Here is a 90,205-nt window from a genome sequence, read left to right on the forward strand (position 1 = left end):
TGGGCGGCCGCGGAAATATTGTTCGGAATGTTCGCATCCAGAACCTCGTATTTACGCTGCAGAATCTGGCTGAATTCCTGTTCCACGGCCCGGGTGAAGACAGGCACCTGGTTCTGCAGAAAATCGCCCGTAAACGGCTGGATAACTTCCTGCGCGCCTTTCTGGTACAGGGACGAAGCCTGGATGTACCCTGTCGGCTTCGCCTGCGGGAACAGCGTCACAAAAACAAACAGGACGGCTACGACGAGCAAGGCCCTCCAAACGCCCGTTACGGACCCGATCAGAGCGCCTGTCGCCGCACTGATGACGGAAGGGCTGTCCTCCCGGTCCCAGCGGCTTTGCGCCCATCTGAGCAGGACGGGATCGACGAACCAGTACAGAGCCTGACGGATGATCAGATAAGCCAGCAGGAACAGCACGCCGAAGCGGAACAGCTCGAAATCGCGGATAGCCGTAACGGCCGTGTAATACGTCTGCTTCCAGACCGGCATTTCCTGGGCCGGTATTTGAATGGCCAGGCTGCTCAGCCAATTGCGGACGGGGTCCGAAATCAGGGTCGCCGTCTGCCAGGCCAGATAGATGGTCACTATCGTGATCAGCACTTCGCAGACCATCCGCAGCAGATGCTTGGCAGAACCGGAGGCTCCGCGTATGATGCCTTGAATGGCTGAAACGATCACGATGAGGATAAGTACAACCGAGATGAAATTGATCGTCGTGTCCCCGGAAAACAACGAGGTAAACATAGGCATGCGGGCCTCCTTTTGCACAGATAACTTCGTTTTGTATTATTGGCCGGCGTTCTTCTTCGCCTGCTCGACGAATGCGCGGACCGCTTCTTCTGCTTTAACCTTAAAAGTCTGGTTCATAAACGTGACGGACACCTCGGACGAACCGGGTGTTCCTACAATTTTAACATTTTTGGTCGCCGCTGTATAAGTACCGTCCGGGTTGGCGGTGTAGGTGGCATCCTTGGCTTCGTTCTGCACGGCTTTGACCGCTTGGCTGCTGAGCTCGGTTAATGCGGCGTTACCGATACTTTGCAGCGTTTCCTTATAGTTGGCTCCGTAAACCACCAGCGCCCCCACAATGGCGATAACCAGCAGCCACTTGACCACCGTTTTGACGAGACTGACGACGACGAGCAGAACGATGACAGCCACGAGAATCAGCAGCCAGCGCTCCTGAAAAAACGCTATCCAGGCATCCATTTCCTTGTATATCCCCCTTTGTAAAATAAAATACCGGCTCCGACCGCGGAAAGTCTTTATTCCTCTTCCCGTTTTCTGCGAAGCTCCTTCAATTCCTGCCGAATCTGTTCTTCGCGGTCGGTTTCCTGCCGTACGCTCCGCCTCGTTCCCAGAAACCGGATAACGGCTAAAGCGCCGAGCGCAGCCAGTAAAGCAACGATGAACCGGTCCATACGGCCACCTTCTTCCTTTCCTATTACGTGCCTAAACGCTAACGGTAGCATAAGTACGGGACAAGGGGCGTACATCTAGAGAAGACGAACGGAACCGAGAAGTTGTTTCGCCAGCAAAAAATATCGAGGCGGTGTGCTACCTATGAAAACGGCAATATGGCTCTATTTCTTCATGTTTGTCGCATTCTTCGACTTACATGCCCAATACCCCATCCTGACACCCTTCGCCCTGTCCCTGGGCGCGGCGCCTTCTTTTATCGGTCTGATTATGGGCATGTATTCCCTCACCCATCTCCCCGGCAATCTTCTTGCCGGCTACGGGGTTGATAAATACGGAAGCAAGCTCTTCATCGTGTTCAGCCTGATTGTAGCAGGTATCGTGCTTATCTTTCAATCGCAGGTTAAGGACCCCTGGCAGCTTCTGATGATCCGTTCCATCAGCGGCTTCGTTCTCGCCTTTCTGTCTCCCGCCTGCTTGTCGATGCTCGCCAAAATCGCCAAAGACAGCGTGCACCAGAGCAAGCTTATGGCCGGAAACGGACTGATCCATACGCTCGCTTCCGTCGTCTCTCCCGCCGCCGGGGCCTATCTTGTCGCCCAGTTCGGCTTCACGGCCTCCTTCACGCTGCTCGGCTGGCTGCTTATCGTGACGGGACTGCTGTCCATTCCGTGGCTGAAAGAAACGCGCCCGGAAGCCGCGTTTCCCCCGCTAAACACGAGTTCCGGTCACACGGGGAAAAGCGTATCCGCCGCCCTGTCCCGCAAGCCGGGAAGCGGCGGCGATATACCCGGCACGCAGGAAGCCGGTTCGCAGGGTACAGGCTTGAAGCCCGGACAGGTTCATGCGGCGGACAACTCCGGAGGTCTCGGCGGAGACGCGAACAAAATCCCGTGGATGTTCTATTTCGTTCCGCTGGCGATTTCCTGTTCGCAGGGAATTTTGTTCTTCGAGCTTCCCCTGATGAAAACAGCGCAGTCTTCGCTGCTTACTTCCGGGCTATTCTTCTCTCTGATCAGTCTCGGCGCTCTCGTTACACTCAGTATGCTGTTCCTGAACCGGATACCGCCCGCCCACCGGACCGTTTCCGGAGCTCTTGCCCTGGCGGTGCTTTTCTTCGGTCTCGCGGTGGACTGGCCGCTTCCTTTAACCGTCACCCTGTTTATGATCGGGATGGCCAAAGGCCTTATTTTCCCGTCGCTCGCGACCCTGCTCGCCGGAATTACAAGCAGCAACCGTTACGGGAGAGTGTTCTCACTTCTCTCCATCGCGTACTCCATCGGCGCTTTTATCGGTCCGATGGTGGCGGGCAAGCTCCGCGACTCCATCTCGCCCTACTTCATTGCCTTCGTCATCCTCATGGCCGCTCTGACTCTCCTTCCGTTCCGGGTTCTGAAGCACAAGCCCGCGGCTGTCTGATTCCGTCCGTTTCGTTTCCCGCCATTATTGGGCGAAGCACAGGAATTCCTTTTCGCTAGGCATACATACGTTACTGGGTAAGGGGATCATCGAACAAAGGAGTGAACACGAATGGGAGCAACCGGCGGATACGGCGTTTGGACTTCGACGGGAACGATTCTCGTTCTGTTCATTTTGCTGGTTATCATTTCGCGCACCTTCATCTAGCCATATAGCATAGCGCCTGCAAAAGGACGCGAAAGACGGCTTGAGCGTTCAAGCCGTCTTTTTGCCGTTTCGACATTTCCCAGGAAATGCCCTTCATTCTTTGCCGATCGGACTATTTGTGAGCCGGAATTTTGTCCATTATAATAAATATCGACACTTATCTGCACCTTGAACAGACAAACGGAAATGAGCTTGAACGGAGGAACCGGGAATATGTCTATCGCTATTATCGTAGAGGGAAAAAACGACCGCAGCAGGCTCCGGCGTCTGCTCTGCAGTGAAGTCGATATTTACTGTACATACGGAACTCCCGGCACCGAAGCTCTGGAACAGCTGAAGAAAAAAGTCGGGACGAGTGAAGTGTATGTGTTTACCGACAACGATTCTTCCGGCAAAAAAATTCGCGGTCGCCTCCGGGATCTCTTCCCGGACGGCGAGCAAATTTACACGAGACGCGGATACGCGGGCGTGGAAGGCACACCGGAGGAATACTTGATTCAGCAATTGGAAAAGGCAGGGCTCGAGGAATACATTCTGTATCCCCCGGCTCCTGCCTTATAGGTCCGCCTATTCCTTGCTCAACGTCTTGATGTCTTTGACGATGGTTTTGTAATCGAGATCGGGTCTGCCCGGATTGTAATACGTACGAATCTGGCCTTTTTTGTCCACCAGCAGGATGACATTGGAATGCGTGAAATTCCCCGTGTTGTCCTTTGTGACTCCGATGGAGTACTTCTTGGCCAGCTGTGCCATTGCCTGTTCGTCCGTGCCGGTCAGAAATTTCCATCCCGTGAAATCGGCGCGGTTGCGGGTCGCATACTCCTTGAGGGCCGCAGGCGTGTCTCTGGCCGGATCGAATGAGATCGATACAATGTCGGCTTTGTCCGCAAATACTTTCTGAACTTTCATCTCATCCTGGACTTTGGATAAAAAATTGGTCGTTATCGGACATACGTCCGGACAGCTTGCGAAAAAGAAATACACCAGTTTAACCTTGTTGTCGAAATCGGAAGAAGAAACTTTCTTGCCCTCCGTATCCGTCAGTTCAAACGGCGCCGCGGTGCCTACCGGCTTATCCTTCAAATATGCACTGGCTTGCTCCTGACCGTATAATTTGTAGGCAAACGACGCGATGATCGCAAGCAGAACGACGGTAATACCTACCTTAAACCAGTTTTTCGCCCAAAATCCACCCGCCATAAATACAATTCTCCCCTCTAAATAAACATCCCATGTCGCCATGGGATGTCTTGTTCATCTGGATTCAAGTTTGGGTAATCTATCTTATAAGTTCATAATGGTCGAATCGACCACCATGATCAAGAACAGAAGCGTCAGGTAATTCACGGAATAAATGAACATGCCTTTGGCCCATTTGTCGTCATCCTTCGCCTTAAATCCTTTGTAGCACATAAAGGCCCAGATCAGACCCATAATCGTCGCCGCGAAGAAATACAGCGGTCCAACGTGAGCGTCTCCGCTGTAGAAGAAGAGAAGCTGGGAAACCGGCACAAGCAGGACGATGTAACGCATCATGCTGACTTTAGTGATGTAGTTGCCTTTCACGACAGGCAGCAGCGGATATCCGGCTGCACGGTATTCTTCCTTCCTGCGGATTCCAAGCGCCCAGAAGTGCGGCGGCTGCCACAGGAACATAATGAGGAACAGGATCAGCGCGGTCATATCGAGCTTGCCCGATACGGCGCAGTAACCGATCACCGGCGGAACCGCTCCGGAGAAGCTTCCCGCGAACGTGCTCCATACGGAAGTACGTTTGAAAATAGCCGTGTAAACCCACACATACAGGAAAAGACCGGTTAAACCGAGAAGAGAACTTAACGGGTTCACGGCGACAAACAACAGGGCGATACCTGCGATGCCGAGAATAATCCCGTAGCCGAGCACCACGGACGGCTTGATTTTGCCGCTTACGGTAGCCCGCTTCTTCGTCCGTTCCATTTTGGCGTCCATGTCGCGGTCCAGGTAATTGTTAAGCACCGTTCCCGAAGCCATGACAAGCGCCGTGCCGAGCAGAGTGTACATCATCAGGAAAAACCAGTCTATCGTAAAGTTTCCCGCCGATGCGATCCAGAATCCGCCGAAAGCGGTAATCAGATTAGAAAATATAATCCCCGGCTTGGTTAGGGCGAAATAATCTTTCCAGGTAGCCGGCTCCGAAGGAACATCAGCCTGCGCCGCCGATCCGACTTCCGCTTGATGATCCGCGTGAAGCACCGTATCGGGAGCAGCCTTGTATCCTAATTGTTTATCCAAGGATCTCAACCTCCATAGAAATTCATCAAAAACGAGTCATCTGTCTTTCGTACCCACTCATCATATCAAGCAGGGCAACGTTTGACAATGTAATGGCATGAGTTGTCATCATATTGTCGAATTCGGACAGACTGACCCGCCGCGTTCCCGACGAATTCTTTCCTAGACGACACAAAACGGATTTAGTATAGTTAAATTAATCGTTTTAGGAAAATTAAAGAAAGCAGTTAGAAAAGATTTAGGTTCCTAAACATTTTCCTAACAATTTTCATCAACCTCATGCAAGGAGGGTCCCCCTTAATGTCGAGCATTCTGATCATTGAGGACGATAACAGCATTGGGGATATGATGTCGATTTACCTGGTGGAAGACGGGTATACGGTAAAACGCGCTTCGGACGGTCAATCGGGGCTCCGGCTATTCAAGGAATTCGAACCGGATCTGATCGTACTCGATATCATGCTCCCCGATTCCGACGGGATGAAGCTGTGCGCCGATATCCGCAGTCTATCTTCCTTGCCTATCCTCATGGTTTCTGCGAAGAATGATGTGTCCGACCGCGTGAAAGCCCTGCTGATCGGCGCCGACGATTATTTATGCAAACCTTTCAGCATGCGGGAGCTTTCCGCCAGAATTCAGGCTCTTCTCAGACGGTCTCAAATCGTACAGGCCAAATCCGCTCCGGCGGCACGGGAAGCTCCGCCATCCATCCATGTGGATACCGACAAGCGCTGTTTATACGTCAACCATGCGCCTGTGGAAACAACTTTCTCCGAGTTTGAACTTATTAAACTGCTCTGGCTCCACGAGGGGAAAGTGTTCAGCCGCGAAGAGCTGCTTAACCGGATCAGGGGCATCGATTCGTTCGTAACGGAACGGGCCATTGATGTACATATCGCGAATTTGCGCAAGAAGATCGAAGTCGATCCCAAAGATCCCAAATACATCAAAACCGTGTGGGGAGTCGGATACAAATTCGTTCTCGCCGCGGAGTAGCCCTAATGAATAACCTTGAATACGGCTTTGTGCCGGCTCAAGGTTATTTTTGTGTCACGAGACAAGCGCCTAGACCATATGCTAAGTAAGGATAAACGCCCATCCGGCAAAAGCCGGCGCAGAAGCGAACCTAATGGGCATTACAAGGAGGGTGTACTCCCATGACGATCAGTTCAAACCCAGGCAGCAAATCGAACGGTACGGCAACTCCCGGTTATACGACTTATCCGTCTTATCCCGGCTCCTCGCAGGGTGGCTATCCGTCTTACCCCGGGTCCCAGTTCCCCGGAACCCAATTTCCCGGTTCACAATTCCCGGGCTATCCATCTTATCCGGGTCAATTTCCTCCTCCGGGAGCGGGATCGGGCGGCACCGGCGTCCCGGGCGGAGGCCAAACGAGCCAGCTCCCCCTGGAAGAATCGTTCATCGAGAACATTCTGCGGCTCAATCTGGGCAAAGTCGGCACCTTCTACATGACGTACGAGAACAACAAGGAATGGAACGCGAAAATTTTCCGCGGCGTTATCGAAGCGGCGGGGCGAGATCACATCATTATTAGCGATCCCAAAACGGGCATGCGCTTTCTGCTGCTGATGGTGAACCTGGATTACGCGACGTTCGACGAGCCGCTTAACTATTTCAACACGCCGATTCAGCCCCGGTAACGGACACAGGACGAAGCCCCGGCAGACAGCCGGGGCTTTCCTTTTGCCCGGCAGCTTTATTTTGATTGATTAAGCCATAAGCCCTTTCAGGTTCTAACCGGTCATTAACGGTTAATGAAAAGTAGTTGGAGCACCTTTCTATTCATCCGGACCTATAGACCGGAAATGCCAGATGTGCAGCTTTTCCCGGCCGCCTTTGATCCACGGGTGCATACGCTCCCATACTGGATCTCCGCTCCCGAGACGGACTTCCCGCATGCGCGTATATTCGTCAGGGGAAACGGGAGTCCATATCTCGACGAACAAGTTGGGCTGGTCAGTTCCTTCCAATAAGGAGAGTTGTCCGTTCTCCCGGAGCCTCTCCCGCATAAAGGACAGATAAGCTTCGCGCGCTTCCGGCAGGATGGCGTATTCAACAAAAACTTTACTCATTTTTTCCCCTCCGCTTGATTTAAATTCACACTGAACATGGTAAACTATAATATACCGTCAAAGACAATTCCAGCTTAGGAGGAGAGCCAGTGGATACGGGAACCCATTTAGTCATCGGCTTCGGCCTCGCCGGCTTATCCATGGTGGATCCGGTCGTAGCCTCCAACCCTTCGGTCATGACCGCTGTTTTCATCGGGACCGTATTGGGCTCGCAGGCTCCGGATTTCGATACCCTGCTCAGGTTCAAAAACAATGCCGTCTATATCCGCAATCACCGCGGGATTTCGCATTCCCTGCCGTTCGTCGCGCTTTGGACCCTGCTTATCACAGGGATTCTCGCCCTTATTTTCCGGGGTGTGCCCGTCCTGCATTTGGGGATGTGGGTATTGATCGCCGTGGCGTTTCATGTCTTTACCGATTTGTTCAACACGTACGGAACGCAGGCCTTCCGGCCTTTCAACCAGAAATGGATATCGTGGAACATTATCCACATTTTCGATCCGTTCATTTTTACCGCTCACCTTGTCGCGATATTTCTGTGGGCCGTTCACGCCGCGGAACCCACATTGATTTTCCCGGTGCTGTACGGGCTGATCGCTCTTTATTACGTATGGCGGACTCTCGCCCACTATCTCGTGGAAAAGAAGCTGCCGGTCCAGGATCCCACGCACAAAACCGGGGATAAATATATGGCCATTCCCACCTATAGTTTAACTGCGTGGAATGTGGTCAAGCAGGGCGAAGACGGCCTGTACACGCTGGGGGACCTGCGGAAAGGGAACCTCCGGTGGATCGATCAGGTCAAATGCGATATCCATCCGGCGGCGGAAGCATCCAAAAGCCACAAGGACATCCAGGCTTTCCTTTATTTCTCGGGCCATGCGTGCGCGCAGGTGATTGAAAAGCCCTGGGGATATGAAGTAAGATGGAGCGATGTAAGGTACCGGCACCGCAAGCAGTATCCGTTCGTTGCCGTGCTGCTCATGGATCATAGCTACAAGCCGCTCGATTCCTATATCGGCTGGCTTAGCGACGACCGTCTTCAGAAGCGGCTCCGTGTGGACAGCTATTAGAGTGGGATAGAGCACAACTTATGGACAACGGTTAATCCGCGCCAATGACGGCGCGGTTTTGCCGTGTCTGCAGCCGGGGGATTACAAAGCAAAGCCCGAGGGACAAGTCCCTCGGGCTCATATGAAGACTGCGTGTTACAGTTTCCGCAAATTAGCGGCTTTGACCTGCCAGCTGCTGCTCGGCGATTTGCACTAGACGACGAGTGATGTGTCCACCGATCGCGCCAGTGTCACGAGTAGCCATGTAACCGTAGTAACCATCTTGAGGAATTTGAATGCCGAGTTCTTGAGCTACTTCGTATTTCAATTGTTCCAAAGCTTGGTTAGCTTGAGGTACTACCAGTACGTTGCTGCTGCGAGATTGTCCAGTTCCCATTGGGATCAGACTCCTTTCGGTCAGTTAAGATTCTTGATGTATTTGCAAGCTTGCAAAGATAGTATGTGACGGTTGAAAAATTCTATACGCATCTCAAACAAAAAAAACTTTGAAAGCAGGGGATTTTCAATGAGTCGCGGACTCGCACTACTTTTTGCCGTTATCGGCACTCTACTTCTGGCAGGCATCAGCTTCGCCATCGCCCTGAGGGAGCCGTTGCTGGTCGTGCTGTTCATCGTCTTGTCCATCGGTTTTATGGGATTCGGTTTCGCTACAAAAGCAAAAATGCGCCGCAAGCGGGAAGCCTCGGGAAAACAATAACCCGAAGCGCCGCTGCGGCGCTTTTTTTATGCGTGCTTGTTCTTGGATCGTGGACCGGATGCTTTACAGAAGAACAAAGCCCATCCGTTCTTTAACCTGCTTAATCGTTTCTCCCGCCTGCTCCGACGCTTCGTCAGCACCCTTGCGGAGCACATCGTAAAGCTCCCCGGATTCGCGGATTTCGCGGTAACGGTTCTGGATCGGCTCCAGCGCCCCGACGACGACCTCGGCGAGATCCTTTTTGAAGGCGCCGTAGCCTTGGCCTTCATACCTCGCTTCTACCTCGGCTACCGTCATATCGGCACATTGGGAATAAATGCCCATGAGGTTGCTGACTTCCGGCTTGTTCTTAGGATCGAACTTCACTTCGCGGCCCGAGTCCGTCACGGCGCGGCTTAACTTTTTGCGGATCACGGAAGGCTCATCCAGCATGGCGATGAAGCTGCCGGGGTTCGGATTGCTCTTGCTCATTTTTTTGGAGGCGTCGTCCAGCGACATGATGCGCGCGCCCACTTCCGGAATATACGGCTCCGGAATCGTGAACGTATCCCCGTAGCGGTGGTTAAATCGGGCCGCAAGGTCGCGCGTAAGCTCCAGATGCTGTTTCTGATCCTCGCCTACCGGAACGAGGCCGGCGTTGTACAACAGGATGTCAGCCGCCATCAACGAAGGGTAGGTGAAGAGACCGGCACCGACAGATTCCTTACCGGCCGACTTGTCTTTGAACTGGGTCATCCGTTCCAGCTCGCCGATGTAAGTCAGCGTAGTCAGGAGCCATCCCAGCTCGGCATGCTCCTTGACCGAGGACTGCAGGAACACGCTGGCTTTGGACGGGTCGATTCCGCAGGCCAGATATAGCGCCGCTACCGATTCCGTCTGTTCTTTCAATGCAGCCGGGTCCTGAGGAACCGTGATGGCATGAAGATCCACGATCATGAAATAGCATTGATGCTCGTTCTGGAGTTTAACAAAGTTGCGAAGGGCCCCGATATAGTTGCCGAGTGTTAATTGACCGCTTGGCTGAATGCCCGAGAGTACGCGTTTCATGACAAAACCTCCTGTTTGAATCTGAATTGGATTGGAAAATAAACGCAAAAAAGGCCTCTCGTCGAAGGGACGAGAGACCGCGGTGCCACCCTTATTCGTTTGCCTGCTGCAGGCCGGACTCGAAATCCACGCACCGCAAAAAGAACAAACCTTCGTCTCCGATAACGGGGAGAAAAGCCGTTTCCGTATACTGGGAAAGGTCCATGCGGCTTAAATAAGCTGCTGGTTCCAAGGACATCGTCGTTAGTCCGCTTTCCGTTCCACTTTAAGCTCGGGGATCCATTCGGCCTGCATGTTCCGCCGGTTCACACCACCCACCGGCTCTCTGTACGGAACGAATACCGCTTACTTGTTCCCGTCTTCGCGTTGATTGCATTGATTTTTATTTTATTATACCCCGTTTGCTCTTAAAGTCAACGCGGGGGAACCTACAGCCAGGTCGTTTTCTCTTCATACGGGGTTCTTGCCGTAGGTTTCGCGGGTTCTGCCGGATAGCCGATAAAAAGAGTTCCGACGACCTTCCGGTTCTCCGGTGAACCGATAAATTCGTGCATACGGCCGTCATGGACCAGCCCCACTCCGCGGGTCCGCCAAACAAGGCCCAGACCCAATTCTTCGGCCGTGAGCCACATGCCGTAAATCGCGCAGGCGGCCGCATATTCGTTGTCGCGGCTGGAAGGTTCGTCGCCGGGTATGACGTCGGACGTCACCACGATGACGAGCGGAACGCCCTTGACGGCCTTCATCGTCTCTTCCACCAGATGCGGCTTGGTCGGAAATCTTTCCGTCAAAAAAGCTTCGGCAGCACCCTCGTAGCGCGCTTTGGCTTCTCCTTGGATGACATAGAAATGCCACGGCTCCCTGAGCCTGTCATTGGGGGCGCTGACGGCTGCTTTCAAAAGTGTCCGGATAGCTTCTTCCTCAACGGGCTGTCCGGTATACCCGCGCACGGCCCGCCTTCTGTTCAGCAGGTCCAGAATGGATGCTGCGGCTGTAGTCATGTATGGTGCACCTCCAAAAAAGTTATGAGTTTCTCATTGCTCTGGAACGTTATTAATTCCTTCCTTTGGATCATTCCGGATTCTTTCACCTGCAAACGTCTCATTTTGAACAAGGCACGAGGATTATCCGGAATATCGGTTAGGCCCGTTAATCAAGGCTGTCCCGCATGTTGCGGAAAAGAAGGCACTTCTCTATCCATCTGCGCGGCATGTCCGGATTGGAAGCGAAATGAAGATGGGTATACCCCGATACGAGGCTGCCGCTAAGCGCCCCCTCTTCCTTCGATCCGCGCATTCCTTTCGTTTTATAAGCGGGCGGGAGCGTCGTGGACGCCGCGGGCTCGAATACGGAATAATGGAATTCGTGCCCTCTCGCCGTATCGTCCGGACCGAGCAGGAAATTCCCTTCGGTCCCCGTCGCTTCCCTGTAGCCGAGTGCCGCAAGCTTGGTCTGCATGGTCACGGTGCCCGGAACGAGACCGAGCATCGGATACTGCCTGCCGGTAGTATCCACGATCGCGTCCGTCAGGAACATATACCCGCCGCACTCTGCCAAGGTCGGCAGCCCCGCCCCGATGCCCTCGGCAATGGAATGCTTCATCTCCTGAAGCCCCGCCAAGCGCTCCGCAAATTCCTCCGGGAATCCTCCTCCAAGGTAAAGACCGTCAACCCCATCGGGCAGCTCCTCACCGGCAAGCGGGGAAAAATAAACGAGCTCCGCCCCGTAAGCTTGAAGCAGCTCCAGATTCTCCGGGTAGTAGAAATGGAAAGCCGCGTCCTTGGCGACGGCGATACGTACCCGTGGTTCCGGCGGCCTGGCCCCCTCGGGAGCCGCATCCGCGTTTCCACGTCCCAGCGGGCTTCCTGACGCCTTCGCTGCCGCGCCGCCTCCATCCGCCTCCCGGGGCCGGAAAATCCGGGCAGCCGCCTCCAGCGGCTCCGTATCGGCAGCCTGCAGCAGCCGCTCCAAATCGGTGTGGGCGGAAATGCGTTCCGCCAGCTGCGAGAAGAAAGGCGACAGCTCGCCCCGGCCGATGGACGGGACCAGCCCCAGATGACGCTCCGGCATCGCCAGACTCTCGTCCCGCAGCATATAGCCGATTACCGGAACCCCGCACTCCTGCTCGATAGCGTCCCGTACGATCCGGTAATGCCCCTCGCTGCCGACCAGATTGGCGAAAACCCCGGCGATCCTGACGCGCGGGTCCAGAAGCTGGAACCCTTTCACGATCGCGGCCGCGCTGCGCGCCATGCTTTTGCAGTTCACGACCAGAATGACCGGGCAATGAAGCAGCAGGCTGATTTCGGCCGAGCTGCCTTCGTTCGTTTTCGGGTTTTTGCCGTCATAAAAACCCATTACGCCTTCGATGACGGCGATGTCGGCGTCCCGGGAGGCCCGGCAGTAGATCTCGCGTACGGTGTCCGCCGGAAGCATCCAGCTGTCCAGATTGCGGGACAAACGCCCCGTAACCGCGGTGTGATAGGTCGGATCGATATAGTCCGGACCGCACTTGAAACCTTGTACGGACAAGCCTCTTGCTTTCAAAGCGGCCATAATGCCGATCGTGACCGTCGTTTTGCCTACACCGCTGCCCGTTCCAGCGATAAGGAGGCGCTTGGCTCGACTAACGATCAGACTGTCCGCATCGGGGACAAACTCTGCGGCAGACGCTTCTGCCGTTCCGGAAAGAATTCCCGGTTCTTTTTCCTGCTCAGCAGCCATCTCTGTCCCTCTCTTTCCATGTGCCGATATTTACTGCGGACGCTCCTCGGCGAATGTCTGAATACCGACTGAAATCGTGACGTTACCCGATTTTTTCTTTACAAGGGCCAGGGGGGCGGAGCCGCCGATATATCTTTTGACGGCAGGCTCGCTGACCCCGTAAGCGCCCGTATATTTGAACACGGTAGGAGACGGCCGATCCATCGGCATTTCGTTCAGCTCCTCCGGCGTATAAGTGACAAGCGGCCAGCCGTACTTGCCGCAGACGGCCAGAAGCCCTTCCTCATCCGCCTTCAGGTTGATGGTGCACACCGTCTTCACGCTGCGGATCGAAAAGTCCAGGTCGTCCAGCGTGGAAGTGATCACTTCCTCGATCTCTTCCGCGGGGGTTCCCCGGTTGCAGCCGATACCGAGCACGATCACCTTCGGCCGGTAAAGGACGCCATTGCTCAGAATCGCCTGCTCCGCCGGTGAAAGCAGCCTGTGCGTGACGACGAGCGCCGCATGCGGGCCCGCTTCCAGCGCCTCTTCCACACTGCCGTAGCTGCGGATGTTGGGCGGAACGGGAGTATCCAGAGTCCACCAGCCCGGCTCCCCGGATTCGATGACGACGGCGACCTGCTCTTCGTTGACTACCGAAGCGCTGACCGGAGTCAGTTTGTCGGCGGACTCCCACTCCCAGCCGAACCGGCGGCCGAACAAGTCGACGGCGATGGTTTTCTGGACATCGGAAGCCGTCGTGATGACCGCACGGGCCCCCATCGCGGCGGCGACTTCACGGGCCAGCTCGTTCGCGCCGCCCAAATGTCCGGACAGCACGCTGATGACGTGCTCCCCTTTATCGTCGATGACGACGATGCCCGGGTCTTTTTTCTTGTCCTGCAGCAGCGGCGCAATCATGCGAACGACGGCTCCGAGCGAGATGATGCAGATAATCCCTTTGTATGCGGGAAATAACGCGGGAAATAACATCCTGACGCTGCCTTCGAACAGTTGGATGCCCGCGTAAGGGCTGCTTGCTGTGCTGGCTGCGGCCGCTCCGACCGAGGCCGGGGCGCCTGGCACGGTACGAGCTGCGGAGGCTGTCACCGAAACGGCTTGGCCGCCCGAGAAAGCCCCCGAGTTCACGGCATCCGATGAAGCCGCCGTTTCACTGGCTGCGGCTCTGCCGCCCGGCACTGTCCCGGATGCGGCTGTATCGGCGGATGCGGTGCCAGCCGCGGATACTGCCGCATTTGCGGCTTCCGCCCGGACCGACGCTTCCGCTCCAGCCTCGCCGGAACCCGCGGACCCGCCCCCGTCTGCACCGGAGGAAGATACACGCTCCACGCCCCCGGCAGAGACAGCGTCCTCATCTCCGCGCGCGAACTTGCTCATGTAATAAACATCCACGCCGCCGAAAGACCGGAGCAAGTTGCGGGCAAGCTCCACCCCGTGCTTCGTGATGGCGACAACCGCGTAATCGGACCGTACCCCGATTTCCGGGACGATTCCTTCCTGGAGCGAAATCATGGCTTCACCCCGCGGCGGTAGCGGTGGGTAAACGATTTGTCATACAGCTTGGAGCGGTATTCCTTATCGTGGATATGAGGGTCCAGCGCCCAGCCCGCCAAAATCATGGCATGGGAGCGGATGCCGTTGCTCCGCATATCCGCTTCCAGATTCTCCACCGTCGTACGGACAATCAGCTCATCGGGCCAGGTTGCTTTCTGAACGACGGCTACCGGCGTATCCTTGCTCCAGCCCGCCTCTAGCAGGTCTCCGACGACCTTTTTGACCAGAGTTGCGCTTAAATACAAAGCCAGGGTGCAGTGATGCTTGGCCAGGTCACGGAGCTGTTCGGCTTCCGGCACTGGCGTTCTGCCCTCTGCCCGCGTCAGAATAAGCGTCTGGGTGAGGTCCGGGATCGTAAGTTCCGCTTGAAGCGCGGCGGCGGCGCCGAATACCGAGCTTACGCCCGGAACAATTTCTACGGGAACGTCCGCTTTTTTGAGCAGGGTCATCTGCTCCATAATCGCACCGTATACAGCCGGATCGCCCGTATGTACACGCGCGACCAGCTTTCCTTCCCGTACCCGCGCGATCATAAGGGCGACCATTTCGTCCAGCTCCATGCCCGCGCTTTTGAGCACCTCAGCCTCGGGCTTGGCCCGGGCGATCAGGTCGTCGTTAACAAGTGAGTCCGTATACAGGACGACATCGGCCTCCTGTAACAGGCGAAGTCCTTTTACCGTGATTAGATCGGGGTCTCCGGGCCCCGCGCCGATAATAACCACACGGCTCATTTTCTCACCACCATCAGAGTCAGATATTCAAGCTGCCTGCCCTGGAGTTCCCGCACATCCAGCCAGACGGATTCTTCGGCGGACGTCACTTTCGTGAGCACGGCCGCTTTGTCCGTAAGACCAAGGTCCCCGAGCACCTGCAGCATAAGATCGATCACTTTCGCCACCTTGATAAACACGACGCAGTCGTGCTCTTCGATCGCTTCCCGGACCGCCTTGTAATCGTCCGTTGCCGGAACGATGGCGATCCGCTCGTCTCCGTCGGCCAGCGGTATGCCGAGCCGGGATGCGGAGGCGTTGACGGAAGAAATTCCCGGGACCGATACGGTTTTCGCTTCGGGATGGCGCTGCTTGAGAAAGCGCATCATATGGATAAACGTGCTGTAAAGCATGGGATCGCCCTCCGTAAGAAACGCGACATCCCGGCCCTCGGCCAGATGTTCCCATACGGCATCCACCGTCTTGTTCCAGCTTTTTTCAAGGGCTTCCCGGTCTTTCGTCATCGGAAAAGTCAGCCCCAGCATTTCCTTCGCCGTCGTATCGACGTAAGTCTCGGCAATCGTCAGCGCGTAGCTCTGGGCACCGCTTTTTTTGCGGGGGTACGCGATTACCGGGGACTGCTTGAGAATGCGGAACGCTTTAACGGTCAAAAGTTCCGGATCCCCGGGACCGACTCCAAGCCCGTACAGGGTCCCCGTTGCGCTCGATTCCGCGTGATCCGCGGGTTGCCTTGCACCCGTCGCACGGGTATCGCTTGCTGCATATTCGCTCATGTGGCTGCGTCTCCTTTTTCTACAGGTATGTCGGATGTATCCGTGTTCTCTTCGGGAGGGTGCACGGCAGTCAAGATATAGACCGGATTCAGCGCGTCAAAACGCGTCAGCTGCAAAATGGGCTTGCTCCGCGAAATCTGGAGAAGCTGGATGTCCGTCCGCATCCCTTCTTCGGCAAAAGCGCGCATCGCGTCGCTTAAATTCTCGATGGTGACGGCATTGAGCACAATGCGGCCCCCTTTCTTCAGCCGCGAAGCGCAAATGCGCAGGAGCTCCCTCATCTCTCCGCCGGTACCGCCGATAAAAATCGCATCGGGATCGGAGAACGTCTCCAATCCTTCAGGCGCCTTTCCGTGCACGGCCGTCAGATCGACCCGGAAACGCCGGGCATTTTCATGGCAGTTGGCGAGGTCTCCTTCGTTTTTTTCTATGGCAAAAACCGCTCCCTCGCGGGCAATTCTTCCCGCTTCGATGGCAACGGAGCCGGTACAGGTGCCGATGTCCCACACCACGCTGTCCGGCCGGAGAGCAAGCTGGGCAAGACTAAGCACGCGTACCTCGCGTTTAGTGATAAGCCCTTTGTCCGGCTTGCGCTGGGCGAACTGCTCATCGGGAATGCCGAGCGGCCAAACCGGTGAAGGTCCCGTACGCTTCAGCACCACCAGGTTAAGCGGAGCGCACTCCGTCCGTGCAAGCTGCTCCAGCTCGTACCAGCCCGTGCGCTCGGCGGCGCCCCCGGCATTCTCGGCTACGAAAGCGCGGTATTCGGTCATCCCGTACTCGAGCAGATAAGCGGCTATAGCGGCCGGCGTATTATGCTCGTCCGTCAGCAGCGCTACCTTCGGCCTGCCGTCGATTCGCTGGGCAAGGCCCTTGATGCTGCGGCCGTGCAGGGACACGACGTGCGCGTCCTGCCAGCTCTCCCCCATCCGGGCGAAAGCAAGCTGGAGCGAGCTCAGGTACGGATACAGCTCCACCTGGAGCTTACGAGCGAGCAGGGAGCCGACGCCGTAGAACAGGGGATCGCCCGATGCCAATACGACAACCGTCCGCTCCTCTGCCGCAAGCTGATCCATCCATGCCGACAGGCCACCTTTCAGCACCCGCTTTTCCCCCCGGTAATCCGGAAAAAAAGCCAGATGCCGCTCCCCTCCGACCAGCACCTCGCTTTCTTCGATCCACTGCCGGTACGCCGGGAGCAGGCTGTCCGCCCCGTTGTCCCCTATCCCGATCACTTTAATAGGTTTGTTCACTTGTCTTTCCCCTTTCCGTATAAAACAGCCTGACCCAGAAGCTGGGCTTTCATGGAGATCAGGAACGTTTCAATCGTGACACTCTCGTCCTTCTCCCGCGCCGCCTGCTCCAGCCCCATTTCCTTCAAGCCTTCCCGGCAGCAGCGGCTGCTCATTTCCTCGAAAAAAGCCGTCAGGCCCAGCTCCTGCATCCGGTCCCCTACCTGGGAGGCCGTGTTGGCCGAGAGCACCTCGTCGATGAGCTCCGCATCCGCGCCGGCCGCTTCGGCCAGCTCGGCCAGAAACCCGAAATCCACCGGGGCGCTTTTCGAATGAACCATCATGACGCCCTGAGCCAGCTTGGAGAACTTGCCCATCATGCCGACGAGCGTAATCCTCTTCACGCCTTGGCCGCGGCACTGTTTCAAGGCGAAGCCGACGAAGTCTCCCATCTCGACAAAAGCTTCTTCCGGCAGCCCCGGATACAGGTCGATGCCGAACTTCTCCGAGCGCCCTCCGGTCGAAAGCACGATGTGCTCGCAGCCGCAGCGTACGGCGACCCGGATCGCCTGGGCCACGCTTGCTTTGTAGGCCGACGTGGAAAAAGGGACGACGGTTCCCCGCGTTCCCAGAATAGAAATGCCGCCGATGATCCCCAGACGGCCGTTCAATGTTTTCTTCGCGATTTCTTCCCCGTCCGGAACGGAAACGACTACTTGAACGCCGCGGTCGGAACCGTAAACGTTCAGGACGTCTTCTACCGCTTCCCGGATCATTTTGCGGGGAACGGGGTTGATCGCCGCCTCGCCTACCGGAACGGGCAGACCCGGTTTCGTGACCCGGCCTACTCCGATTCCGCCGTCAATGACGATCCCCGGTTCCGGCAGCCACTTTACCTCGGTAATAATCCGGGCGCCGTGAGTCGCATCGGGGTCGTCGCCCCCGTCTTTGATCGTCTCGGCCGAAGCCGATTCCTCTCCAACCGAACAGGCCGTCATCGTAAACGTGACGACCTCCCCGATTGGCAGCCGGATCGTCGCTTCGCTTTGCAGCTCCTGCTCGATCAGCGCGGTCAGAGCCGCCTTGGCCGTAGCCGCGGCACAGGAGCCTGTCGTGTAGCCGTGGCGGAGCGGTTTGGCTGCCTGCTCTTCCATAGGCGTAAGCTTACCCCCGCTTCTCTGCCATCAGAGACAGCGCATTGACTGCCGCCACCGCGACCGGGCTGCCTCCTTTGCGGCCGATATTCGTAATGAACGGCACGTCGAGCTGAAGCAGCTCTTCTTTGGATTCCGCTGCGGATACGAAACCGACCGGAACGCCTACGATAAGCCCCGGACGCGCTTCGCCTTCCTTGACCAGACGGATCAGCTCAAGCAAAGCCGTAGGAGCATTCCCGATGGCGAAAATCCCGCCTTCCGCTTCACGGATCGCCTTGCGGACCGAAATAATCGCGCGCGTCGTGTTCAGCCTTTTGGCCTCTTCCATCACATCGGGGTCGGATATGTAGACGTTGACTTTGCCGCCGAATTTCTCGATGCGGGGTTTGCTGATCCCCACCTGCACCATCTGAACGTCCGCCACGACCGTGCGTCCCGCGCGGATCGCTTCAATCCCGGCTTCTATGGCACGGGGATGAAAAACAAGGCTGCGGCCCAGCTCGAAATCGGCCGATGCGTGAATGACCCGCTGGACAACCGGGTACTGCTCCTCGGTAAAGTCGTGAGAACCCAGCTCCTCCGTAATCATTTCAAAACTTTTCGCTTCTATTTCCTGCGGCTGAACCGTCAGCGGTTTAAATTCGGTACGAAAGTCCATTAGGTAGATACCTCCTGCAAAAGATCGGCGGCCGCTTTCAGCACGCCCTCATAATCGGAAAAATGAATGCCGTATTCCAGGCCCGGACGGCCGATCACGATCGTCTCGATCCCCATCTCCAGAGCCGCTTCGAGCTTCTCGTCCACCGCGCCGACTTTTCCGCTTTCTTTGGTAATCATCAGCGTCACGCCGTAATGCGCATAAAGCGCTTTGTTAAGCTCCTTGGAAAAAGGCCCCTGCATCGCCACGATATTGCGCTGCTCGATCCCCAGCTCCTCGCACTTCTCCATATTGTCGAGACGCGGGAGCATGCGGGCGACGAGCCTCACGTCCGGCAGCCCGCCAAGACGCCGGGCGAAAATATGCAGCGTCTTGCTGCCCGTCGTCAGCATGACAACGCCGCCGCGCACGGCCGCCAGCTCGGCGGCGTGCGCGTAATCGTCCGCAAACACGATGCCGGGCCGGACCAACAGGTCCGACCCTTCACGTTCGTAGCGGACGTACGGCACAGCCGCCGCTTTCGACGCCGCCATGGCGTTGCGCGAAGCTTCCTCGGCGAAGGGATGGCTCGCGTCTACGACGAGCGAGACCTCTTCGCGCCGGATGAGCGCCGCCAGGGCTTCGGCGTCGAGGCGTCCGACGGCGGCGGCGAGGCCGGCGTCGGTCAGGCTCTTGGCGGCGCTGTCGGTGACGACCGTCGCCAGCACGCGGTGCCCGGCCTGCGCCAGCAGCACCCCGAGCTCGCGGGCGTCGCTCGTCCCGGCCAGGAGGAGGATCATCGTCCGCCCTCCCTGGTGGTCGTGCCTGCGGCTACAGGGCCCGCCGCAGGGGACGCTGCCGCAGACTGCGCCGCTTCGACGCCTGTGGCATCGTCGGCCTCGCCTGCGGCACGGCAGCCGTCCGCGTGGCCGTCTTCGCGATCGTGCGCATGACTGTGCTCGTGGTTATGCGCCTGCCGCTCATGGTCGTGATTATGGCTATGGTCATGCTCATGACTGTGCGCATGTTGCTCATGGCTGTGGTCATGATCGTGCGCATGTCCTTGAACGTGTTCGTTTTCGTGTTCATGTCCGTGATCGTGCTCATGGTCATGGTGGTGATGGTGGTCATGATGGTGATCATGATCATGGTCGTGATGATGGTGATGATCGATATGTTTCATCGCTTCCAAACGGAAGGAACACATATCGCAGTTCATTTTTACCTCGTCCTGAAGCGCCTCGCCCGCGCGATCGCGGAGGATGCCGCCGAGAATCGGATCAAGGCCGAAATAATCGGTCATCTCGAACGTACAATCGGGATAGCGCAGGGAGAAGTCAAGCAGCATGCCTTCCATCCGTTTGATCAGAATCCCCGTAAAAAGAAAATACGGAAGCACGATGACTTTCTTCGCGCCCAATCTCAGGCAGCGTTCGATGCCGTTTTCCAGAAGCGGCGCCGTTACGCCGATAAATGCCGTTTCCACCCAGGGAATCTGAAGCTTTTCCCAGAGCAGGCGGGAAATTTTGAACAGCTCGCTGTTCGCATCGGGATCGCTGCTTCCGCGTCCGACAACCAGCACGGCGGTATCCCCCGGCGTTTCCTCACGGAACCGGTCCGCCCCGCCCAATCTTGCCGTCATGATGTCCACTACACCCTCATGTACGCCGATAGGCCGTCCGTAAATGAACTGCACGCCCGGGTAACGCTCTTTCGCTTCGTCAATGGCACCCGGAATATGAATTTTGGCATGACCGGCGGAAAATAAAATGATCGGCACCACGGCAATCCGTGTGGCTCCTCGGTTGACGCAAGTCTGTATCCCTTGCGGAATGGTCGGTTTTTCAAGCTCCAGAAAACAGGTTTCGATAATGGCCTGCTCCATCGTTTCGGCGAGCCGGCTTACAAACGCCCGGACCTCGCTGTTCCCTTCCGCGTCACGGCTTCCGTGACCTACAAACAGTACCGCATCCATCGGTTCTGCCTCCTTTTTTGTATACCTGTATTTGAATGAAGCCTCTTATTACGGGATCGTTAATCTCCGCACAAAGCGTTTTCGATTTGAAAAGCGGGGACTTCCCGGTGCCGGTAGCCCTCCAGCTCTTTTACGCGGGCAAAAAACTTGTGGAACCGTTCGTTCGGGTGCCCTTCGTTCTGATACTTGGCGACGATCCGCTCTATGGTCTCGACCAGCTTGTCCGGCTCGATGCCTTCCGCAACGGGCTGCGCCGCGTGGGCATTGCGGCCGACGGTTTTCCCTCCGAGGAACAAATCAAACTTCTCCCGGCGGTACACGATGCCGATATCTTCCTTCACCGCGCCGTAACAGGCCATTCCGCAGCCGTTGAAACCGATTTTCATCTCTTTGGGTACGGCCGCCCCGCCCAGAAGACCGTGAAGCTCCTCCGCATACGGCACGGCGTCGCCCTTATCCATATTGCAGAAGTCGCAGGCTTTGATCTGGACCACATCGCCGACCGGAGCCAGCAGAAGCCCTTCGCCGCGAAGCCGCTTCGTTACGGAATCGGGATCATCGGTCCGCAGCTTGACGAGCAGCTGATGATGGGGCGTATATTCCATCGTTCCTTTATCGCCGACGGCATCCGCGAGGACCATCAGCTGTTTGGCTGTGAGGTTTTTGTTCGCAAGTCCGGGGCTGACGGCGAACTCGAGAATAGCCTGCTGGCGGAAAAACCCGCTTGGGGAATCGGAGGAAGAAGCCCCGCCGCGCTCGCCCGTCACGAGACGGAGCGCTTCTTCCGCAAGCTCAAAAGCGGTCGGAGCCGGAGTCCCGACGGAAGCCGCAGGTGCGGCAGGCGGACGGACGGCGACCGCAACCGCCGAATCTCCGTACTCCCCGGCCTTCGAAGCCACCGGCGTATCGTACGCGGACCTTGTCCCGGCCGATTGAATACGGACCGGCAAATCTTCACGGTCGTAGTCGTCGGTAGTGCCGGTTCCCTCGGCTTCCGGGCTGTATTCGCCGTAACCGTCGTCCCCGTATTCGTCATCGTCGAAGAAGGACGGCAGGACGGTGCCGCCGGCTTCCCGCTCTTCCGCGGACCGCAAAGCGGCACCGGACTGTTCCGTCAGGGCCGATGCAGTTTCCGTGCCGGTTTCGTCTTCCTGCTCCAGAGCCCACGGCTCGGCCTCACGCCGCAGACGCTCGTGAGGACGCAGGGGCTGGATATCGCTGTCCAGCGTGTATTTACGCTGATAGCCCCTCGGCGTAATCATGAGCCCCTCATAGTTGCGGGTGGCGGAGTTGCCGATGATCACCGTGGTGAGCATACCGATGTCATGCTCCAGCATCTGGGCAAGCGTCGTCAGCACGACGTGCTCCCTGTCGCGGTAGGCGCTTTTGACGATACCCACCGGAGTATCCGGAGAGCGGTGTTTCAGCAAAATCTGCTGCGTCTCCACAATCTGCCGGGTTCGCCTCCCGCTCCGCGGATTGTACAGCGCGATGACGAAATCGGCGGATGCGGCCGCCTCGACTCTGCGCCGGATGAGATCCCACGGCGTCAGGTGATCGCTGAGGCTGATGGTGCACGCGTCGTGCATCACGGGCGCTCCCAGCAGCGAAGCGCATGAGTTGATCGCCGAGATGCCGGGTACGATTTCGACTTCCACGCCATTGCTCGGCTTCCAGCCTTTCTCGATCAGCACCTCGTAAACGAGACCCGCCATGCCGTATACGCCCGCATCGCCGCTCGATATAACGGCCACCTTGTGCCCCGCCTCCGCTTGTCTGACGGCTTCCTGCGCGCGGCTTACTTCCTCGGTCATCCCCGTACGCACGACCTGTTTGCCGTCGATCAGGCTGCGGATCAGATCCACGTAAGTGTTATAGCCAATAATGACTTCGCTTTCCGAAATCGCCTCGCGTGCGCGTTTTGTAATATGGGCTTCGTCTCCGGGGCCAAATCCGATGATAAGCAGTTTACCGGCCATTCCCATTCCTCCTCTTCCCTGTAAAGAAAGCTGCAGCGTTCCGCTGTGCAGCCGTTATCGTGCGGTCCGGCCTTCATGCGTCGTACAGGCGGACCTTGTATATGCACGGCGGTGCCCTTGCAGGCGTACCTGCCGTTTGCCCTCTCCATCTCGTGCGGACAATAAAAAAAGCATTTCTATCCTCCTCGGATAGAAATGCTTCGAACTTTCGAGCCATTAAGCGGGAATATCCCGCATATGCTTCCAACCCGCACAGTCCGCCGGTCACGGGCAGTCTTGTACGCCCACGTCCGGCAAGCCGCCGTTGGCAGCAGATTCAGCCGTTCTCAACACCTCCCTAAATCCTCGTAGGTTATCTAGTGTTATTCAAACAGGCAGGTCTCCTGGCTCAGAGCTTTCTTCGGCGCCTTCCCGGAAAATCCAGTGACGTTAATGCCGAAAAAAATTTTCCCCTGCGATTGCAGGGGGCTCCTTACAGTGGCGGGTCCGCGTCGGTCTTTCACCGAACTTCCCGTTTTAAGCCGAACCCTGTTCTTAAGGACTGTCTGATCCGTTCGAATGGGCTCCGCACCTGTTTTTACCATATTCGATTGTGTTCTGTTCATCATAACATCCGGTCAAAGAACTTGTCTATGCCGATAAAACGCTCCCCTTACCCGAGCAGATAAACCCTGGCTTCATAGGGCCTCAATTTGAGGACGCGGGTATCTTCACCGGAGACGGGATCGTAATTCGAAATGAGAAGCTCCGCGTCTTCCCCCTCTCCCAGCTCATCCGGCCATGTAAACTCCGGCGTTCCGTCGAAAAAGTTCAGAACCGCCAGCAGCTTCTCCCCGTCCAGCGTCCGTGTATACGCATAAATTTCCGTGTCCAGCGGAAGCAGCAGCTTGTACTCGCCGTAAACGACAACGGGGTGCTTTTTGCGAAGCGCGATCAGGTTCCGGTAATAGTGGTAGATGGAATGGGGATCGGCTGCCGCTGCCGCCGCGTTAATCTCTTGGTAATTCCGGTTGACCTTGATCCACGGCTCCCCTGTCGTAAATCCGGCGTTCGCCGTATCGTCCCACTGCATGGGGGTGCGGGCATTGTCCCGGCTTTTTTTCCAGATGGCTTTCATGATTTCGTCCTGGGGCTTGCCGAGCAGCTCCGCCTGCTTATAGTAATTGATCGTTTCCACATCGCGGTAATCGCCGATCAGATCGAACGCGACATTGGTCATGCCGATTTCTTCTCCTTGAAAAATATACGGGGTCCCCTCCAGCGTCAGGAGAAACGTGGCCAGCATTTTGGCGGATTCCACCCGGTACCGGCCGTCATCTCCGAACCTCGAAACGGGACGGGGCTGATCGTGATTGCCGAGATAATTGGCGTTCCAGCCTTTATCGTGAAGGACCGTCTGCCAGCGGCTCATCACTTTTTTCAGCTCCGGCAGAGTCCATGGCTTCGACTCCCATTTGCCCGTACCGGCGGAAGCCGCATCCAGATTCATATGCTCGAACTGGAAAACCATGTTCAGCTCATGGCGCTCGTCCCCCACGTAATCCAGCGCCTGCTCCGGACCCAGTCCGGATGTTTCGCCTACCGTCATGATGTCATAATCGAACAGCACCCGGTCATGAAGCTTTTGCAGCAGCGTATGTACCTTTTCCAGATTGGAAAAAAGCTGATAAGCCTGCACAACGGGCAAGTGCTTGGGATTATCGGCATCCGGCAGCCCCTGCGCTTTTACGATATGAGCGATGGCATCGAAGCGAAAACCGTCGACTCCCTTGCCGAGCCACCAATGCACCATCCGGAACAGCTCGTCGACCATCGCCTCGTTCTCCCAGTTGAGGTCGGGCTGATGCTTCGAATACAGATGCATGTAATACTCGTCCGTCTCCGGGTCGTGCTCCCAGACGCTTCCGCTGAAATAAGACTCCCAGTTGTTCGGAAAAAGCCCCTTTGCCCCCTTTCTCCAGATGTAATAGTCGCGTTTGGGATTATCCCGGGAAGAGCGCGCTTCTTTAAACCAGGCATGCTGGTCGGAGGTATGGTTCAGCACAAGATCCATCATGATTTTCAGCCCGCGCTTGCGCGCTTCCAGAAGCAGCTCGTCGAAATCCTCCATCGTGCCGTACTGCGGATCAATCGCGTAGTAATCGCTGATATCATAGCCGTTGTCCGCACCCGGCGAACGGTAGACGGGACACAGCCAGATGACGTTGACGCCCAGCTCCGCAAGATAATCCAGCTTGGAAATGATCCCGCGAAGGTCTCCTCGGCCGTCTCCGTCCGAGTCCTTGAAGCTGGACGGATAAATTTGATACACGACACTTTCTTTCCACCATGTTTTGTTCAATTAAGTTCTCTCCTCTCTGTCAGCCTCTTCCTCCTTGGAACGACGGATATTTCGTCATCCCTCCGTCCGCGAACAGCGTAATGCCGGTAACATAGCTGGACTCCGACGATGCCAGCCAGGCGGCTACGGCCGCAATCTCTTCCGGTTTGCCGATATATCCCATCGGAATAAGGGCTTCCACGCCGGCGCGCGCCTGCTCGTCGGCGAATTTCGTTTCGTTGATGGGCGTGTCGATAGCCCCCGGCCCGATATTGTTGACCCGGATTCCTTTGGGCGCAAACTCCAGCGCCAGCGTTTCGGTCATCATTTTGACGCCGCCTTTGCTCGCCGCATAATGGACGAAATGCGGCCACGGTATCATTTCATGCACACTTGAAAGGTTGATAACGACCCCTCTGATTTCATGCTTCAGCATATAGGAGATAGCTTCGCGGCTGCCGAGAAACGCACCGGTCAGGTTCACATCCAGCACTTTGCGCCAATCGGCGGCGGACAGCTCTTGAGAAGGAACTTCATTCTCGATTCCGGCGTTATTGATCATCACATCCAGTGATCCGAAGTGCTCGTGGGCGGTTTCGACCAGCTTCTTCACGTCCTCTTCTTTCGTCACGTCTCCACGGAGCGCCAGCGCTCTGCCGCCCGAGGCTTCCACTTCTTCGATCAAGGCGGGAATGCTTTCTTCATGGGTCAAGTAATTGATCAGGACATTCGCTTTCTCTTGACCGAAACGGACGGCGGCCGCTCTTCCTATCCCCGTGGACGCTCCCGTGATAGCAACCGTTTTTCCTTCCAGATCCTTATACATGGCGGTACCTCCTTGATTTTGGAATGCGGGCCTCAAAGAAGACCTCCACCTTACTTACACGTTTCGGAAGGAAAAAACGCATAAAAAAAAGAACAAACCCCGGCTGCAAGCCGCCTGAAGTTTGTTCATCTACGCTTACGGCCGTTAATCCGGCCGACGGAACTTATAAGGAATTAGTACAGGAATGCGCGGGAAATGATAACCAGCAGAATGAACAGAACCAGAATTGCGCCTACGCTCGTACCTACGCCCACGGGTTTTCCACAGCCTACGCCTACTCCTCCGTAATAACCCATCTTTCGTATCCCCTCTCGGTGAGTTATTGTCTTACCGTACACTATATGTGGGTTCGAAAAGATGGAGTGGACGTCAGCCCGCATTCGTTCAAAATGAACGATATTCCGCCGGAGCCTACTCCGGGTTCTACTGAGGGATTCTACTGGCGGGTCCTCTGGGGCGTCTACGGAGTTACGGACGCTTTTTTAACGTGAACACCGTCAGCTCGGGCCGGCACCAGAACCTCACGGGGTGCATCGTCATGCCGATGCCCCGGTTCGTGTACACGTGCAGCTTGCCTCCGCCGAGTTTGTACAAGCCGTCGACATACTTGCGCCCGTACATCGGCGTCGTAATAGCTCCGTAGAAAGGCAGCCGCACCTGCCCGCCGTGGCTGTGCCCGGACAGCTGCATATCGACCGGCGCCTCCAGCGCGATATCCGCGAAATCCGGGGCATGGGAAAGCAGGAGCACGAAGTCGTCTGCGCCTGCGCCCTTCAGCGCCCGGTTCAGATCGGGGCGGCCTTCCCACATGTCATCGACACCGGCCACCCGGATCAGCGACTTTTCTATGCCGACCGCAACGGACCGGTTCGTTAGCAGCTCGAAGCCTCCAGGCTTCAGCACCTTCTCCGTCTCGCCGGGAGAGCCGTAATAATCGTGATTGCCGAGCACCGCGAATTTACCCAGCGGGGCCTTGAGTCCCGCCAGTGCCTGGCTGACCACCGGAGCGTCGTACACCCGGTAATCGTATAAATCACCGGTGAAGCACAGCAAATCCGGCTTGAGCGCATTGATCCTATCCACCAGCTGCGGCAGGTCTCCGGGCGCCAGATAAGGGCCGATGTGAACATCGCTGAACTGGACGACACGCAGGCCGTCGAACGCCTGCGGCAGCCGTTCCAGCTCCAGCCGGACATGCTTGGTGCGGATCCAGTGCGGCTCGGCAAACCGCGCGTATCCGTAGGAAACAAAAGGGGCTGCCAACAAAGCGCCTGCCAGAAATTTGCCTTTTGCCAGAAAGGCTCTGCGTGTCATCTTCGGATTGGGGTCCATCGTGTTTCCTTTTCCTTTCTCCGGTTTATTTGTACCCGATTTTAACATGTCTCCGGCCGGAAGGCCAAAAGTGCGGGATTCTCTTTCTTCAGCATAGTTAAAGTACCGAAAAATACGGGTTGACAAACCCTCTTTATTTTCCTTAATGTACTAAGTGTACTACATTTAGTAATACACCACAGAAGATACTTTAAAATTTTACCCGGCCTATCGGACATCACGCGTTCTTCATCCTACTTACGCCAAGAAAGGGGTGCCTCCTCCGATGATCAAAATCAACGAGCGAAGCGAACTTCCCATATACGAACAAATCATACAAGGAATGAAAGAACTCATACTGAAAGGGGCGCTGCAGCAGGGAGACCGTCTGCCCTCTGTCCGGGAACTCTCCGCCACCGTCCTGGTCAATCCGAATACGGTCAGCAAGGCTTACCAGGAGCTGGAACGCCAAGGCATTATCGAAACGCTGCGCGGTAAAGGCACCTTTGTCGCCAAACCGTCTTCTCCGGGCATGGAAAAAGAACGCCTCGAAAAGTTCCGCTCCGCTTTCCGCCAGCTTCTCGTCGAAGCCGCTTATCTCGGAATCGGGCCCGATCAGCTTAAAGACTGGACCGACCATTTTTACAAAGAAATCAAAGAGTAAAGGAGTCCCCCTTATGCTAAACGTTGAAGCTCTCTGCAAGCGTATCGACGGACGTCCGGTTCTGGAAGATATCCGGTTCCGGCTGGACCCAGGCTCTATCGCCGCGCTCGTCGGCCGCAACGGTGCCGGCAAAACCACCCTGCTCCGGACGCTTGCCGGCATACTGGACCCGGACCATGGAGAAGTCCGATGGGAAGGCCGCTCCATCCACGAGCATCCCGAAGCCAAGCGGAATATCGTATATGTACCCGATTCCCTTGATATGCTGGGAGGCTACACGGCCAAGGAATGCGCGGACCTTTATCGTCTTGCCTATCCCGACTTTGATCCGGCTTATTTCGCGGACCAGGTCCGCAGATTTCAGCTCCCGGAACGCAGAAAAATCCGCACCTTTTCCAAAGGCATGAAGGCGCTTATGGGCATTCTTCTCGCTTTTTCGTCGAAAGCCTCTCTTATTCTTCTGGATGAGCCGACGAACGGGCTCGATCTTATCGTCCGCAAGCAGGTCCTTTCCTTCCTGGTCGAAGAAGTCGCCGGCGGGAACACATCCGTCCTGATTTCGTCTCATCAGCTGCAAGAGCTCGAGCGTATCACCGATACAGTCATCATGATCCGGGAAGGAAAGCTGGAGACCGTCTCCTCTCTAGAAGAAGCCAAAGGTTCCCTGCACAAGCTGCAGGTCGCGTTTGGCGGCGAACCGCCCCGGGATTTCCTGAATCTTTCTCAGGTCAGAGTATTAAATCATGTGGGCCGCGTCTATACGCTCCTGCTGCAGGACGATTCCGGGCAAACCTTGCAGCTCCTGGAGCAAATGAATCCGCTGCTGCTCGACCGGCTTGCCATTCAATTGGAGGATGTATTCGAATACCGTCTGGGAGAGGAGAACGATCATGCTGTCTAAAGCTTTATGGAAAAAAGACTACAAGCAGGCTAAGCTGCTGTTGTGGCTTATGCCTGCGGCGGGGTTTCTGTTTCTCGTTTTTAACCGGATGAACGAATTGATCATAATGGAGCCCGGAAACATTAAACGGCAGCTGCAACTTATGCGCGAGCATCCGGAAAACGCCACGATATATTCATTCGGCCATGAATTTACCGACTACCGGGTTGCGCTGGCTGTCCTGGTGCTGGGAGTCGCGGTCCTGCTTATCGGCATGGAGCGGCGCGGCCTTCATCAGGATTTCACCTTCTCCTTGCCGTTCAAACGCACTCACATTTACTTGAACAAATGGCTTCTGGGGTTTGTTTTTATCCTCGGATCGGTTCTGTTTACGAACCTACTGGATATGACCGTTATTCTGTTGTCGCCCTTTCATGATTATTTCTCCCTGTCTGTTCACGTGCGTGAGGTCTTTCGTTCAACTCTTATATTAACCGCTTGGTATACCATTGTCCTGTTTGCAGGGACGTTCACGGGCGGGGCTTTGACGCAGATTCTTCTGTCCCTGGTCGCCAGCATACTGCCGATGGGTCTGAAGAACATGTTAAGTTCTTTCTTATCCGTTTATTGGTCCGGATATAGAGAGCTGTTAAGCCCGGCTATCAGACACAACTGGCATTATTTAAACCCTTTGGATCTCGTTACGGGCGGCAGTTATTCACCGGCTTCGCTTTATCTATTCGGGATATGCGCGGCCTACATCCTGATTTTCCTGGGAGCCGGGCTTTACGCTTATTCGAAAAACAAACCGGAAAACAACGGCAGGGCCATTCTTTTTCGCGGGCTGGAACCTTACTTTTTGTGGGGCGCCGTAGTTTGCGGAGCTTGCTTTACCGGGATGGTCAGCAAAAATTTCACAGCCGCCTACTATCAATACCAGCCAAACGGCATGACTTATTACGGCTATGGCCTTGCTTTCCTTCTCGGCGGAGCGGCGGTTTATTGGGCTATCCGTTTCCTCCTGAAACGCCGTTTCAAATTCATTTAAGAACAGCTACAGGGATAAAAATGGGCACCGCAAAAACGGCGAAAACAGAACACGGAAACAGAAAAAACCCGCCAGCCATGCTGACGGGTTTTTCGTATGTTCGTTTTACTGCCTGTAGCGGGTTATGTGTCCATCTGCTTCTTTCTTATGCCATGGCTACTATGGCGGGAAAGAAACCCACTGCCGTTTCTATAGAAAATGTCGTTAGTATGCTCATATAGAAGGCTCGAAGAAACGGCCTTGTTTTCTAGTTCCTAATGATCTCTGAATAAAGAAATGACCAATTAGTGTTCCTAAAACAATGAAAGCCCTACCTCTCTTTCATCCTTGCGGCTCCGATGACCGCGCCAGTGTGAATCAAGTAACACGGTAAACAAATTCTTAGGGTTGTTGGAATTTGATTCGGTGGAGGAATGTTATTCATAAAAGAGGAACTAAAAAAGAGGGTTTAACAATACAATTACATATTATATCACAGGCAACAAAATTTTTCAACATCCAATTTTGAATCAATGCGCTCATCCATAGCCTCACCCGGAAAACCTGTGCTTTTGCCCTTGCATGAGCATCGGCCAAGGTATCGCAGGCGGTCAAGTGAGCGGCCATCCATAAGCCACTTGCCGACGGAAAAAAACCAAAAAGAGCAAACTTCCCTTTAAGGGACGCTTGCTCTTTTTGGTTTAAGAAACGGTCTCTTTTTCCCGGGTCACATCCAGTACGTCCAGCAGGAACATAAAGATCGGAATCCCGATAATCAATCCCCACACGCCCATAAAATGCTCGGAGAAGATGAGGACGATAAAAGTGTAAAACACGGGCAGGTTCGTTTTGGCCGACATCAGTTTCGGATTCAGCATGTAAGCTTCCAGGGCATGCAGAATAGCAACCAGGATAAGCACATACACGACCATCATGATTCCGTCTATGCTGTAAGCAATCGTACAGAGCGGAATCAGGGACACGATAACGCCCGCCACGGGGACGAGGCCCAGCAGGAAAATCATCAGGCCGAGGCCGAACAGTTGAGGAAAGCCGAGAATCCACAGCGCGATGACGGACAGGATGCCGTTGACGAGCGCAATGAGGAACTGGGCTTCCAGCACCTTACCGAAAGAGTGGACAAAGCGGCTGCCGAAATAGGCCACCTCTTCGTAAAACGCCGCGATTTTGCTGTCTTTAAACTTCGCGGTAAAGCGGATGATTCTCGGCTTCTCGAGCAGGAAAAACAAGCTGAGGAGCAGGGCGATGAAAACCTGCAGAAGCACTTTTCCGATGTCGGTCACCGATTTGAACACAAAACCGAAGCCCTGGTTCATATACTTCGAAAGCTCGGTTTGTTCAATGTAAGGTTGAATCAGGTTGATGATATAGCTGAGCACTTCGTTGTCCTGCGGCTGTGTATAAAATTCATACAGCTGCCTGACGACCTGCGATACCTGGACGGCCACGACAGGCAAATACCTGTACATCCCGATCCCCAGCAGCGCCAGTGTAACCACGTACAGAATCGCCACGATCCAGCGCCGGTCCACTCTCATATACCGGTTCAGCCTGGATGAGACGAAGAATTGCATACGGTCCATCAGAAAAGCGAAGATGAACGTAAGCAGAATGAGATTGATCATGCTCTGCATAGCATAAAGAATAAGGGCAAGCAGGGCGAAAATCAAAATCCTCCGGAAACCTTTGCTTTGAAAATATTGTCTGGTAAACATGTGATGGTGTGCTCCTATCCTCACAAACTCGGGGGCCTTTCCGCCCGCTCTAACTCTCTCTACTATATAACGAATTGACGGGGAGATGGTTCCGGTATTTCAAAACTTTCAGAAAAAATTGGCGGGCGACACGCCCCTGCCCTTGCGATTATGATAAAAAGTATGAAAAAGGAGGCGGTTTTATGCGGGAACTTCCTGCATCTTTGCGGCAAATGCTGCACAACGGCTGGTTCTGGGTCGCTGTGGCGGCAGGCGCGATGGCCGGAAGTTTGAGCTGGCTGCTGTACATGAGGCTCTAAGGGGCTTGTTTTGCACCACGGCAGGCGGAAAACAGGGATTACGAGCTCTCTCCTCTTATACATCCTGTCTAACAAAAGGACTTTCTAAACCCAGAGAGTGAAAGTTTGATAGAATCCAAGGTTCCGAAAGCAGTCTGCTCCTCTTGATAGACGGGGCTGGCTGTTTTTTTCTGTTTGTACGGCTTACCCGCGGCAATGAAGCGAATCTTTTACAAATACTAAATTTACAATTTTGCCTTTTTATGTTATTTTTTAAGATAGGTTGGCCAACCTAGCATTTATTATAACCCGGAGGTGTCATTTATGAAAAAAATCGTTGTCCTCACGCTTCTTTTCCTGCTGACCTTAGGAGCTTCATCCGCTTACGCCGAAACCGAGCCTAACGATACTTACACAACCGCCAATGTCTTATCCCAGGGAGCCAACTATGGCAAACTGAGCGGTTCCCTCGACAGAGACTGGTGGTCCGATCAAGTTCCGGCCGGCAGCGTACACAAAGTCACACTCACGTCTCCTGCCAACTATCCTTACCTGATCACTCTATACACGCTTTCCCCGCTCGGCTTGCCCGTTTACCAATCGTCCGCGAGCGGCAACGGATCGGTCACGCTGAACGGCGGCGCGTCCGGAACGAATTATTTCGTTAAAGTGACGCCTGCTTTCCTGAATGTCGATACGAGAAAAAATTACACGCTCACCCTGTCCAACGTCGAATAAAACGTTTAAAACGTTACGTTTTCTTGACGGTATAAGATTTCGGAAGAGCCCGATTTATCTTCAACAAGAGACCTTGAAGGATTTCCTTCAAGGTCTCTTGTACGTGCCCGCCTTATTGGCGCCGGCGGTTCAAGTGAACGAACGTAACGGCAAGCGCCGCAAGCAGCACGCCCCCTTTGATAATGTCAAAAGAGTAATACGGTACGTTCAGCATCGTCAGACCGTTCAGCAAAATGCCGATCAGCACCGCGCCGAAGAAAGTGCCGATTACATTGGGCTTGCCCGCGCCCAGGACGGAATAGCCCACGAACACGGCCGCCACCGCTTCCATGAGCAGCGGAGCCCCCGCGTCGATCTGGCCCGAACCGATCCGGGCCGCATACAGGATTCCCCCTATCGCGGCGAAGAGCCCCGAGAGCACATAAGCGGCCGTCCGCACCCGGTTCACGCCGATGCCGGACAGTCTGGCGGCTTCGCGGTTGCCGCCCGTAATATACAACTGGCGGCCCCAGCGCGTGTACGTCAGGAAAATATGGACGGCCGCTACCGCGATAATCATCAGGACGACGGGAACCGGCAGGCCGATGATTTTTCCCTGACCCAGCCATTTGAAGCTCTCCGTCACCACGCCTTTAGCCGTCGTACCGTCGGGCATCGGCATGTTGTTGTAGACCGAGAACCCTTTGGTGTACGTCTTGTGCACCCCTGCGATGATATACATAACCGTCAGCGTGGCAAGCAGGTCGGGAATGCGAACCTTCACAATGAGGAAGGCGTTGAGCAGGCCGATTCCGATGCCGATCGCCAGGGGCACCAGCAGGACCACGATCAGGGGCTGCTCGTACCAGACCATCAGTGAAGCAGCCACGACGGTCGTAACGGAAACGGTAGAGCCGACAGACAAATCGAATCCGTCGACAATCTGCGACAAGGTGACACCGATCGCGACAAACGTAACAATGGAAATGGAACGTAAAATATCAAAAATATTATCATAACTTAAGAAGTTCGGGTTCGTAATGGAAAAAAAGACAAAAACCGCGGCGATGACGACAAGCGTCCCGTAGCGGAACGAAACGTCCAATGCTTTATCTTTCAACGTGTTCGGCCTCCCCTGCGCTGGCATAAGATAGAATGGCTTCCGCCGTGGCTTCCTCGCGGCTGAGCTCTCCGGTGATCCGGCCGTAGCTCATCACGAGGATGCGGTCGGCGATCCCCAATATTTCGGCTATTTCGCAGGACAGGTAAATAATGCCCTTGCCTTCCTGCGCCAGCTGTCCGATAAGCCGGAAAATGTCACTCTTCGCGCCGACATCCACGCCCTTCGTCGGCTCATCGAACATGTACACCGCAGCGTCCGTCGGCAGCCATTTGCCTACGGCCACCTTCTGCTGGTTGCCGCCGCTCAGGTGCTTCACCGGCCGGTCCGGCTGGGGCGGCTTCACCCCGAGCTGGCCGATCAGCCGCTCGGCGTGGCCGCGCTCCTCGCGCCTGCGGATGAATCCGCCGGCGCTCAGGCTCCGAAGAATCGGCAGCGACAAGTTGCGCTGGACCGATTCCTCGACAAGCACGCCCTGCTTGCGCCGCTCCTCCGGCACAAGCACCACGCCTGCGCGGACGGCATCCTCCGGCTCATGGAGCCGCAGCCGTCTGCCGCGCAGGGAGACTTCGCCGCCGTCGGCGCGATCGGCTCCGAAGAGCAGCCGGCTCAGCTCGGTTTTGCCGGCGCCGACCAGGCCCACGATGCCGAGGATTTCGCCCTCGCGGAGCGTGAAATCCACCCCGCGCACCTTCGTTCCGCGGCGCAGCCCCCGGACCTCCAGCACCGTCCCGCCCAGGTCGGCCGGCAGCTTGGGAAACTCCTCGGCGAACGTCTTGCCGAGCATCGTTTCAATGATTTCGCCGTGGCTGGAATCCCGGGCGGCCTTCGTCAGCACGCGGCTTCCGTCCCGCATGACCGTGATCCGGTCGCACAGCCGGGTCACTTCCGCAAGCCGGTGCGAAATAAACACGCAGCCGACTCCGTTTGCCTTCAGCCGCTCCATAATCGCGAAAAGCTGCTCCGATTCTTCCAGGCTGAGGGGAGCCGTCGGCTCGTCGAAAATGACGTACTTCGCCGCATGAGCTACCGCCCGGGCGATGAGCACGAGCTGCTTCTGGGCGATGGTCAGCTGCGACGCCTTCAGCTTCACCGGGATGTCCGAGCCTATCGAGGCGAGGATTCTCGCCGCTTCCCGGTTCAGGGTGCCCCAGCGGAGCCAGGCGCTCCCGTGAGCGACGCTGTCCAGCAGCACGTTCTCCGCCACGGTAAGCTCCGGGACAAGCGCCGTATCGACTTCCTGATACACGCAGAAGATCCCCTGGCGCATCGCATCCTTGGGCGTCGAAATCGGCACGGGCTCCCCGTCGATTTCGATCGTTCCCCCGTCGGCCGTGTACGCGCCGGACAAGATTTTCATGAGCGTGCTCTTTCCTGCCCCGTTCGCACCCAGCAGCCCGTGAATTTCGCCGCCCTTTACTTCAAAATCCACTTCCGACAAGGCTTTTACGCCGGGAAATGTTTTGGTTATGCCGTTCATCCGCAGCACGGATAGTGAAGTCGTCGTCATGGTGAACCGTACTCCTCCCCGAACTTTCAAAATCCCATCGTCAACAACCCGATGGGATTTCGCGTGTTCTTCTTATTTGCCCGACTGTTTCTCGGCTTCCTTGAGCCAGTCGGTATAACCCTGCTGGCTGTTGCCCCAGCCTTTCACATACTGGCTGAGTTCCGCCGTCGTTACTTTTTTGTCTTTCGGCAGCTCGTCGCGGGAGACGAATACCGGCTCCAGGACGACTTTCTCCGGAGTCTGATCCCCGTGAAGCTTCTGATACAGATAGCGGACCTGAATGCGTCCGATATCTTTCGGATCGACAGCGGCGGAAGCTGTCCAGGAGCTGTTCGCATCCTGAATGAGCTGAAGGTCCTCGTCGCTCATGTCGATGCCGTACACTTTAATTTCCGTGCGGCCTGCCTGCTGAATGGCGCGCGTTGCGCCTTTGGCGAACTCGTCCCAAGCGGCCCATACGGCCGTAATATCGCCTTTGTTCGGATATTTTTTCAAGATCGCTTCCATTTGCGCCTGCGTATCCAGAGCCGGGTTCTGCGCATTGCCGAACGCAGCGATTTCTTTTATGTCCTTGTTCTTATCCATAAAAGCTTTGTAAGCGATCTGGCGGCTCTCCATCGGAGGGAAACCTGCCACCCACACTTTGACGATGTTGCCCTTGCCTCCGGCGTCTTTACCGAGCTGCTCCAGCGTCAGTTCGGCCAGCTTCTGGTCGTTCTGCTCCAGAGCCACGATGCCGGGTCCTTTGACGTTGGAATCGAACGCGACGATGGGAATTTTCTTCTCCACGGCTTTGTTGATTCCGTTCTGGAGAGCGTCCGGTGTGCCGTGATCGAGCAAAATGCCGTCAAATTTCTGGTTCACGGCCGCGTCGAGGTTGGAGGCCATCTTCGTCAAATCGCCGTCCGCCGGAATCACCGTCACCGTACCGCCAAGCTTGGTAACCTGCTCTTTCACGCCTTCCACGTACTGAGCCGAGAATGTGCCCAGATTCTGACGCATAATCAGCGCCACTTTCTTGCCCGCCAGGGCATTTGCTTTATCACCGCCAGTCGGCGAAGCGCCTGGTGTCTGCGCGGCCGATCCCGTAGTTGTCTCCGTGTTTGCTTTGCCGCATGCCGCCACCAGACCGACGATCAGAATCATCATAGTGAACACATGGACAACTTTGCGTATCCCTTTCATAGTTCCCTCTCCCCCGTTGTTCATTTTCTGTGTAAAAATCTCTTTAATCCAAGTATTCCAGTTGGATTAAGGCATATCATACTGTACGTCCTCCTTTTCGTCAACGAAAATTTTAGGCGCATTTGCGCAGCTTCCGGGACGGCCTTTTTGCGCATAACCAAAAAAAGCTCTCAGCCCGGAGAACGTTCCGGTCTAAGAGCCTGGCTTACTTACGGCCGAAATCGGCCTTGATTTCGCCCCACTTTTTGGTATCCCATTTCACGATTTTATTGGCATATGTGTTGGTGCGGACCCACTCAAGCGCGCGGTCTACCATGGTCCATATTTCCTCGGTCGAAGCGTCCCTAACCAGGTTGGAAGCGACCTCTTTTTTGCGGAGCCAGCTGAGGGCCGTCATCGAATCCGTATAAATGGTTTTGCTGCTTCCCTGCTTCTGCAAATACGCGAGGGCGTGAACGATGGCGAGAAATTCTCCCATATTGTTCGTCCCTTTGGAAATCGGTCCCCTATAAAAGATCACTTCGCCCGTCTTCGTATCCACGCCTTTGTATTCCACGATTCCGGGATTGCCGGAACAGCCCACATCGACGGAAATGCTGTCGTAGTCCACTTCAAGAGGCGCCTCGGACTTGCCGGAAGCCCCGGCTCCCGCGGACTTTTTCTTCGATCCGAAATCGAGCGATTTCTGCCAGCCGCGTTCGAAAGCGGCCCGCGCCTCGGCTTCCGTTGGATACGACTTGTATTTGGCCTGCGGGAACGCATCGGTCTGCTCCTTGCACTGGGCCCAAGTCGAATAAATTCCCGGGGTTCTGCCCACCCATACCACATAAAACTTTTTCTCGGCCATACTTCCCTTCCTTTCCATGCAAAGGGGTCGTTCCGGACAATTTACGAATGTCTGTCCAATCCCCGGCCTATAGTTTATCACAAAATGACGGGGTTCCGCCCCATCATAAAGACCTTCATAAAGACCTTCGTAAAAAACCTCCCTCATGTATGCTTTCGACTTTTTCTTCCTATTTATACACCTCTACCCAGACGCGTTTCGACAAGTTAAAAAATTTTTATAAAGCCATGAGTATTTTTAACAAAACGGTTCATACTACCCATTACCGAAGGAGGTGATATCAAATGGGTGCAGGACAATCCCGCAGCAGCAACACACTGGTTGTTCCACAAGCTAACCAAGCTTTGGACCAGTTGAAATACGAAGTCGCTCAAGAACTGGGCATTCAAATTCCTCAAGACGGTTACTACGGTTACATGGCTACTCGCGACACAGGCGCGATCGGTGGACACATCACTCGCAGACTGGTTCAAATCGCCGAGCAACAGCTGGCAGGTAAATTGGGACGTTAATCGTCTGATTCAAACATACTTAAGCACGACCAAAAAGGTGGCCGAAGCAGCCACCTTTTTGCTTTGTTTTGAATGTCGTTATCCGCGGATGAGGTTGGACATGTTATAGTTCGATTCGAACATGACGCTGGCATACAGCGTTTCTTTTTTTACCGTAAAATCAAACGTAATTTCTCCGTGTGTCCAGTTCACCTTGTACTTCAGGGAGTCCAGCGCCAGCTGCCGGAAAGTTTGCCACTGCGATTCAGCGAGGCCCGTCCCGCTCTTCTGCACAACTCCGTCCCTTCCTTCAAGCGGATTATGCCGGACGCCGAACTTGCCAACCGCATTATTGCGGATCTGCAAAAAGACCGTTCCCGAATTTAACTCGCTTAGTTCCTGACGAAGCTCTTTAAATACAATTTCAACCTGACGTACCAATGAAACCGGTTCAATAATCATGATTTTCCCCCTTTAATGATCTTCTCGAAATTAAGATAATTTGTATATTCTAGGTATGTAGCCACAGTATAAGGTGTCTTTAGAACTAATACAACAAAATTTTACATTATTTTTATTTTTTTCAACCTTATTCTCGCCAAAATCCGCCTAATAGACCTATTTTCTATGTTTTTTTCTATAAAAATTAACTTAAACTTTATCTGATGACCTATGTATACCTATCATTTTTAGGTCTTTACGCTCAATTTTCTTACTTCAAATAAAACTATAGACCCATATAAAACCCGGTGATATAATGGCGGCAGGAAATAGGTTACATTTTGAATTTATTCTGTCTAGAGGAGCGTTATGTATGAAGAACTGGTCTTCTCTCTCCTTCAAAAGCAAGCTGCTGGCCGGCTGCTACGGACTGATCGCCGTTTATTCCGCGGCTCTGCTTCTCCTTCTCCTGCTTCCGGATTTCAACCGCTTGATCGGCTTTATTTTTCTCGCGGTTATGCTGGCTGCAAGTTTTCCATTCGTCCGCTGGTTCGAGAGAGCGCTTACAGGGCCTGTCGAAGACCTTACCCGCGCGGCTCTCAACGTCTCCAAAGGCGATTTCTCCCGCAAGGTGGATGCGACAACGGACGATGCCCTGGGCGATCTCGGACGTTCCTTCAACAGCATGATCGATAAGCTGCGCGGCATTCTGGGCGAAACCGGCGCCATCACGAGACAGGTCGCCGATACGAGCCAAAGCATCTATTCCCAGAACCAGCAGCTCAAGGACGTTCTGCAGCAGGTGACGGTTTCCGCCCAGGAGCTGGCCTCGGGAGCCGGGCAGATTTCGGAAGAAGTCTCCACCATCTCCGTCTCCACCAAAGATATCGAGCAGAAAGTTTCGAACTTTGCGGGATCGACCAAAACGATGAATGCCCGTTCGGAGCAAATGCTGTCGCTTGTCGACAAAGGCCGTGAAGCTGTCGAAATACAGGGACAGGGCATGAAAAGAAATGTCGAAGCTACGGCGCGCGTTTCCGACACGATCCGCACGCTTGCGGAACAAACGGCAGGAATCTCCAAAATCACCAAGGCGATTTCGGAAATTGCCGAACAAACGAATCTTTTGTCGCTGAACGCCTCGATAGAAGCGGCAAGAGCGGGGGAACAGGGACGGGGATTCGCCGTAGTTGCGCAGGAGGTGAGAAAGCTGGCCGAAGAAGCGACGACCCAGACGCGGGAAGTGTTCGGGCTCGTAACGGCCATCGAGTCCGGCATCCGTCAGGCCCTGTCTCATATCGAAGTCAATGAGGAAGCCGTCGGCAGACAGACGGAGCTGATCCGGGATACCGAAGCCGTTTTCTCCGATATTTTTAAAGCCGTCCGCTTTATTTCCGACCGGATCGGAGAATTTGCCGGAGAGAGCGACCATATGCTGGCAGGCGCCCGGCAGATTTCCGCAACGATGGAGAACATTTCGGCGATAACCGAGCAGTCCGCTGCGGGAACGGAGGAAGTGTCCGCTTCGATGAACGAGCAGATCAGCGGCGTTCTTGAGATGGTGAGCCAGTGCGAACAAATGACGCGTTCCGTCAAACAGCTGGAGCAGACGATACAAATTTTTAAATTTTAGGTTAAAGTAAGACTTGGCCGGGCACAAAACCGGGCGCCTATGATACAGCGGCCGTTTAAATGAGACGGCTGCGGAAAGTCATCTTAAGGAACAATTAGTTCCTGCCCGCCGGCGTGTTCACGTAGAAAGAACCTTCGCCTCCACAAATGGTGGATTTGAAGGTTCTTTGGGCTGTAATGAACGGTTTTACTTTACTTCACTTTGCCTTCCGTCAGACGCATGAATTCGTTCACGTCTTCGATAACGGTATCGACCGCGCTCTGCCAGAAATCCGGCTGGGTCAGATCGACGCCGAGGTGCTTATGAGCCAGGTCCTCGACCGTCATGCTGCCGGTATCCCGGAGAAGCGCCGCGTATTTGTCCTCGAACGCGGTTCCTTCTTCGAGCGCGCGCGCATAAATGCCTGCGCTGAACAGGAAGCCGAACGTATACGGGAAGTTGTAGAACGGTACATCCGTCGCGTAGAAGTGCAGTTTCGCCGCCCAGAAATGAGGGTGATAAGCGCTGAGCGAATCGTTGAACGCTTCTTTCTGCGCCTGGACCATCAGCTCGCTGAGGCGGTCTGAGCTTACGAGACCTTTGCGGCGCTCGTCGTAGAAGTTAGTCTCGAAAATAAACCGCGCGTGAATGTTCATGAAGAACGCGACCGCGCGCTGAATTTTGTCTTCCAGCAGGACGATGCGCTCGTCGTCGCTGACAGCCGCTTTTACAGCCGCGTCGGAGACGATCAGCTCCGCGAAGGTGGAAGCCGTCTCCGCCACGTTCATGGCGTATTCCTGGGCCAGCGCCGGCATATCATCCATCAGATACTGATGGAAGCCGTGGCCGAGCTCGTGAGCGAGCGTGGACAGGTTGTTCAGCGTTCCGCTGTAGGTCATGAAAATGCGCGTCTGCTTCGCCAGCGGGAACGACGTACAGAAGCCGCCCGGACGCTTGCCTGCGCGGTCTTCCGCTTCGATCCAGCGGTTCTCGAACGCTTCCGCGGCATAATCCGCCAGACGCGGGCTGAAGTCGCGGAACTGGTCGACAATCAGCTTGGCGCCTTCGTCGTAGCCGACGGTCTTCGTTCCGCCTTCCAGAGGGGCGTCCACATCCGCCCACGCCAGCTTTTCAAGACCCAGCAGTTGTGCTTTGCGGTTCAGATAATCGACGAGCACACTCTTATTGCGGGTGATAACATCCCACATGACATCCAGCGTCTGCTTGCTCATGCGGTTGATTTCAAGCGGTTCTTTATGTACGGAATCCCAGCCGCGCTGCTTGTAAACCTGCAGCCTGAAGCCGGCGATATGGTTGAGTGCCTCTGCCGCAAAATCGGCTTTCTCGGCCCACGCCTCTTCCCACTGGCTGAAAAGCTCGGTGCGCTTCGCAAGCTCAGGCGTATGCAGGCGGTTGAAAGCCTGGCCCGCCGACAGCTCCTGGCGCTCGCCGTTTTCTTCCACCACCATGCGGAACTGGCTCACCGTCGTGTTGTAAAGGTCGTTCCAGCCGTGATAGCCATCAACGGCCAAGTCGCTGATCAGAGCTTCCTGCTCCGGCGGAAGCTTCTCTTTCGCCTGCGCTCTGCGCTCGTTCAGGGAAAACGCGATCTCGCGGAGGCCTTCCTGCTCAAGCAGAGCGCTCCAGACTTCGTCCGGCGTTCCCGTGATAACCGGGTCCAGACGGGTCAGGGATGCCAGGAAATCGGCATAGAGTGTTTTCACTTTACCGCCGAGCTGGACGGCTTTCTTGTCCTTCTGATTATCGGCCACGAGGCAGCCTACGAATGAATCCGCTTCACGGATTCGTTTTAAAATGCCCTGATATTGATCTATTAGCGCCTTAAAGTCAGCCGAATCGCCGGCGGTTTGAGGGGACGACGCTTTCTCGAGACTGGCGCGGAATGCGGCGATATCGCCGTCCAGGTCGTTCAGAAACGAGGCAAACTGGGGAGATTCGCTGCCGCCCGGGAAAAATACGTCCAGATCCCAGGTCTGATTCAACGGTGTATGCATGTGTAATCCACCTTTCCGGTTAGAGGGTAAAGAGCAAATTGACCTACGGTAACATTAAACCATAAACTTCCTTCAAACAAAAGAAGGGTCTTCCGTCTTGTTGTGAGAGGGCCCCTGATAGGATACAGTATGGAGGAGGGACCGTTTATTCACCCAATTGCTTCTTCTAAAGAAATATGATATCAATAGATAAAAAGAACCATTTTTCCCGAAGAAAGGATAGGTCTAATGAAACCCTTGAACATTTCTCCGGACACGGCGGTCAAGCTTGCCAAGCACCTGGGCGTACCGCTCGAGCACCTGATGCACATGCCTCAGCATATTCTGCTGCAAAAGCTGGCCGAGCTCGCTTCGTCCAAGCCCGATGAGGATCCGTCACCGGATTCCGAAAGTGAAACGAAATAAAATGATGCTTCCTTTTAGTCATACATGGCCTTATGAAACCGTTTTGAAAGATATTTATGTAGCCGAGTGCCCGTTCTGCAGCCAATCTAACGTGCTCCTGCCTTTAAGGACTAAAGACTTACTTCCAATCCATGAAGGCAAGAAAAAACTTCTCGTGTTTCCCTGCTGCCGTGAGAAAGTGACGCTGGTAGACACGGATACGGATTATTTGCTCGCGGACCGGCCTTTCAGAAAACGGTAAGACGAGCCATCCATTGCAATAACGAGGAGTGGTTCCGCTTGAGTGAATATCTGGTTGCCCTCACCATTGCTTGTACCCTGGTCACCCTCAGCTATTTGGCGCTGAAAATACAGCGCATGAATTTTTTTGAAAATTATGAAAAAATAGCTTCACCCGTACTGACCGGCCTGGCCTGCATTCTGCTGATGCAGCAGCCGCTTTCGCTGGATACGGGCGCCGTAGACCTGCGCTACCTTCCCGTCGTCATGGCGGGGCTGCGTTACGGGCTCGGCAACGCCCTGTTCTCCACCCTCCTCCCCACGCTCTACTGTTTCCTGACCGTGGAAGATTCCATGTGGGTGATACAAACGCTGCAGAGTCTGATTATCCCGGCTGTTCTCAGTTCGGGCTTTCATCGTTCCGAATTCAGGACCGGCAGCAAGCCGATTCCGATCCGGGCCGGTTTGAAAATCAGCGTGCTCCTGTTCCTGACCCAGGTCGTCATTTACGCGGCCGCGCATACGGGAAGGCACGCGCTGAGCGAATCGTACCCACTGCTGTTTATGTCCGTCGTATCGGCTGTCTCCGTCTGCATTCTGATCGGGATGAGCAACGACGAAAACGCCAAGTGGCTGACCCAGCGCAAGCTCGAGATGAAGGCAAGCCAGGATCTGCTGACGGGGCTTCCGAATCTGAGGAGCTTTTTTGAAATAGCGGGGCGTACGCTCGGCTTCCGTGCGGTTTCCATCTTTATGATCGACATCGACAATTTCAAGCAGTATAACGACTGCTGGGGTCACCTGCAAGGGGATCAGCTTCTCCGGGAAACGGGGCGCCTTCTGAAGAACGCTGTCGCGGAGCATGATTATATCGCCCGCTACGGAGGTGAAGAATTTATCCTGATGAGCACGGAAACCGATCCCGTCAAGCTCCGGGAGTACGCCGAGCAAATCCGGCTTGCCGTTGCGGCTCATCCGTTCGAGCATGCGGAGACGACGCCGGTCACCGTTTCGATCGGCATCTCTGCGGCCGAGGATGCCGCCACCGATTTGCAGCTGCTGATCGACGAAGCGGACCGCGCCCTGTATATCTCCAAAAATACGGGTAAGAATCGGATTACCCTATGCACCGAATCTCCGGAGCCTTCGCTCCTGGAACAACAAAACGCTTATTGAAGTACCATGCGGAAAAGAGCATGCGTGTTTCAATAAGCGTTTTGAAATTATTGGGGGATTAGGGCAGTATTCCTGCAGGACGTGTCCCTCCCTTATTCCTGATTCACGAAATGATAGGCCGGCGCCTGCAGTCTCGCAAGCAGAATTCCCGCCAAATCATCGGGAAGGCCGATTTCCCGGGCAGCCTCGCGCATACAGGACAGCCAGGCATCCGCTCTGTCTCTCGTAACGGGAAAAGGCATATGGCGCGCCCGCATCATCGGATGTCCGTGCTCCATCGTGTAAAGCATGGGCCCGCCGAAAAATTGGGTGAGAAACTGAATTTGTTTCTCCATTACCGGACGGATATCCTCCGGGAAAAGAGGGCCGAGCAGCGGATTCTCCTGCACCTTCGGATAGAAAGCTTCCACCAGCCTGCGCAGGACAGGCTCCCCGCCCATACGCTCGTACAGCGTTGTCGTTGAATCATCGATATTCATGCTGCGGTCATCCTTTGGCAACTATAATCGTCGGCGCTGAACAACCTGCGGACACTGCGCTAAACAGACCTGACTGCTCGGCTCAATATCCTTCCAGATCGTCTTCCGCCGCATTTATAAGGGCTTCCCTTATCACGTAAACAAAAAAGCATACCAACAGTCCAGAAATTACTCCAGCCATAAGTTTCACTCCCACGGTTACAGGATGAAAAACCAGGTTTAGTACCATTGTACCATACTTAAGTTCAACTTCCAGTGTTTTCGAAAAACTAAGTATACGCTTACAAAAAGCATGTTTGCCTACCGCCGCTCATATACGTTAGGGAGGAGGTGTACAAACCCCATGTCGAGGCGTTCCGTCTTTACCCTTATTCCTTTGTGTGTACTGATCATCGGCATCGCTGCGCTTATGGTTGCCTATCCCCGCGAAAGTCTCGCGGCTGCCGTTCAGGGCGTCGCCATCTGGTGGGACGTGCTCTTTCCGGCCTTATTCCCTTTCTTCGTTATTTCCGAGGTGCTTCTCGGATTCGGAATCGTCCATTTCTTCGGAATGATTTTCGATCCCATGATGCGTCCCGTTTTTCGTATACCCGGAATCGGCGGATTCGTGGTGGCCATGGGCTTTGCCTCCGGCTATCCGGTCGGGGCGAAGCTGACTTCGCAGCTCTGGAAGGACAAGCTCGTCAACCGGGAGGAAGGCGAGCGCCTTGTCGCCTTCACGACAAGCTCCGATCCCATCTTCCTCATCGGGGCCGTCTGCGTCGGCTTCTTCCATGACGCATCCCTTGCCGCCGTGGTCGCGACCGCCCATTACGGGAGCGCCCTGCTGGTCGGCTTTCTGATGCGGTTCCATGGAAGAGGGGCGCCTTCGACGCCCGCTCCCCGTGCTGCCGCAGGCAATCGTTCGTCCGTCTGGGCCCGCGCCTTCAAAGCGATGCACAAAGCACGGCTGGAGGACGGGCGGCCTTTCGGCACTTTGCTGGCCCAAGGGGTTCGGAATTCGCTGAACCTGATCTTTCTGCTGGGCAGCCTTGTCGTCTTTTTCTCCGTCGTGCTTGAAATGCTAACCCTAAGCGGTGTCATTCACATGCTCTCCGGGCTGCTGCGCATGTTCCTGAGCGTGCTTCAACTCCCTCCGGCTCTCTCGGATGCGCTGATCGGGGGCACGTTCGAAGTTACGTTAGGCGCCAAAGCGGCCGGCGGTATGAGCGATTCGACCCTGCTCGTATTCAAGACAGCCGCGGCCGCCTTCATTCTTTCCTGGGGAGGGTTATCCGTTCATGCCCAGATCGTGAGCGTCCTGAGCCAGACGAACATGCGTTACGCGCCATTTTTGACGGCCCGCATTCTGCATAGTTTACTCGCTTCGCTGCTCGTGTTCGTACTTTGGAAACCGATGCGTCCAATCGGGGTTCTTCTGGAGAACACCCTGCCTGCCGGAAAATTCGGAATGGACGACGGTACCGGATGGCTGCTGCTTTTTCCGCTCGCGTTCGTTGTCTTCGCCGGTTCTCTGCTTATTTTATTCTCGTTTTATCTTCTTCACTCCTTCCTGAAACGATCTGTTTGAAAGAATATTCTGTCAATTTATCTTATGAACCGGCCTTGCAAAAAGTGAATCATAAATCCGCTGCTCCGGTAGCCTCCCCGCCTCGTAAGAAACCTCAGCCTGCAGCGCAGAAATGGCGAATTATGGGTGTCCGGGCCAATATCCACCCCCGTCCCTGCTTTTTCCGTTAAAGCTTTACAGGGTCTAAGCATTGTGTTATCGGCCGTAATTGATTATTATGAGAAAAGAAGGTTCGTTATGAATGAGTGTACCTAATCTGGATGCCGCCGCATGGAACCATGGTGATAATGATGAATTGGACGTATGCGCTGACCCAACATATTCTCGTGCCGAAAACGGAATGCAAGCTGATCATTGTCGGAGAAACCGCCGATGGTCAGCCCTTTTGCTTGGAAACCCGCGTGTTTTTGCGCGAAGCCGGCTTGGATTTTTTTTCGGTGCATGTATATTTTGATCTCGCCAATCCGCTTGATAAGCTGGAGCAGGTTTCTTTTATCGAATTCTCTTTCCAGGATCAGGGGATCAACTACTATTCTTTTGTCGATCTTGTACAGCTTGACCCGGGAGTCTCCTCTTGCGTGCTGAAGCTCGTCTCTCCGCAGGAGCTGTACTCCTATCAAAACCGCAGGCACTGCAGGAAGCCTCTGCCTCCGCACACGGACGCCACGTGCCGTGTAATTGGTGCCCGGCAGCGTTCCGCCGAGGAAACGCCCTCCTTTAAAGGGCGGCTTCTGGAAATCAGCCGGAGCGGCACTTCTATGATCACTCCGCACAGGATGGTCGAATCCCTAATGTTGGAATTATCCTTCCATTTGCCTGAAGTTGAAGCTCCGCTTCTCCTAATAGGCGAGGTTCGGAGCAGCACGCCCTTCAGCAGCGATTCTTATCGCGTCGGCATTGAATTTCATGACGTTCCGCTTTCGTCATTGAATCTCATTGATACCTATTGCGAACAAACATCTTCTTAGGAGGAACCGTGTTGAAATATTTCTTAGTGCAGCGTCAAGATGATGTATCCGCCGGCCTGGCCCGCCGTTTTCACGAATTGGCCGGACAATACGGCATGGAGCTCGACGAGCAGGAACCCGAGGTTGTTGTATCCATAGGCGGGGACGGCACTATGCTGATCGCCTTCCATCAATTTACGGATAAGCTGGACCGTATTTCTTTTGTGGGCATTCATACCGGGCATCTCGGTTTCTTTGCCGACTGGAAACCCGATCAGCTTGATTACCTTGTAGAGCTTATGCATAACGGAGAAATCAATCAGGACATGCGCATTGTTCAATACCCTATTCTGGAAATTGAGATTCACTCTTCCCAAGGTGTGGAGCAGCGTCTGGCTCTTAATGAATTCACGTTAAAAGGCATCGAGAACACGCTTGTCGCCCAGGTAGACATCAACGATGAAATGTTCGAGATGTTCCGCGGAGACGGCATTTGCGTGTCCACTCCATCGGGCAGCACCGCTTACAACAAAAGTCTGGGCGGCGCCATCGTGCATCCGTCTCTGGCCGCGATTCAGATTGCCGAAATCGCATCCATCAATAATCGCGTCTACCGGACGCTCGGGTCGCCGATGCTGCTTCCGATGCACCACCACTGCGACATTTATCCCAAATCGAAGCACCCGGTTTACCTGGCGTTCGATTATCAGTATGTGCAGCGCAGCGATGTGGAATCGATCCGGTGCCGGGTGAGTCCGAATCTGAAGGTGAAATTCGCCCGCTACCGCCCGTTCCCGTTCTGGAACCGGGTCCGCGAAGCGTTCATCGGCCAAGAATTTCAATAATGCTTTTGGCGGGCTCCTTGGCCCAGGAAATAGAGAACGGGACGTTTCCGGCAAGCTTAAGCTGCCGAGACGTCCCGTTTTTTTGTTAAGTGGGGTTGCGGGTTACGGTTCACCCACTCCCCTCACTCAGTTTTCCCTTGATCCTCAAGCCTGCCGATTCCCTCCGACGCGATTTCGCGCGATCGTTCTATAATCCCTTCCGGCATTCCCAGCTTCTGTGCAATCAGGAAAGCATAGCTCCGGCCGGCCTCCCCTATACGCAGCCGGTAGAGGGGCTGAAGCGTTGCCGGATCAAACTCCATCCGGGCATTCTCAAAACCGTCCGCCGCTTCGGCAAATTTTTTAATTTCGTTAAAATGGGTCGTAACCGCTACCGTCGCGCCCCTCCGCTGAAGTTCCTCTAAAATAGCCACCGACAGGGCGACTCCTTCACCGGGGTCGGTTCCCGCCGCCATTTCATCGATAAGGACCAGCGTCGAACGGTCTGCGCTCTCTAAGATCTCCATCATGTTGCGGATATGAGCCGAAAACGTACTGAGGTTATTTTCAAGACTTTGACCGTCGCCGATGTCCACGGCTATTTGCGTGAATACCGCCAAGGTACTTCCTTCCGCAGCCGGCACGAGCAGACCGGATTGAGCCATCAGCGTCAGAAGCCCGACGGTTTTGAGCGTGAGCGTTTTCCCGCCCGTATTGGGGCCGGTTATGATCAGAGAGTTGTAGGCTTCTCCGATGGCAAAATGCAGGGGCACCATCCGGTTTCCAAGCAGTGGATGCCGCGCGTCGCGGAGGTCGATTTTACCCTCCCCGCTTAATTTCACGTTCGCCCCCCCGATTTCCAGAGCGTACTTCGCTTTTGCAAACAGAAAATCATAAATACCGACCTGCTCGACGTTATTGCGAAAAGCATCCCTGTTCTCTTCCATCACGGCCGTTAATCCGCTCAAAATTTTCATTTCTTCGTCGGCTTCCTCCCTTCGGAGAGAAGAAAGCTGGCTTTGAAGCTCCACAATCTCATGAGGCTCCATATACACGGTTTGGCCGCTTGCCGACTCATCCAGTACCGAGCCCTTTACCAGCTTCCGGTGTTCCTTTTTGATGGGCAGCACATAGTGCCCTCCCCGCATGCTGATCAGGTTTTCCTGCATAACCGACCGGTATCTGTTAGCCAGAGAAGCCAGCTTGCTTTTAAGCCGCTCTTCGGCGGTTGCCGTCTTTTTGCGGATTTTCAAAAGCTCCTTGCTCGCCGTATCCAGAATCGCTCCGCTGCGGATACATCGTTCGATTTCCGCCTGAAGCTCGGGGAGGTCGTTCATACCGGCCGCGTACATGTTTACGAGCGGAGCGGCTTGCGCGTGAGACCTCATATAGCGGATAAGCTGGGTGCAGCTGTACAGAAACTGTCCGATATCGGAAAAATTCCGCTCACTGAATATATAGCCCGAACCGAGCAAATCCAGGATGTCCCGTATGCCTTCCAAGGAGGGGATCGGAGCTCCCCGCCCTTGCTCCAGCAGCTTCTTGGCTTGCTCCGTCTCGTCGAGACGGGTGCGGATTTCCTCTTTCCGGGTCATGGGCATCATATTCTCGACCCGCTCTTTTCCCAAATAAGAAAGGGCATATTCCGTCAGATGCTGTTTAATGGACTCGTAATTCAACCGTTTAAACGTGTTTGGATTCATGAGTGGTCTTTCTCTCCTTTTAATGGGTAATAAAAAAAGACGAAGAATGAGCATGCTCATTCTCCGCCTCTTCAGAAACCGGCTTTACGAGAGCTAACTAAAAAAACCGTGCTTTTAAGAAAGCACGGAATAAGCTCAAAGCCGGGTATGCACCTGGGGCGATGATTGATTTCCGCTGTTCTTAACTAATCCGCTGGAATCCGTTACGCACAGCTAAATAAACATCGCCTTGAGCGACATTTAGCCTGTACGGTACGTGATCGAACTCCGGTTATGGAATTGTTTAGTTAAGAACGGACACCGACATCAAAATTTCCCCTTTTGTAAGAAGTTACCTCTTATTATAGCCAACGCTCCGGGGCCGAGTCAATACGAGTTCCGCCCGGAAAAAAAACCAGGACCGATTCAAGCTGGAAACGTGAGGGTAAGGATGTCTTGTAACATTATACTAACCTTATACAAGGAGGCGTTAACGATGACAGAACAAAATCATATGGTCGATAAAAACGGAACTTTGGATACAGGTAAAGTGAATGATGTCATGAATCGCATGGATGCAGGTGAAAAGGATCAGATTCTCAAAAACTTTGAAGAGTTTAAATCCTATCTGGGCAGCCGCGTACACTTGGGCGAAAGCATCGGTCTTGGTGAAGAGCAGCTTGCGAAAACGGCCGAGAAGGTAGCAGGCTACCTGGCGACTCATGAGGAGCCTCGCAATGCGGAAGAAAATCTGCTCAGAGAGCTCTGGAATGTAGGCCGCGACGAAGAGCGCCATATGCTCGCCCACATGCTGGTCCGCCTGGCTCAAAAAGCGAACAAAGCAAACTGATTACTGCCCGTCAAGCCCTTTCCTGAAGGGCACACACATAAAAACCCTCTGTTTGTCCTTATGCGCATAAGGACAAACAGAGGGTTTTGCTTTGCTCCTGTAAACCGGTATTATTCGGAAGATTCCGGACCGGCAGGCGGAGCCGGATTTTCGACAGCTTGGGAAGGCTTAGGACGGTTGTTGTTCTGGTTGTTGTTCTGGTTGTTGTTCTGGTTGTTGTTCTGCCCTTGGCCGCCGCCCTGACGTTGATTGTGCGGCTTGCCGTCGGCTGAACGCTCACCGCGCTGCTGATCCCCGCGTGGCTGTCTGGGCGGACGCTGCTTGCCCTGCTTCTGAGAAACCTGGGCATCCGGACGGCTGCCGTCCTGCTGGCGCTGGGGGCGGTTCGAAGAACCCCTCTGCTCCTGCCGGGATTCCCTTGCCTCCTGCTTATGGTCGGCACGCGCTTCACGGGTATCGCTTTTGCCATCACGGGACTCCTGCTTGGCTTCCGCTCTGGAAGTCCCCGGTCCCTGATGTCTGGAAGACTTGGAAGTTCCCTCCGCGGCAGCTTCTTCCTCTGTTTGTTCGGGCGGGGTATGCTTGCCCGGGAGCTTTTCAAGAATAAAATAAGCGCATCCGAAGTTGCAATATTCGTTCAAATAATCCTGAAGATAGACAATCGAAGATTCCTTGGCGGCTTTGCTGTGATTCTCACGAAAAAAACCTCTGAGGCGCAGCTGATTGTATCCCCAGTCCCCCACTATATAATCGTAGCGTTCGAGCACTTCGCTGTAACGGTCCCGGAAAACTTCCTGATTCCAACCGTTCCGGTGTTCGGTGACCAGCTCGTACGCTCTGCCTCCGATATGAATCATGTCCCAATTCCTCCCCTGTATCCCGGCGTCGGTTACGGAGCGGACGTCTGTGAGGCCGATCGAACCTGCTCATGTGCATGGTACGAGCTGCGGACGAGCGGTCCGGATTCCACATGCTTGAATCCGCGCTTCATTCCTTCTTCCTTCAACAGAGCGAACTGCTCCGGCGTATAATATTTTTCTACGGCCAAATGTTTTCTGGTCGGCTGCAAGTATTGTCCGATCGTCATAATGTCGCAGTCGTGACGGCGCAGATCGTCCATGGTCCGCAGGATTTCATCCCACTCCTCGCCAACCCCGATCATGATGCTGGACTTCGTCGGAATGTCCGGGTTCATCTTCTTCGCCCGGGCCAGCAGCTCAAGGGAGCGGCTGTATTTGGCTTTGGCCCGGACGTGATCGGACATGCGCTCAACAGTCTCGATGTTGTGGTTCAGAATGTCGGGTTTCGCGTCCATCACGATCTGCAAGGAAGCTTCATCGCCCATAAAATCGGGAATCAGCACTTCCACGCTGCAGAACGGCACTTTGCTCCGCACGGCACGGATCGTCTCGGCGAAAATCGTCGCTCCGCCGTCTTTCAGATCATCGCGCGCAACGGACGTCACAACACAGTGCTTGAGCCCCATCTGAGCGGCGGCGTCTGCTACGCGTTCCGGCTCCTGAAGATCGAGCTCGGTCGGCAGGCCGGTTTTAACGGCGCAAAAACGGCAGGCGCGGGTACAAATGTCCCCGAGGATCATGAAAGTGGCCGTACGGTTCGCCCAGCATTCGTGAATGTTGGGGCACTTCGCTTCTTCACATACCGTGTGGAGCGTTTTGGAACGCATCATGTTTTTCAAATCTTTAAAGTTATCGTCGGTGTTCAGTTTTATTTTCAGCCATTCCGGCTTACGCTGTAACGGTTTAGTTGCCATTGCTTGCTCCACCTTTTGTTCGCAAGGGTTGTAAGGCCTTGCGTTTTTCTTGTAACGTTCCCGATCCGAATACTTGCCAATTCATTCAACACAAGAAACCTGACGGAAGCCGGGCTTTTTTTATTATAGCACGAATGTACAAACAATCCACGCCGCTTTTCTTCACTTCCGGCCGGGCATTTATTTGGACCCCTGCGGGATAAATCCGCCAAGCCTGTACATCCTAATGTCATCAGCACCAAAAAGAGGTGATTGCATGAAAGGAATACTGCCGTCCAAAAGGCTGCTTGCGGGCTTATTAACGGCGTGCCTCGCGGCAGGCCCCCTTACGGTGACGGCAGCCGAGCCGGCCAAGGCGCCTACTCCGGCAGCCAAACAGCAGCAGGCACCGGATGCCGAGCGCAAAGAGCTGCTTCAGAAGGTCAGCGAAATCACGGGGATACCGTGGACCTTACTCGCAGCTGTGGACCGCTATGAATATACGATGAACAAAAGCCGCAAAAAAGACGCTCCCGAAAGGCTTAGCGGCATCGACTTTCCGGAGCTGACCTGGGTCGGCCTGCTTAACCCCGACCATGAAGACACCGACCCGGGGAGCATCTCCTTTTTCGGCGGCGTAGGGGTGGACGGTTCGGGCGACGGTCTGGCCGATCGCGGCAACGACCTAGACCGTCTGGCCTCGATGGCAAGGCTCATGCTGCGCCACGGAAGCGATCCCGAAGATATCCGCATTTCCTTGTGGGAGCATTATTCCAATACGCGCAGCGTCGAACGTATTGAACAATTTGCGGATATCTATGAAAAATTCGGGACACTCAGTCTTCACGAGCATGCTTTTCCTCTTCCGGTCAAAGCGGAATATTCCTACCGCAGCACTTGGGGAGCCAGCCGGGGCTGGGGCGGTTTCCGTATCCACGAGGGGACGGACCTGTTCGCCGGCTACGGAGTTCCGGTGCGCAGCACCAGTTACGGCATCATAGAGGTAAAAGGCTGGAACCCCTACGGTGGCTGGCGGATCGGCATACGCGATCTCGATAACATTTATCATTACTACGCTCACTTGTCCGGATTCGATAAAAAAATCAAGGATGGCGATGTCGTAGCGCCCGGACAAGTCGTCGGCTGGGTCGGCAGCTCGGGCTACGGAAAGCCGGGTACCTCCGGAAAATTCCCGCCTCACCTTCACTTCGGCATGTACCGGGACAGGGGCCTGGCGGATTGGCCCTTCGATCCTTACCCGTCGCTAAAGAAGTGGGAGCGCGAGGAATTCAAAAAGAGAGCGGCGGGGAAATAGCCCCTCCCTCTTCCGCATCCGCCGAGAAACAAAGGATGGACAAACAGGCCCTTCTCCGTGGAGAGGGCTTGTTCTATTCCTCGCGTGCCTGGCGTTCCCATTCTGGCAAAGTCGGACCGAGCCGGAATGAAGGAAGCCGCACAGCTAGCCCCCCCATGCGAAGCTCCCAGCGCGTGGTGTTTGGCGCCGCATAACGGTACTCAACGGCAGCTACCCCCTAATAAGGCGCAAAAAGGAGAGCTTAAGAAGCTTCGGACAACTTCCTCCAAACCGCCGTCCGTTTGGTTACTCCGCTTTTTTCTCCTCCGCCCCTTCGGGTTTAGTTACTCCTTCCGCAGGAGCGTCGGACTGCTGCTTTCCGCCGTTCCCCGCTGCGGGCTGTCCTTTGAGATTGGGCAGCGAAATGCTCGGCGGCACCGCGTCCTTGCTCGACCCTACGGGATTTCCCTTGTTGTCGAAATAATACATAGGCACGTCGCCGACAACAAGCGAATAAGAAATCGGAATTTCGGTTTCGACGATTTCAGGTTCGGAATCAAAAGGAATGATGACCGAGACCTCGGCGACGATCCGGATATAAACTTCGACGAGAATCATGTTGATGCCCGCGTTTTCATGCCGGGTGCTGAGATCCACCTTGACGGCCCCGGCCGGCGTAATCCGGATCGGGATATTCGGACCGAAAGAAGCGAGAATGGCGCTTCCCATCGCCTGCCCGAGAGGGATGTGTTCGGGGATCGCTGTCAGCCGGTTCAACTGGCTTTGAACGGCCCCGCGGGTTTCGGCGGTAATCCGCATATGCTCGGAATAATTCAGCATAAAGCCGGATACTTTGCCGCTGCTGTCCGTTTTCCAATCGATCAGCTTCTCGAAATCCGTTCCTCTGGAAATCCTATCGGAAATCGCTTCATTGATGGATTCGGTGGCGATCTGCTTGATCCGCACTTTCGCCAGATTCATCAGCGGGGGCTTCAAATTCCGCTCGATCATAATAAACGACTGCAGCGAGACAAGCGTAAAAATGAGCAGCACGATGAACAGCCTCTTTTTCCAGCCTTGCTTGCGGGTCGGCCTGCTTTTCCATCTTTGCCGGATCATCCGTGTTCCTCCCTGTCCTGCGGCATTACTATTACCCTATGCAGGCTTGTTTTAAAAAAGAAGGCTCTTACCGGTTGTCTGTCCCTTTCCGACAGGATATGATACAATCAGCAATTAAATCATGGAAGCTACAACGGAGGCAGCTATGCTCACTTTTGAACAAAAAATCGCCATTATGGAATCTTTCCCTGAACTCCAGCGGAAAAACGTGTCTCTCGGACGTGTCAATTTTCATTACGAAGACAGCTCTTTTGATAAAAAAACGGTCGGCTACCATTTTCATCCGAACGGAAACGGGTACATTTATGCCGGGCAGATTCAAGGCGCCGAAACGGACGACAAAGGCTTCGTCAACATCCGGGATTACTCGGAAGAGCAGCTTCGCGATCTCGCAGGCGCAGCGATCCGGTCGTTAACCACCCACGCGGGAACATCCGGCACGGCAGATAACATAACCCGCTCTTCGGGCCCGGACGAACAAACCTGGGAAAACGCGGACGGACACGTGCTGACGGTCAAGCCGGAGGATGACATGTGGTTTATCCATGCCGGACTCAACCTTGACTCCGTTTTTGAAAGTTACGAGGAAGCGGTAGAGTATCTGGAAGAGGAAGGGTTTACGCGTAAGAAGTAATGACTGCAAAAAAAATTACACATAAAGGCCTTCTTTCGTAACGAAAGAAGGCCTTTATGTTTATATCAACTCACACATTTTCCAAGGGTTCTTCTCATAAATTTCCGACTCTTCGTCCATCTTTAAACCAGATAACATCATGACTCGTAGAAGAAGTCATATCCAAATTAATAAACAAACCATATTCATAATGCAAATTATTAACAGTTGTGTCCGTATAAGCTTCCAGTTTTTTAAAGTCCCAATCACGCTCAAAACTTCGACTGTTCGATTTTTTAACCTCGATCACTAATAAATTTACTTCTTTTCCCCTCTTATGCACGATTATATCCGGATAGACTGAAAGTTCTCGATAAGTTACATCATTAATTATTTCTATAGCAGATTTATCTTTAACAATCTCTGCTAACTCGTCCTTTAGAACATAAATTTGTTTAGACCCTAGCGTTATATGATTTCTGTTATACTCGCAATCCACAGAGTAAAAGCTGCCAAACTCGATTTGAAGATATTCCGCAATCTTATGAGTCATCGCTCTTTCGCTAACGTCATTTTCTAGTAAATAAGTGTCCCGCAAAGTAAACTGGGTTAACGCGTTATGTACTGCCTTTTTTATAAAAGTTTTATACACTGCCAATGATATTCTCCTTACTCAGTGCCTATTTGAAAACTATGAAACTTAAAGGTTAACAATCAATTGTTCGAACGTGTTAAAAAAGACTGGAGTGCCGGGATACTAACCGAACACTGCAGTCTCTGCAACTTAACTTCTCCACCGGAACAAGAATAACTACTTTTGCTCGGCAAGCCGCTGCCGCGACGCCTCGAAAAGCAGCACCGTCGTCGCCATCGCCACGTTGAGCGACTCCGCCTGCCCCTGCATCGGGATAATCACCCGATGCGTGGCAAGCTCCCCGGCCGCCTCGGACACGCCGCGGCCTTCGTTGCCCACCACGAGCCAGGTCGGGCGGGTCATATCGAGCGCATAGCAGCTCGATTCCGCCTGTAGGCTCGTGACGACGATCTGCCGGCCCGCTTCGCGCGCGGCCGGCAGAAGCTCCTGCAGATCCGCCTCCACGATCGGCAGATGAAACAGCGATCCCATCGTCGAGCGGATCGCTTTGGGGTTGTACAGGTCGACGGTCCCCCGTCCGAGCACGACCGCAGAAGCACCGACCGCGTCGGCGCTGCGGATAATCGTGCCCAGGTTCCCGGGGTCCTGGACCCCGTCGACCACGACCACGAGATCGCTGCCGGTATCCGCCAGCAACGTCTCGGCCGGCTCCGCCGGCTTGTCCACCACCGCGAATATTCCTTGCGGTGTCTCCGTATCTGTGCAGCGCTCCATGATCGGGCGCGTAACGGAGACGGTCTCTATGCCGGCCGCCTCGGCATGGTCCGCCAATGTTCCGGGCAGGCCTTTGTACGCCTCGTACACGAGGGTGCGGACAGGAGCGCCGGCGCGGACGGCCTCCTCGACGAGATGAATCCCTTCGATAAGGAACGCGCCCGCTTTCTGCCGGCCCTTGCGGTCCAGCAGCCCGACCCATTCTTTCACTCTATTGTTCTGCACGGACGTGATGTCCGGCTGGTTGTTTGCTTGTGCCATGGTTAATTTACTCCGAGTATTCGACTTCAAAACGTTTTAAATCTTTGTTGTTCCCGAGCACGATCAAAATTTCCCCCGGCTGGATAGACGCTTCGACGGGCGGGGGGATAATCAGTTGTTCCTGCCGCTTGATGGCGATCACGTTGCACTGAAATTTCGCGCGAAGATCGAGATCACGCAAATTTTTACCGATCATCCGGTCACTTGCCTTCATTTCCAGAATGCTGTGTTCGCTGGACAGCTCGATATAATCCAGAATATTCGGGGAAATGAGATGATGGGCGACCCTTTGCCCCATATCCCGCTCGGGATAAATGATTTTATCGGCACCGATCTTGCGCAGCACCTTGCCGTGGAGATCGTTAGCCGCTTTGACCACGATGGTCGGAATACCGATTTCTTTCAGGAGAAGCGTAGCCAAAATACTGGCCTGTATATTTTCACCGATTGCCACAACGACAACGTCGAAATTCTGTATACCGAGCGCCCTCAAGGCCTCTTCGTCGGTGCAATCCACTTGTACGGAATGCGTGACAACCGTGGATATTTCCTGAATGCGCTCTTCGCTGTGATCCAGCGCCAGAACTTCAAAACCGAGTCCCGTCAAGTTTTTGGCTACCGACGATCCGAAACGGCCCATTCCGATGACCGCAAACTGTTTTTTCATGGCATTCCATCCTTACGCTATAGGATACCTTATACTGAAGTTTATTATAGCATGATTGCCCCCGTTTTCGAGCATATTAAAGACGAAACCACACGGAAGCGAGGCGTATAGGCATGATCCTCAGTTTGCGGCAAGCGATTGTTCAAAGGGTCGAAGGAAAGTCCGATGATGAGCTGAAAGAAATCATCAACGATTCCATTGACGGGCAAGAGCAGGCACTTCCGGGACTTGGTGTTTTGTTCGAAGTGATTTGGAAAAACATCGATTCCGAGAAGCAGGCCGAGCTTGTTTCGGCATTGCACGATCATTTGACTTAAAACCCGGCTTATCATCGCCGATCTATTCCCGCCCGGGCGGTCGTCAACCGAAAGGCGGCAGCCGCTGTTCGCCAGCCGGCTGCCGTCTTTTTAACTTTTTATATAACCCGATCAGAATTTACAAAAGCTGTGCCCTGCCGGTTCCCTGCGTTCCGGGCTGCCGGTCAGAAAGTGCTCTTCCCGCTCCCGGACCACCTTCAAAATATCATGAAAAGTGGCAAACGGATAAAAAGGAATCTCCTCCCGCGTCAAATAACGGGCCAGACTGCTGCGGGCAAAAACCCAATCGGCATAGGCCGAACCGTATATATCGCTGCTGCCGTCGCCTATATATATCACCCGGCAGCCTTCTTCTTTCAGCTTACGCACAACTCCGGATTTGCAGCATCCGCACCAGGAACAGGCCGGGTTCGTGTTTTGCGTCCCCAACGTGTAAACGCCATCCTCCCCGTACTGAATCGGATTGGAAATAACGGTGTCGACCGTTACATGATTGGCGTCCATGATGCGGTCGATATAATATTTCATTCCGTCGCTGAGAATGGTGACCGGAATGCTTTTGCTTCCGCAGTACGCCAGAAATTCCTCGGCCCCGTCCCTCAAATTCATGCGGTCGGCGATGGCGTTCACATCCTTCTGCCGGTCCCCCAGCAAGCCGTAGGACGCGTGGATCCATTCCCGCGAGCCGATCTCCTTGTTCAAAAAACGCTCCAGTTTCCCTCGAACATCCGGGCGGTCTTCCACGCCGAGTTCTTTCATCAGGGTCGCCCCTACATCCTGCTCCATCAACGTGCCGTCAAAATCGGTCACAACGACCAGCTGTCCCTTCTCCAAAAGGTATCCGCTCCTTTGTAGACCCTCTTTCTTCCGCCACACCCGCCGGGCGGGCAGAAGGTTGTCCCGGCTGTCTCCGCTCAAGCAGGTTAACCTGAGAATGGGTCTTTTTTTCTCTATTATAGCATACCGGAATTTAGCGGGATCAATGAGAGATCCGGGCGGCAATCGCGTCCGCAAAAAACTGTCCCTCCCAGTGGACTTTTATTCCCCCGGCCGGGAGCTGGAGGAAGCACGAACAACGAGCTTCGTGGAAAGTCGTTCATGGAACGAAGCAGGCAGCTCGCCCTCCTCGGGGGAAGCGTTAATCCGCTTCAGCAGGGCATCGGCCGCGAGAAGCCCCATCTCGAAGAACGGGACATAGACGGAAGTCAGCGGCGGATCGCTGAGCTTGGCGGCTTCGGAATCGTCATATCCGACGATGGCAACATCTTCTCCGGGAACGATGCCCCGTTCTTTCAGGCCCTGCATGAGGCCGACCGCCATCCGGTCGTTCGATGAGAATACCGCATCGACACGGCCGCCGAGTTCGGCAATCCGTGCTGCGGCCGCATAGCCGCTTGTCCGGCTGTAGTTGCCTTCCAGAATCAGCTCGGGCTCCGGCGTCAGACCCGCTTCCTTCAAGGCCCGGTAATAGCCCCGCAGACGGTCCGCGCTGTTGGAATACTGCGGCGACCCGTTCAGAAACGCAATCCGCCGGTACCCGCCGTCCAGCAAGTGCTTGACGGCCTCGTAGCAGCCCTGCTCGTGGTCGGCGTCCACAACGCTGTAGGTCTCCCCTTCGTAGTGCTGATTGATCAGCACGAACGGCATTCCCTGACGGTCAAGCTCCCGGAACCCTTCACGCTGCGCAGGCACGTCCAGCGCCCCGAGAAAAATACACCCGTCCACTTTGCGGGCACGGTAAGGCTCCGTGTAGTCCACGGATTCGTGGGGAGAACGGAACATGACCAGCATATCGCAGCCGTGCCTGCGGACCCCTTCGCCGATCCCGCTCAATATTTCCGAGAAATAATACGTCGAGAACAGATGCACCTTCGGCACATACGGCAGAATCAGGCCGATATGGCCGCTTTTCCCCAGAGCGAAGCTGCGGGCCACCGCATTGGGATGATAATTCAGCTCCTTGGCGACCGCCAGTACTTTCTGCTTCGTGCTTTCCTTAATAGGTCCTACATTGTTAAAAACGCGGGAAACCGTCGCTTCGGATACACCCGCCATCTTTGCCACATCTTTTCTCGTTACCATACCGCTACCCCTTACTAGGCGTTCCGTACCGCCCGGTTTCTATGGATATTTCAATGGACATACGCACGCTTAGTTGGATCGTAATCGTTCGACTCGATGAGACCGTTATCGTATATTGTAAGAAATTTTTCGGATAAAATAAATGAACGCGCGTTCATTTTCTCATGTCCAGCGGCTTGCTGTCAATCGGAGACAGGGGCAATCCTTCTGCTCCGGCGCTACTTGCGCTCGCCTATCCGACCGACTATGCTAAGATTATGAAAGCGCCCTAACACAAGCTGCGCGTGCAGCATCGAACAACTATTACGGTTGCGGCCAATTCCCGCCGGGACAGCCGCTTGTCATATAAGGAGTTGAGCGAAAATGAAACTGCTCGTCGTGGAAGACGACCGGTCGGTGTGCGAAATGCTCCGCCCTTTTCTGGAACGTGAAGGAACCGTTACGTTCGTGCATACGGGTTCCGAAGCCGAATCGCTGATCCGGGAAGCCTCCTGGAACCTGATTATCCTGGACTGGATGCTTCCGAACCGGAGCGGAATCGAGCTGTGCCGGATGATCCGTACGACACAGGACACCCCCGTTATTCTGCTGACGGCCCGCGGAGAAGAAGGCGACCGCGTACTCGGACTGGAATCCGGTGCGGACGACTATATCACGAAACCGTTCAGTCCACTGGAGCTTCTCGCACGCATCAAAGCGATTATGCGCCGCTACCACAGCGGGCCCGGCAGTATGGCCGACAACGGTGCTGCGGATCCGGCGTTCCCGGAGGAGCTTGTCGAAGACAACGGAGAGCGGCTCGTCTACAAAGATATCAAAGTCGATACGAGCACGCGCGAGGTCTACGTCGGCCCGGATAAATTCACGAACCTGACGCCCCGGGAATTCGATCTGATCTCCCTTCTCGTCCGCTATCCCAAACGCGTGTTTACCCGGGAGCAGCTTCTCGAAGCTGTGTGGGGGTATGACTTTTACGGGGATGAACGTACGGTCGACGTCCACATCAAGAGACTCCGCACCAAAATCGGCAGCGCCGAGAGGCCGTTGATCGCCACGGTTTGGGGAGTCGGCTACAAACTGGAGGAATAAGATGAAATTCAGGCTGATTCCGGCCCGGCACCGCTTCACGTTTTTCCAGAGACAATTTGTCTCGCTGCTTTTCCTGTCTCTGCTTGTGCTCGTGCTTGTGAGCTTTATTTTCGTCTATCTGTTCAAGATCCACATTTACGACGAGAAAACGGAAGAGCTTGAGAGCGCCGGAGATACGATTTCGCGGCTGATTCTCCGGGAAGAAATCGTGCCCGAATTGACGCTGAGCGCCTACCGCACGGTTCTGAGGGAGCGCGGCATTTCCTTTATCGCCATGAATGCGAAAGGACAGCTTTATTTTAAAGACCAGCGCACCACGCCTCCCACGTTCCGGTCCAAAACATTTATGGACAGCCTGCTTGCCCAGATCCCCAAGCTTCAGAGCGGTAAAGCCCTGATCGTGGAAGAAAGCGGGCCGGACCCCTATCTGGTGTATCCGTACGAGCTTAAATTAAAGCATTCCGACGGCAAAAATTATCTGTTCGTCATGTCTCCGGTCAAAGGAATGACGCAGACGCTCTCCCGCGTGTACGAAATGGTCGTGCTCGCCGGTATCGTTGTTTTCGTGCTCGCCATGATCGTCGCGCTTATCGTTTCGCGCAATATGAGCCGGGCCGTCCTTTCGATCCGGCAGGCTACCCGGCGCATCGCCGACGGGCGGTACGACACTCGCTGCGATCTCACGCGCACGGACGAGCTCGGGGATCTCTCCCGGGATTTCAACCGGATGGCGGAGCAGCTGGAGTTCACCTCCCACAAGCTGGAACGCATCGAAATCAAGCGGAGGCGTTTTATTACCGATGTGACGCACGAACTGAGAACCCCGCTCACCTCGATCCGGGGCATTGTGGAAGGTTTGAAAAGCGAGTATATTACCGGACACGAAGAGCAGGTCAAATACTACGGCATCATCGAGCAGGAAACGCTCCGGCTTATCCGCCTCATCAACGAACTGCTGGATATGGAAAAAATACAAAACGGTCTCATAACACTGCGCCGCGAGCATTATCCGTTGAATGATTTGCTTGAAGTGCTGAAAGAGTCCTTCGAATTTCTGATCGGGGACAAAGACCTTCATCTGGAAATCGACTGCCCTCCGGACACCATGATTTACGGCGACTATGACCGTGTAACGCAAATTTTGATTAACCTGATTAAAAACGGTATCCAGTTCACGTCTCACGGCACCATCCGGATGACGGCGAGACAGACTCAGACCGCCACCGAGCTGAGCATCTCGGACACAGGGCGGGGGATGACCGCCGAGGAGATGGAGCAGATCTGGGATCGGTTCTACAAAGCCGATCCTTCCCGCTCCAAGGACCGGAGCGAAACCGGCCTCGGGCTTTCGATCGTGAAGCGGCTCATGGAGGCGCACGACGCCGACATAAGCGTATCGAGCGTGCCCGGCGAAGGCACCACATTCCGCCTGCGGTTCCCCTTTAAGCCCGAAGAAGCGGCTCGTACGGATGGATTGCCGGGAGAAGAAGAAGTCTAAGAGCGGCGGCTTTCGGCGCTTGGCCTATTCTTTCACCGCTTGCCCGTTCATCCCGGTATCCGGCTTTGACCGGATTCGCTGGTTGCGTTTCAATATTCGGGATTTTACGAGCCTCCGATCCAATGTCTCTCCAACCAAAACGGCCCGGCTGATACAGCCAGGCCGTTTCTTTTCATTTGCGTCTGTTGAGCTTGTAGTACCGCAGTACCTTTGCGTAGATCCGCTTATTCTTCAGCACTTTAAAAATATACGGGTCCGGCTTCGTATTCACTTCCAGCACCCACGGCTTTAGCTCCTGATCCACAGCGACATCCAGCCCGATTTCCCGGATACCGGGGTATTTCGAACGGAGGGCATGAGCGGTGCCGAGAGCCAGCCGTTTAAGTTTGGCTTTGAAACGTTTCAACTCTTCGGGGCCAAAATAGGGACCGAGTAAGGTCTCAACGGAACGAAGCTTGCCCCCGCTGTGGTAATTCGTGACCACCTTGCCGGTTTGGGAAACTCTGCCGATCATTCCGGTTGTTTCCCATTGTCCGGCCGGACTGGTCTGCACCATGACCCGCAAATCGAACACGTTATGGTCGTGCTTCAGCATGCGGATGCCCTTTTGAATCAAATATTTGCGTCCCCTTGCTGCCGACTTCAGCGATTGATACAGGTCCTCGCAGGTTTCAAAACTACGGGTTGTCTTCCGGTGCCGATACCGGTAAGGCTTGGCATCTTTTCCGCTATAATCCACCCGCATTACGCCGCTGCCGAACGTCCCGCAATCAGGTTTCACGTACACCATGCCATATTCGTTCAGCATACCCCGCAGCGATTCTTCCGATAGTATCCTTGTCGCCGGTATATGAGGACGCACAGCCGTACTGTGCAGTACAGCCTCCGTTTTTACCCACTTGCTTACGACGTATCTTCTCATCCGCTGCCTCCTCCTAGCGATTCCCCCTGACATGCCTGTTGGCATCAGATCATCCAAACCTACGATTAGCTTATGAGACCGGGCATAGGACCGTCACGGACAAACGCCTGACGCCGGGAAAATGCAACTTTACGGGCTAAATTTCCGTTATTAGGAAAAAGAAGCGAGGTGAATCCCGGTCCGGGTGCAGCCGGCTGTACGTACGGCTCCCGGGCCGCAGGAGGAAAAGAAGGCATCCGCTTCGTTTGTCAGCTCCGAATGGTACGGGCCTCTCTTTTTGGCCGCAGGTCTGACAGCCGGCATCATCACTGCCTTTGCCGCCGAAAAAAGAGCACGCAAACAAAAAGCCGAAGCGGACAACCAAGATCCGGCCAAACACTGAAACATGCAAAAAAACCATCCCGCCCGAATCGGCGGCACGGCTTTCGTTTAAAAATGAAGGACCGGGAAATCATTCCCCCGATCCTCCTTGTTTATTAAGGCGAGTTTGTCAGAAACTGCGCATTCGGATTCTTCTCCATGGCGGACCGCAGGGCGTACTCGCTCTCGAACAGGGCAACATAGTTGCCTTTCTTATCCGTGACAAGCTGCGAGTTGATGCGGAAGCGGGACGGGTCGATCTTCTCGTCGACAATCCATCTCGCGAACTGGAAGCCCATGCGCTGAAGCTGGATATCTACTCCGTACTCGGCCTTCATCCGGTGCTCGAACACTTCGAACTGGAGCTGACCGACTACCCCGAGAATCGTATCGTCAAACGCTCCGGTAGTCCGGAACACCTGGATGGTTCCTTCCTCCGTAAGCTGGTCGATCCCCTTCTGATATTGCTTGTGCTTCAGGGCGTTCTTAACGGTGACTTTACTGAAAATTTCCGGCGAGAACGTAGGCAGTTCGTCGAACACAATCTCTTCCTTCTGGCTGAGCGAGTCTCCGATTCTGAAAATACCCGGGTCGAACAATCCGATGATATCCCCCGGATATGCCTCCTCCACGATGTCTCGGTCCTGCGCAAGAAACTGCTGAGGCTGAGAAAGCTTAATTTCTTTGCCGGCACGTATGTGCTTCACGGACATGCCTCTCTGGAACTTGCCCGACACGATACGCAGGAACGCGATACGGTCCCGGTGGGCCGGGTTCATGTTGGCCTGGATCTTGAACACATACCCCGAGAAGTTCTCTTTGGTCGGCTCTATCATTTCGCCCTGCGTGTTTTTACGCGGCTCCGGAGCCGGTGCCAGTTCCAGGAAGTTTTCCAGGAACGTCTGGACGCCGAAGTTGTTGACGGCACTGCCGAAAAATACCGGCGTCAGCTCGCCTCTCATCACTTTCTCGTAATCAAACGGGTCGCCGGCAACGTCCAGAAGCTCCAGCTCTTGTCCAAGCTGCTCGTACATATGCTCGCCCGCGATTTCCTTGATAACGGGGTCCTCGTAGCCTTCTACCTTGCGGACGGCAACCTGCTTGTGATCGTCGCCCTGGAACAGCTCCAGTTGGGTCCGCTGGCGGTCGTATACGCCGCAGAACCGCTTGCCCATGCCGATCGGCCAGTTCATGGGGTACGAACGGATGCCGAGAACCTGCTCCAACTCTTCCAGCAGCTCGAACGGATCCCGGCCTTCACGGTCTAGTTTGTTGATGAACGTGAAAATCGGAATGCCTCTCATGCGGCATACCTGGAACAACTTGATCGTCTGAGCCTCGACGCCCTTCGCAACGTCGATCAGCATCACCGCGCTGTCTGCTGCGGTCAGGGTGCGGTACGTATCTTCACTGAAATCCTGGTGACCCGGGGTATCCAGAATATTGACCTTGTGTCCGAGATAATCGAACTGCATAACGGACGACGTAACGGAGATCCCCCGCTGCTTCTCGATCTCCATCCAGTCGGAAGTCGCAAATTTGCCGACCTTGCGGCCTTTAACCGTTCCGGCGAGACGGATCGCGCCTCCGAAGAGCAGCAGCTTCTCCGTCAGTGTAGTTTTACCCGCATCCGGGTGGGAAATAATAGCGAACGTGCGGCGCTTGGCCGCCTCGGTTTGAAGCTCTTTTTGTAAAGGTGTACTCATGGTTGGATCCTTCCTGCTTTCTCTATAGTTCATCTTATGCCGCTGCCCGCTCCCGGTGCATGCGGCGTCATACGCTCTTCCTGTTCAATGCGACCGTCCAGCGAGCTTCCTTCAGCCATCTACGCTGGGCGTAATCGCGGCCGCGGACCACGACCTTATTCTCGAAGACCTGGACGTAAAGGCCTTGCGTCTTCGATTTTCGGGCATCCGGCAGAGCCTTATTCAAGGTCCGGCCGACCGATGAGTTGTGAAAATAATGAAACGGCTCCTGCAAATAGTGGGCCGATCCGTTCTGGAAATCCTGATGCCGGTGTCCGCAGAAAACGAAAACGTTCTTGTACGGGGCGATCAGCTCCCGGATTTCCTTGCCGCGGACGATCTGGTGGCTTCCTCCGCTGCGCCCCTGCATCGGCAGAGGCTGGTGGATCATGATGAAGATCCGCGCCGTTTGGTCCAGGCCGGCCAGTTGGGCTTTGAACCATTCCATCTGCGCGTCCGTGTACCAGGCGCCTTCACCCGCCTCGGGCTTCTCCTGCATGTAGCCCTCCTGTGAAAGCAGCAGAATGGTGCAGCCCTCTAGGTCCATCCGGTTATACGGCTGTTTGTACCCGAAAAATGTTAAAAATCTTTCCCTGGCCATCGCGTCGGTCTTGCCGTTGGGCATGCCCTCCCGGTTAAACTCGCCGGCTTTGTCCAGCCAAAGATCGTAATATTCGTGATTCCCCATATTGGCATGAACGGGCGGAAGCTTGTACGCCTTCATAAGCCGGCCCAGTTCCTTGTAATCCCGCTCTCTCCCGTAGTCCGTACAATCGCCGGTCAGAAGGAGAACATCCACAGGCTGCTTCATGGCCGTCATATCGCTCAAAGCGGATTTAAAATGCTCCAGAGTCAGCGGATCGTCGGGCGAAGCATGGATATCGCTCATGATCGCGAAAGTGGCGAGCGCCTTCCCCGCCTGCGGATCATCCGGAAGCTGAAGATCCTCTCCGGCCGGAAGCTCTTCGGCTTCTTCCGCCTTCACCACGGCAGCCTCACGGCCCGAAAGACCGGATTTCCGCCTTAATCCGCTTAATACGGTTCCCGCACCGGCCCCGAGCAGAATGGCGAAGAATGCGGTCAGCCATTTGAGAAACGAGCGCCTGTCCATCTGCCAGCTCCTTCCGGCTAAGCTTCCCCCTATTATAACCCGTTTTTTGCCGCACTGCACGCGGATTCTTCAAGCTCCGTCCGAAAAAAAATCACAAAATCAAACTAACATTTATTAGTGAAATCTATAAACTTTTTACGGTAAACAACCGATTAGGTGAAAGTAAACAAATATTAAGAGATGAGGGAAATCATGGAATCGAAGCTTCTGCTTTTTAAAAGGAACAAACTGCTCAACCGCATTCTGTGGATTATGCTTGCCCTGGGTATCGTAATCGATCTTATGACGGCCAGCTTAGAGGTTGTTCTCGTGCTTGCCGTTGTCGGTATAGTGATTTGCGGAATCAGCACCCTGATGTCGGTTAAACACATAGCGCCCCGGCTCGTTATGTATATTGTTCCGGTGAACATAACCGTTTTGACCACCCTGCTGATTTACGCCGAACCGCTGACAAGCACGTATTACCTTATCTTTGTCAACATCGCGTTGATGACCCTTTACTCCAATTATCGGCCTATCGTATTCTCCGGCATACTTGGAGCGGCTTTAACCGCCTTTTTATTCGTCCAACCGCGCTTTTACGAAGCCATGTTCCCCAAAGAATCCCTCGCCAACCTGCTGCTCTATGTCGTCATGATTACCGCGGCTTCCGCCGCATCCGCACGTTTTTCGGAGAAACTGCAAACAGAAGTCATGGAAAAGCAGGCGGAGACCCTGGAGGCAAAAACTCAAACGGACTCGCTGCTGGAACAGGTCGGCTCTACCGTAGAGGTATTAAATGATTTCAATGCCACTCTCAAAACCAATGTAGCCACAGCCGGTAAAATTTCTCAAGAAGTCACCGCCACGTTTGGCGAAGTCTCTACCAGCGTCGAGCATCAGACTCAAATTGTGGTGGATATCAGCGGTTTCGTCCAGGAAGTCGAACGGGTCGTCTCCAGCGTAGCCGATGGCTCCGGTACGCTCCAGCGGCTGTCTACGGAGAATATCGGCCTGACGAATCAGGGGAGCGAACAGGTTCATGCTCTCAGCGCGGAAATCGAAACCGTCTACAGCATCATTCACGGGACCGTCCATTTGATGAATGATCTGAATGAACAAGGCGTACGCATCGGCAGCATGGTCGGGCTAATCAACGACATCACATCTCAGATCAACCTGCTTGCGCTCAACGCGGCAATCGAGGCCGCCAGGGCCGGAGAGCACGGCAAAGGCTTTGCCGTCGTCTCCGACGAAGTCCGCAAGCTCGCCGAGAACTCCCGCCGCTCCACGGAAGAGATCAACGACATTCTCCAGGGCATCCGCCACACGAGCATCGAGGTGACCAAACAGGTGAATCTCGGGAAGCAGGCGATTACGGCGGGACGCGCCGCCAACGAACAGGTCGAGAGCATTATCCGGCGGGTAGCCGACAATACCGGACTCGTCAAAAATCAGTCCGATCACGTGGAAGAATCCGTTGCGCTGCTGCAGGAAGAGTACCGCAAAATTTCTCACGAAATCGTTGCCATCGCCGGAAGCACGGAACAGAACATGGCTTCCTTCGAAGAAATTATGGCGGGACTTGAGAGTCACGATGCCCGCATTAAAGATATCGTGACGAGCTACCAGCGTCTGGACAGCCTCATTACGAATTTGAAGGCGATGACACGCGCTTAACGAAAACAGGAGCATCCCGGCAGGGAGTGCTCCTGTTTCTTTTTAAGAGCCTACGGCAGGCAGCGTGATGATCGGCTGCTCCGGATTCGGTAGCAGCCACCCGTAGGCGGATTTATTGGAATAGAGGCGGCTTACGTCGCATACGACCGGCACGACCATCCCCCCCTTGTAGTGGAATGGCTCCGCGATACGCTCAAGCTTGATTCGGAACGCCATGCGCAGAGCCTTGCACAGCTTGGGTTCCATAAGTGCGATGATATGCGTGCAGCCGCGATTTTCACAATAATGTACGATGAGCGAAATGAGCTTGTCCAGGTTTCGGCCCCGGTATTCCGGAAGGAGGGCTACCTTGTCCACTTCCACGGCCTTGCCCGGCGCAAGCGCGGGATGTCCGCAGAACGGAGCGAGAGCGTCCAGCGGATGACGGCCGGGGTCGTAGCGCTTGAACTCAACCGTTCCGGCCGCTTCACCGTCGTCGGAGAGAATCAGGTAGCAATCCGCGTCCCTGCGGGAAAATTCCAGTTCAAAGCCCTGCTGCTGCCAGACCCGGGTCCAAATGCGGTCAAATAAAATGAAGTCGTCCAGACTGTCCCCTTTTCTATACATCTCTCTTCTCTCCCATCTCCAAATTCCATACATTTACAATTTAGTTATACATCCTTTCTTTACTTTTATCGTCAATATGCATAATATTTTACATATAAAATAATTTACTCGTTAAAAAGAAAAAGGCTTTTCCGGCCCGCCGACCCACAGCGGGAAAGAAAAACCTTTTATCCGACAGCTTAAATCCTTAAATCATCTTCAATCAACGAACCGAATGCGCTAAAATCCTCTTCATATACGAGCGTCTCGCGGCCAGAAAATAAAGGGTCTGCATCATAGCGAAAATAACGAACACCACCGCCGCGTAAGGCCATATATTCGAGATCAGCATATTACCGAGCGCCTTCATCGCAAAAGACGTATGGACAAGTCCGACTACAAGGGGGATAAAAAAGATCATCCCGACCTGCTTCGAAACCGTCCGCCTGATTTCCTGATCCGTGATCCCTATCCGGGTGAGAGCCCGGAATTGGGCTTGGTCCTCTTCGATCTCGGTAAACAGCTTGAAATAAATCATGCTGCCCGAAGCGATAAAGAAAAGGAAGCTGACGAAAATTCCGATAAACAGCATCAGCGACATCATTTGCTTCGTTTCCAGGTACTGATTGACACGGGTCCCGAAATTTTTCTTCTCCTGCTCAGGAACCATATTTTCAATCTGATGGACGGTCGGAGAGGCTTCCTCCCAATTTTTGATCTCGTAGCCGTATAAGACGCTTTTGTCCTCATCCGCAGTAGAATCCATCATTTCCTTGTATTCCGCCGCGTCCGTCACAAGCAAAGTCGAAATATCGAACTGGGTAGGGACAACAGACCCGTTAATTTGTTCGTCCAGCCTGAACGTTCTCGTTCCCGTTTTCAGTTTCGCTTCCAAATCTTGTCCGGGAGTGAAAGACTTGCGCTGCTGCTCCTTATACGGATAAATGTACGAGGCATTCCCCCGCTCCACCCGCAGCTCCGGCTTGTTCAGCCGTTTGGCCTGGGTATTGTAGTCATCCTCCGACACGATAAACAACTGCTGCTCCCGGACTCTACCCCCCAGCTCGACGGGGACCCGGACCGGAATGCCCGCCATCCGTACTTCGTAATCCAGCTCGACCCCGTTTTGTTTCAGGGTGCTTTTCAACACATCCGGATCCACTACGCGGTGGCTGTTCAGCCCCTTTTCCGCAAAGGCGATGGATTGGGGATAATGCTCCATGAGCTGGTTGCGGGTATCTTTAAGGATCACATACACCGTACCGGATGCGGACAAGATGACAGCGGATAGGATGGACACCATAAAAAGCATCCGCGCATTGTCTTTCAGCTTGAACGTCAGCTGCGAAATCGTAATCAGATTTGTCTGATTGTAATAAAGCGAAGTCCGGCGTTGAAGCCTCCGGAGAATAAACACGCTGCCCTGGGTGAACAAAAAATACGTCCCCAGCACCGTAAGAAATACGACCGGCAGGAAATAGAGGATAAAATTCATCACCGTAATTTGATAAGCCAGCGTATACCCTGCGATCAGACAAACGGCCGAGAGCAGAACGAGCCAGATCGAGAAAAGCGGCATCTTTTTCGGCTGCTTGGAAGCCCGGAGCAGGTCGATGATTTCGGAGCGTCCCACCTGATAAAGGGTCAGCAGAGTAATGGTCAGAAACAGCAGCACAAACCCGATAACCGTCAGCAGAACCGCTTTAACCGGTATGACGAACCGGATCGGGGAATCGACCTCAAGAAGCCGGGCCAGCCCCATAAAAAACAGCTTGCTGAACAGCGATCCGATCCCGATGCCGGCGGCAACGGCCAGAACGGAAATGATGACATTTTCCAGCAGCACCATCCAGCGGATCTGCCCTTTGGTCATGCCGAACAGCGTCAGCAGGCCGAATTCCTTTTTCCGTGATTTGAAAAAAGCCGACATCGAGTAAAGGATAAAAAAGAAAGAGAAAATGATAATGATATAATCGCAGGCGATCATCACTTCCCGGATTTTAGATGCGGCCGGTATCGAACCGTTTATGACGTCCGGATGCAGAATAAAGGCGGAATAAATATAAAAAATCGTCACGGAGAACACGCTGCTCCAGAAAAAAGCGCCGTACTGGTGCCAATTGCCGCGGATATTTTTAAGGGCGAGCTGTCGAAAATTCATCGAAATTCCCCCCAAGCACACTTAACGAATCGAGAATCTGCTGGAAAAAGGCCTGCCGGTTCGCTCCCCGTCTCAGTTCGGAGAAGAGCTTCCCGTCCTTGATGAACACAATCCGCTTGCAGTAGCTCGCCGCAAAGGGATCGTGCGTAACCATCATAATGGTGGCCCCGAGCTGTTCGTTCAGCTCCTTCAGCGATTCCATCACATCCTTGGCGGCTTTGGAATCCAGGTTGCCCGTCAGCTCGTCCGCAAGCAGGATGGACGGCCTATGGATGATGGCCCTGGCGATGGCCGCCCTCTGCTTCTGGCCGCCGGACACTTCGTAAGTCCGTTTGTCCAGGATCGCCGTGATTCCAAGCAGCTCGGCGCAGGGCTTAAGCCGACTCTCGATTTCCGCCACCGGCTTTTTGTCCAGGGCAAGCGGCAAAATTATATTTTCCCGGATCGACAAGGTGTCGAGAAGATTGAAATCCTGGAAAATAAATCCCAGTTCACGGCGCCGGAACAACGCCAGCTGCTTTCCCGATAAAGCCGCGGGATCGGTTCCGTTGATTTCGATATGGCCGCTCGTCGGCTTGTCGATCGTGGCTAGTATATTAAGGAGCGTCGTTTTGCCGCTTCCCGAAGGCCCCATGACGCCGACGAACTCCCCCTCGCCGATTTCAAGGCCGATGTTCTCCAGTGCTTTGTAAGTCAGGTTGCTTTTCGTCCCGTATATTTTCGTTACCTGTTCGGCTTTCAAAACCGCCATTCGGTATCCCTCCATTGATCGTGTCTATGTTCCTAGTATAGACCTCAGAAGAGAAGCTACCTATTGATTTGCCTTTCAATGCGGCGGGCCAACCTTACATTTTCGTCACCCGGGCTATTCTCCGCCCGCTCCATCCCGCTTTTCAATCCGGTGGAGAGCCTGGCTCTGAAACATCAGGCTCACCGTTGTCCCTTGGCCGGGCTCCGATTGTATGTCAACCCGGTGCCCCAGCCGGGACATGACCTGCTTGACGAGATACAGTCCCATCCCCGTCGACTCCGTAACGACGCCTCTTCCGTTCTCGCCCGTGAAAAAAGCGTCAAAGACCCGCGGCAGATCTTCCGGAGCTATTCCGATGCCGCTGTCCCGAACCGTGAACCGGGTCCCGTAAGATTGCTCTTCGATCCGGATCAGGAGCAGCTTGTTTCCTTCCTGCTTGCGGGAGTACTTGATGGCGTTGCCGATAAGCTGGTGAAGGACGAACGAGAGCCATTTCTCGTCCGTTTCCACATAAATTTCCGGGGCAGCCGACTCGATTTTCGGAAAGATGGAAGCGCGAATGCAGGCTTTCTTATATTCGTTCACGACCCGCCGGGCTACGGCCGCAAGCTCAATCCGCCGGGGATGGACATCCAGCTCGAATTTTTCGAGCCTTGCCGTATAGAGCATCATTTGGAGACCGGATGCAATCTTCTCGTTCTCCTCCTGAATGCTCAAGAGAAGCTCCTTTATCCGTTCCGGCCGTCCCGGCGCCCCCTCCGACTGCTGAATAAGCAGGTCGATGACGGAAACCGGCGTTTTGAGCTGGTGGACCCACTGGTTCGTAAAATGCAGATGCTGCTCCTGAGCCGCCCGATAGGAGGAAAGCTCGGACAAATAAGCCCGGTGCTGCTTCTGCAGCAGCTCGTTAACCGCCTGCTGCTCCTGCGTCCGGGACGGCAGGAACACCGCACTGTCCAGCGAGCTTTGGGCAGATTCGACGAGCCGCTTGTTCAGCGCGTTTGCATACCCCGCCTGCCGGACATAATCATAAATCAGCGCCGCTATCCACACGGTTCCGGCCAGCAGGAACAAGTACAGCAGATTGTCCGGTTTAAGGGGCAGCCCCGCCTCCATACGGTCCAGCCACAAAAGGACCAGAATAAGCAGGATAGCGAAAAAGAAGGCTGCCGTGTACAAAAGCCGGTCGATCAAAAATTTTTTCCACGTCCAGGCTTTGTCATGCATAGCCAAAATTCCCCCACTCCGTCAGCAGACGGTAGCCCTGACCGCGGACGGTTTCGATAATCCCCGGAACGCCGATTTCTTCCAGCTTTCGCCGTACCCGGGTGACATTCACCGTCAGCGTGTTGTCATCGACGAAATGGACGTCGTCCCAAAGGGCCTCCAGCAGCTCCTCCCTGCCCACAATACTTCCCGCCTTCTGGGCCAGGCAGTCGAACAGCAGCAGCTCGTTTTTCGTCAATTCCAGCCGCTTCCCGCCGAATTCCAGACTGTTTTTCATCCGGTCCAGCTTCAGCCCGTTCAGTTCCCATTCGTCTCTGGACGGCTGCGTCTGGGCGTACTCCCCGTACGCACGGCGAAGCGCGCCTTTGACCTTGGCCAGCACGACGTCCAGATTAAACGGCTTCGTCAAATAGTCGTCGCCGCCGTTTTCGATCGCCATCACCTGGTCCATCTCTCCCGTCCGCGCCGACAGGAAAATAATCGGCACATTGGAGAACGTGCGGATTTGACGGCACCAGTAGAACCCGTCGTAACGGGGAAGGTTGATATCCAGCAGAATCAGATCCGGCTCCAGTTCGGCGGCCTCTCCCTTAATATCGTGAAAACGCACCGCGCGGAAAACCTCGTATTCATATTTGGTTAAGGTGTCTTTCAAAATGTGGGCGATTTTATCATCGTCCTCGACAATCAGAATGCGGTACATGACTTCCCTCCCGGTGTTCCCTGATACGCACCCGCACTTTTTCTCATTCAACTATGCGGCCAGCAAAAGAAGCACCCGTCAGCCTAAGCCGCAGGGTGCTCCCATCAACCTCTTGTTTGTGAAAACGGAACGGCCGGTTTAAGACTGGCTCGCCCAGATGACTTCCCCTTCATGCTGGCCGTTAACCGGCCACCACTTGAAGCCGTCCGCGGCGAGCAGCTCGTTGGCTGCATCAGGTCCCCAGGAGCCTGCCGGATAATGGGCCAGGTCCCCGCCGTTTTCTTTCCATGCCTGTGCGATGGCATCCACGAACTGCCAAGCATGCGCCACTTCGTCCCAGCGGGTGAAGTAGGTGGAATCTCCGCGCATAGCGTCGAAGATCAGACGCTCGTACGCTTCCGGCGTGTTGAGCCCGACCTGACAGCTCTGGCAGAAATCCATCGCGATCGGGATAATGACGCCTTCGGCGCCCGGCTTTTTAGCATTCATTTGCAGATAAATGCCTTCCATCGGGTTCACGCGGAATACAAGCAGGTTCGGCTGCAAGTCATGCTTGTTAGCCAGGTAAACGTTGTCGGGCACGTTCTTGAACTCCACGACAACCTCCGTGGATTTCACGGGCAGACGCTTGCCGGTACGGATGTAGAACGGAACGCCTGCCCAGCGGAAGTTGTCCACAAAGACACGTGCCGCCAAATACGTTTCCGTGTTCGATTCGGGATTGACGCTCTCTTCGCTGCGGTAAGCCGGCATTTCCTTGCCGTTCAGCTGACCGGCCGTATACTGGCCGCGCACGACATTCTTGCCGACTTCTTCGGCGGATTCGAAAGGACGCAGGGAGCGAAGCACTTTCACCTTCTCGTCCCGGATATCTTCCGGGTGAAGGCGGCTCGGCGGCTCCATGGCCATCATCGCAAGCATCTGGAGCATATGGTTCTGCGCCATATCGCGCAGAGCCCCCGAATGGTCGTAATAACCACCGCGGTCTTCGACGCCGACGGTTTCGCCCAATGTGATCTGGATGTTGGCTATGTACTTGTTATTCCACAGCGGCTCGAAAAACGCGTTCGCAAAACGCACCACTTCAATGTTTTGGACCATTTCTTTACCCAGGTAATGGTCAATGCGGTAAATATCTTTTTCCTCGAAAACTTGACGGAGCTGCTGGTTCAGCTCGCCTGCGGACTCCAGATCGTAGCCGAACGGCTTCTCGATTACAAGACGATGCCAGCCGGTAGTTTCAAGCAGACCGCCTTCGCGGAGATTATAAGACACATTGCCGAACAGCTCCGGTGCAAGCGCCAGATAGAACAGACGGTTGCCGTTGGTCTGGAACTTGACGTCAAGCTGCTGCGTCAGCGTGTTCAATTGGCGGAACCCGTCCACATTGTTAATGTCGAGCGGCAAATATTCGAAATGTTCCGCAAATTTAGCCCAGTCCTCGTCGTCCTGCACATGATGACGGGCGAATTCGTTAATGGAATCACGCAGATCTTCACGGAACTGCTCGTTCGTCCTGGAACGGCGCGCAAGTCCGATTACGGCGAAATGTTCATTCAGCTTGCCTTCACGGTAAAGGCTGTAAAAGGCGGGAAACAGTTTTCTCTTGGCCAAATCTCCTGTAGCTCCGAAAATCAGAAAAACAGCACCATTCATCGTCGCATCATTCTTTCTCTGTGGTTTTAGATTAGAATAAGCATACCGAAATTGCAAAAGGGATTCAACTTTTTTTCACAAACCGGGCATCTGTCCAATCCATTACCGCCTCCGTGCCATAGGCTGTTATCAGAATTCTCCCCATGGAGGTGCAGCGCGGTGCAGCGAATCGATCCTGCAAGCAGTGAGCAAATCCGGCCCCATATCGGCCGTCCCGTTCTCGTTTACTTAAGAGACGGCACGGAAATTTTCGGTATACTCAGCCGGTTAGATCAAGGAAATCTAATTTTAAACGAAGAACCCGGTGTAAAAAATCCTTCTGCCAAAACAGGCAAAAAATTAAAAGTGGCCAAGACCGGCCGTAAAAAATCGGCCCCGCCAACTGCCGGGGAAAGTCGGCCCGTTATCGCTAATCCGGCGGGATATTCCTCCATCGTGCTTGACCGGACTTTTGTGGCCGCCCTCATCGTACTCCAATAGAAAGCGGGCCATTCACTTTACTATCCCCAAAAACCAGGAATGGACACCTTTCCTGGTTTATTCCTTTGCCGGAGCGGAGATCCATTTTTCAAATCTCTTTTTCCATTAAATGTAGGCGCAGTTGAGACACATAGCTTTTAACGGTATACCCTTTCGCCAGATAGAAGGAAATCGCCTTCTCATTCACCGAATCTACATACAGCCGCGAAACCCGGCATTTCATTTTGCGGCCGTATTTTTCGGCGTGCTCCATTAAAGAAGTCCCCAGCCCCCGGCCTTGAAAACGGGAATCGACCGCCAGCATATCGACAAACAGGCTGTCATCCGACACCTGAACGCTGACAAAACCGGCGGCGCGCGCGCCTTCGTCGGCCACGAATGTTTCTCCCAGCTTAAATCTCTTCTTCATTTCCGAAAGGTTCACGTCCGCTTCCGGCACGGTCATTCTTGTGTAGGGCAAAAGTTCCTTTTCAGTCAGACGCACAAGAACCATATCATCCTTGGACGGAATTCGTTTGCGGATCAAGAAGCATCGCCTCCACATGGTTTGCAGATACTGCATGGTATGCGAAACGGCAGCTTTTGCTCCGTAAACAGGTATTTATCTCCCAGGATTCACGTTTATTTCTTATACTTTTTGGACATGCCCCACATAAAGACCGCACATAACACAAAAAAGCCGATGATGACCAATATCGTTGACCCGTTCACTGTCAAATCCCCTTTATTATTCCCTAGCTCATATGCCTTCATTGTAAGTCGCCGGACGGGAGGCGTCAAACCCTCTGTTCATCCCCACTCTTGTTAAACGGAGTTTGACGTTCAAAGTCCCAGCAATTGGTGATAAAAAAAATTTATAAACTTGTCCAACTTCATGCTTTCAAAAAGTTGAAAACGTGGTAATATGATTGTAACTATATGGAAGATCGAAAAAAGAAGGAATTTTTAAAAGCATGTTCCTGAAAGGTGGCGGACGGTTATGTATATAGTTACACCCCAGTACGTCAATGAGACGTACCGCAGTCATTCCAATTTATTTCGGATTCAGGCCATCCGCCGTATGAACGGGCTGGGCCCTGTAAGCCCGCGCGGTCCCTTTCCCGAGATGCTTTATACCCGGCAGGATCGGAGCGGCAAGGCAGGTCCGGCTGAGCAAGGTCCTGCCGGCGGACTTCCCGCCGACCAGCGGGACGCCGCTTCCGGTAAAGAAGCCCGGCAGCAATCCGGCATGCCTGCTATGCTTCGCAGGCTGGGGGAAACGAACGAGTGGAAGCGGCCCAGAGATTATGACCGACCAGGTCCCGCGGAGCACACGGAAGAAGCCGAGGAGCCGCTTTTTCAGGCGAATGGAGCGATGCAGCAGATGCAGCTGAACAAAGCACTCCAAGCCTACCGTCCATTCGTCAGAAAGCAGACTGAGCTGGAATCCGCTATATAAAGGGAAGCCCGTACCGCCATGCCTCGGTACGGGCTTTAGGTTGCGCTTTATTCCGCCAGACCATGCTTAAACGCATAAATGGCCGCTTGGGTGCGGTCTTCCACGCCCAGCTTGGCCAAGACATTCGTTACATGGAATTTAACGGTCTTAATTCCGATGAATAAATCATCGGCCACTTCCTGGTTTGATTTGCCCGTGGCAATAAGCCGGAGCACTTCCATTTCGCGCTCTGTCAGATCTTCATGAGGAGCGGCGGCGGGCTTCGGCTGCCGGAAGCGATTCATCAGCTTCGAAGCTACCTGCGACTCCAGGATGGATTGCCCTTTCGCAGCCGCGCGGATAGCCTGGGCGATTTCCGTGGCGCGCGAAGTTTTGAGCAGATAGCTGAACGCCCCCGCCTCCAGGACCGGATACATTTTCTCGTCATCGAGAAAGCTCGTTAACACGATAACTTTGCAGTCCGGGTATAGCTGGAGCAGCTTCCGCGTCGTTTCTATGCCGTCCATGCCCTCCATAACCAGGTCCATCAGCACGACGTCCGGTTTGTATTCCTGTGCCAGCCGGATCCCGTCTTCCCCATTGCTGGCTTCGCCGACCACCTCGATTCCCTCTTCCGTACCAAGAACAGCCGCCAAGCCGATCCGGACCATCTCGTGGTCGTCCACCAGCAGCACTTTAACCATGTCCACTACGCTTCCTCTCCTTCCGTCATTATCGGTACCCGGATCTCGATACGGGTTCCGCTTCCCGGAGCCGTAACCAGTTGAAGAGATCCTCCGACCTCGTTCACCCGTTCCCGCATCGTAGATAAACCGTAAGATGTCTGTTTTTCCTCGTCAAGGTCGAAACCTACCCCGTTATCGCGGATAAGCAGGCGTACCCAGCCCGCTTTCTGCTGCATACGCAGCTCCAGTCTGGTCGCTTTGGAATGCCGCAGGGCATTCGACATGGCTTCCTGGACAATCCGGAACAGATGGTCCTCAATCCCTTTGGACAGGGCAATTTCATCGTCCAATTCCCAAATAAGGTCCATGGGGACTTTCGCTTTCAATTCCTGAAGCAGCCGGATCAGCCCTTCGGAAAGCTGTTTGCCTTCCAGGTGAACCGGACGCAGGTGAAGCAGCAGCGCCCTCATTTCGGACTGAGCCACGGAGGACATTTCCTCGATGAGGTGAATCTGCCGCTGGGCTTTCTCGAAGTCCTTGTCCAGCGTGCGGAGCGCCGCCGTAGCCGTCATCGAGATCGCGAAGAGCTGCTGGCTTACCGCATCGTGCAGTTCCCTTGCCAGACGCTGCCGCTCCTCAATGATGGCGGAAACCCGGGCCTTCTCCGCAAGCTGGGCGTTATTGTTCGACAGACGCTGGAGAGAAGCGACCTGCTCCTCCCACTTTTTCAGGATGCGGCCAAGCTGTTCGCCCAAACGCCCGATCTCATCCTCACCCAGTGGAGGCAGAGTCGAACGGGAAATGCTGCCGATCTCCAGCATCTGCATCGTTTCCATCAGCAGCTCCAGCCGGCGCGTCGTCCGGTTGCTGCTCCAATACCCGTAAACCGCCCCCAGAATGATCGAGCCTCCGACGAGCATGGCACCGATTTTGATCCCTTGGGCCCATGTCTCGGGCGGAGTTATAAATTTAGCGGTATAAAGCATATAAACAATAAACGTAAGCACCGCCAGACAAAGAACAATGGATTCCGCCATGCTTCGCCAGATCATATTGGTGAGTCTTTTTTTGTAGCTGTCCACGGCACCATTCTCCTCTCTTGTCAGTAGACGGTTTCGTCCTAAAGCATGCGAACGTCTATATCCCCTACGATATAAGAGACGATTAGTTTCACCTGATGTTCTCTCGTTTCGTAATTTGGAGATATCCAATTAAGTTTATTGATAACTCCGGATTCTTTTTCCAAAGGCGAACTGATCTGTCCGACCGTAACCGAAGCTTCGATAGATACGCCTATTTCTTCGGGCACAATCAGCCGCACATCCCCGATAATCCCCTGCAGAACAAGCGTCGTTTCTTTTTTCTCCAGAATCGCATACGACAGATCCAAGTGAGCTTCTCCGATAATAAACCAGATGCTGCTGTTTTTAAGCACCCAGGGCTCTTTGCCGGGACGGATGCTGTCGATCAAGGTCTGTTTCTGGATAAAATCGTCCCCGGGCTGCACCTTCTTGGACTTGATATAGAAAATCCCGAGCGAGATCAGAACAACCGCCAACACCAGCGAGAAATTGTTTCCCAGCAGAATGACGGCTCCGATGCCCATAAAGGCAATGCCTTTCTTCTCATTCTCATACCGGATTTTATAAAAGCCGAAAAACATCAGCAGCAGGGCAATCACCACAAATATACCTATCCACCGTTCCATAATGAGGAAAATCCCCATTGCGATCAACAGCATAGCCGTGTTCCGGTGTCGGTTATTTTTTGTTTGTTGTTCCATGGGGCACCTCCTTTGCGGGCTGCAGTCTGCCTGTAATCTTATCCGTCCGTTGTATCGCTTGACTCTTGCCGGTCCGTCCCCTCATTTAGAGCCGCGAATCCTTACATAGCATATCACAATCGCCTATCCTCTCCAAGATAAGAAATGATGCTTTTATTGTAGCGAATCCGGTGCGGATCCGACACCGCCTATTGGCGGTCCACTCCCCTGGACCAAGGTCGGGGAAGGCGTTTTTAACGCTTCCGGCAAGGAATAATTCAAGGGACTTTATAAGAAAATAAGTCCAACCAAACAATGGCACAAGGAGACACTTCCATGACTAAACTAAACGCTGGGGCGCGTACCGCTCTTATCGCCCTATTATGCACCGCGGCTGCCGGTTTCGTGCCTGCATCCGCCATATCCGCACAATCGGCCGCAACCGGATCATCCTCTTCCGCCACGGCCGGGACCGGAGCCTCCGCCATCGTTCTTCCCGACGGTACTTGGACAGCCAGGCTTCAGACGACGCCATCGCATGCCGTCCCTCCTTCTTCCGGAGGATTTTCCCGCGAAACTCGCGCGCAGCTTTACGATGTCGACAAACAAAAGGTCGTAGAAACCCTTATTGTCACAGACGAAATCCGCACCGAGGCTTCCCGATGGCTGGCAAGCATTAAGGACATCGCCGTTCAGACGAAAATCGACAATGTGCAGGGTGTGGTCCTGAAACTTCCGCTGGACCCTCCCCTTGCCGTAAATAACCGCTGGATGCAGGGCAGCTCCAATGAACTTTTCCTGTTTCTCGATCCCTCGCGGTTAAACGAGCCTTTGCTCCTCGTCTTCTCAACGACGGGAAAACCTTTTCTCTTTAAAACCTCCGTCCAGGTCAAGCCTTTCCTTGAAAAAGAACGGCTGCTCCGTTATCTGAAGCCCGTTCCCGCCTCCGGATAAACTGAAATTCGCCTTATTTCCGGTTGAGCGCCCATCATCCCGAACTCCCAAAACGCAACCCTATCTTCTGCCAAACGTATGTAGGGGAAAGAAGTAAAGTCGGCTCACTGGGGAAGGCGGGATACGTATGGAGGAAGATTGGAAATACCGGTACGACGAAGTTTTGAAAAAAGAAAGCCGGTTGGAAACGATTAATAAGCAACTGGAAAAGGCTCAGGCCCGGCTGAAGCAGGCCGTCGAGCAGCGGACGGCAGCCGAGAAAGCTCTAAAGAGCGAAACGCGGGATGTCGAGCGTTTGGAGAAGGCTTCCCTTACCAATTTGTTTTATACCGTTCTGGGAAGGAAAGAAGAAAAACTGGAAAAAGAAGAAGCCGAAGCGATTCAGGCCCGAATCCGTGCGGAGGAAACAAGGCTGGCGGAAGAAGAGCTAGCCCGGACGACAGCGGAACTTGAACACCGCCGTTCTTCCCTGCTAGGCTGGGAGGAAGAAGCCGCCTCTCTGCTTCAGGAAAAAGAAGAATGGCTGCGAGGCAGGAGCGAAGAATTCCGGCTGCAGCTCAATCGGCTCTACGAAGCCAAAAGGCAGGCTCTCTCCGAGACCAAAGAGCTGGACGAAGCGCTGCAAGCGGGATACGAGCTCGTCGAATCTCTCGATGAAGCTGAAAGCCTGCTGCGGTCGGCCAAAAGTTGGGGAACCTACGATATGTTCGGCGGAGGCGTGATCGCCACCCATCTCAAACGCAGCAAAGCCAATGAAGCGATGGAACAGATCGAGTACGCTCAGGGTCTGATGAGCCGCTTCAAACGCGAGCTGGAGGACGTCGGGGGCATTGCGGAGATGAACCTGGATTATAACGGTTTTCTGGGGTTTGCCGATTATTTTATGGACGGTTTTATTTTCGACTGGATTGTCCAGGGCCGGATCTCCAATCTCAAGGATGCGGTGTCCGAAAATATCGACCGTCTCCGGCAGTTGCTGCATGCGCTCCAGCTAAGATATGAAGCTCGTTTAACGGACGAAGCCGAATTAACCCGGGACATTCATCTGCTCATTGAGCGTTCTTAAGCTACGCCCCACGCTCTTCCGACAATCCCCCCGACAACCGGCGGATTTGTCGAATGGTTTTTTCGGGGCGAACCCCGAACCAGCACCGTTCATTGAGCGCTCCCAGGCTATGCCGCGCGCCCTCTCGACAATCCCCCGCCAACCGGCGGATTTGTCGAATGGCTCTCGCAGGGCACGGTCGCCCTGCGCCAAAAAGCCGTACAGCCCCGCAATATCCGGGCTGTACGGCTTTTCTTCTGCCGGACTAAAAGAAGTCCGGCAGGTAGCAGGTGCGGCGCGGCAGGACCGCCGCAAGAAGCTCCACCGATCGTTCGTCGCCTTGCAGACGACCGATCCGGTGCAGATCGCCGGCGCTCTTGGCGCCGAGCAGCAGGACGGACAGCGTGCGGATATCGCACGCTAATCCGTCCGCTGCGGCTCCGCTGCCGCCGGCGGGTTCATCCGCGGTCTTAATCACGACCGCGGAGCCTTCCGGCACGTTCAGCTTAAGCTCGAACGTGCCATGGTTCCACGGCGCCTGCTCGTCCGTTACGTGCAGGCGGAGAGACGTCTCCTGCGGCAGCCCCGTATGCCTCAGCCGCAGTTGGCCCAGGAGTCCCTCTACATCGACAATCCGGGCAGAAAAATACGAAACCAGCTCCTGTTTAATCCGAGGGTCATTCAGCTCAAAGGCCAAATCCTCGTCCGGAGGCGCCTGCATGGTCAGCTTGTCGAACATGGAATCGTGATCGCCGATGAATTTCCACAAGCCGCGCTTGGCGTCCTGATCGAGATAAACCAGCTGATGAATCTTGCACTCATGGTTTTCTATCCAATAATGCACATATCCCCTGGGTTCCCCGGCAGCGTTCAAATACACCGCGGTGTGCCCTTTCTTTTTGAATAGACGGGTTTCCCACCATTCCTCCGAACGCGCAATCGGTCCGTTGAATTTGGCCGCATACGCTTCATATATCGGGTTAAGCGCGGCTGCGCCGGGAGCTGTCCGTATGACTCTCCCTTCCGCAGGGCCGAGCTTCGGAAGCTGCGAGGTTTGAAGCTCGATTTTTTTAAAGGTCATGGCCAGCTCCCAGCCGTACTTCCGGTAAAACGCAAATGAAAACGGATGGAGATAGGAAAGGGTCTGCCCGTTCTCTTTCATCACTTCCAGCGCTTGCGACAGCAGTTGTCCCACTATTCCCTGCCTGCGATTTTCCGGCCAGCTTGCAACGCCGGCGATCCCGCCCATTTTCAGGCTTTTACCGTTCATCCAGGTTGTAAAATTCAGCAGCGTTAATTTCGAGGCCAGTTTCCCGTCGATAAAATAACCCCATGTTTCCTCGGGATTCAGGGTTGCGAGTCTTTCGACAAGCTCTTCCTCCGGCAGCTCATATTGAAAAGCATACATCGACAAATCCAGGCTGTCCCGGAGTTCTTCCCGGCGCAGTCTTCTGATTTCACTCATAGGTGTACCTCCTTTTAAACTAAAAAATACCGCGGCACTTTCCGCTTAGCCCCCGATTTGAGACATACGTCTCACGGTCGGCAGGTGGGACGGTTCGTCCCCCTGGAGCACTTTCGCCATTTCATGGCTTTCGGGTTTTACATCCAGAGCTTTATAAAATAACTCCCTTATCGCCCGGTCATCCCCGATCAGCGGCCTGACATTAAACTCATGGGACCAGTATAAGCAGGGCTTGACGTTACCGTCTGCCGTCAGCCGCAGCCGGTTGCAAGAGGCGCAGAAATGGTCGCTCACCGGATGTATGAGGCCGAATGACCCTTGCCCTCCCGCGATCCGGTAATTTTGAGAAGGGCCGTTTCCTCTCACGGAAGATATCTCTTCCACTTTCCAACCGCGTTCGGAACACCTGTCCAGCACGGACGAAAGGGGAACATACCGGAGCTTCCAGGCCTCATCCTGATGACCGATAGGCATATATTCGATAAAACGCACCTGAATGTCCTTGTCGATCGTCATTTGCAGGAAATCCCCGATTTCGTCGTCGTTAAGTCCCTGCATGAGCACGACATTCAGCTTGACGGGATAAAGCCCGACCCGCTGGGCTGCCTCAATCCCCGCCAGCACACGGCTGACGTCTCCGCCCCTTGTAATAAGCTTGAATCGATCCGGGCGAACAGAATCGAGACTGATATTAATCCGCGTCAGTCCGGCTTCTCTTAAGCGCTCCGCCTGCTGGGCGAAAAAAACGGCATTCGTCGTTAAAGCGATATCTTCGATACCCGGTATAGCGGACAGCTGCCGGATCAGTATATGCAAATCCCTCCGGACAAGCGGCTCGCCACCCGTAATTCTCAGTTTGCGTACGCCCAGCTCCGACAATACACGGACAATTTCCGTAATCTCGTCATACCTCAGAAGACGATCGTCCGGTTCGAAGGTCATCCCTTCCTCCGGCATGCAGTAGACACAGCGCAAATTGCAGCGGTCCGTAACCGAAATGCGCAAATAATCATGAATACGGTTAAATTTATCTTTAAGTAAACCCGAAGATGTCATTCCTTCACCCCACCGCTTTGCATAGGCTCCGGCGAGGCCTCCGCTTCAGCAAGTTTTTTCTCAAAAGATCCTCTCCAGCTTTCCGCAAGCGCATCGTTCGCCAATATCATACGGATTCCGGAAATATTGTTCTTATCGTGATATTTGCATCTATTTACAAATTCAACGGTTAAACCTTGAGTATGCTTAGTCACTAGCCTAAAAACAGGGTTCTCGGGAATAATGCCTTCTTTCAACACCCGGAAGTAGAACCCGGTATACCCCGTATCCTGCAATTTAACGGGGAGTTTTACATCCGAGTAACGGACGCTGAGCTTAAAACAGGGGCGTCTCGGTTGTGAAACCTGAACAAGCGTTTCCCCAAGCTGATAAATATCTCCGATACATACCTCTTCTTCTTTAAGATCGCTTACCGTGATATTTTCTCCGAATGCTCCGAAAGAAAGAGGTTGTCCGAGCTCCTTCTCCCAGTAGTCATAATAATCCGCACTGTATACGCAAAGCGCCTTGTCGGGCCCTCCGTGAACGGTCAGATCCGCCTGACCGTCTCCCTCCAGCTGTGTTTTCGACAAAAACAAGGGCTGATGTACCGGCTCTTTGTATATACCCGTTTCCACTTCTTTTCCCTGATAGACGATTCGCTTCGGCTTGCCTACGTTTATGGATGCGATTTGAGGTGTCACAGGAACACTCCCCTCCCCTCTTTTTTATCCACTATACCAAAAAATAACGGAGGAAGTCTTCCGAGCATAAAAAAATCTCCTGCTGAACCTCAAAAGGTTCCGCAAGAGATGCTTATTCAACCGCCCAGCTTGATTTTACGGTACGTATCTATAAAGGACAAAACGTCCACTCTTTTCCCCTTTTTCTTAGCCACGCTGGCCATGGATAGCAGCGTTGTCCAAAACTCATTCAAGACTTGTGCTTCCTCAGTCAATTCTTGCTTGTTTCTGCGTGGAAGTTCTCCGCGTGCTTCGTCAGAGATTAGCATTTGAACCTGCTTCCGCTTCCATTCGTCTCCCTTTACATACGTGACGCCGATCTCACGCAGCTTCTTCCGTACGGAGGTAACCGGGCGGGCAAGTTCCTTGGCAATTACCGAAGGAGGGCATTCTTTGGAAAGCATACAGAGTCTTTCCATCTCCTGTGTCGACCAAGATTTTTTCGCCATACACATCATCCCCGTTCATTTGTCGTATTGGTTGTGACCAACGTTCCGATAACTAAAGGATAGCAATAAATTGTTAAAGAAGTTTTAGGAAAATGTAATACTGCCCCCTAAAAAGGAAAAAGCCGTCCGAAGTAAGTAAAAATGTGGCAGAAATCTTTATTTTATAGGCTTTTTTAGTTATAAAAAAAGAAGCTTTTCAAATGAATGAAAAGCTTCTTTTACAACTTTAAACGATTTGCCAAATTGCACCGTTTAATTTCATTAAATTTTCTTAACAAATTCTCCATCATTAATGGAAAGTGTTTAGACGCCCAACGTACGACCCACCGGTTTGCCGTCTTCGACTTTAGTTTCCGCGACTACTTTATTGGACAGTGTGCCGATTTTTTCGATTTCGACACTCAGTTGATCCCCATCCTTCAGATAGACACGCTGTTCCCGCGGATAACCTATTGTCACCCCTTCAGGCGTCCCTGTAAGAATAATATCACCGGGCAGAAGCGTCATATGCCGGGATATGTAACTGACCAGTTCCTCCACCTTGAAAATCATATCCGCTGTCGTCGAACTTTGACGCTGCTCGCCATTGACCAGAGAGCGGATCTTCAACTCGTTCGGGTTCCCGATTTCATCTCCTGTAACGAGATACGGTCCTAAAGGAAGAAAGCCATCGCAAGACTTACCAAGAAGCCACTGGTTGGTTCTTCTCTGCAAATCTCTCGCAGACAGATCGTTTCCGCAGGTGTAGCCGAAGATATATTGTGCCGCCTCTTCCTTCGACACGTCTTTTGCTTTTTTACCGATAACGATTACCAACTCCGCCTCGTAATCCAGCTCGGAAGTTACATTAGGGAGGGAAACATCGCATTTATGCCCAGTAAGGGCATTATTGAATTTATTGAAAAGCACGGGGTGCTCCGGAATCGGAGATTTTGTCTCTTCCGCATGCTTCTGATAGTTCAAACCTACACAAATGATCTTGCCAGGTTCCGTAACGCAGGGCGCGAACACCAAGGGAGACTCCTCCAGCAGATAAGGCTCATTTACGGAAGTGTCCGGAAGATCATCGATAAGCTTTTGCAGAGACTGAATCGCCTCCGGCCCCCCCTTTATCACCTGATCCATATGGGCAGGCACACTGCCTTCCTTGTAGCCCTTCATATTTTTTAATGCTTCGGCAACGTCCAGGACACCTTGTTCCAGCCTGATACCTAGCCTCGGTCCTTGTTCACCTAGAAAAGTAAGCAGTTTCATGGATAATCCTCCTCCTATAAGCACACTTATGAATGATCGAAACTGTCTAAATCATTATTCGCTATCCTTTTTATTACCCCTTCCCAAATATCCACAAACATTGCCCATGCCGGAAAAGAAAGGCAGTCCAGCTCGTATCCCCGGCTTGTTATTTCTTTTCCTAGCGCCACCGGGTTTCATCTGCACCAGCTATCCTACTTATGGCATTTCCTCCTCTAACCAAGTCTCTCGATTACTATACGTGTATTCATCCTGTATTAAAATCCATTAGGAAAATTCATTTTTAAAATATCTTGTCGAGGAGTTTCATTCAATCATTATGCGGGTAATATTTTAGAAGGCTAATTTTGCATGATTCGCGTGCTTTTCTTAAATTATACTGTAATATGCCAAAAATTTCCGGGGAAATAATTTAGGAATATGACAATGTCGATTAGGGGAACCTGCTCCAAGTTTTCCTTACTAAATGCACTAAGTAACTGGATATACAACCTTTCCGATTAGAAGACTCTTAGAGTCTTTTTTTAAAATAAACAAAGAGCTGTCCTTTCTGTTCTCTTGTGCTTAGTTTCACTCGTCTGAAAACATGGAATATCCAAGACACCTTCGACATTATTCCAAGGCTCTAAGCGCGTCTGAAAGTGGAATTAATCAAACCCTCTTACGTTATCCTGCAGGATGACTAAAGGTGGAATTAAAGAGCAAGATAGCAATAAGACAATTCCATACCTTTAGGGATCATTCATTCGACAAGAAACTCTAGAAGCTTGTCATACATACAGTGGTCCATTCCTTGCGATGAAGCATCAACTTTTGTTATGAAGCTGTATGCATGTACTGTCCGTTCTGAAATCAAATCTGTACCGCCGAATAGTTCGGAGAACTTGTTGAACTCTTCCATGAACTGATCGAGCAGGAATTTATCCTCTTGGACACAGTAGAGGTTCTGCTGAATGGGCGTATAATTCCTTTGTTTAAAAACAAACTTTTTTGTATTTAAGGAGTATGAATACTGAGAACGGCTGTTAACTCTTCCACCTTGCGTACATGAGCATTTTTGTTTTTGTAATACATATTAAGAGGATAAGTAAGGAGAGATGCGTTATGTTTACAACTATTCATGGCTTGAAAACCTTTTATGAAGAACGAGGAAGTGGTCCGGCTGTATTGCTTCTTCACGGCTTTCCTCTGGACCACCGGATGTGGCAGGAACAGATTGCCGCGCTAGAATCGAACTACCGGGTCATTGCCCCCGACCTTAGAGGTTTTGGCCAATCAGAGCCTCACAAGGATCTTATTACGCTTGAGCACATGGCCGATGAACTTCTTCTTCTTCTGGATCAACTCCAAGTGGAAAAAGCGGTTCTCGCCGGTTTCTCCATGGGCGGCTATGTAGCGTTTAATCTCCTTCGAAAAGCACCGCATCGTTTCAATGGACTTATTCTAGCGAATACGCGCCCGGATGCTGACCCTCTGGAAGGACAAATCAACCGGATGAAAATGGCGGCTTCTCTTCTGGAGCAGGGTCCCCAAGCAGCATCAACTGCTATGATCCCTAAACTTCTATCCGAAGGAAAGAGTTCCGGACTAGCCAGCGAACTACAAGATCAGATAGACGGAATGAATCCTTTGGGACTTGTCCACGCATCCTTAGCCATGGCTTTCAGGAAAGATTCTACGGAGCTTCTGTCTACCATACAAGCCCCTACCCTTGTCATCGGTGGTGAAAAAGATTCAATCACGCCCCCGGCCATCATGAAAAAAATGGCCGATTCCATTCCGAATGCAACCTACATCGAAATTAAAGATTCCGCTCATCTTACCGTTCGGGAACATCCGGATCAAGTAAACAAAGCGATTACGGATTTCTTAAGCCATCTTCATTCTTAACAACAAAGAAAGACAGGGAGCCTACTGTACAAGACTGTACAAAAGCCCTCTGTCTTTTTCTATATTTAAAACTCTACATAAATTCTATCTATGAAAGGGAAAAAGCCTGATTCCAGTAAAACTGGAACCAGGCTTTTAGTATGCCGGTGAAGGGACTTGAACCCCCACTCCCTTGCGAGAAACGGATTTTGAGTCCGTCGCGTCTGCCATTCCGCCACACCGGCTTGTATGGCGTGCCCTAAGAGATTCGAACTCCTGACCTTTTGATTCGTAGTCAAACGCTCTATCCAGCTGAGCTAAGGGCACAAATTTATTTAGCACTTTTGGTGCCGAAGACCAGACTTGAACTGGTACGGTAGTCACCTACCGCAGGATTTTAAGTCCTGTGCGTCTGCCGATTCCGCCACTCCGGCAAAGAATGGTGGAGGCGCCACCCAGACTCGAACTGGGGGTAGAGCTTTTGCAGAGCTCTGCCTTACCACTTGGCTATGGCGCCTTGTTATAATGGAGCGGAAGACGGGAATCGAACCCGCGACCCTCGCCTTGGCAAGGCGATGCTCTACCGCTGAGCCACTTCCGCATATCATACTGGGGGTATAGGATTTGAACCTATGCATGACGGAGTCAAAGTCCGTTGCCTTACCGCTTGGCTAACCCCCAACATCTTACATTTGTCAGTGAGTATTAAGTGGGGCGGACGAGGGGAATTGAACCCCCGAATGTCGGATCCACAAACCGATGCGTTAACCACTTCGCCACGACCGCCATACAAGTATTTAATTGGCAGGGGCAGCAGGAATTGAACCCACACTAACGGTTTTGGAGACCGCTGTTCTACCTTTAAACTATGCCCCTAAACTGGTGGAGGCTGATGGATTCGAACCACCGAACTCGTAAGAGAACAGATTTACAGTCTGCTGCGTTTGGCCACTTCGCTAAGCCTCCAGGAATGGTGCCGTCGAGAGGACTTGAACCCCCAACCTACTGATTACAAGTCAGTTGCTCTACCAATTGAGCTACAACGGCACATGCAATTATCAATGGTGGCTCGGGACGGAATCGAACCGCCGACACGAGGATTTTCAGTCCTCTGCTCTACCGACTGAGCTACCGAGCCTTATTATGTTCTTAAAATCCATTTGTATACAGAGATAAAAATGGCGGAGCTGACGGGATTCGAACCCGCGGTCTCCTGCGTGACAGGCAGGCATGTTAGGCCTCTACACCACAGCTCCAAGTATTGCGGGGGCAGGATTTGAACCTGCGGCCTTCGGGTTATGAGCCCGACGAGCTACCGGGCTGCTCCACCCCGCGTCAGTAAAAAACTTATATGGTGGACGCTGACGGGATCGAACCGCCGACCCTCTGCTTGTAAGGCAGATGCTCTCCCAGCTGAGCTAAGCGTCCATAGATTTACATTATAATCATAATTATCTATTTTGTCAAAGATATAATTATGATGGTGACCCGTAGGGGATTCGAACCCCTGTTACCTCCGTGAAAGGGAGGTGTCTTAACCCCTTGACCAACGGGCCATATATAAATGGCGGAGAGAGAGGGATTCGAACCCTCGAGACGATTTCTCGCCTACACGATTTCCAATCGTGCTCCTTCGACCACTCGGACACCTCTCCATATGGCTCCCCGAACAGGACTCGAACCTGTGACAACTCGATTAACAGTCGAGTGCTCTACCAACTGAGCTATCAGGGAATAAACTATCAGGGTTGCTCCCTGAAAACTAGCAGCGAAACATGCAATCGATCCATCCAAAGATCTTGTGGTGCATTCGTACGGCGGTTAGCCGAAGAGATGCTTCCGATGCGGCCCTTCCTGTCGGAAAAGCCTGTAGGTCAAGCCCTCGACCGATTAGTATTGGTCAGCTCCGCACATTGCTGTGCTTCCACCTCCAACCTATCTACCTCGTCGTCTTCAAGGGGTCTTACATACTGGGAAAT

General features: G+C 53.8%; 90 protein-coding genes, 17 tRNA genes, 1 rRNA gene, 1 pseudogene and 1 riboswitch (1 of these 110 running past the window's edge). Of the genes and pseudogenes, 32 read left to right on the forward strand and 77 right to left on the reverse strand.

The features are described from left to right. The 3 genes in view from AC58P5_RS09630 to AC58P5_RS09640 are tightly spaced (at most 56 nt apart) and all read right to left on the reverse strand, a layout consistent with a single transcriptional unit that may run on beyond the window. Positions 1–746 carry the 5' portion of a transglutaminase domain-containing protein gene (locus AC58P5_RS09630; protein ID WP_497386056.1) on the reverse strand. It extends 400 nt beyond the left edge of the window, so the window shows 746 of its 1,146 coding nt (coding positions 1–746); its start codon is at positions 744–746; its stop codon lies beyond the left edge, outside the window. Positions 747–788: 42 nt separating this feature from the next. Next, a complete protein-coding gene (locus tag AC58P5_RS09635) occupies positions 789–1,211 on the reverse strand; it encodes a hypothetical protein (protein WP_217558421.1) in 423 nt (140 codons plus the stop codon). A gap of 56 nt (positions 1,212–1,267) precedes the next feature. Then, positions 1,268–1,423: a hypothetical protein gene (locus tag AC58P5_RS09640; RefSeq protein WP_497385917.1), complete on the reverse strand. Its 156-nt coding sequence runs from the start codon at positions 1,421–1,423 to the stop codon at positions 1,268–1,270. A gap of 142 nt (positions 1,424–1,565) precedes the next feature. Here AC58P5_RS09640 and AC58P5_RS09645 point away from each other — a divergent pair, with 142 nt between their 5' ends. From AC58P5_RS09645 to AC58P5_RS09655, 3 genes are all read left to right on the forward strand, one after another. After that, the gene (locus tag AC58P5_RS09645) at positions 1,566–2,840 is read left to right on the forward strand and encodes an MFS transporter (protein ID WP_497385918.1); all 1,275 of its coding nucleotides are present in this window, start codon (positions 1,566–1,568) and stop codon (positions 2,838–2,840) included. A gap of 111 nt (positions 2,841–2,951) precedes the next feature. Further along, entirely contained in the window at positions 2,952–3,047 is a 96-nt protein-coding gene (locus AC58P5_RS09650; protein WP_497385919.1) for a YjcZ family sporulation protein, read from the forward strand. 213 nt (positions 3,048–3,260) lie between these two features. After that, entirely contained in the window at positions 3,261–3,608 is a 348-nt protein-coding gene (locus AC58P5_RS09655) for a ribonuclease M5 (RefSeq protein WP_497385920.1), read from the forward strand. A gap of 6 nt (positions 3,609–3,614) precedes the next feature. On the opposite strand, the gene AC58P5_RS09660 is transcribed toward AC58P5_RS09655, so the two are convergent. Both AC58P5_RS09660 and cyoE read right to left on the reverse strand, forming a co-directional pair. After that, complete coding sequence (locus AC58P5_RS09660; RefSeq protein WP_497385921.1) at positions 3,615–4,247, reverse strand: SCO family protein; 633 nt, start codon at positions 4,245–4,247, stop codon at positions 3,615–3,617. 84 nt (positions 4,248–4,331) lie between these two features. Continuing rightward, positions 4,332–5,321, reverse strand: a complete 990-nt coding sequence (cyoE, locus tag AC58P5_RS09665) for a heme o synthase (RefSeq protein WP_497385922.1) — start codon at positions 5,319–5,321, stop codon at positions 4,332–4,334. 300 nt (positions 5,322–5,621) lie between these two features. On the opposite strand from cyoE, the gene AC58P5_RS09670 reads away from it, so the two are divergent. Both AC58P5_RS09670 and gerQ read left to right on the forward strand, forming a co-directional pair. Further along, complete coding sequence (locus tag AC58P5_RS09670) at positions 5,622–6,317, forward strand: response regulator transcription factor (protein ID WP_497385923.1); 696 nt, start codon at positions 5,622–5,624, stop codon at positions 6,315–6,317. 161 nt (positions 6,318–6,478) lie between these two features. Beyond that, entirely contained in the window at positions 6,479–6,982 is a 504-nt protein-coding gene (gerQ, locus tag AC58P5_RS09675) for a spore coat protein GerQ (RefSeq protein WP_497385924.1), read from the forward strand. 138 nt (positions 6,983–7,120) lie between these two features. On the opposite strand, the gene AC58P5_RS09680 is transcribed toward gerQ, so the two are convergent. Beyond that, positions 7,121–7,414, reverse strand: a complete 294-nt coding sequence (locus tag AC58P5_RS09680; RefSeq protein WP_497385925.1) for a hypothetical protein — start codon at positions 7,412–7,414, stop codon at positions 7,121–7,123. 89 nt (positions 7,415–7,503) lie between these two features. Here AC58P5_RS09680 and AC58P5_RS09685 point away from each other — a divergent pair, with 89 nt between their 5' ends. Beyond that, on the forward strand, positions 7,504–8,487 hold the full coding sequence (locus tag AC58P5_RS09685) for a metal-dependent hydrolase (protein WP_497385926.1): 984 nt from the start codon (positions 7,504–7,506) through the stop codon (positions 8,485–8,487). Between the two features lie 151 nt (positions 8,488–8,638). Here AC58P5_RS09685 and AC58P5_RS09690 read toward each other — a convergent pair whose 3' ends face one another. After that, positions 8,639–8,863: an alpha/beta-type small acid-soluble spore protein gene (locus tag AC58P5_RS09690; RefSeq protein ID WP_475714360.1), complete on the reverse strand. Its 225-nt coding sequence runs from the start codon at positions 8,861–8,863 to the stop codon at positions 8,639–8,641. 129 nt (positions 8,864–8,992) lie between these two features. Here AC58P5_RS09690 and AC58P5_RS09695 point away from each other — a divergent pair, with 129 nt between their 5' ends. Next, positions 8,993–9,184: a DUF5325 family protein gene (locus AC58P5_RS09695; protein WP_009673090.1), complete on the forward strand. Its 192-nt coding sequence runs from the start codon at positions 8,993–8,995 to the stop codon at positions 9,182–9,184. A gap of 63 nt (positions 9,185–9,247) precedes the next feature. On the opposite strand, the gene trpS is transcribed toward AC58P5_RS09695, so the two are convergent. The 17 genes from trpS to AC58P5_RS09780 form a co-directional block, all read right to left on the reverse strand. Further along, on the reverse strand, positions 9,248–10,231 hold the full coding sequence (trpS, locus tag AC58P5_RS09700; RefSeq protein WP_497385927.1) for a tryptophan--tRNA ligase: 984 nt from the start codon (positions 10,229–10,231) through the stop codon (positions 9,248–9,250). Positions 10,232–10,322: 91 nt separating this feature from the next. Continuing rightward, positions 10,323–10,469, reverse strand: a complete 147-nt coding sequence (locus AC58P5_RS09705; RefSeq protein WP_497385928.1) for a hypothetical protein — start codon at positions 10,467–10,469, stop codon at positions 10,323–10,325. 190 nt (positions 10,470–10,659) lie between these two features. Beyond that, the gene (locus AC58P5_RS09710; RefSeq protein ID WP_497385929.1) at positions 10,660–11,232 is read right to left on the reverse strand and encodes a nitroreductase family protein; all 573 of its coding nucleotides are present in this window, start codon (positions 11,230–11,232) and stop codon (positions 10,660–10,662) included. A gap of 148 nt (positions 11,233–11,380) precedes the next feature. Beyond that, positions 11,381–12,955, reverse strand: coding sequence for a cobyrinic acid a,c-diamide synthase CobB (locus AC58P5_RS09715; RefSeq protein ID WP_497385930.1), 1,575 nt, complete (start codon positions 12,953–12,955; stop codon positions 11,381–11,383). A 30-nt stretch (positions 12,956–12,985) separates the two neighbouring features. Further along, positions 12,986–14,467, reverse strand: a complete 1,482-nt coding sequence (locus AC58P5_RS09720) for a cobalt-precorrin 5A hydrolase (RefSeq protein WP_497385931.1) — start codon at positions 14,465–14,467, stop codon at positions 12,986–12,988. Next, positions 14,464–15,240 carry a precorrin-4 C(11)-methyltransferase gene (gene cobM / locus AC58P5_RS09725; protein WP_497385932.1) on the reverse strand — a complete coding sequence of 259 codons (777 nt, stop codon included), beginning with the start codon at positions 15,238–15,240 and terminating at the stop codon, positions 14,464–14,466. Before cobM ends, AC58P5_RS09720 begins: the two co-directional genes overlap by 4 nt. Beyond that, entirely contained in the window at positions 15,237–16,013 is a 777-nt protein-coding gene (gene cobI, locus AC58P5_RS09730) for a precorrin-2 C(20)-methyltransferase (protein ID WP_497385933.1), read from the reverse strand. Before cobI ends, cobM begins: the two co-directional genes overlap by 4 nt. Next, positions 16,010–17,266, reverse strand: a complete 1,257-nt coding sequence (cbiE, locus tag AC58P5_RS09735; RefSeq protein ID WP_497385934.1) for a precorrin-6y C5,15-methyltransferase (decarboxylating) subunit CbiE — start codon at positions 17,264–17,266, stop codon at positions 16,010–16,012. The genes cobI and cbiE overlap by 4 nt, the downstream gene beginning before the upstream one ends. Next, on the reverse strand, positions 17,263–18,399 hold the full coding sequence (locus AC58P5_RS09740) for a cobalt-precorrin-5B (C(1))-methyltransferase (RefSeq protein WP_497385935.1): 1,137 nt from the start codon (positions 18,397–18,399) through the stop codon (positions 17,263–17,265). The genes cbiE and AC58P5_RS09740 overlap by 4 nt, the downstream gene beginning before the upstream one ends. Positions 18,400–18,409: 10 nt before the next feature. Further along, positions 18,410–19,060: a precorrin-8X methylmutase gene (locus AC58P5_RS09745; RefSeq protein ID WP_009673181.1), complete on the reverse strand. Its 651-nt coding sequence runs from the start codon at positions 19,058–19,060 to the stop codon at positions 18,410–18,412. Continuing rightward, positions 19,060–19,839, reverse strand: a complete 780-nt coding sequence (gene cobK, locus AC58P5_RS09750) for a precorrin-6A reductase (protein ID WP_497385936.1) — start codon at positions 19,837–19,839, stop codon at positions 19,060–19,062. Before cobK ends, AC58P5_RS09745 begins: the two co-directional genes overlap by 1 nt. After that, entirely contained in the window at positions 19,836–21,014 is a 1,179-nt protein-coding gene (locus AC58P5_RS09755) for a sirohydrochlorin chelatase (RefSeq protein WP_497385937.1), read from the reverse strand. The genes cobK and AC58P5_RS09755 overlap by 4 nt, the downstream gene beginning before the upstream one ends. A gap of 59 nt (positions 21,015–21,073) precedes the next feature. Next, a complete protein-coding gene (gene cobJ, locus AC58P5_RS09760) occupies positions 21,074–22,993 on the reverse strand; it encodes a precorrin-3B C(17)-methyltransferase (protein WP_497385938.1) in 1,920 nt (639 codons plus the stop codon). Between the two features lie 356 nt (positions 22,994–23,349). Next, positions 23,350–23,540, reverse strand: a riboswitch (cobalamin riboswitch). Positions 23,541–23,645: 105 nt separating this feature from the next. Beyond that, a complete protein-coding gene (locus AC58P5_RS09765; RefSeq protein WP_497385939.1) occupies positions 23,646–25,334 on the reverse strand; it encodes a glycoside hydrolase family 13 protein in 1,689 nt (562 codons plus the stop codon). Between the two features lie 19 nt (positions 25,335–25,353). Next, the gene (locus AC58P5_RS09770; RefSeq protein ID WP_497385940.1) at positions 25,354–26,139 is read right to left on the reverse strand and encodes a glucose-1-dehydrogenase; all 786 of its coding nucleotides are present in this window, start codon (positions 26,137–26,139) and stop codon (positions 25,354–25,356) included. A 173-nt stretch (positions 26,140–26,312) separates the two neighbouring features. Next, positions 26,313–26,435, reverse strand: coding sequence for a YjcZ family sporulation protein (locus AC58P5_RS09775; protein WP_497385941.1), 123 nt, complete (start codon positions 26,433–26,435; stop codon positions 26,313–26,315). Between the two features lie 172 nt (positions 26,436–26,607). Next, positions 26,608–27,471, reverse strand: coding sequence for a metallophosphoesterase (locus tag AC58P5_RS09780; protein WP_497385942.1), 864 nt, complete (start codon positions 27,469–27,471; stop codon positions 26,608–26,610). A gap of 265 nt (positions 27,472–27,736) precedes the next feature. Between AC58P5_RS09780 and AC58P5_RS09785 the strand changes: the two genes are divergently transcribed. From AC58P5_RS09785 to AC58P5_RS09795, 3 genes are read left to right on the forward strand one after another with little or no spacing between them, the layout of a single operon-like run. Continuing rightward, positions 27,737–28,114 carry a GntR family transcriptional regulator gene (locus AC58P5_RS09785; protein ID WP_497385943.1) on the forward strand — a complete coding sequence of 126 codons (378 nt, stop codon included), beginning with the start codon at positions 27,737–27,739 and terminating at the stop codon, positions 28,112–28,114. 13 nt (positions 28,115–28,127) lie between these two features. Then, complete coding sequence (locus AC58P5_RS09790) at positions 28,128–29,015, forward strand: ABC transporter ATP-binding protein (RefSeq protein ID WP_497385944.1); 888 nt, start codon at positions 28,128–28,130, stop codon at positions 29,013–29,015. Next, positions 29,005–30,042, forward strand: coding sequence for a hypothetical protein (locus AC58P5_RS09795; protein WP_497385945.1), 1,038 nt, complete (start codon positions 29,005–29,007; stop codon positions 30,040–30,042). The genes AC58P5_RS09790 and AC58P5_RS09795 overlap by 11 nt, the downstream gene beginning before the upstream one ends. Before the next feature lie 680 nt (positions 30,043–30,722). On the opposite strand, the gene AC58P5_RS09800 is transcribed toward AC58P5_RS09795, so the two are convergent. Then, a complete protein-coding gene (locus AC58P5_RS09800; RefSeq protein WP_497385946.1) occupies positions 30,723–31,757 on the reverse strand; it encodes an AI-2E family transporter in 1,035 nt (344 codons plus the stop codon). Between the two features lie 602 nt (positions 31,758–32,359). Here AC58P5_RS09800 and AC58P5_RS09805 point away from each other — a divergent pair. Further along, a complete protein-coding gene (locus AC58P5_RS09805; protein ID WP_497385947.1) occupies positions 32,360–32,773 on the forward strand; it encodes a hypothetical protein in 414 nt (137 codons plus the stop codon). Positions 32,774–32,885: 112 nt separating this feature from the next. Here AC58P5_RS09805 and AC58P5_RS09810 read toward each other — a convergent pair whose 3' ends face one another. The 4 genes from AC58P5_RS09810 to rnhA form a co-directional block, all read right to left on the reverse strand. Continuing rightward, the gene (locus tag AC58P5_RS09810) at positions 32,886–33,872 is read right to left on the reverse strand and encodes an ABC transporter permease (protein ID WP_497385948.1); all 987 of its coding nucleotides are present in this window, start codon (positions 33,870–33,872) and stop codon (positions 32,886–32,888) included. Next, entirely contained in the window at positions 33,862–35,382 is a 1,521-nt protein-coding gene (locus tag AC58P5_RS09815) for a sugar ABC transporter ATP-binding protein (protein ID WP_497385949.1), read from the reverse strand. The genes AC58P5_RS09810 and AC58P5_RS09815 overlap by 11 nt, the downstream gene beginning before the upstream one ends. 72 nt (positions 35,383–35,454) lie before the next feature. Beyond that, the gene (locus tag AC58P5_RS09820; protein WP_497385950.1) at positions 35,455–36,567 is read right to left on the reverse strand and encodes a sugar ABC transporter substrate-binding protein; all 1,113 of its coding nucleotides are present in this window, start codon (positions 36,565–36,567) and stop codon (positions 35,455–35,457) included. A 205-nt stretch (positions 36,568–36,772) separates the two neighbouring features. Beyond that, the gene (rnhA, locus tag AC58P5_RS09825) at positions 36,773–37,414 is read right to left on the reverse strand and encodes a ribonuclease H (protein WP_497385951.1); all 642 of its coding nucleotides are present in this window, start codon (positions 37,412–37,414) and stop codon (positions 36,773–36,775) included. Positions 37,415–37,698: 284 nt separating this feature from the next. Here rnhA and AC58P5_RS09830 point away from each other — a divergent pair, with 284 nt between their 5' ends. Next, entirely contained in the window at positions 37,699–37,926 is a 228-nt protein-coding gene (locus AC58P5_RS09830; protein ID WP_009673104.1) for an alpha/beta-type small acid-soluble spore protein, read from the forward strand. 78 nt (positions 37,927–38,004) lie between these two features. Here the strand turns inward: AC58P5_RS09830 and AC58P5_RS09835 are convergent, their stop codons facing one another. Further along, complete coding sequence (locus AC58P5_RS09835; RefSeq protein WP_497385952.1) at positions 38,005–38,367, reverse strand: O-methyltransferase; 363 nt, start codon at positions 38,365–38,367, stop codon at positions 38,005–38,007. A 352-nt stretch (positions 38,368–38,719) separates the two neighbouring features. Here AC58P5_RS09835 and AC58P5_RS09840 point away from each other — a divergent pair, with 352 nt between their 5' ends. Next, positions 38,720–39,979 (forward strand): methyl-accepting chemotaxis protein, encoded by a 1,260-nt coding sequence (locus AC58P5_RS09840; protein ID WP_497385953.1) that lies wholly within the window; start codon positions 38,720–38,722, stop codon positions 39,977–39,979. Between the two features lie 191 nt (positions 39,980–40,170). Here AC58P5_RS09840 and AC58P5_RS09845 read toward each other — a convergent pair whose 3' ends face one another. Further along, positions 40,171–41,973 (reverse strand): M3 family oligoendopeptidase, encoded by a 1,803-nt coding sequence (locus AC58P5_RS09845; RefSeq protein WP_497385954.1) that lies wholly within the window; start codon positions 41,971–41,973, stop codon positions 40,171–40,173. 228 nt (positions 41,974–42,201) lie between these two features. Here AC58P5_RS09845 and AC58P5_RS09850 point away from each other — a divergent pair, with 228 nt between their 5' ends. From AC58P5_RS09850 to AC58P5_RS09860, 3 genes are read left to right on the forward strand one after another with little or no spacing between them, the layout of a single operon-like run. After that, positions 42,202–42,378: a YycC family protein gene (locus AC58P5_RS09850; RefSeq protein WP_497385955.1), complete on the forward strand. Its 177-nt coding sequence runs from the start codon at positions 42,202–42,204 to the stop codon at positions 42,376–42,378. 4 nt (positions 42,379–42,382) lie between these two features. Further along, entirely contained in the window at positions 42,383–42,619 is a 237-nt protein-coding gene (locus AC58P5_RS09855; protein WP_413006781.1) for a hypothetical protein, read from the forward strand. Between the two features lie 38 nt (positions 42,620–42,657). After that, positions 42,658–43,773, forward strand: a complete 1,116-nt coding sequence (locus AC58P5_RS09860) for a GGDEF domain-containing protein (protein WP_497385956.1) — start codon at positions 42,658–42,660, stop codon at positions 43,771–43,773. A gap of 92 nt (positions 43,774–43,865) precedes the next feature. Here the strand turns inward: AC58P5_RS09860 and AC58P5_RS09865 are convergent, their stop codons facing one another. Further along, positions 43,866–44,252 carry a globin domain-containing protein gene (locus AC58P5_RS09865; protein ID WP_326055644.1) on the reverse strand — a complete coding sequence of 129 codons (387 nt, stop codon included), beginning with the start codon at positions 44,250–44,252 and terminating at the stop codon, positions 43,866–43,868. 343 nt (positions 44,253–44,595) lie between these two features. Between AC58P5_RS09865 and ylbJ the strand changes: the two genes are divergently transcribed. The 3 genes from ylbJ (at position 44,596) to AC58P5_RS09880 (ending at position 47,614) form a co-directional block, all read left to right on the forward strand. Next, the gene (gene ylbJ / locus AC58P5_RS09870; protein WP_497385957.1) at positions 44,596–45,822 is read left to right on the forward strand and encodes a sporulation integral membrane protein YlbJ; all 1,227 of its coding nucleotides are present in this window, start codon (positions 44,596–44,598) and stop codon (positions 45,820–45,822) included. A 287-nt stretch (positions 45,823–46,109) separates the two neighbouring features. Next, the gene (locus AC58P5_RS09875) at positions 46,110–46,790 is read left to right on the forward strand and encodes a PilZ domain-containing protein (RefSeq protein WP_497385958.1); all 681 of its coding nucleotides are present in this window, start codon (positions 46,110–46,112) and stop codon (positions 46,788–46,790) included. An 11-nt stretch (positions 46,791–46,801) separates the two neighbouring features. Next, a complete protein-coding gene (locus AC58P5_RS09880) occupies positions 46,802–47,614 on the forward strand; it encodes an NAD kinase (protein WP_497385959.1) in 813 nt (270 codons plus the stop codon). Positions 47,615–47,760: 146 nt separating this feature from the next. Here the strand turns inward: AC58P5_RS09880 and AC58P5_RS09885 are convergent. After that, positions 47,761–49,296, reverse strand: a pseudogene (locus AC58P5_RS09885) (endonuclease MutS2); the annotation flags it as partial. Between the two features lie 475 nt (positions 49,297–49,771). Here AC58P5_RS09885 and AC58P5_RS09890 point away from each other — a divergent pair. After that, entirely contained in the window at positions 49,772–50,125 is a 354-nt protein-coding gene (locus AC58P5_RS09890; protein WP_497385960.1) for a DUF3243 domain-containing protein, read from the forward strand. Positions 50,126–50,235: 110 nt separating this feature from the next. Here the strand turns inward: AC58P5_RS09890 and AC58P5_RS09895 are convergent, their stop codons facing one another. Both AC58P5_RS09895 and lipA read right to left on the reverse strand, forming a co-directional pair. After that, complete coding sequence (locus AC58P5_RS09895; RefSeq protein ID WP_497385961.1) at positions 50,236–50,982, reverse strand: YutD family protein; 747 nt, start codon at positions 50,980–50,982, stop codon at positions 50,236–50,238. Positions 50,983–51,014: 32 nt separating this feature from the next. Next, positions 51,015–51,911 (reverse strand): lipoyl synthase, encoded by an 897-nt coding sequence (lipA, locus tag AC58P5_RS09900; RefSeq protein ID WP_497385962.1) that lies wholly within the window; start codon positions 51,909–51,911, stop codon positions 51,015–51,017. A 244-nt stretch (positions 51,912–52,155) separates the two neighbouring features. Here lipA and AC58P5_RS09905 point away from each other — a divergent pair, with 244 nt between their 5' ends. After that, positions 52,156–53,193 (forward strand): M23 family metallopeptidase, encoded by a 1,038-nt coding sequence (locus tag AC58P5_RS09905; protein WP_497385963.1) that lies wholly within the window; start codon positions 52,156–52,158, stop codon positions 53,191–53,193. A gap of 285 nt (positions 53,194–53,478) precedes the next feature. Here AC58P5_RS09905 and yunB read toward each other — a convergent pair whose 3' ends face one another. After that, positions 53,479–54,291 (reverse strand): sporulation protein YunB, encoded by an 813-nt coding sequence (yunB, locus tag AC58P5_RS09910; RefSeq protein ID WP_497385964.1) that lies wholly within the window; start codon positions 54,289–54,291, stop codon positions 53,479–53,481. Between the two features lie 145 nt (positions 54,292–54,436). Here yunB and AC58P5_RS09915 point away from each other — a divergent pair, with 145 nt between their 5' ends. Then, positions 54,437–54,925: a hypothetical protein gene (locus AC58P5_RS09915; RefSeq protein ID WP_497385965.1), complete on the forward strand. Its 489-nt coding sequence runs from the start codon at positions 54,437–54,439 to the stop codon at positions 54,923–54,925. A 94-nt stretch (positions 54,926–55,019) separates the two neighbouring features. Here AC58P5_RS09915 and AC58P5_RS09920 read toward each other — a convergent pair whose 3' ends face one another. The 3 genes from AC58P5_RS09920 to AC58P5_RS09930 all read right to left on the reverse strand — a co-directional run bounded on the left by AC58P5_RS09920 (position 55,020) and on the right by AC58P5_RS09930 (position 57,201). Beyond that, the gene (locus AC58P5_RS09920) at positions 55,020–55,562 is read right to left on the reverse strand and encodes a hypothetical protein (RefSeq protein WP_497385966.1); all 543 of its coding nucleotides are present in this window, start codon (positions 55,560–55,562) and stop codon (positions 55,020–55,022) included. 153 nt (positions 55,563–55,715) lie between these two features. Continuing rightward, positions 55,716–56,534: a TrmH family RNA methyltransferase gene (locus AC58P5_RS09925; RefSeq protein WP_497386057.1), complete on the reverse strand. Its 819-nt coding sequence runs from the start codon at positions 56,532–56,534 to the stop codon at positions 55,716–55,718. Positions 56,535–56,541: 7 nt separating this feature from the next. Further along, positions 56,542–57,201 (reverse strand): potassium channel family protein, encoded by a 660-nt coding sequence (locus tag AC58P5_RS09930; RefSeq protein ID WP_497385967.1) that lies wholly within the window; start codon positions 57,199–57,201, stop codon positions 56,542–56,544. 113 nt (positions 57,202–57,314) lie between these two features. Here AC58P5_RS09930 and sspI point away from each other — a divergent pair, with 113 nt between their 5' ends. Then, positions 57,315–57,518: a small acid-soluble spore protein SspI gene (gene sspI / locus AC58P5_RS09935; RefSeq protein ID WP_497385968.1), complete on the forward strand. Its 204-nt coding sequence runs from the start codon at positions 57,315–57,317 to the stop codon at positions 57,516–57,518. Between the two features lie 111 nt (positions 57,519–57,629). On the opposite strand, the gene AC58P5_RS09940 is transcribed toward sspI, so the two are convergent. Both AC58P5_RS09940 and AC58P5_RS09945 read right to left on the reverse strand, forming a co-directional pair. After that, positions 57,630–58,352 (reverse strand): MtnX-like HAD-IB family phosphatase, encoded by a 723-nt coding sequence (locus AC58P5_RS09940; RefSeq protein ID WP_497385969.1) that lies wholly within the window; start codon positions 58,350–58,352, stop codon positions 57,630–57,632. A 204-nt stretch (positions 58,353–58,556) separates the two neighbouring features. Further along, a complete protein-coding gene (locus tag AC58P5_RS09945; RefSeq protein WP_497385970.1) occupies positions 58,557–59,600 on the reverse strand; it encodes a LacI family DNA-binding transcriptional regulator in 1,044 nt (347 codons plus the stop codon). 363 nt (positions 59,601–59,963) lie between these two features. On the opposite strand from AC58P5_RS09945, the gene AC58P5_RS09950 reads away from it, so the two are divergent. Then, the gene (locus AC58P5_RS09950) at positions 59,964–60,689 is read left to right on the forward strand and encodes a winged helix-turn-helix domain-containing protein (RefSeq protein WP_497385971.1); all 726 of its coding nucleotides are present in this window, start codon (positions 59,964–59,966) and stop codon (positions 60,687–60,689) included. Position 60,690: 1 nt separating this feature from the next. Continuing rightward, positions 60,691–62,187: an ATP-binding protein gene (locus AC58P5_RS09955; RefSeq protein WP_497385972.1), complete on the forward strand. Its 1,497-nt coding sequence runs from the start codon at positions 60,691–60,693 to the stop codon at positions 62,185–62,187. A gap of 172 nt (positions 62,188–62,359) precedes the next feature. On the opposite strand, the gene AC58P5_RS09960 is transcribed toward AC58P5_RS09955, so the two are convergent. Beyond that, on the reverse strand, positions 62,360–63,109 hold the full coding sequence (locus AC58P5_RS09960; RefSeq protein ID WP_497385973.1) for a YheC/YheD family protein: 750 nt from the start codon (positions 63,107–63,109) through the stop codon (positions 62,360–62,362). Positions 63,110–63,293: 184 nt separating this feature from the next. Here AC58P5_RS09960 and AC58P5_RS09965 point away from each other — a divergent pair, with 184 nt between their 5' ends. Beyond that, positions 63,294–63,491 (forward strand): hypothetical protein, encoded by a 198-nt coding sequence (locus AC58P5_RS09965; protein ID WP_497385974.1) that lies wholly within the window; start codon positions 63,294–63,296, stop codon positions 63,489–63,491. Between the two features lie 94 nt (positions 63,492–63,585). On the opposite strand, the gene AC58P5_RS09970 is transcribed toward AC58P5_RS09965, so the two are convergent. Further along, positions 63,586–65,175, reverse strand: a complete 1,590-nt coding sequence (locus AC58P5_RS09970; protein WP_497385975.1) for a peptide chain release factor 3 — start codon at positions 65,173–65,175, stop codon at positions 63,586–63,588. 67 nt (positions 65,176–65,242) lie between these two features. Further along, positions 65,243–66,325 (reverse strand): metallophosphoesterase family protein, encoded by a 1,083-nt coding sequence (locus AC58P5_RS09975; RefSeq protein ID WP_497385976.1) that lies wholly within the window; start codon positions 66,323–66,325, stop codon positions 65,243–65,245. A 192-nt stretch (positions 66,326–66,517) separates the two neighbouring features. On the opposite strand from AC58P5_RS09975, the gene AC58P5_RS09980 reads away from it, so the two are divergent. Next, positions 66,518–67,984, forward strand: coding sequence for a methyl-accepting chemotaxis protein (locus AC58P5_RS09980; RefSeq protein ID WP_497385977.1), 1,467 nt, complete (start codon positions 66,518–66,520; stop codon positions 67,982–67,984). A 42-nt stretch (positions 67,985–68,026) separates the two neighbouring features. On the opposite strand, the gene AC58P5_RS09985 is transcribed toward AC58P5_RS09980, so the two are convergent. The 6 genes from AC58P5_RS09985 to zwf all read right to left on the reverse strand — a co-directional run bounded on the left by AC58P5_RS09985 (position 68,027) and on the right by zwf (position 75,067). Further along, the gene (locus AC58P5_RS09985) at positions 68,027–68,590 is read right to left on the reverse strand and encodes a GNAT family N-acetyltransferase (RefSeq protein ID WP_497385978.1); all 564 of its coding nucleotides are present in this window, start codon (positions 68,588–68,590) and stop codon (positions 68,027–68,029) included. Positions 68,591–68,792: 202 nt separating this feature from the next. Then, entirely contained in the window at positions 68,793–70,730 is a 1,938-nt protein-coding gene (locus tag AC58P5_RS09990; protein WP_497385979.1) for an ABC transporter permease, read from the reverse strand. After that, positions 70,705–71,481, reverse strand: a complete 777-nt coding sequence (locus AC58P5_RS09995) for an ABC transporter ATP-binding protein (protein WP_009673076.1) — start codon at positions 71,479–71,481, stop codon at positions 70,705–70,707. Before AC58P5_RS09995 ends, AC58P5_RS09990 begins: the two co-directional genes overlap by 26 nt. Positions 71,482–71,595: 114 nt before the next feature. After that, the gene (locus AC58P5_RS10000; RefSeq protein ID WP_497385980.1) at positions 71,596–72,708 is read right to left on the reverse strand and encodes a sensor histidine kinase; all 1,113 of its coding nucleotides are present in this window, start codon (positions 72,706–72,708) and stop codon (positions 71,596–71,598) included. Next, the gene (locus AC58P5_RS10005; protein ID WP_497385981.1) at positions 72,701–73,411 is read right to left on the reverse strand and encodes a response regulator transcription factor; all 711 of its coding nucleotides are present in this window, start codon (positions 73,409–73,411) and stop codon (positions 72,701–72,703) included. The genes AC58P5_RS10000 and AC58P5_RS10005 overlap by 8 nt, the downstream gene beginning before the upstream one ends. A gap of 138 nt (positions 73,412–73,549) precedes the next feature. Beyond that, positions 73,550–75,067: a glucose-6-phosphate dehydrogenase gene (gene zwf, locus AC58P5_RS10010; RefSeq protein WP_497385982.1), complete on the reverse strand. Its 1,518-nt coding sequence runs from the start codon at positions 75,065–75,067 to the stop codon at positions 73,550–73,552. A gap of 159 nt (positions 75,068–75,226) precedes the next feature. Between zwf and AC58P5_RS10015 the strand changes: the two genes are divergently transcribed. Continuing rightward, positions 75,227–75,547, forward strand: coding sequence for an LSm family protein (locus AC58P5_RS10015; RefSeq protein WP_497385983.1), 321 nt, complete (start codon positions 75,227–75,229; stop codon positions 75,545–75,547). A gap of 88 nt (positions 75,548–75,635) precedes the next feature. Here the strand turns inward: AC58P5_RS10015 and AC58P5_RS10020 are convergent, their stop codons facing one another. Beyond that, on the reverse strand, positions 75,636–76,073 hold the full coding sequence (locus tag AC58P5_RS10020; protein ID WP_497385984.1) for a GNAT family N-acetyltransferase: 438 nt from the start codon (positions 76,071–76,073) through the stop codon (positions 75,636–75,638). 453 nt (positions 76,074–76,526) lie between these two features. On the opposite strand from AC58P5_RS10020, the gene AC58P5_RS10025 reads away from it, so the two are divergent. After that, on the forward strand, positions 76,527–76,985 hold the full coding sequence (locus AC58P5_RS10025) for a hypothetical protein (RefSeq protein WP_497385985.1): 459 nt from the start codon (positions 76,527–76,529) through the stop codon (positions 76,983–76,985). Between the two features lie 47 nt (positions 76,986–77,032). Here the strand turns inward: AC58P5_RS10025 and AC58P5_RS10030 are convergent, their stop codons facing one another. The 3 genes from AC58P5_RS10030 to liaF are packed head-to-tail and all read right to left on the reverse strand — an operon-like array spanning position 77,033 to position 79,433. Continuing rightward, positions 77,033–77,668, reverse strand: coding sequence for a response regulator (locus AC58P5_RS10030; protein ID WP_497386058.1), 636 nt, complete (start codon positions 77,666–77,668; stop codon positions 77,033–77,035). A gap of 5 nt (positions 77,669–77,673) precedes the next feature. Continuing rightward, positions 77,674–78,732 carry a sensor histidine kinase gene (locus tag AC58P5_RS10035; RefSeq protein WP_497385986.1) on the reverse strand — a complete coding sequence of 353 codons (1,059 nt, stop codon included), beginning with the start codon at positions 78,730–78,732 and terminating at the stop codon, positions 77,674–77,676. Between the two features lie 38 nt (positions 78,733–78,770). Next, a complete protein-coding gene (gene liaF / locus AC58P5_RS10040) occupies positions 78,771–79,433 on the reverse strand; it encodes a cell wall-active antibiotics response protein LiaF (RefSeq protein WP_497385987.1) in 663 nt (220 codons plus the stop codon). A gap of 315 nt (positions 79,434–79,748) precedes the next feature. Between liaF and AC58P5_RS10045 the strand changes: the two genes are divergently transcribed. Both AC58P5_RS10045 and AC58P5_RS10050 read left to right on the forward strand, forming a co-directional pair. Further along, entirely contained in the window at positions 79,749–80,366 is a 618-nt protein-coding gene (locus AC58P5_RS10045) for a hypothetical protein (RefSeq protein WP_497385988.1), read from the forward strand. 127 nt (positions 80,367–80,493) lie between these two features. Further along, positions 80,494–81,432 (forward strand): hypothetical protein, encoded by a 939-nt coding sequence (locus AC58P5_RS10050; protein WP_497385989.1) that lies wholly within the window; start codon positions 80,494–80,496, stop codon positions 81,430–81,432. A gap of 244 nt (positions 81,433–81,676) precedes the next feature. Here AC58P5_RS10050 and AC58P5_RS10055 read toward each other — a convergent pair whose 3' ends face one another. The 5 genes from AC58P5_RS10055 to AC58P5_RS10075 all read right to left on the reverse strand — a co-directional run bounded on the left by AC58P5_RS10055 (position 81,677) and on the right by AC58P5_RS10075 (position 86,357). Beyond that, positions 81,677–82,876: a GNAT family N-acetyltransferase gene (locus AC58P5_RS10055; protein WP_497385990.1), complete on the reverse strand. Its 1,200-nt coding sequence runs from the start codon at positions 82,874–82,876 to the stop codon at positions 81,677–81,679. Positions 82,877–82,921: 45 nt separating this feature from the next. Beyond that, positions 82,922–83,932: a GTP 3',8-cyclase MoaA gene (gene moaA, locus AC58P5_RS10060; RefSeq protein WP_497385991.1), complete on the reverse strand. Its 1,011-nt coding sequence runs from the start codon at positions 83,930–83,932 to the stop codon at positions 82,922–82,924. Beyond that, the gene (locus AC58P5_RS10065; protein ID WP_497385992.1) at positions 83,929–84,615 is read right to left on the reverse strand and encodes an MOSC domain-containing protein; all 687 of its coding nucleotides are present in this window, start codon (positions 84,613–84,615) and stop codon (positions 83,929–83,931) included. The genes moaA and AC58P5_RS10065 overlap by 4 nt, the downstream gene beginning before the upstream one ends. 116 nt (positions 84,616–84,731) lie before the next feature. Continuing rightward, positions 84,732–85,103, reverse strand: coding sequence for a hypothetical protein (locus tag AC58P5_RS10070; RefSeq protein ID WP_016423567.1), 372 nt, complete (start codon positions 85,101–85,103; stop codon positions 84,732–84,734). A 303-nt stretch (positions 85,104–85,406) separates the two neighbouring features. After that, the gene (locus AC58P5_RS10075) at positions 85,407–86,357 is read right to left on the reverse strand and encodes a fumarylacetoacetate hydrolase family protein (RefSeq protein ID WP_497385993.1); all 951 of its coding nucleotides are present in this window, start codon (positions 86,355–86,357) and stop codon (positions 85,407–85,409) included. Between the two features lie 1,104 nt (positions 86,358–87,461). Between AC58P5_RS10075 and AC58P5_RS10080 the strand changes: the two genes are divergently transcribed. After that, positions 87,462–88,247 (forward strand): alpha/beta fold hydrolase, encoded by a 786-nt coding sequence (locus AC58P5_RS10080; RefSeq protein ID WP_497385994.1) that lies wholly within the window; start codon positions 87,462–87,464, stop codon positions 88,245–88,247. A gap of 141 nt (positions 88,248–88,388) precedes the next feature. Here the strand turns inward: AC58P5_RS10080 and AC58P5_RS10085 are convergent. From AC58P5_RS10085 to AC58P5_RS10170, 18 genes are all read right to left on the reverse strand, one after another. Next, positions 88,389–88,471 (reverse strand) — tRNA-Leu (locus AC58P5_RS10085). A 5-nt stretch (positions 88,472–88,476) separates the two neighbouring features. Beyond that, positions 88,477–88,553: transfer RNA gene (locus AC58P5_RS10090), tRNA-Arg, on the reverse strand. An 18-nt stretch (positions 88,554–88,571) separates the two neighbouring features. Continuing rightward, positions 88,572–88,660, reverse strand: a tRNA-Leu gene (locus AC58P5_RS10095). 9 nt (positions 88,661–88,669) lie between these two features. Continuing rightward, positions 88,670–88,743, reverse strand: a tRNA-Cys gene (locus AC58P5_RS10100). 9 nt (positions 88,744–88,752) lie between these two features. After that, positions 88,753–88,827: transfer RNA gene (locus AC58P5_RS10105), tRNA-Gly, on the reverse strand. An 8-nt stretch (positions 88,828–88,835) separates the two neighbouring features. Beyond that, positions 88,836–88,907, reverse strand: a tRNA-Gln gene (locus AC58P5_RS10110). A gap of 29 nt (positions 88,908–88,936) precedes the next feature. Continuing rightward, positions 88,937–89,012, reverse strand: a tRNA-His gene (locus AC58P5_RS10115). Between the two features lie 16 nt (positions 89,013–89,028). After that, positions 89,029–89,102: transfer RNA gene (locus tag AC58P5_RS10120), tRNA-Trp, on the reverse strand. A 4-nt stretch (positions 89,103–89,106) separates the two neighbouring features. Continuing rightward, positions 89,107–89,192 (reverse strand) — tRNA-Tyr (locus AC58P5_RS10125). A gap of 5 nt (positions 89,193–89,197) precedes the next feature. Beyond that, positions 89,198–89,273 (reverse strand) — tRNA-Thr (locus AC58P5_RS10130). A 15-nt stretch (positions 89,274–89,288) separates the two neighbouring features. Continuing rightward, positions 89,289–89,364: transfer RNA gene (locus AC58P5_RS10135), tRNA-Phe, on the reverse strand. A 41-nt stretch (positions 89,365–89,405) separates the two neighbouring features. Next, a tRNA-Asp gene (locus AC58P5_RS10140) sits at positions 89,406–89,482 on the reverse strand. 5 nt (positions 89,483–89,487) lie between these two features. Continuing rightward, positions 89,488–89,561 (reverse strand) — tRNA-Met (locus AC58P5_RS10145). A 17-nt stretch (positions 89,562–89,578) separates the two neighbouring features. Continuing rightward, a tRNA-Val gene (locus AC58P5_RS10150) sits at positions 89,579–89,654 on the reverse strand. A 53-nt stretch (positions 89,655–89,707) separates the two neighbouring features. Beyond that, a tRNA-Glu gene (locus AC58P5_RS10155) sits at positions 89,708–89,782 on the reverse strand. A 9-nt stretch (positions 89,783–89,791) separates the two neighbouring features. After that, positions 89,792–89,881: transfer RNA gene (locus AC58P5_RS10160), tRNA-Ser, on the reverse strand. Positions 89,882–89,884: 3 nt separating this feature from the next. Continuing rightward, positions 89,885–89,960, reverse strand: a tRNA-Asn gene (locus AC58P5_RS10165). Between the two features lie 136 nt (positions 89,961–90,096). Next, positions 90,097–90,205: ribosomal RNA gene (locus AC58P5_RS10170) — 23S ribosomal RNA — on the reverse strand; the annotation flags it as partial.

Source organism: Paenibacillus sp. JT31N7 (assembly GCF_059692095.1).

Excerpts from the sequence above, each read along its gene's own strand:
- AC58P5_RS09930 (WP_497385967.1), bottom strand. The coding sequence starts at position 57,201 with ATGAAAAAACAGTTTGCGGTCATCGGAATGGGCCGTTTCGGATCGTCG.
- AC58P5_RS09645 (WP_497385918.1), top strand. The coding sequence starts at position 1,566 with ATGAAAACGGCAATATGGCTCTATTTCTTCATGTTTGTCGCATTCTTC.
- AC58P5_RS09715 (WP_497385930.1), bottom strand. The coding sequence starts at position 12,955 with ATGGCTGCTGAGCAGGAAAAAGAACCGGGAATTCTTTCCGGAACGGCA.
- AC58P5_RS09840 (WP_497385953.1), top strand. The coding sequence starts at position 38,720 with ATGAAGAACTGGTCTTCTCTCTCCTTCAAAAGCAAGCTGCTGGCCGGC.
- AC58P5_RS09790 (WP_497385944.1), top strand. The coding sequence starts at position 28,128 with ATGCTAAACGTTGAAGCTCTCTGCAAGCGTATCGACGGACGTCCGGTT.
- AC58P5_RS09995 (WP_009673076.1), bottom strand. The coding sequence starts at position 71,481 with ATGGCGGTTTTGAAAGCCGAACAGGTAACGAAAATATACGGGACGAAA.
- trpS (WP_497385927.1), bottom strand. The coding sequence starts at position 10,231 with ATGAAACGCGTACTCTCGGGCATTCAGCCAAGCGGTCAATTAACACTC.
- AC58P5_RS09640 (WP_497385917.1), bottom strand. The coding sequence starts at position 1,423 with ATGGACCGGTTCATCGTTGCTTTACTGGCTGCGCTCGGCGCTTTAGCC.
- AC58P5_RS09800 (WP_497385946.1), bottom strand. The coding sequence starts at position 31,757 with ATGTTTACCAGACAATATTTTCAAAGCAAAGGTTTCCGGAGGATTTTG.
- AC58P5_RS09985 (WP_497385978.1), bottom strand. The coding sequence starts at position 68,590 with ATGTATAGAAAAGGGGACAGTCTGGACGACTTCATTTTATTTGACCGC.
- AC58P5_RS09905 (WP_497385963.1), top strand. The coding sequence starts at position 52,156 with ATGAAAGGAATACTGCCGTCCAAAAGGCTGCTTGCGGGCTTATTAACG.
- AC58P5_RS10055 (WP_497385990.1), bottom strand. The coding sequence starts at position 82,876 with ATGAGTGAAATCAGAAGACTGCGCCGGGAAGAACTCCGGGACAGCCTG.
- AC58P5_RS09780 (WP_497385942.1), bottom strand. The coding sequence starts at position 27,471 with ATGGACCCCAATCCGAAGATGACACGCAGAGCCTTTCTGGCAAAAGGC.
- AC58P5_RS09660 (WP_497385921.1), bottom strand. The coding sequence starts at position 4,247 with ATGGCGGGTGGATTTTGGGCGAAAAACTGGTTTAAGGTAGGTATTACC.
- AC58P5_RS09855 (WP_413006781.1), top strand. The coding sequence starts at position 42,383 with ATGCTTCCTTTTAGTCATACATGGCCTTATGAAACCGTTTTGAAAGAT.
- AC58P5_RS09650 (WP_497385919.1), top strand. The coding sequence starts at position 2,952 with ATGGGAGCAACCGGCGGATACGGCGTTTGGACTTCGACGGGAACGATT.
- AC58P5_RS09960 (WP_497385973.1), bottom strand. The coding sequence starts at position 63,109 with ATGAGAAGATACGTCGTAAGCAAGTGGGTAAAAACGGAGGCTGTACTG.
- AC58P5_RS09805 (WP_497385947.1), top strand. The coding sequence starts at position 32,360 with ATGAAAAAAATCGTTGTCCTCACGCTTCTTTTCCTGCTGACCTTAGGA.
- AC58P5_RS09850 (WP_497385955.1), top strand. The coding sequence starts at position 42,202 with ATGAAACCCTTGAACATTTCTCCGGACACGGCGGTCAAGCTTGCCAAG.
- AC58P5_RS10075 (WP_497385993.1), bottom strand. The coding sequence starts at position 86,357 with ATGAAACTGCTTACTTTTCTAGGTGAACAAGGACCGAGGCTAGGTATC.
- AC58P5_RS09680 (WP_497385925.1), bottom strand. The coding sequence starts at position 7,414 with ATGAGTAAAGTTTTTGTTGAATACGCCATCCTGCCGGAAGCGCGCGAA.
- AC58P5_RS09950 (WP_497385971.1), top strand. The coding sequence starts at position 59,964 with ATGAAACTGCTCGTCGTGGAAGACGACCGGTCGGTGTGCGAAATGCTC.
- AC58P5_RS09695 (WP_009673090.1), top strand. The coding sequence starts at position 8,993 with ATGAGTCGCGGACTCGCACTACTTTTTGCCGTTATCGGCACTCTACTT.
- AC58P5_RS09690 (WP_475714360.1), bottom strand. The coding sequence starts at position 8,863 with ATGGGAACTGGACAATCTCGCAGCAGCAACGTACTGGTAGTACCTCAA.
- rnhA (WP_497385951.1), bottom strand. The coding sequence starts at position 37,414 with ATGGCCGAGAAAAAGTTTTATGTGGTATGGGTGGGCAGAACCCCGGGA.
- AC58P5_RS09830 (WP_009673104.1), top strand. The coding sequence starts at position 37,699 with ATGGGTGCAGGACAATCCCGCAGCAGCAACACACTGGTTGTTCCACAA.
- AC58P5_RS10005 (WP_497385981.1), bottom strand. The coding sequence starts at position 73,411 with ATGTACCGCATTCTGATTGTCGAGGACGATGATAAAATCGCCCACATT.
- AC58P5_RS10070 (WP_016423567.1), bottom strand. The coding sequence starts at position 85,103 with ATGGCGAAAAAATCTTGGTCGACACAGGAGATGGAAAGACTCTGTATG.
- AC58P5_RS09875 (WP_497385958.1), top strand. The coding sequence starts at position 46,110 with ATGATGAATTGGACGTATGCGCTGACCCAACATATTCTCGTGCCGAAA.
- AC58P5_RS10080 (WP_497385994.1), top strand. The coding sequence starts at position 87,462 with ATGTTTACAACTATTCATGGCTTGAAAACCTTTTATGAAGAACGAGGA.
- AC58P5_RS10050 (WP_497385989.1), top strand. The coding sequence starts at position 80,494 with ATGGAGGAAGATTGGAAATACCGGTACGACGAAGTTTTGAAAAAAGAA.
- AC58P5_RS09895 (WP_497385961.1), bottom strand. The coding sequence starts at position 50,982 with ATGATTCATATCGGAGGCAGAGCGTACGAGCTGGTCACCGAACACCGG.
- cobI (WP_497385933.1), bottom strand. The coding sequence starts at position 16,013 with ATGAGCGAATATGCAGCAAGCGATACCCGTGCGACGGGTGCAAGGCAA.
- AC58P5_RS09890 (WP_497385960.1), top strand. The coding sequence starts at position 49,772 with ATGACAGAACAAAATCATATGGTCGATAAAAACGGAACTTTGGATACA.
- AC58P5_RS09835 (WP_497385952.1), bottom strand. The coding sequence starts at position 38,367 with ATGATTATTGAACCGGTTTCATTGGTACGTCAGGTTGAAATTGTATTT.
- cobK (WP_497385936.1), bottom strand. The coding sequence starts at position 19,839 with ATGATCCTCCTCCTGGCCGGGACGAGCGACGCCCGCGAGCTCGGGGTG.
- AC58P5_RS10000 (WP_497385980.1), bottom strand. The coding sequence starts at position 72,708 with ATGCATGACAAAGCCTGGACGTGGAAAAAATTTTTGATCGACCGGCTT.
- AC58P5_RS09795 (WP_497385945.1), top strand. The coding sequence starts at position 29,005 with ATGCTGTCTAAAGCTTTATGGAAAAAAGACTACAAGCAGGCTAAGCTG.
- AC58P5_RS09945 (WP_497385970.1), bottom strand. The coding sequence starts at position 59,600 with ATGGTAACGAGAAAAGATGTGGCAAAGATGGCGGGTGTATCCGAAGCG.
- AC58P5_RS10030 (WP_497386058.1), bottom strand. The coding sequence starts at position 77,668 with ATGGTTAAAGTGCTGCTGGTGGACGACCACGAGATGGTCCGGATCGGC.
- yunB (WP_497385964.1), bottom strand. The coding sequence starts at position 54,291 with ATGATCCGGCAAAGATGGAAAAGCAGGCCGACCCGCAAGCAAGGCTGG.
- AC58P5_RS09705 (WP_497385928.1), bottom strand. The coding sequence starts at position 10,469 with ATGTCCTTGGAACCAGCAGCTTATTTAAGCCGCATGGACCTTTCCCAG.
- AC58P5_RS09710 (WP_497385929.1), bottom strand. The coding sequence starts at position 11,232 with ATGACTACAGCCGCAGCATCCATTCTGGACCTGCTGAACAGAAGGCGG.
- cobJ (WP_497385938.1), bottom strand. The coding sequence starts at position 22,993 with ATGGCCGGTAAACTGCTTATCATCGGATTTGGCCCCGGAGACGAAGCC.
- AC58P5_RS09815 (WP_497385949.1), bottom strand. The coding sequence starts at position 35,382 with ATGACGACGACTTCACTATCCGTGCTGCGGATGAACGGCATAACCAAA.
- AC58P5_RS09955 (WP_497385972.1), top strand. The coding sequence starts at position 60,691 with ATGAAATTCAGGCTGATTCCGGCCCGGCACCGCTTCACGTTTTTCCAG.
- AC58P5_RS10025 (WP_497385985.1), top strand. The coding sequence starts at position 76,527 with ATGTATATAGTTACACCCCAGTACGTCAATGAGACGTACCGCAGTCAT.
- ylbJ (WP_497385957.1), top strand. The coding sequence starts at position 44,596 with ATGTCGAGGCGTTCCGTCTTTACCCTTATTCCTTTGTGTGTACTGATC.
- AC58P5_RS09745 (WP_009673181.1), bottom strand. The coding sequence starts at position 19,060 with ATGGACTTTCGTACCGAATTTAAACCGCTGACGGTTCAGCCGCAGGAA.
- AC58P5_RS09755 (WP_497385937.1), bottom strand. The coding sequence starts at position 21,014 with ATGGATGCGGTACTGTTTGTAGGTCACGGAAGCCGTGACGCGGAAGGG.
- AC58P5_RS09635 (WP_217558421.1), bottom strand. The coding sequence starts at position 1,211 with ATGGATGCCTGGATAGCGTTTTTTCAGGAGCGCTGGCTGCTGATTCTC.
- AC58P5_RS09770 (WP_497385940.1), bottom strand. The coding sequence starts at position 26,139 with ATGTATAAGGATCTGGAAGGAAAAACGGTTGCTATCACGGGAGCGTCC.
- AC58P5_RS09720 (WP_497385931.1), bottom strand. The coding sequence starts at position 14,467 with ATGATTTCGCTCCAGGAAGGAATCGTCCCGGAAATCGGGGTACGGTCC.
- AC58P5_RS09915 (WP_497385965.1), top strand. The coding sequence starts at position 54,437 with ATGCTCACTTTTGAACAAAAAATCGCCATTATGGAATCTTTCCCTGAA.
- gerQ (WP_497385924.1), top strand. The coding sequence starts at position 6,479 with ATGACGATCAGTTCAAACCCAGGCAGCAAATCGAACGGTACGGCAACT.
- cobM (WP_497385932.1), bottom strand. The coding sequence starts at position 15,240 with ATGAGCCGTGTGGTTATTATCGGCGCGGGGCCCGGAGACCCCGATCTA.
- AC58P5_RS09655 (WP_497385920.1), top strand. The coding sequence starts at position 3,261 with ATGTCTATCGCTATTATCGTAGAGGGAAAAAACGACCGCAGCAGGCTC.
- AC58P5_RS09975 (WP_497385976.1), bottom strand. The coding sequence starts at position 66,325 with ATGGACAGGCGCTCGTTTCTCAAATGGCTGACCGCATTCTTCGCCATT.
- AC58P5_RS09990 (WP_497385979.1), bottom strand. The coding sequence starts at position 70,730 with ATGAATTTTCGACAGCTCGCCCTTAAAAATATCCGCGGCAATTGGCAC.
- AC58P5_RS09670 (WP_497385923.1), top strand. The coding sequence starts at position 5,622 with ATGTCGAGCATTCTGATCATTGAGGACGATAACAGCATTGGGGATATG.
- moaA (WP_497385991.1), bottom strand. The coding sequence starts at position 83,932 with ATGACATCTTCGGGTTTACTTAAAGATAAATTTAACCGTATTCATGAT.
- AC58P5_RS09775 (WP_497385941.1), bottom strand. The coding sequence starts at position 26,435 with ATGGGTTATTACGGAGGAGTAGGCGTAGGCTGTGGAAAACCCGTGGGC.
- AC58P5_RS09865 (WP_326055644.1), bottom strand. The coding sequence starts at position 44,252 with ATGAATATCGATGATTCAACGACAACGCTGTACGAGCGTATGGGCGGG.
- AC58P5_RS09845 (WP_497385954.1), bottom strand. The coding sequence starts at position 41,973 with ATGCATACACCGTTGAATCAGACCTGGGATCTGGACGTATTTTTCCCG.
- AC58P5_RS10045 (WP_497385988.1), top strand. The coding sequence starts at position 79,749 with ATGACTAAACTAAACGCTGGGGCGCGTACCGCTCTTATCGCCCTATTA.
- AC58P5_RS09820 (WP_497385950.1), bottom strand. The coding sequence starts at position 36,567 with ATGAAAGGGATACGCAAAGTTGTCCATGTGTTCACTATGATGATTCTG.
- zwf (WP_497385982.1), bottom strand. The coding sequence starts at position 75,067 with ATGAATGGTGCTGTTTTTCTGATTTTCGGAGCTACAGGAGATTTGGCC.
- AC58P5_RS09970 (WP_497385975.1), bottom strand. The coding sequence starts at position 65,175 with ATGAGTACACCTTTACAAAAAGAGCTTCAAACCGAGGCGGCCAAGCGC.
- AC58P5_RS09925 (WP_497386057.1), bottom strand. The coding sequence starts at position 56,534 with ATGGCACAAGCAAACAACCAGCCGGACATCACGTCCGTGCAGAACAAT.
- sspI (WP_497385968.1), top strand. The coding sequence starts at position 57,315 with ATGATCCTCAGTTTGCGGCAAGCGATTGTTCAAAGGGTCGAAGGAAAG.
- liaF (WP_497385987.1), bottom strand. The coding sequence starts at position 79,433 with ATGGAACAACAAACAAAAAATAACCGACACCGGAACACGGCTATGCTG.
- AC58P5_RS09740 (WP_497385935.1), bottom strand. The coding sequence starts at position 18,399 with ATGGAAGAGCAGGCAGCCAAACCGCTCCGCCACGGCTACACGACAGGC.
- AC58P5_RS09980 (WP_497385977.1), top strand. The coding sequence starts at position 66,518 with ATGGAATCGAAGCTTCTGCTTTTTAAAAGGAACAAACTGCTCAACCGC.
- AC58P5_RS09785 (WP_497385943.1), top strand. The coding sequence starts at position 27,737 with ATGATCAAAATCAACGAGCGAAGCGAACTTCCCATATACGAACAAATC.